A 111,810-nucleotide genomic window follows, 5' to 3' on the forward strand; every position below is an offset into this window, starting at 1 on the left:
TCGTCAAGATTAAATTCCAGAACCCCATCTGCTTACGCAGATGGGGTTTTGTTTTTGCGCGCGATTAAGCTTGATATGGTTTAGCGCACGTGCCGCTCTGGCCTGCGGGGTCTTGCTGGCAGGCCATGCCAACTCACGAGTCTCCAGAAGGCTGGCTTCGCGGCCTAAGGCTGCTCAGAGGCTGGCATGAAGCGCGCACTGCTGATGTCGCGGCCATGCAAAAAGGACGGCACAGCGCCCATAAAAAAGCCCCGCATCGCTGCAGGGCTTTCTTCGCTCAACATATCGAGCTTAGTCGCTAACGGTTTCTACTGACTCAGTCGGCCGAGCTACGGCAGCCTCATCACGACGTTGGATGTACTTCCAGTCAGCTTCGTCGATGTAGATGCCAGCAGGACCACTGCCTCCCTCAAGATCAATCGCCACATGGGCAGAGACCTGAGGTTTCACGCTGGCCAGGATTGGAACGAAACCCAGCTGCAAGCTGGTTTCCAAGAGAGCTGCCTGATTTTTCTCATCGATGTCGGCAGCTTCGTCGAGGTAGTAGGGCAGGCGAATGCGCCCCGCCTGCTCGCGGTCCATCAAATGCAGCAACAGGTACATGTTGGTCAGGGCTTTGATGGTCATGGTGGTGCCGTTCGAGGCGGCACCGTCGATATCGGTGTGAATGACCGGCTGGCTATTTACCTTGGTGATTTCGAACCCCAGTTCAAACAAGTCTTTAAGCCCGAGCTGGTTGTGATTCGCCGCTACCAGCCGCGCAAGGTATTCCTTGGCTTCCTCATTTTTGTTGTCTTGTTCGGCGCTCTGGCTCAGGTCAAAGACCGACAGGGTCTCGCCTTCCTCATACTGACCTGCGCTGTGGATAATTTGATCGATGTGCTTCAAGGCTTCCTTATTGGGCGCCAGCACGATGCGGAAGCTCTCAAGGTTAGAGACCTGCCGGCGGTTGATCTCTCGGTTGAACAAGGCCAACTGGTGCTCAAGGCTGTCGTAGTCACTGCGGATGTTACGCAATGTCCGGGCGATATCGGTGACCGCAGCGCGCCGCGCCTTGCCTAAGGTGAGTGCCTCATCGGTACGATGGGCATAAGCGTTGATCAGCAGCTGCAGACGTCGCTCCATATCGTCTTCGCTGTCGAATTTCGCCACCCCTTTCAAGCGGACCTGGGCGTAAAGTGCCTCGATCTGACCATCGCAGCGCAGCAAGCCCTGCCAGCTGTCCTGATAGTCGTTGAGCAGCGGCAGCAAGTTTTCCAAGGAGTCATCAACCGGCTCCATGAACGGCGTGCCGAAGGGGAGATCAGCGGGGAGCAACTGTCGACGACGCAAAGCGTCATCCAGGGTGCGCTGCTTGGATTCGAGATCACCAATCTGCCGTCCCACCAACTGCAACTTGGCGGACAGCTGCTGTACGCGCTCGGTAAAGGCATCGCTGGAGCGTTTGAGCTCATCCTGAGCCGCTTCCATCTGCGCCAGTTGCTCAAGCTTCTCGCCTTCTTCGGCGCTCAGCGTTTGAGCGCGACGGAAGTCTTCAAGCGCCTTCTGTGCATCCAGTACCTGCTGGTACAGCGCTTCAGTCTGGGTTTTGCTTGCGGCCCGATCCGCTGCCACGGCTTGCTGGGTTTTCAGCTGCTTGAGTTCTTTCTCCAGCCGCTCTTTCTGATCGCGCAACGCTGCGCGATCCGCCAGGGCCTGGAGGGCAGGAGGCTCGATGTTCGACAGGTTGACGCTCAGCCCTGGCACCTCAAAGCGCTCGCCCTTGAATCCATCGAGAATCGCTTCCAGGGATTTGACCCATGCGCCGCCATCATCCAGCGCGATACCTTGTTCACCCAATGGAAGACTGAACAGCGCGCTGTTAAACAGGCGCATCAAGCGCTCGACATCAGGTTGTGAGAACTCCTCGCGCAGGCGGGCGTAGCTGTTGTTGTCGGCGTGATCGAGCTGTTGCTTGACTGACTTCAAGCGCTTTTCCAGATCGCGGAGGCGCTCATCCAGATCTTCGGCGCTGAACTGACGAGACTGCGCAAGTGCACCCGCCAGCTCGTCATGGGCGTCCTTGGCAGCCAATAACTGCTGCTCCAGAACTTTGGCATCATTAACGAGCGCAAAGCGGTTTTTCAAAACCGCTAGCTCGCCAATCCAGCGCTGGATGTTGCTGATTTCGCGCTCCAGGCGCATCAATTCCTGGGTGCCGCCGCGCTGATCGTTCTGCAGAGAATCCTGCTCGTTACGGTAATGCTCGCTCTGGATAACCAGTTCTTCCTTGCGGGCATTGGAGTAGTCCTGCCAGGTACCAAGCAGTGAGTCGAGCAGCGGCGACAGGCGATGCAACTTCCCGCGCAAGATGTCGCGCTGTCTCACGCCGTTGGCAAGAGCTTCGACGAGCGGCCCGGCGAGCACCAGAGCGTTGTAGTCCTGCTCCATGCGTCGCACATCGCGGAAGGCTTCTTCACACGCAGCGATGTAGTCCACGCTACCAGAACGCAAGCTGTGCTCGAACGCGTCGAGGAACAGCTGTTTGAGCTTGGCAGCGGTGATTTCACGCATGTGCAGCAGGTTGATGAACAGCGCGCGGAAGGTCTTCAGACTTTGCTCGCTGGTTGATCGCAGAGGGATCAGCGTCAGGTCCAGCGGAATTGACGTGTGCCCCCCGACCAAGAGTCGGCGCAATTCGTCCGGCTTGAGCTCATAGGCTTTCAGGCCTTGGCTTTCAAGATTGGCAAACAACTCTTTCTGCCGTAGGCAGGTGTCGTTCTTCTGGTAGTGCTCAAGATCCAGCTTGCCTGCATAGGCGAAGAACTGGTGCCCGAAGCCGCCGCCGGGGCCGCGACCGACCACGCCAATGACGTGCGGGCCGTGCGGAAGCGAGACCTCTACCAGGATGTAGCTGGTATCGGACGCGAAATAAAAGCGGCGCGATTGATCCAGACTGTATTTGCCGAAGCTCATGTCCGACATGCGCGCCAGAATTGGAAACTGCAGGGCATTGATCGAGGCACTTTTGCCCAGGTTATTTGCGCCGTAGACCGACAATGGATGTTCAAGCGGGAACAGTCCAAGGCTGTAGCCGGCAGTGTTCAGCAGCGCAAAGCGGCGTATGCCATAGCGTTCCTGGCTCATGCTTCATGCTCCTTTTCTTCGGCGATTGCTCGGGCGAGCGCTTGCTCTTCGGTTTCGACAGGTTCATCGAATTCGGCGAGGTCCAGCGGATCGTCGGTCTCCAGCAGGCGTTCATCGCTGTCTTCATCGATGAGCACAGGCGCCGGTAACGGCAGAGCGCTGTGCAGGCTGGCCGCCAGATCACGGTCCTGTTGCACCGAGAGGCAGACATCAAGGAAGCGGTGCATCGGCGGCAGGAACCGGTAGATACCGACTTCCTCGGCGGCAAAGCCCAACTGCGTCATACGGCGCATGATCTTTTCTTCGAGCTCTTCCTGAGTCTGCACTTCTGCTTGCAGGAACAGGTCGCGGTACTTTTCCAGCAGCGAGGGCAGTTCGTCACGGCCCAGGCTGCCGCCATCGAGCACGGCAACGGGGTCGCGGCCCTGGTCGGCAAGGTGTTCAACCAGGATGAAGGTAAACAGCGCCAGACGTTGAGCCGTCTTGTTGACCTGCGCAGCGGCCAGATCAGGGACGAAGTAGTAGAAGCCACGGGTGTCGCAGACCAATTCGAAGCCAAGCGCTTTGAACAGGCCGCGATACTGGTCCTGAAGATTGGACAGTTGAGCGTACAGCTCGGGGTCGCGGCGGCTGACGTGATAGCCCTTGAAGAGCTCGCGGAAAATCGGCGCCAGCTGGGTCATTTCGGATAGATCAAGATGCATGGGCGGTGCCCTCGGAATTCTCTGGAATGGCGTCTTTGCTCGAGAGCAGGGCGAACGAGCGCAAGCTGACGCTGTGTTCCTGGGTCAGGTACTCGCGGCGCTCCAGGCGCTCACGCTTGAAGCGTTTATCGCGCGACAAGCGCGAAAACCAGTACAGCAGCTCATCAGTCGCGCCGGTGGGCTCCTGCTCCAGAAGCCAGATCATCAGATCGGGCATCGGCAGGGCGTCTTCACAGCGCTCGACCATTTCCCTGACCGTACGCGGCGCACGCGCAGGCTCACCCTTGCGACTGATATTGGCCTTGGGGAAGCGCGCCGGTTTGGGTTCAAATCGAGCCAAGGCGTACACGTAGGCTTCAACCTGATTGGCGCTGCCCAGGAAGGTGCTTTGCGGACGTGTGAACATGGGCATGGCCGCTTGCGGTACGGCATCAAGCCCCCGGCGGCGGATCGCGGAGAGTGCCAGCGCCGCTCCACGCGTCACGGCGTTATGACGACGTGCTTCCTCGCGCAGCGGCAGCAGCAGCTCGCGCGCATGGCGCAAGGTCAGCTGCGCGCTGGTCTGCATTTCCAGAATGCGCGCATGGGTGCGCAGGAGCATATCGTCGTCAACCAGATGGCCCAGACGTTGCTGGTCGGTGAGCATGCGCAGCAGAACGTTCTCGACCTTGCGCACGCCTTGTTCAAAGGCACCATCGGCGTTTACCAGCTGGATCATCGGTTCGACGTATTCATCCCACGTCGCCAGCACTTCAGCGTAGCGCTGACGCAGCGGAATCTGCCGATCGCTGGTCTTGGCACGCTCGGCCACAGCGACCAGTGCCTGTTCGTCGTTGGCGAGCTTTTTCAGGACATCACGCACGCGCATGTCGAGCAGACGAAGCTGGCGGGCAAGGTCACTGGCATCCCTGGCGTCGAAGGCTTCCTGTATATACCCGGCCAGCCGTTCGAGGTGACGCAGATAGGCTTCGATTTCAAGACACAGGCCCAGGCGATGCTCGCGGCGCAGATAAGACAGAAAGTCGTGGATCTGCGCGTTCAGCTCGAACCGGTTCGGACTCTTTGCGACGGGCACGAGGATGTCGAGGCGAATCCAGACGTCCAGCAGGCTGGTGATGTCCTGCGGGGTGCTTTCCAGTTGCTGTGCCGCCAGTTGCAGGCGCAGCTCGCTCAGGCTCAAAGTGCCCTGGTCGAAGTGCTCGCACAAGGGCTCGAGAAGCGCCCAGTGTTCGGCAAGGGCGCGCAGTACGCGCTTAGGTTCGATCATTGGATGGTCGCTGACTGGCAAATAAAAGCGGCGATTGTACTGCATCGCCGGTTCGGTTTTTCACCCTCAGTCGATCAACAGCGGCGGGAAACGTCGAAGGCCTGTAGAATCTTGCGCCTGACTTTATCCACAGGTAGCTGACCTTTGCTCAACGAGCCTCGTCGTCGCGCTTATCTGACCGCCATGCAGGTGGTCAGCTGGCTGCCGCGCACCGAACTGCCCTTCGCGGCACCGTCGCGTCCGGAGCTGCTTGCACCCATTGCTCCGATGATGGACGAGCCTGCTCCAGCGGTGCAGGCACAGGCGCCTCGTGCGCCGGAACGCGAGTCGCCCGCCGCTATGGCCACGCCCGTTGCACGTACGGTCGAGCGGCCAAAGATCGACATTCCCCGCCCGTCCAGCACTCCCAAGCCAGCGCCAAAGCCAGTGCAGGAAGAAGACGCTGCGCCTGTCGTCAAGGCGCCGGTAACGCCACCGCCGCGTTTTGCGCTGCAGTTGCTGCGCTCAGGAAATTGCCTTCTGTTGGTGGAATTGGTCACCGGCGAGCCCTTCCAAAGTCGTGACCCTTCCTATCTGTTGCTCAAAGACATGTTGCGCGCCGCCGGGTTGCCGGACAGCCCTCAAATCATCGGCGAGCCTGTGCGTTGGCCACTGTTGGTACGCGGGCAGATGGATCAGGGGCCTGACGCCGCGCGGGATTTCGTACAGGGCTTTCTGTACGCCCGTGTCGAGGAGCAGCCCTGCGCCTGTCTGTGGCTGATCGGACTTCCCGCTTTGCGCTTTGCGGCTGAAGCGGATGCCGAGGCTTACAATCGTGAACTCCAGGTGGACGGCCTGGGCCTGGCCTGGGCGTTACCGGGTCTGGAACTGTTGATGGACGAGCCGCAGCGCAAAGCCGAAGCGTGGCGCGCCATGCGTCAATTGATGGGCCGTTGGAAAACCGAAAATGAATGATGCCGTAACGTTTCGCCGCATGACCGAAGCTGATTTGGATGCCGTGTTGAAGATCGAGTACGCGGCTTTCAGCCACCCGTGGACCCGCGGCATCTATCTCGATGCGCTCAAGTCGTACGAAGTCTGGCTGATGTTCGAAGGCAGTCAGCAGGTCGGGCATGGGGTGATCAATGTGATCATCGATGAAGCGCACCTGCTCAACATCACGGTGAAACCAGAGAGTCAGGGCAGGGGGCTGGGGTTGCTGCTGCTGGAGAAGTTGATGAAACGCGCTTATGAACTTAATGGGCGAGAGTGTTTTCTCGAACTGCGGGACAGCAATCGCTCGGCCTACCGTCTGTATGAGCGGTATGGATTCAATGAAATTGGTCGGCGGCGGGATTACTACCCCGCCGTAGGTGGGCGCGAAGACGCGCTGGTCATGGCCTGCACGTTGTTCGAATAACGCGAGGCCACTGTGGAAGCTTGGCATAAGCTTCCACGGGCTTGTCTTACTTGCGCAGTGATCAAATACCAGGCTTGCCGTCGAGCGGGTCGATGATCGCCATTTCTTCCTCGTCCAGGCCATCGCCACCACCCACGTCATCTTCATCGACGATGCTCAGGTCCTGATCGGCTGGCCCGCCTTCTCCGCTTTCGCGTGGGGAGCGCGCGCCGTCTTCCCTGATCAGTGTTTCCGGGCTCATGTCGTCGTCGGTTGGGTTATGGTCATCGGTCGAAGCGCCCGTCAGGCCTGCCTCACGGACGCGTTCGTCAGGAAGGTACGCATCAAGCTCTTCTTCAGGAATGACATCGCCGATGCGGCCGCTGGGCTCATTGTTGTCGTTGAAGTTGAGCTCTTCCATCGAGCCCATGCGGTCTTCGTTGTCATCAATGGGCTCAGGCTGAGTGGCATCGAATGGACGGCGTGAATCGTTCATGGCAAATCCTCAATAGGGTCGGTCTTAATGGGTGGACCGACCGGCGTGGTGAAGATTCCATCCGCTTGCAGATCACCATGGTCAAACCGTCGTGCAATCCGGGCGTGACCTGAAGCGCCGAGCTCCAGTCATAGCTGAGCATCATCTCTGAGGCATCACCGCATGAACGAACTACAAGACTTGATCGACAACAACGAACGTTGGGCAGCTGCCATCAAGGAAGAAGACCCCGAGTTTTTCGCCAAGCTGGCACGCCAGCAGACACCGGAATTCTTATGGATCGGTTGTTCGGACGCCCGTGTTCCCGCCAATGAGATCGTCGGCATGCTGCCAGGCGACCTGTTTGTGCATCGCAACGTGGCGAACGTCGTGCTGCACACTGACCTGAACTGCCTGTCGGTGATTCAGTACGCAGTCGACGTGCTGAAGGTCAAACACATCCTGGTCACCGGCCACTACGGGTGCGGTGGCGTGCGAGCGTCAATGCAGGATCGCCAGTTCGGCCTGATCGACGGCTGGCTGCGCACGATCCGCGATCTGTACTACGAAAACCGTGAGCTGCTGGCCAAGCTGCCGACCGAGGAAGAGCAGGTCGACCGCTTGTGTGAGCTGAACGTGATTCAGCAGGTGGCCAACGTGGGTCATACCAGCATCGTTCAGAACGCCTGGCATCGGGGTCAGAAGCTGTCGGTTCACGGCTGCATTTACGGGATCAAGGATGGACGCTGGAAAAGTCTGAATACGACGATCAGCGGCCCGGAGCAACTGCCGCCGCAGTATCGGTTGCGTCCGCAGGGGGAGTGATCGAGTAGGGCAAGCGCCCATCAGATTGTAGAGGCGAGCGTGTCCGCGAATGCATTCTTCCAGATATCACCACGGTGCCTGGTAAATCGCGTTCGCGGGCAGGCGCGCTTCTACAGAGGTGAAGGCGTTAGAGCGCGGCCTGCTTCATCTCGGGCAGCGGCTTCTGCAGCTGCTTGATCTGGCGGGACACTTCACCCGTGCGGCATTTCGCTGCCGCCTGGTCAGGCGTCATATTGCGCACCGTCGTGAAGAATAACGTGCAGGTCTCAACCTTGTGGGTCACCTGCCAGTTCGTGGTGCATTGTTTCAGCAGCGCTGCGGGATCATTCGTCGGCTTCTGCCCCATACCGGCCTGCCAGCACGCTGCGCTCAGGTCCTGGCCCATGACTTTCAAGCCCGCCTCATCAGCCTTGGTTTGATCACCGCCGTAATTGTTTTTGTCTGCCGCATTCCAGATGTAGCTGGGATGATTCGAGCCCAGCACGGCGACGCTTTGCCCGCTGACCGGGCTTATATTGGCCAGGCCCAGCACTGGAACGCTGACGTTGTATTGCTGCTTGAGCCATGCTCGCACTGGAGCGCCGAACGCTACCATCGGCAGAGACGCGCCCGCTCCGGTTTGCGTCAGCTGCTTGACCATCGTGGTCTGGTAATCGGTGAAGTAGCTGTACACGCCTTCAAGGTCCTTGCCGGCGTTCGCGGGCGCAGCGATGGGTGCAATGTCGATGATCGTCTGGTAAGCGGGGGTTTGCTCCTTCGGGATACCGTTATCGGTGAGCAGCGCGGCCCAGCGATCCGTGGTTGCCGAAAACAGGTAGTCCTGAGCCTGTGTCAGTGAATAGTCTGGCGGGAAGTGCAGCAGCTCGACGCTCTTGCGGTTTTCCAGCGCCATGCCCAGCGGTAAAAACAGCGACCAATTGTAGGCAAATTTCCCATCAGCATTGAGCTTGCTCGCCCCAGCGTAGGCCAGGTCCCCCGCGGCCAGCAAAGCGTCGAGCGGCTTGTTGTAACCGTCCGGCACACCGCTGATCGCGGCATGCATAACGTCATTGTCGTTATGCACAGCAACCTTGGCGGCGGTGTAACCATCACGCTGCACACTTTGCGTCAGGTAATGCTCGACGGTTTGCTCCAGCGTCCAGTTGCGAAAGCAGATGACGTTGCAATTGTTGGGGTAGGCAAACAGGCGTGTGACGCGTTCCTTGCTCCCCAGGTTGACGTCGACGTCGGCTTGAGCGACGAAGCTCAACGTCAAGGCGGAGAGGGCGATGCTCAATGCAGCGGTGTGTTTCATGCTCATGTCCTTGTTGGCGTGGTCACCCAGCCGTGTGGGTGGTGTTTCGATGATGAAACACTTGCTCAGGACTGGGAATGGGCTGGATGGCTCGTTATGAAATATTTCCAGAGGAGGGTTTCTCGTACTCCGCGCGCCGGAGCCACCCACGGCAATCGACAGACTCGGCGGGCAATGGCGCTCGCGCTTGAATCCACATCACAGCACGAACCGTTGAACCATGGTGTTCAGGTCCGTCGCCAGCATCGATAGCGCGTTACTCGCCACGGTCGTTTGTTGAGCGCCCGATGCCGATTGCGTGGACAGGTCGCGAATGCTGCTCAGGTTGCGATCCACTTCATGGGCAACTTGGGCCTGTTGCTCGGCGGCGCTGGCGATCAATACGTTTCGGTCGCTGATGGTCGAGGTTGAACTGATGATCACGGTCAGCGCCTCACTGGTCGCTGCGGCCTGCTCGAGGGTGAGATTGGCGTGTGCTGCGGTGATACGCAGGGTCTGCGCGGTGTCTTGGGTGCTCTTTTGCACACCGTTGATCAAAGTCTCGATTTCGCTCGTCGAGGCGCTGGTGCGTTGTGCGAGGGAGCGCACTTCATCAGCCACCACCGCGAAACCACGACCTGCTTCGCCCGCGCGTGCCGCTTCAATGGCGGCGTTCAGTGCAAGCAGGTTGGTCTGGTTGGCGATGGCGCGGATGACTTCGAGGATCTTGCTGATGCTCAACGTTCGTTCGGCCAGGCCGTCGGCCTGTTGAGAGGAGCTCAACACGTTATCGGTCAGCTCCCGGATCGAATCGATTGTTCCGGTGAGGCGCAAACGCCCGTGAGCAGCGGCTTCGTTGGAAGCCTTTGATTCGCTCGATGTGCTGGTGGCGTTATCAGCGACCTCGCCAGCCGCTTGACTCATCTGGTTCACCGCAACCGCCGCCTGCTCGATTTCGTCATTCTGCAGTTGCAGGTTCCTGGCACTGGCATCGGCGATTGCGCCCATTTCCTGCACCGACTGGCTCAATTGGCCAGCGGCGGCATAGATCTGATTGATCGTGTCGTGCAGGTTGCTGCGCATTTGGCCCAGGGTTTTCAGCAGCTGCGCGGTTTCGTCCCGGCCTTCAGGGATCGGCTGCGGGCTCAAGTCGCCCTGTGCGATCGTGCTGGCGATATGAAGCGACTGACGCAGCGGGCGGATGATGCTCAGGCTCAGTCGCCATGCGAGCAACAACGTCAACATCAGCGCCACCGCGATGGCGCTGACGGCAATGATGCGGGTCTGCTGGAAGCGCGCGCCGGCGGCACTCACCGCAGCTGCGGCGCTTTGCTTGTTCAGCTCGCGCAGCAACTGGACCTGCATGTCCATCAAATCGCCCTGCAGGCTCAGCGTGGTGTTGAGCAGCATGCGAGCGTCGTCGACTTTGCGCTGTTCAATCATCGCGATTTCATCGTGCAGCCCCGGCATAAAGGCGCTGTAGGCGTCTTGAAGCGCTTTGATCGAATCCCGCTCGGTGCTGTCGGTGGCATGGGAGAGATAGTCAGCGAAGCCTTTGTCGACCTCATTCTTCAGCTGCCCGATGTTGATTTTGCTGGTGACCACCGTGCCGGGATCATCGGCATTGGCGACCAGCCTGGCGCTCTCACCGCGCAGCTTGACCAGATCAATAGCGATCGCGTCCGCCATGGCGATACTGGGCAACGAGCCACTCTCAACCGCTTCGCCCTGATCGCGGATGCTCTGCATCTGCAACAGGCAGAACACTCCCAGCGCCACCAGCAACAATGCCGTGATGCCGAAGCACAACACCAGGCGCTGGGTAATCTTGAACCGGCGCAGAAAAGCAGGCTTTGAAGACGGACGGACTAAACCACGCAATAACCTTTTCACTGCCATCCATCCCATCGACGAAATTACCGGAGAGATGGTTATAGAGGTGTTCCGTGATGTCTTTATGACATTGCGCCAATTTCCTCCATGAACTCCGCCAGGAATCGCTGGGCCCGCGCGTGCCTGATCTGCGCCAGGCGCCGGCCGGTGGGGGTTTGAAATCCGTCCGCCAGGGTGAAAATCTTTGTCTTGAAGTGATCAACGGCGAAGCGCTTGTCTTGCAGGTCACGTTGCTGTGCTTGCGGGTCGGCGGGGTCATAAAGGTTGCTGCCCATGCGCCCGGCCACGTAGAACAGCCGGGCCACGCCTACCATGCCGAGGGCGTCGAGACGGTCGGCGTCCTGGAGGATTTTCGCCTCCAGCGACGTTGGCGTGATATTCGCCGAATAACTGTGAGCCTCGATGGCATGGGCGACAGCTTGAGTGCGCTCTTCGTCCCAGCCCATTTCTGCAAGCAGCTCAGTGGCTTTTGCGGCCGCCAGACGCGAGGCGCTTGAGCGAAAGGGCGAGTTCTTTTCCACGGACACGCAATCATGAAGCAGGGTCGCCGCGAGCAAGATCTGGTGATCGCCGCCTTCAGTGTCGCGAATGGCGCAGACGTTGGTCCAGACCCGGTGCAAATGCGAAACGTCGTGGGACCCGTCCGGCCGCTCCGCAACGGTGTGGGGTAACAACCGTTCAGCGAGTGACTGAAAAGGCGCGAAGGAGAGGGCGGTCATGGGGCATCCTGTCGAGTTGGGCGGGATGTTCAGCTTACAGATTGACCGACGCCCCGGCATTCGGTTCGCTGACCCTGACCTGCACCGCGCGCGTTGCGTGGCAGAGGTCAGTTCAGCCCTCGCACGCGCTTGTTCACTGGCCTTTCATCGCCGCCGTCAGCTTGTCTACGTTGTAACGAAACATCGCCACGTAGCTTGCCGCCGGCCCGTCCGCAGGTGACAGCGATTCGACGTACAGCTCGCCGCCCGGGTGCGCGCCGCTGGCTTTGGCGATTTGCTGCACCAGGCGTGGGTCGCCGGAGTTCTCGAAGAAGTAGGCGCTGACATGTTCCTTTTTGATTTGGTTGATCAGCTTGCCAACGTCGGCGGCCGAAGCTTCGGTTTCGGTTGAAAACCCGAGCGGCGAAAGGAATGTCACCCCATAAGCGTCGCCGAAATAGCCGAAGGCATCGTGGGACGTCAGCACTTTACGTTGTGCGACGGGGATGGCGCTGATCTGCGCCCGTGCGTACGCGTCCATATCCTGCAGCTGGGCAATGTATTTCTCGCCGTTCGCTTTGTAGTCGGCAGCGTTGTCAGGGTCGGCCTTCTGCAGCGCCTTGATGATGTTTCTGACGTAGACGACGCCATTCACTGCGCTGTTCCAAGCATGGGGATCGGTAATTTTCTTGCCATCCTCTTCCATGCTGCGGGTCATGATGCCGTCGGAAAGTACGACCGGCGTACCCTTGTAACCGGATGCTGTGATCAACCTATCCAGCCAGCCTTCCAGGTGCAGGCCGCTGACGAACACGACATCCGCTTTCTTCAGCGCCTGGGCATCATTGGGGGTTGGCTCATAGACGTGAGGATCACCGTTAGGCCCGATCAACGAGGTCACGTGCACGTGATCGCCGCCAACGTTGTGCACCATGTCGGCGATCACGGTGAACGATGCGACGGTCTCCAGGGTTTTTGCCTGGGCGAAGTTGGCCAGGCCCGACAACGCCAGTGCGGCGGTCAGAAGCGTGAAACGTTTCATGGCGAATTCCTTGCGGTAAGAGAGCGATCAGCCGGACAGATGAACCCTCGGGAACAGGCGGCGTACAAAGCCGCTGCGCCCAAAGAACAGTGAGAACCCGTAAAAGGCACTCGCAGTGAGGACGATGGCCGGACCCGAAGCCACACTGGCGTGGTAAGAGACGATCAGGCCGATGAACCCGGACAGCGTGGCCACGGCGGTCGAGATGACGATCATGCCGGTCAGCGAGCGGGCCCAGAACCGCGCGACTGTCGCGGGCAGCATCATCATGCCGACCGCCATCAACGTGCCTAACGCTTGAAAACCGGCCACCAGGTTAAGCACCACCAGCAGCAGAAACAGCACGTGGTACAGCGAGCCTCGGCCGCCCACAGCGCGGAGGAAGCCTGGATCGAAGCATTCCAGAATCAGCGGGCGGTAGATCAGCGCAAGCAGAATCAGGGTGAATGACGCGATGCCTCCCACCATGAAAATGGCTTGATCGTCGATGGCCAGAATGGTGCCAAAGAGCACGTGCAGCAGATCAACGTTGGAGCCGTGCAGCGAGACGATCAGCACGCCGGCGGCCAGCGACGTCAGATAGAAACTGGCGAAGCTGGCGTCTTCGCGCAGTGTTGTGTAGCGGCTGACCAAGCCTGACAAGAGCGCCACGGCCAACCCGGCAATCAAGCCACCAAAGCCCATTGCCGGGAGCGACAAGCCGGCAAACAGAAAACCCACGGCGGCCCCGGGCAAGACCGCATGGCTCATCGCGTCGCCCACCAGACTCATGCGCCTGAGCATCAGCAGCACGCCAACGGGACCGGAGCCGATGCCAAGTGCAAGGCAAGCCACCAGCGCGCGGCGCATGAAGCCGAACTCGACAAAGGGCTGGATCAGCAAGGTATAGAGGGTCACAGTTTCTGCTCCGCATTGGCGTCGCATGGCTGTGCATCAGGGTTCCAGTGCTCGGCCATGTTCTTGGCGCGTCGCAGGTTATCGTCGTTGAGGATGTCGACGGTGTCGCCCCAGGCGATGATCTCTCTGGCCAGTAGCAGCGTGCTGGGGAAATGCTGGCGCACCTGTTCGATGTCGTGCAGCACCGCAATCACGGTACGGCCTTGGCCATGCCACCTGCTGATCAATTGCAGCAAGTCTCGCGTTGTGCGTGCATCAATGGCCGTGAACGGCTCGTCGAGCAGAATCACCGAAGCGTCCTGTAACAGCAGTCTTGCAAACAGCACGCGCTGGAACTGACCCGAAGACAGCGAACTGATGCTGCGCTGATCGAATCCCGACAGGCCTACCGCTTCCAGCGCGTCTCTGGCTTGTTGCGCATGCTGTCGCGAGGCGCCGCGAAAGGCCCCGATGCTGCGCCATGCTCCCATCATTACCGTGTCGGCAACACTGAGCGGGAAGCTTCGGTCTATCTCGGCCGCCTGTGGCAGATACCCGATGTGCCGAGTCGCCAGCTGATTGCGCTCAACGCGCCCGGCGGCCGGCTTGAGTGTGCCGGCGATGGCTTTGATCAGCGTGGATTTGCCGGCACCGTTCGGGCCAACGATCGCCGTCAGACTGCCTGCGGCGAATCGACCGTTGGCATGATGCACCGCTGGCCGTCGCTCGTAAGTGAGCGTCAGGTTGTGCAGGTCGATGGCGGCACTCATGGAATCGCCACCGCCCATGCAACGCCGATCCACAGCAGTACCAGCATGGCCAATGAAATAAGTACGCGCTTGCCGGCGGACTGGGCGAGCGCGGAAGTTGCCAGGGAAGGGGGGAGCGGAGTAGCGCGTTTCACAGAAGGACCGCCTGAAATACTTTGTTATAGTATTACATCACCTTTGTGAGCGCCTGCAAAGGGTGAAATGGACAGGGTTCAGGATGGCGACAGTTTTCCATGGCAGAGGCACGTGCGTTCCCTCGCCCCGATAAACCCTGTATTTTTCGCTGATTTCAGCCAGCCAGGATGATTTCATGACCGCTTCCCATCGGCGTCCGGTACCGCTCGCCAAATGCTATCGCCTCCTCAACCATGGCCCGACGGTATTGATCAGCGCCGCCCACGACGGGCAGCGCAACATCATGGCGGCGGCCTGGGCGATGCCGCTGGATTTCCAGCCGCCAAAAGTCACCGTCGTTCTGGACAAGTCGGTATGGACGCGGCAATTGCTTGAAGGCTCCGGTACGTTCGTGATCAACGTGCCTACCCTCAGTCAGATCGATATCGTTGAAACGGTCGGCTCGACGTCCGGGCTGGATATTTCGCAGGAGCAGGGCCTGGACAAGTTCAAGGCCTACGGTCTGGAAACCTTCGCGGGATCCCACGTCGATGCGCCGCTGCTGGAAGGCTGCGCGGGCTGGTTAGAGTGCCGACTGATACCGGAGCCGCACAATCAGAATCAGCACGACCTGTTCATCGGTGAAGTGGTGGCGGCGTGGGCCGATGAGCGCGTCTTTTCGGAAGGGCACTGGCATTTTGAAGGGCACGACGAGCTGCGCACCATTCACCATGTGGCGGGCGGGCATTTTCTGGTCATCGGCGATGGGGTTGATGGCAAGGTGTTGCCGCGATCGGCTGACTGACCCTTCGCTCGTCTATCAGGCCGTGCCCTCTATCAAGAGGGCACGGTGCTGCGTTTCATGTGGCGGATCGCCGGCGGAGGGTGCTGAGCGGGTCAGTCCCTGGACAGCTCACCGTTGACCAGTCGCCAGGTGCCCAGCGGATTGCTGGCTTTCAAAGCAGCTGGCAGCAGCGCATCCGGCACGTTCTGGTAGCAGACGGGGCGCAGGAAGCGATCGATGGCCGTCGCGCCCACCGAGGTACTACGGCTGTCCGACGTCGCTGGGAAAGGCCCGCCGTGCACCATCGAGTAGCTCACCTCGACACCGGTCGGGAAATCGTTGAACAGAATGCGTCCCGCCTTGCGCTCAAGAATCGGCATTAGCGCTTGAGCCGTGGCTTCGTCGCCGTCGTCATATTGCAGGGTGACGGTCAGCTGGCCGTCGAAGCTGGCGGCGACTTTCTGCAGATCGGCCACATCGGTGCAGACGATGAGCAACGCACTCGGTCCGAAGTTTTCGTCTTCCAGCGCAGGGTTGGCCAGGAACGTGGCCGAGTCGGTGCGGAAGAACGCCGGGCGCGCCTGGAACGAACCTTCGGCCTCTTGACCCTCCGCCACTAGCGTAACGCCCGGAGCGCTGTGCAGGTTATTCAGGCCGTTGCAGTACGCGCCGTGGATGTTGGGCGTCAGCATGGTCGTCGGCAGCTTTTCAGACAGTGCCTTGGCCGAAGCCGACACAAACGTTTCCAGCGCGTCGCTCTCCAGCGCCAGCAGAATGCCGGGGTTGGTGCAGAACTGCCCGGCGCCCAGTACCAGCGACTCGACGAAGCCCCTGGCAATGGTGTCGGCGCGGGCCAGCAGAGCGGCGGGCAGCAGGAACACAGGGTTGATGCTGCTCATTTCGGCATACACCGGAATCGGAACCGGACGCGCCTGAGCCGCTGCGACCAGCGCCAGCCCGCCGCGACGAGAACCGGTGAAGCCCACCGCCTGAATCAGCGGGTGGCTGACGAGCGCCTGACCGACGGCAATGTCCCTGTCGATCAGCAATGAGAACACGCCTTCCGGCATGTTGGTGTCGCGCGCCGCTTTTTGAATCACACGGCCCACCAACTCGCTGGTGCCGAGGTGAGCCGGGTGCGCCTTGACGATGACCGGGCAACCGGCCGCCAGTGCTGAAGCCGTATCGCCGCCAGCGACCGAAAAGGCGAGCGGGAAGTTGCTGGCGCCGAAGACGGCGACCGGGCCAAGGCCGATTCGCCGCAGACGCAGGTCGGCGCGCGGCAGCGGCTGGCGCTCCGGCAGCGCCGTATCAACCACGGCGCCGTGCCAGCGGCCGTCACGCAGCAGGCTGGCAAACAGTTTGAGCTGATTGACCGTGCGCATCCGCTCGCCTTCAAGGCGTGGTTTGGGCAGGCCGCTCTCGACATGGACGCGCTCGGTGAGCACGTCGCCCAGATCCAGCAGGCCTTGGGCGATGGCTTCAAGGAAGCTGGCGCGCTGGTCGTCACTGAGCTGCCGATAACTGTCGAAGGAAGCCTCGGCCAGTTCGCACGCAGCGTTGACGTCATCCAGTGTGCTGGCACCAAAGGCGGGGGTCAGGGGGTCGCCAGTGGCGGCTGCAAGCGCAAACACCTCTCCCGCCTCGCCGCGCACACAACGTTGTCCGATGATGGTTTCACCAAGAATCTGCATTGCTCAACACCTCTTGAAGGCGGTGACAGTCGGATGGCACCGCGGTGGCCAGCCCCTGAGGTTACATCATGGCGTTGCGATCGCCACCCGATCCTGTCGTTGAGCGTGTTGCTGACCTGATCCGGTTGCCAGGTGTGCTGTCAGATTCTTACTGCTGCACCGCGCTAAATCCTTCAAATGCCGTCTGCTGTTGAATGGCGCTGACGATGTTCTTGCGCGTGGCAGGCTGCTGGTTGCCGTTATTGTCGACAAACACTTCGCTCTGCAGCTCGGCCTCATCGCCCTCGCCGACAAAAGCAAAGCCGAGGAACTCGAACGCTTCACGATCGGCGCTGGCCTTTGAGCGCGGCGTGCGCAGGGGCAGGGTGACGCTGGCGCCGTCCTTGCTGATGACAAACACCTCGGCTTCCTTCTTGGGCCGCGCTGCTTTGCTTTTGCCACCGCTCGGGTTGCTGACCGCTTGATGCGTCTGGTTGAGCACCTTCAGCGCAAGGCTGTAGACCAGTTCCTGGAAGCTCGGGTCATCTTTGTAGCTGGAGAGAATCCGACTGATCGGGAATCGTGCGCTCAGGTCTTCCAGCGCAGCCATGTCGGCGGCTTCTGCATCCTTGAGCTGTTTAAGCTGACCCATCAGCTCGTAAGCCTGATCGTCATCGAATCGGTCGTGGGCCTGGCGAATGGCGAGGCGCAAATCGCGAATCTGATCACTTTCTTTCGCGCTCTGGAAGGCATCCAGCACCATCTCACTGATGGTCTTGGCCTGAGGCACATGCTGCGAAAGGTTGATGGCTTCTTCGTAAGCTTGCTTGGAGGACACGGCGAGGATTGCAGCCGGATCGGTATGGGAATCAGACATTGAACATCCACTACTTCGTTAACTGGGGTTGAGGCGCGAAAGGCCCGGGGCGTTTCGAGGGGCGTAATCTATTGGACAAGGGCACGGTTGTCACGGATTGACGTTGCCCTCCTGATCGCTGGGGCAACATTCAGCGGGCGCTCCGGCTGCGCGCTACGCTGTAGGTTCACCGACCAACAGGCACCGGGTCATGCAGAAAATCTGGACGCGCTATGTAGCACTGCTGGAACAGGATTTCAGCACGCAGATATTCGACAACATCAAGAATCTTCTGGTCTGTGCGCTGTTATTCGCGGCGGGCACCAGCGCATTGAGGGCGGATTATCAACAGTTCATTGGTGTACTGGTGGCCGGGGCAACCGGATGGGGGCTGATTGGGGTGTCTGCGGTCCTGATGTTCCTGAACGTCAGCGACGGCATTCGCAGGCTTGGCAAGCTGCGTTATCACGTAGCCATTCAGGTTCTCGTTTCGCTGGTGTACTTGCTGATTGCCGCCAGACTGGTGGAAGTGGTCTGGGCGTTTCGGGCTGCTTGAGAGCAGGCTCATGCAGAGCGACGCGAGGCAAGGTTGCACGTCGTCCCGGAGGGGAGGCGCCGCGCTCAAAGAGGCCCGGCGCCTGACCTGCCAGTGTTAAACGCAGGTGCCGCCTTTGTGGTGAGAGCCCGTTCCGCCGGAAGGGTGCGTTCCTTTAGGACACGCCGATGCGGTAAGTGAAACGATTGAGAGCAGAGCGACCAGTCCAGCGATAGCGATCTTCTTCATATAGCCTCCGTGCACTGCGAGATGCAGTACATGGCTATCGGCGATATGGGATTCGGCTTTAGTGACGAACAGCCAGAAACAACAAAGCCCGCACGAGGCGGGCTTTGTTGAGGTACTTGGTGGCTACACAGGGACTTGAACCCCGGACCCCAGCATTATGAATGCTATGCTCTAACCAACTGAGCTATGTAGCCAAGTGGCGCGCATTATTCGCTCAGATCGAAGATGTGTCAAGCGTCTCTCTAAAAAAATTTACCCGGGCTATCAACCGGTTAGCCTCGGCGTCCTCATTGACCTCGGCCTTCAGTCCCTCCAATTGCACTCCGGTGACATTTGTCGCCGGACTTGTGTGTGTTTTCGCCCCACATTCGAGCACATAGGCTGCACCGTCTTCGCCCGCGCGCCCGGTTTGGTGGCTTAGTGCTATCGGTCCGGTTCTTGCTTATGCCTGTCGGATTGCGGCCGCTATAGATACGGGGGGTTTGGGACTGCGCAGGGTCCAGCTCAGCCGCCATTCGCGTCAAACCGGCGGTTAACGTTTAGAAACAGAGACATGGCATTTCGCCTGTGAGCATGTAAGGCAGCGCTGCAGTGACGACGCGTCGAGCAGCAGTTTGTCGGTGAGGAGTAGTCGGCTATGCAAAGTCTTTTGTCCCCAGGAATCCGACTGCTCGGGCGCCTCGGTTTTGCGCGCAAGTTTCAGGTGCTTTTCTTCCTGTTTATTTTGCCGCTCGCAGGCAGCATGTGGATGATCAGTCAGGACTACCGCAGCAAGTTGTCGGTAATCGCTCAAGAGCAGATCGGGGTGAGGCAACTCACGGCACTCGATGACCTTGATGTGCAACTGACAGCGCAACGCAACCGCGCGGCGCGCTGGAAAGCGGCCGATATTCTTCATGATCCTACGCCTGCGGCGAAGGCGGCCATGAATGCGCTGGATGCAGCGACCCCTGAACTGACTCGATCACTGGCGTCTTTGGGGGAGGAGCTCAAAGCGCAAAACGCAACGGCAGATATCATGACGCGGTACCAGGCATTGCAGGCCTCGGTCAACGGAATGGATTCCCAAGCGCTGCGCGCTGTGGGCTGGTGGCCGGACGGTTACGACCGGTTCACCTCCGCCCTGACCGCGCTGCAGAGCCTGCGTGAGCAGATCGCCATGGACAGCGGCTTGATTCTGGACCCGTGGCTCGAAACCTACCTGTTGATGCAAATCGCCACCCAACAAGCGCCGGACCTTGTCGAACGGGTAGGGCGGATGGCGAGCATCGGGCAATCTTCGATCGCTTCAGGGCAATTCTCGCTGCAAAGCCGTCTGCAGATGCGGGATCTGCGCAGCCGGATTGGCGACGCCCGCGACCAGTTGGTTAAAGCGGTGGGTTCGCTGAAAGCCAAGGCCTACCCCGGAATGGAGGTCTGGACGCGGCAGTACGATGACAGTCTGCAGCGCCTTGATACCGAGTTGAAGGTACTCGACGACGGCGTGTTTGGCGGGAGCATCAAACTTGACCCCGCCGCCTTCGAGCGCAGCGTCGACAGCGTCAGCGAAGGGCTGGCAGCCCTGCGCAAGCAGTCGCTTTCTTCGCTTAACAGCCGGCTCGACTATTACCACGACCAGGCCATCCAGCAGTTCGTGCCGATTGCTGCGATTTTCAGCATCCTTGCTCTGGCGGCTCTGTACCTCTTCATGTGTTTGCAAACTTCGATTCAACGCAGCGCCAAGGGCATTACCACCCTGGCTGAGTCCCTGCGCGACGGTAATCTATGCGTTGAGGTCGCTGTTGAGGGGCGCGATGAGCTCGCGGCCATTAGCAACGCGCTCAATGTTGCGGTGGTGCAGCTGCGCGCCAGTTTGTTGGGTGTGAATCATGAAACCCAGCAGTTGGGCTCCGCTGTGCTGACGCTCAACGCTCAGTCCGGCAGTACGTTGAACGAGGTTGAAGACCAGCAGCAGCAGATCAGTCAGATCGCCGCAGCCGCCACCGAACTGGCCGCGACGTCCATGGGTGTCGCTCGCAGCTGTGAAGCCGCGTCGGGCAGCGCGCAGGCCACACGCAGGATCGCCGAAGACAGCAGCCGCGACAGCCAGCGCACAACCGCGAGCATCCAGCAGTTGAATCAAAAGCTGACCGATACCGCTAATGCGTTGGGCAAGGTCAGCGAACAGGGTCAGCAAATCCAGTCAGTGGTCGATACCATTCGCGGCATTGCCGAGCAGACCAACCTGCTGGCGCTTAATGCGGCCATCGAGGCCGCGCGAGCAGGCGAGCAGGGCCGCGGATTCGCTGTAGTGGCAGACGAAGTGCGCAGCCTGTCGCAACGAACCCAGGCATCGACGGCGCAAATTGCGGGGACCGTGGACAGTCTGCGAACCACCGTTAGCCAGGCGGTCACGCTGATGGAAGCGGCATGCGGACAGGCCATCAGTGACGCGCAGTCGGTAACCGGTCTGGGCGAGCGGCTTGAGGAGATCGCCAGCGCGGTGCAGATCGTTACCGACACGCTGGCTCAGATCGCCACCGCTGTGGAAGAACAGGCAGCAACGGCCGACGAGGTGAGCGGCAATATCCAGCAGGTGGATCAGGCAGCAGGCCGGTTGCTGGATGGCGCCCGAGCGGTCAATCAAGCCGCTGACACCTTGAGCAAGGGAAGCCGGGCGTTGAGCGACAATACGGCGAGGTTCCAGCTCGGCTAAGCCGGCCAGGCGCATTCCAGGAGCCGCTACGGCGTGCAATTCTTCATGCGCCGGCATGCAATGTGTGTTGAAAGACGAAAGGTTGGCGACGTATAAGAGTCGTCGCCTTTTCATCGTCTTTTGATAACCCGTCGCCGTAGGGGATTCTCCATGACTGACAGCAGTGCCGCAGGTGCGGCGGTTTATTCGCCCCTGACGTTAGCGTTGTACGACGCCTGGGTACTGGGTATCTCCAATCGGTATGCCTGGCGTTGCCCGACGGATGAAGTGCTGCTGCCGTTCTTTCGCGCCAATACGCGGGCGAATCATCTGGATATCGGTGTGGGGACCGGCTATTACCTGGCCAAGGCAAATCTGAGCCCAGGCACGCAGATCACCCTCATGGACCTTAACCCGAGCAGCCTTGCCGCGGCCAAACGCAGGATTGGGCGTCCAGACACACGAACCCTTCAGCATGACGTGATGGCGCCAATCCCGAATGGTGAGCGCTTTGACTCAATATCGCTGTTCTACCTGCTGCATTGCTTGCCTGGCCCGCTAGACGCCAAAGCTGCCATTTTCGCTCACCTCAAGCACAACCTTGCCGCGGGCGGTGTGGTGTTCGGCGCGACGATTTTAGGTGATGACGCGGGTCACAACGGCTTCGGACGCAAGCTGATGGCGGTTTACAACAAGAAGGGAATTTTCGGCAACAATCATGACACGCAGTCCGGGTTCGAGGCGCATCTGCGCACGCACTTTAGCGATGTAACACTTAAGCGCGAAGGTGTCGTTTTGCTGTTTCGCGCAGCCCAGGCGATTCTCTAAGCCACACACAGGCAGATCGGCGCCCAGGCAGAGGCAAACCGCTGAAAGCACAAAGCCCGCGAATCATCGACTGATGCGCGGGCTTTGTTGTTTAACGAGTTTCGTGGAGGTCCACGAGCGCGTTAGACGTTGAAGCGGAAGTGCAGAACGTCGCCGTCCTTGACGATGTAATCCTTGCCTTCAAGGCGCCATTTGCCCGCTTCCTTGGCACCGGCTTCGCCCTTGTACTGGATGAAGTCGTTGTAAGCGACGCACTCGGCACGGATAAAGCCTTTTTCAAAGTCGGTGTGGATCACGCCGGCAGCCTGTGGCGCGGTGGCGCCGACACGGACGGTCCATGCGCGAACTTCTTCGACACCGGCCGTGAAGTAGGTCTGCAGATGGAGCATTTCGTAGCCGGCACGAATGACGCGGTTCAGGCCAGGTTCTTCCAGACCCAAAGCTTCCAGGAACATGTCCTTTTCTTCGCCGTCTTCAAGCTCGGCGATCTCTGCTTCGATCTTGTTGCAGACCGGCACCAGCATTGCGCCTTCTTCTTCGGCGATGGCACGTACCACGTCCAGGTGCGGATTGTTCTCGAAACCGTCCTCGGCGACGTTGGCAATGTACATGACGGGCTTGGTGGTCAGCAGGTGGAAGCCCTTGATCACGGCCTTCTCGTCGGCACTCATGCTCTTCATCAGGCTGCGTGCAGGCTTGCCCAGCGTGAAGTGAGCGATGAGTTGCTCAAGCAGGCCTTTCTGGACCACTGCATCCTTGTCGCCGCCCTTGGCGTTGCGCGTGACCTTCTGCAATTGCTTTTCGCAGCTGTCGAGGTCCGCGAAAATCAATTCCAGGTCGATGATCTCGATGTCGCGTTTCGGGTCGACGCTGTTGGAAACGTGGATCACGTTCTCGTCTTCGAAGCAGCGCACAACGTGAGCGATGGCGTCGGTCTCGCGGATGTTGGCGAGGAACTTGTTGCCCAGCCCTTCACCTTTGGATGCGCCGGCAACCAGCCCGGCGATGTCGACGAACTCCATGGTGGTCGGCAGGATGCGCTTGGGATTGACGATGTCGGCCAGGGCCTGCAGGCGCGGGTCGGGCATCGGCACGATGCCGGTGTTCGGTTCGATGGTGCAGAAGGGAAAGTTCTCCGCCGCGATACCGGATTTGGTCAGGGCGTTGAACAGGGTGGACTTGCCGACGTTGGGCAGGCCGACGATGCCGCAGTTGAATCCCATGGTGTTTCCCCTCGAGTGATGTCAGGCCTTCTGGCTGTGCAGGACGCGCATCGCCTTGGCGAAGTCGCCAGCGAGTACATCCGGCAGCACGCCGAGGGCAAAGTCGATGCTGGCGTCCAGTTTCTCCTGCTCGGCGCGTGGCGCACGACCCAGTACGAAGTTGGACACCAGACTGGCGTCGCCCGGGTGGCCGATGCCAAGCCGCAGACGATGGAAGCCGTTCTGGTTGCCGAGCTGCGCGATGATGTCGCGTAGCCCGTTGTGCCCGCCGTGCCCGCCACCCAGTTTGAGTTTGGCGACGCCCGGAGGCAGGTCGAGTTCGTCGTGGGCCACCAGAATGGCCTGCGGAGGAATCCGGAAGAAACCCGCCAGAGCCGCGACGGACTGGCCGCTGCGGTTCATGTATGTGGTGGGAATCAGCAGACGAACGTCATGGCCCTGATGACTGAATTTAGCCGTCAGGCCGAAATATTTGCGGTCAGCGGTCAGGTTGACGCGCTGGGCGCTGGCAATACGCTCAACGAAAAGAGCCCCTGCGTTATGCCGGGTCTGTTCGTATTCGGGGCCTGGATTTCCCAGGCCGACGATCAGTTGGATGGCGGTCACGTCAGGGGCTCTTCCTTGGGTCGAGTGTGATGATGGCAGGCATCATCACGGGTTCAACCGGCTAGCGAGTAATAATTACTCTGCTTCGCCTTCTGCGGTGCCTTCTTCTTCGTCCTGGACGATGCGAGGCGCGTGGACGTTAGCGATGTCCAGGTCCTTGCCGTGCGCCAGTGCAACGAATTCAACACCGTTGGGTGCCTTGACGTCGGACAGGTGAACGTTGTCGCCGATTTCCAGAGCGCCCAGGTCAACTTCGATGAACTCAGGCAGGTCTTTTGGCAGGCAGGTCACTTCCAGTTCAGTGGTAGTGTGCGAGATCTCGCCGCCTTTCTTGACCGGTGCTTCTTCGTTGATGAAGTGCACTGGAACGGTTGCAGTCAGCTTCTGGCCAGCGATAACGCGGATGAAGTCGGCGTGCATGATGAACTGCTTGGCAGGGTGACGTTGCATCGCTTTAACGATGACGTTCTGCTTGGCGCCGGCAACGTTCAGCTCGATAACGTGGCTGTAAGCAGCTTCGTTTTCGAACAGCTTGGCGATTTCCTTGGCTTCGATGGTGATCGAAACGGCTTCTTCGTTACCACCGTAGATTACGGCAGGTACTTTTTGCGCGTGACGCAGGCGGCGGCTCGCACCTTTCCCCAGGTCAGTACGCGCTTGGGCGTTCAGAATAAAATCAGTCATTTTGTATCTCCAAAATAGCCATGACCGAGCGGCGTTTGCGACCAGCGCCAGACACGGTATGGGCAAAAAAGCCCCGCCCCGGCATTGTGTGTCGGGGCGGGGCGCTTTTCGTCAACGGATGGTTCGGCAGGGCAGGGCCCTTAACGGAACATCGCGCTGATCGATTCTTCATTGCTGATGCGACGCATCGCTTCAGCGACTACCGGTGCAATATCCAGTTGACGGATACGATCACAGGCCTGTGCTGCAGCGGACAACGGGATGGTATTTGTTACCACCAGTTCGTCCAGCACGGAATTTTCAATGTTCTCAATCGCGCGGCCCGAGAGGACAGGATGCGTGCAATAGGCAAATACCTTCGCAGCGCCGTGTTCTTTCAAGGCTTTGGCCGCATGGCACAAGGTGCCGGCGGTATCGACCATGTCGTCAACGAGAATACAGGTACGGCCTTCAACGTCACCGATGATGTGCATCACCTCGGAGTGGTTGGCCTTCTCGCGGCGTTTGTCGATGATGCCCAGATCAACGCCCAGGGATTTGGCAACAGCACGTGCACGCACGACGCCGCCGATATCCGGGGAAACGATCATCAGGTTTTCAAAGCGTTGGTCTTCGATGTCATCCACCAGAACGGGGGAGCCGTAGATGTTATCTACCGGGATATCGAAGAAACCCTGAATCTGGTCAGCGTGCAGGTCGACAGTCAGCACCCGGTCGATACCGACAACGGTGAGCATGTCCGCAACCACTTTAGCGCTGATAGCCACACGTGCGGAGCGCGGACGGCGATCCTGACGGGCATAACCAAAGTAGGGAATTACAGCTGTGATACGAGTGGCCGAGGAGCGGCGGAAGGCATCAGCCATCACTACCAGTTCCATCAGGTTATCGTTGGTCGGAGCGCACGTCGGCTGGATAATGAAGACGTCTTTACCGCGAACGTTTTCATTGATTTCAGCGGTAATCTCACCGTCGGAAAACTTTCCAACAGAGATGTCACCGAGAGGGATATGCAGCTGACGTACGACACGCCGAGCCAGATCGGGGTTGGCGTTCCCCGTAAAGACCATCATCTTGGACACGCGCAGTACCTGGAGGCTTAGGGTATGCCTGGATGACTATAGGAAAATGGCAGGGGCGGCTGGATTCGAACCAACGCATGGCAGGATCAAAACCTGCTGCCTTACCGCTTGGCGACGCCCCTGTATCTGGTGCACGAGTGCCTGGCACTCGGTTCTCTTAGAGCAGTGTCTGTAACTTTCGGTGCAACATCGAGATGTTTGCGCCTTTTGCTACAAACCCTGTAAGGGTCTCTGTAAGAAGGGCCGAGACTTTATCAGCTTCAGCTTTGCTTGGGAAGGCCCCAAACACACAACTTCCAGTTCCGGTTAATTTTGCTTCGGTAAATTTACCTAGCAAATTCAAAGCGTTACCAACATCTGGATATCGCCTCGTTACAACCGGTAAGCAGTCGTTTCGACTGTTTCCCTTGGGAACGGGGCGCACTTTAATGGGAGGAGTGTCACGTGTCAACAGTGGATCTGAAAAAATTTCTGCTGTACTTACAGATACTTGCGGCACAAGCACCAGATACCACGGTTCTTCGGGATCTACAGGGGTCAGAAGCTCGCCGATGCCCTCTGCAAAAGCGGCGTGCCCGCGTACGAAAACCGGCACGTCGGCCCCCAGCGTGAGCCCGAGCGCTGCCAGGCGATCTTCATCCCAGCCGAGTTCCCAGAGGTGGTTCAGCCCGAGAAGCGTGGTCGCAGCATCCGAGCTTCCGCCGCCAATGCCACCACCCATGGGCAGGATTTTTTTCAGCCAGATATCTACGCCGAGCGGGCAGCCGGACTGCGCTTTCAATGCCTGGGCAGCTTTCACGATCAGATTGCTGTCGTGCGGAACGTTGGCAACTTCTGTCTGGAGGCGGATTTCGCCGTCTTCACGTGGCGCGAAGCTGAGCTCGTCACCGTAATCCAGGAACTGGAAAAGCGTCTGCAGCTCGTGGTAGCCGTCCGCGCGCCGCCCGGTGATATGCAGCATCAGGTTCAGCTTGGCAGGCGCGGGCAGCGTCAATCGTGCTTGCGACATGCTTATTGCCCCAGTTTACGAGGCTGCCAGTCTTTAATCACCAGCGTCACTTCGAGATCCTGCCCGTGCAGCTTCATGCGTTCGGGCAGCCAGAAACCGTTTTGCTGGGTGTAACTCAGGTACTCGATTTGCCAGCCGTCCTGTTCCAGGGCCGACAAACGGCTGTCCCCATCCAGCGTCAGGCTGCTCTTGCTGTCCGGCGCGGGCAGGCCTCGGACCCACCAGACCAGGTGGGACACGGGCAGCTTCCAGCCCAGCTGATCCTTGAGCAGGGTTTCGGGGTCTGGTGCGTCGTAACGACCTTGATTCGCGACTTCCAGGGATACGGCGCCAGGTCGGCCTGTGAGCCGTGCCGCGCCACGACCCAGCGGGCCGGACAGGCGGATGTCGTAATAATCCTGGCGTTGCAGCCAGAACAGCGTACCGCTGCCGGAGTCCTTGGGGGCGCGGATCCCGACCTTGCCGTTTATCTGCCAGCCATCAAGGCTGCTCAGCTGTTCTTTGTTGGCTCGCCACTGGTTGGCGTCGCCCTGGCCTTTTACGGCTTCACGGGAGGACATGCCGGCACAACCGGCGAGCAGGGCGATCAGACTAAAAACGATGACGTGGCGCAATTGCATAAATTCAGAGGGTCTCGGCACCGGTCAGGCGTTTGATGGTGCTGCGCAGGACCGGGCTGTCAGGTTGTTGTTCAAGGGCCTTGCCCCATATTTTGCGCGCTTCCCGCTGTTCGCCCTTGGCCCAGAGAACTTCGCCCAGATGCGCGGCCACTTCGTGGTCGGGGAAGCGCTCGAGCGCCTGTCGAAGCAGCCGTTCGGCTTCATCGAGGTTGCCCAGTCGGTAATTGACCCAGCCGAGGCTGTCGAGTACCGCAGGGTCTTCCGGGTTGAGCTGATGGGCATGTTCAATCAATGCCTTGGCTTCAGCGTAGCGCGTGGTGCGGTCCGAAAGGGTATAACCCAGAGCGTTCAGCGCCATGGCGTTGTCCGGCTCGCGCTTGAGAATGGCGCGCAGGTCGCTTTCCATCTGCTTCAAATCGTTGCGCTTCTCGGCCAGCATCGCCCGGGTGTACAGCAGATTCAGGTCGTCGGGATACTGCTTCAGCGCCTGACTGAGCACTTGCCAGCCGCGCTCGCCCTGATTGTTGTTGGTGAGCGTTTCGGCTTCGATGAGGTACAGCTGAATTGCGTAGTCGGGCTGATCGACACGTGCCTGAGCCAGTCGCCTGGAGGCCTCGGCGGTGTTGCCATTGCCCATCAGGATATCGGCCTGACGCAATTGTGCAGGCAGGAAATCGTTGCCTGGGCCGACTTGAGCGTATTCGCTCAGCGCGGCCTGCGGATCATCGCGTTCCTCGTAGATGCGGCCAAGGTTTACGTGGGCCGCATCGACATGGCTGCCGCGCGTGATCAAGTCTTCGAGATAACCCGCTGCTTCGTCCCAGGCTTTGTTTTCCAGGCAGACAAGGGCCAGCGAATAGCGCAGCTCGTCATCGTCGGGATACTGCTGAACGAGGCTGGAAAACTGCACTTTGGCGTCTTCCATGCGGTTCTGTTCGACCAGCATGCGCGCATAGGTCAGGCGCAGACGCTTGTCGTCCGGGTACTTCTTGATGCTTTTTTCAAGCAGCGGGATCGCTTCCTTGCCACGGTTCATGCTTTGCAACAGGCGAGCGCGCAGCAGAATCGGCGCCACTTCGCCTTCACCTGGCGGGTTGTCCTCAAGCAATTTGAGTGACGCGGCGCTGTCGCCTTCCTGCTGCAGCAGGAGCGCCTTGCCGAATATCAACTGGCCATTCTTCGGGTACTTCATCAACAGCCGATCAAAGCTGGTGATCAGCCCTTTGCGAGTATTGGAGTCGGTTTCCGACGCCGAGAGTGCGAGGAAATCAAAGTGCGTGTCGCCTTGTCCCTGCAGCACCTTCTCCATATAGCGCATGGAGTCGTCGTAGCGCCCGGCTCGCGCCAACTGGATAGCGGCCGCGCGCTGCGCCTCAAGATTGCCAGCGTCGTTCTTCGCCCAGATCAGAGAGGTGTCGAGCGCTGCCTGATCGGCGCCCAGGTATTCGGCGATGCGAAACGCACGCTCCGAGATGCCCGGGTCCTGAGTCTGGATGGCCTGGGTCACGTAATTGTCCAGCGCGATGTCGAAACGGTTGCGCTGTCCGGCAAGCTCGGCGGTCAGCAGGCTGACGACCGTTTCCTGGGAAAACGAGCCGTACACCTGAGGTTTTGGCTCAGGTGCGGGCGGCGCTTCTTTAGCCGGTGCGGAGGGCTCCGTGGAAACAGAGGCCGTAGACTGGCAGCCACTCAGAGCGACAAGGGCAAGGAACAGCGCGGAGGATTTATTCATAGAGAAGAGGGGCGGCTTACCTGCGGTTTGGAAGCATCATGACACAAGGCCGGGAGCAAACCCACAGCCCGCGCGAAATCTGGACACGCTCAATCTACAGCCTGCGCATGGACATTTTGTCGCAGGCCAGACGCTGTAATACGCACTTGTATAGGGACAATCGCCTGTTGCGGACGTTCTGAATGTATTGCGGTGGTTGTCCTGAATCTATTGAAGTAGGACAATTGCCGGCTTCACGTCACCATCAGCGACCTTGAATGGCCTTTCTTGCTCTGGGTATCAACCATAAGACTGCATCAGTGGATGTCCGCGAGCGCGTGGCATTTACCCCTGAGCAGCTGGTCGACGCGCTGCAGCAGCTTTGCCGACTGACCCGCAGCCGCGAAGCCGCCATTCTCTCCACCTGCAACCGCAGCGAACTCTATATAGAGCAGGACCATCTCACTGCGGACGTCGTTCTGCGATGGCTGGCGGACTATCATCACCTGAATGTCGACGAGCTGCGTGCCAGCGCTTATGTGCATGAAGACGATGCCGCCGTGCGTCATATGATGCGCGTGGCATCCGGGCTGGACTCGCTGGTGCTTGGTGAACCCCAGATTCTCGGCCAGATGAAGTCCGCCTACGCCGTTGCACGCGAGGCAGGCACTGTCGGTCCGCTGCTGGGTCGGCTGTTTCAGGCTACCTTCAGCGCTGCCAAGCAGGTCAGGACCGACACTGCCATTGGCGAAAACCCGGTCTCCGTTGCTTTCGCGGCCGTCAGCCTGGCCAAGCAAATCTTCAGTGACCTGCAGCGCAGCCAGGCACTGCTGATCGGGGCGGGCGAAACCATCACGCTGGTCGCCCGGCATTTGCACGACTTGGGGGTCAAGCGCATCGTCGTCGCCAACCGCACCCTTGAGCGCGCCAATACGCTGGCCGAACAGTTTGGCGCCCATGCAGTGCTGCTCGCCGACATCCCGGCGGAGCTGGTGAACAGCGACATCGTTATCAGCTCGACGGCCAGTCAATTGCCGATTCTGGGCAAGGGCGCCGTTGAAAGTGCGCTGAAGCTGCGCAAGCACAAGCCTATATTCATGGTCGACATCGCCGTCCCGCGCGACATCGAGCCTGAAGTGGGTGAGCTTGAAGACGTTTACCTCTACACCGTGGACGACCTCCACGAAGTCGTAGCTGAAAATCTCAAGAGTCGTCAGGGCGCTGCCCAGGCGGCGGAAGAACTGGTCAGTGTGGGCGTAGACGATTTCATGTCCCGCCTGCGTGAACTGGCAGCAGTCGATGTGCTCAAGGCCTATCGTCAGCAAAGTGAGCGCCTGCGCGATGAAGAGTTGCAAAAAGCCCAGCGCATGCTCGCCAACGGTAGCAATGCCGAGGATGTATTGATGGCCCTTGCACGTGGCCTGACCAACAAGTTGATGCACGCTCCCAGCGTGCAACTCAAAAAGCTGTCCGCCGAAGGCCGCGTCGATGCGCTGGCCATGGCCCAGGAACTCTTTGCCCTCAATGAGGGCTCCACGGATAAATCCCCGCAATGAAAGCTTCACTGCTTAACAAGCTGGACGTGCTCAGCGACCGTTTCGAGGAATTGACCGCGCTGCTCGGTGATGGCGAAGTCATCGCGGATCAGACCAGATTTCGCGCGTACTCCCGTGAGTACGCCGAAGTCGAGCCGGTGTTCCAGGCCTACCGCAAACTGCAGAAAGTGCAAAGCGATCTGGAGGGCGCGCAGGCGCTCCTCAAGGACAGCGACCCCGACATGCGTGAAATGGCAGTCGAGGAAGTGCGCGAAGCCAAAGAGCAGTTAGTGGTGCTCGAAGCCGATCTGCAAAAAATGTTGCTGCCTAAAGACCCGAACGATGGCCGTAACGTCTTTCTGGAAATTCGCGCCGGCACCGGTGGCGATGAGGCGGCCATATTTTCCGGAGACCTCTTCCGCATGTACTCGCGCTATGCCGAGCGACGCGGCTGGCGGGTCGAGATCCTTTCGGAGAACGAAGGCGAGCATGGCGGCTACAAGGAAGTCATTGCGCGGGTCGAGGGCGAAAACGTCTACGGCAAGCTCAAGTTCGAGTCGGGTGCGCACCGTGTGCAGCGGGTGCCCGAGACCGAATCCCAAGGGCGCATCCACACGTCAGCGTGCACGGTGGCCGTCCTGCCCGAGCCTGATGAGCAGCAGACCATCGAGATCAACCCGGCCGACCTGCGTGTCGATACGTATCGGTCATCGGGCGCCGGTGGCCAGCACGTCAACAAGACCGACTCCGCCATCCGCATCACCCACTTGCCGTCCGGTATCGTGGTGGAGTGCCAGGAAGAACGTTCCCAGCACAAGAACCGTGCCCGGGCCATGTCCTGGCTGTCAGCCAAGCTCAACGACCAGCAGACCGCTGCAGCGGCCAATGCCATCGCCAGCGAGCGTAAATTGCTGGTAGGTTCCGGGGACCGCTCCGAGCGTATTCGCACCTACAATTTTCCACAGGGGCGGGTCACCGACCACCGCGTCAACCTGACCCTCTACTCCCTTGATGAAGTTATGGCCGGTGGGGTCGATGCAGTGATAGAACCGTTACTTGCCGAGTATCAGGCAGATCAACTTGCGGCACTGGGTGATTAAATGACCATCATCGCCAGCTTGTTACGAAGCGCCGAGTTGCCGGACTCTCCGACAGCGCGTCTGGATGCCGAACTGTTGCTCGCCGCTGCCCTGGGCAAGCCTCGCAGCTTTCTGCACACCTGGCCCGAGCGTATTGTCAGCACCGAAGCGGCTCAAGCCTTCGACGGCTATCTGAAACGCCGCCGTACGGGCGAGCCGGTCGCTTACATCCTGGGCCTGCAAGGGTTCTGGAATATCGACCTCGAAGTTGCACCCCATACGCTTATTCCGCGGCCGGAAACCGAGATGCTGGTTGAGACCGCGCTGGAGCTTTTGCCGGGTGCAATCCCTCATCGGTTGCTTGATCTGGGCACCGGAACCGGCGCGATCGCACTGTCACTGGCCAAGGATCGTCCGCAATGGGACGTTACCGCTGTTGACCGTGTCGAAGAGGCTGTAGAACTTGCCGAACGCAATCGTCAACGCTTGCATCTGGATAACGCGCGGGTTGTGCACAGCCACTGGTTCAGTGCGGTGGAGGGGCAACGTTTTGACCTGATCCTCAGCAACCCGCCTTACATTGCCGCCAGCGACCCGCATCTGGTCGAGGGTGATGTGCGTTTCGAGCCTTCCAGCGCGCTGGTTTCCGGGGACGATGGCCTGGATGACCTGCGCCTGATTGTGTCCCAGGCGCCCGCGCACCTTGAAGCGGGTGGCTGGCTGTTGCTGGAGCATGGCTATGATCAGGGCGCCGCAGTGCGCGAACTGTTGCTCGTACATGGCTTCGAGCAGATCCAGACCCGCCGCGATCTGGGTGACCATGAACGCGTTACTTTCGGGCGCGTGCCGTGCTGACTGACGAGGAACTGCTGCGCTATAGCCGGCAGATCCTGCTGCAGCAGGTGGATATCGAAGGCCAGCTGCGGATCAAACAAGCGAGCGTCTTGATCGTGGGCCTGGGCGGGCTGGGCTCGCCCGTTGCCTTGTACCTGGCGGCGGCGGGTGTGGGCGAGATGCATCTGGCGGATTTCGACAGCGTCGACCTGACAAACCTGCAGCGTCAGATCATTCATGACACTTCAAGCGTCGGCATGAGCAAGGTTGATTCGGCGTTGACCCGACTGACCGCCATCAATCCGCAGGTCACGCTGGTGCCCCATCGCACGGCGCTTGATGCCGACACCCTGGCAGCGGTCGTTGCCCGGGTCGATCTTGTGCTGGATTGTTCGGATAACTTTTCGACCCGTGAAGCGGTGAATGCGGCCTGCGTCAATGCCGGCAAACCGCTGGTGAGCGGCGCTGCCATTCGACTGGAAGCTCAGTTGTCGGTGTTCGATCCGCGTCGGGCCGACAGTCCTTGCTACCACTGTCTGTACGGACATGGCAGCGAAACCGAGCTGACGTGCAGCGAGGCCGGGGTTATCGGGCCGCTGGTCGGACTGGTTGGCAGCCTGCAGGCCCTTGAAGCGCTAAAACTGTTGGCCGGGTTTGGCGATCCGCTGGTCGGGCGCCTTTTGCTGATCGACGCGCTGGGCACTCGCTTCCGTGAATTGAAGGTCAAGCGTGACCCGGGCTGCGCCGTATGCGGTGCCCGGCATCTGACCCGCGACGCGTCTGATTTCTACGAAGCATGAGGCGAGACAGCGACGCGCCTGTGGCGGTGTTTGATTCCGGCGTCGGCGGGCTGTCGGTACTGGCAGAGATACAGCAACTGTTGCCGCGTGAATCACTGCTCTACGTGGCTGACTGCGGCCACATACCTTATGGCGAAAAAAGTCCCGAGTTCATCCGTGAGCGCTGCGCGACGATTGCCGAATTCTTCCATCGTCAACACGCCAAAGCGCTGGTCGTGGCCTGCAATACCGCGACAGTGGCGGGCATTGCCGACCTGCGCGCCCGTTATCCCGATTGGCCGCTGGTAGGCATGGAGCCTGCAGTCAAACCTGCCGCAGCAGCCACGCGAACCGGTATCGTCGGTGTATTGGCAACCACGGGCACTCTGCAAAGCGCGAAATTTGCCGCGTTGCTCGATCGCTTTGCCGCTGACGTGAAGGTCATTACGCAGCCCTGCCCGGGGCTGGTTGAGTTGATTGAAACCGGTGACCTGGTCAGCCCGGCCATTCGCCAACTGCTGCGGGGCTACGTTCAGCCGCTGCTTGACGCCGGATGCGACACCATCATTCTTGGCTGTACGCACTACCCCTTTCTGAAGCCATTGCTGCGCGACATGATTGCGCCTTCGATCACGCTCATCGACACCGGCGCTGCTGTAGCCCGGCAATTGCAGCGGCTTTTGGGAGAGCGGGACATGCTGGCGGGCGGTCATCCTCGGACCGCTCAGTTCTGGACGACCGGCGATCCAGAAGATTTCAGAAACGTCCTACGCTTGCTTTGTAACAACTCCGACAATGTGCGAAGCTTCGTTTCGTGAAAAAAACGTGAATTGCTTCGTTTTTGGCTGAACTAAATATCAGCCTCCGGCTTCTACAGCACTTCTGTCGATACAAAATTATTTTTAATCCTTTTGAAATAGGATGTTTCAGATGAAGCGACTGTTTTGTTTGGCTGCGATTGCGGCTGCGTTGTTGGGGCAAAGCGCAATTGCCCAAGCTGATGGGGTGGAGTTTTCCGTAGGGCAGACGGGCGAGTCGACAATGACGTACCGCCTGGGTGCGCAGTTCGACTGGGACAAGAGCTGGTGGCAGACCGGTGTCGGCCGTTTGACCGGTTACTGGAGCGGCGCCTACACCTATTGGGAAGGCGACAAGAACTCCAGCAACAACAGCCTGTCGTTTTCACCAGTATTTGTTTATGAGTTCTCGGGTGAGAGCGTCAAGCCTTACATCGAAGCCGGCATCGGCGCCGCTGTATTCCAGCGCACCGAAGTTGAAGGCAACAAGCTGGGCAGCGCGTTCCAGTTTGAAGACCGCATCGGTTTCGGTCTGCGCTTCGCGGGTGGTCATGAAGTGGGCCTGCGTGCCACTCACTACTCCAATGGCGGCATGACCACCAACAACGACGGTATCGAGAGTTACGCTATCCACTACACGATGCCGTTCTGATAACACCCTGTTTTATTGCAGTGACGGTTTAGCCGCAATTGCAACGCGTCACGCGGTTCCTCCCGGCTGAAGCCGGTCCTGCTGCAGCAATCGTTGAGCAGGACCGGCTTTAGCCTGGAATGTGTCTGAACTCCAGCCATCGCAGCGCTGATCTCCCTCCGCAACTGCTGCAAAGATCACAGATACGCCGTCGCAATTCCCTCCCGCTCGGCAATGCACTCCGGCGCACCCATTTCGAATTCCCTACAAATCAACGGCCTGCGGTCGTAGATCGTGCACATCATCGTGTCGCGATCCAGCGCCGCGCACCAGCCATCGTCCAGGCGCAACATGACCTCGCCGCCCCAGTCATCGGTGTCGATAAAGCGCTCGGGCACACCTGTGTCCGTGATCAACATGACCTCCAGCTGACAGCAACACGCTGCACAGGTAGAACACGTGATCTCAGGTTCGGTGGGGAGTTGGAGCGAAGGGATAACAGTCGTCATGGTCGGCAGTCTAGATCACCGCGCGGCGCACGGCGAACCCGATTGACCGACGCCACGACAGGCACCTCATGCTGGGCTTTTTCAACAGCCTGACGGAAAGCACGGTGCAGCACGAGGGCGCTCATTGGAACTCAGCCGGCCTCCTGTGTCTCAGGCTGACGCTGGGGCAGCGATTTGAACGCTTGCAACGCGCGCTCGCGGCTGGCTTTAAGGTCAACGATGGGCGCTGGATACTCCTTGACCCCGAAGAGCCCTTTCAGCGCAGCGGGATTGTGGATATCGCGCTTGTTCAGTTCAGCCAGTTCCGGAACCCACTTCTTGATGAACACACCTTCAGGATCAAATCGTTCCGATTGGCTCTGCGGGTTGAATATCCGGAAGTAGGGCGAGGCGTCGGTCCCGGTCGATGAGCTCCATTGCCAGCCCCCGTTGTTGGAAGCCAGATCACCGTCGATCAAATGCTGCATGAAAAACCGCTCACCCTCGCGCCAGTCGATCAGCAAATTCTTGGTCAGGAACATCGCTGTGATCATCCGCAGCCGGTTATGCATCCAGCCGGTTTCCAGCATCTGGCGAATGGCCGCATCGACAATCGGGAGCCCGGTTCGGCCTTCCTGCCAGGCTTGCAGATCCGTTGGGGAGTGGCGCCACTGGAGCGCTTCCGTTTCGGGGCGGAAGGCGCGGTGACGGGACACCCTCGGAAAGCCGACCAGCACGTGCTTGTAGAACTCCCGCCAGAGCAGCTCGTTTATCCAGGTCACCGACCCCGAGTTGCCGGTTTCGAACTCGCCATTGTTGCTGCGCAGCGCTGCATGCAGGCACTGGCGTGGCGAAATCACCCCGGCAGCCAGGTAGGCGGACAGCCGGCTGGTGCCGGGTTTGGCGGGGAAATCGCGTTCTTGATCGTAGTAATGAACCTGCTCATCGGTGAACGTATTCAACCGCTCGCGTGCCTCGTCTTCGCCTGCCGGCCAGAGTGAGCGCAGCGTGTCGCTAGGCTCTGGGAAACCCTTGACCGTGTCGGGGATGACGTCGCTTTTGATTGCAAGCTTCCCTTGAGCCTTGGGCAACGCAACCAACGCGGGCATCGAGTAGTGCAAGCGGGCGTAACAAACCCTGCGAAACTGGGTGAAGACCTTGAAATAGCCACCGCTTTTGGTCAGCACGCTGCCGGGCTGGAAGAACAACTGGTCGAGGTGGCGGCTAAACAGGATGCCGGCGGCATCAAGCGCGTCCTCTGCTTCACGGTCACGCTTGGCTTCATTGAAGCCGTATTCGTCGTTTACGTGGACGTTTTCAACGGCGTGCTGCTGACAGATATCAAGCAATGCCTTGGGCGCCTGAGCCCATGTTTCCGCGTGGACGATGAGCAGCGGCACATTGAGCGCCTCCAGTGCCTTGCTCAGGTGGCTAAGGTTGCGCAGCCAGAAATCAACTTTGCATGCGGCATCGTCATGGCTTAACCACTGGCCGGGGCTGATCATGTACACGGCGATGGTTGGGCCCTGCTCCATGGCAGAGCTCAGCGCAGTGTTGTCGTGCACGCGCAGGTCGCTGCGCAGCCATATCAATTGCATGGTCATTCCTTAGATGAGCCCCAGCCGCTGCAACGCCAACTGCGCGGTCAAAGAGTCTTCGGCGAGCGTCAGACCAGTGACCTCACGCTCTGCTGCGGACAGGTCCGTCGAATGGATGCGTACCGCCGGCCCGACGATCAGCTTCGGGCACTCAATGTTGTGCAGCAGGCGAGGCAGCTGCCCGACGTTGAGTGATTTGCTGGAATACAGCAGCACGGCGCGCGGCTTGAGGTATTCGCAGGCCAGAGCCAGTTCGCCTGTAGGCAGCGGCCAGTCGAAGACTTCGACCGGGCAATCGGCGCTGCTGATCAACCAGGCGGTCAGCCACAAATGGGGCTCAAGCGGCAGGTCAGACTGATTGATCAGCAGCAACGGTGCGCCGCTGACCTGACGGTTGTTGTGGTACAGCCGCGCCCCGAACTTGCTGCGCAGCCAGGAGTAGAAGAACACTCGTTCCAGCTGGGCGCCAAACTGGCCTTGCCAGCGTTGTTCAAGAGAGGCCAACAAAGGGATCAACAGCTGTTCGCAGAGCGTGCGCGGTGGGTACAACGACATCGCTCGGTTCAGCGTGTCGTCCAGGCGGCGCTCAGCCAGTGCGGCGATGGCTTCATGCAGCGTCTGGCGCAGAATGTCCCAATCGTTTTCAACACTCGGTGCAGGCGCCTGGTGATCGTCGATCAGTTGCCTGACCTGACTGACGGACACGCCACGGTTCAGCCAGGTCAGGATGGTCAGCACGCGCTCTACGTGCTCATTGCTGTAAAGACGATGCCCCTTGGGCGTGCGGTGCGGAACGATAAGGCCATAACGACGCTCCCAGGCGCGAAGCGTCACAGCGTTTACACCGGTCAGGCGGGCGATTTCGCGAATGGGTAGCCAGCCATTTTCAAACGGGCTCGCGGAGTCTTGCGGGTCGCCTTCCGGCGGTTCTTGCTCGGTAGTGGTCATGGTTAAATCGCGTTGCGCAAACTGAGGTTTTCCGGATGCGGCTGCAGGTACACCTGCAGCGCAATGTACGGATCGGGGTGTAGGCGAAAATGATGTTTGAGCAGCGTCAGTGGCACGACCAAGGGCACGATGCCTTGGTGGTACTGATTGATGAGGCCCTGAATTTCTTTCTTGTCGGAAGCACTGAGCGTCTGACGCAGGTAGCCGCACAGGTGCTGAAGCACATTGGTGTGCGTGCGACGTGTGGCCGGTTTTTTCAGCGCGCTCATCAGCTGGCTGAAATAGCGCGGTGCGACTTCGGCTGGGTCATTACGCCCCATGGTTCCCAACAGATTTCCGAGCGACTTGTACTGGATGGGGTCGTTGGCCATCAACTGGTATTTGTAGCGTGCGTGAAAATCAGTCAGTGCACGGCGAGTGATGCCGCTTTTCATGAGGGTCTGCCAGGCTGCGTAGGCAAACACCCGAGTGATAAAGTTTTCGCGCAAAACCGGGTCGTTGAGGCGGCCGTCTTCCTCGACCGGCAGATCTGGGTGACGTGCGCAGAATGCTTGAGCATAGATACCGCGTCCGCCGGTTTCGAAGGGTACGCCGTTGTCGCGATACACCTTGACGCGCTCCAGCCCGCACGATGGTGACTTCTGCATGAAGATATAGCCGCAGATGTCATCCATTTCGCCGGCCATGTGCTCGCCATAGTCGGCCAATTGCTGCGTCACGTTCATCGCGGGGTGAACGCTGCCAACCGCCTGCGGATGCTCCGGGTCACCCACTAAACGGATGGCTTCGCGAGGAATGCCCATGCCGATGGCAACCTCCGGGCAAGCCGGAACGAAATCGAAATACTCGTTGAGGGCACGGGTGAGCAGGTGCGATTCCTTGTGGCCGCCATTAAACCTGACTTCCACGCCCATCAGGCAGGCACTGACGCCCAGCTTGGGTTTGGCGACTTGCGCGACTGATTGCTCGAGTACAGCAGACATGACAACCCCTCGATGGATTTCTTGTACAGGATCATTGCTCTGTACAACATTGGCTCATCATAGGTTCGTAGCTCTACAAGTCAAACAGTTTGTACAAGATTTCCGGTTGACACGACAGGTTGCTCCGGTTGGGCGCGGGAACATCACAAGCCGACTGTTCCAGGCACTACCCGTTCTGCTTGGCCGTTCCCTCTCTCGGCCGTGTTATCTCCAGCCCATCTGCCAGCTCTGATCGTTTTGCAAAACCTGCCACGCGAGCTTTTGGCTGCGCTTGGTCATGACGGCTTGCAGTTCGATTTCCAGCACCGTGCCTTCTTCGTCACAGAACAGCTCGGTCACAAGGAAGTGCTTTTCACGGTTTTGAGGGGCTGCTGCTGTCCACTTGGACAGCAGCAATTTACGCGGGTTGAGACGGTTCATTCGAGGTGCTCCAGCAAGCGCCGCGCCGCCTCCTGCCCGCTCAGCCACGCACCTTCGACACGGCCCGACAAGCACCAGTCGCCGCACACGTAGAGCCCGAGGTCGGGGTCGGACAGCGCGCCCACTTCGCGGCCACCCGCCGGCCTCGCATAAAGCCAGCGGTGGGCCAGGGTAAATGCGGGAGCCGGGATGGCGCAGTTGATCAGTTCGGCGAACGCGCCGTGCAGCTGATCGATCACGTCTTCCTTGGGCATGTCCAGGTGCTGGCGGCTCCAGGCGCTGGTGGCATGCAGGACCCAGGTGTCCATTGTGCTGTCGCGTCCGGGTTTGCTGCGATTGCGCGCCAGCCAGTCGATGGGGCTGTCCTGCACGAAGCAGCCTTCAAGGGCCGTATCCAGCGGTGCGTCGAACGCGAGGGCAACCGCCCAGGTCGGTTCCATTTTTACGCCTGCGACGACGCTTGCCAGCTTCGGGGCGTCAGCCAGCAGTGTGGTGGCCTGGGGGGCGGGAATGGCGATGACGACCTGGCTGAAGGGGCCATGGCTGCAGCCGTCGGCGTCCAGCAAATTCCAGTGCTGTTCGCCACGGAAAACTTCGGTAATTCGGCAGGAAAAAGTCACCGGCAAATCGCCGAGCATCGCCCTGGTGATTGCGCTCATGCGCGGCGTGCCCACCCAGCGCACCTGCTCATCGGGCGAGAGGCTGAGTTTACCGCCGTGGAAGTTGTAGAGCTGGGGGTTCCATTCTGCAACGTGGCCGTCGGCCTGCCACTGCTGCACGGCAGAGGCGAAGCGGCGATCTCGTGCGGTGAAGTATTGTGCGCCCATGTCCAGCGCGCCGGCATCGCTGCGTTTGCTGGACATCCGGCCACCGCTTCCGCGGCTCTTGTCGAACAGGTGAACGCTGTGCCCGGCAGCCTGGAGCGCCTGGGCGGCGGAGAGTCCGGCGATGCCGGTTCCGATGATTGCGATAGGGACAGTCATAGGGGCCTCGTTACCTTGTCTGCACAGACTACGCCTCAGGCAAAAGCTGTACAATGCCGTTTTTCGGTATAAGTTGTTGCCCAGCGCACGCAGGGCTGAAGCGGCCATTGGCTCGCTGACAATCTAATACTTCGCTCTCATCGCTCAACCGCATGCTCATGCTGTCCTAGTGGACAGCGGCAAAGTGAATCACTGAAACGTGACCTAAAGTTGAGTGATGATTCCGACCACGAGCTCATGGCTTGTGAAGAAATAGACTCCGCAATTGCGATGAACGCCACGTAAGGAACTCAGTCATGCACATCTTGCTGACCGGCGGTACAGGCTTGATAGGACGTCGTTTGTGTAAGCACTGGCTCGCTCAAGGCCATCAGCTGACGGTCCTCAGTCGCACGCCCGGCGACGTGCCGCGTTTGTGTGGCACCGAGGTTCGTGGCATCGCCCACCCGGACGACGTCGGCAGCCAGCACGTCGATGCCGTGATAAACCTGGCCGGCGCGCCGATTGCCGACCGCCCGTGGACGCGCAAGCGCAAAGTATTGCTGTGGGACAGCCGCATAACGCTGACCGAGCAACTGGTGACGTGGCTTGAGCGTCGCGAACAGAAGCCCGACGTCTTCATCTCCGGGTCAGCAGTGGGCTGGTACGGCGACGGCGGTGAGCGGGAGCTCGACGAAAGCTCTCCACCGGTCAGCGAAGATTTCGCCAGCCGGCTGTGCATTGCCTGGGAAGAAACCGCTCAACGGGCCGAAGCGTTGGGCGTCCGCGTGGTGCTTGTGCGCACCGGGCTGGTGCTGGCCAACGAAGGCGGGATGCTGCAACGTCTGTTACCGCCATTCAAGCTGGGCATGGGCGGACCGATTGGAAACGGACGTCAATGGATGCCCTGGATTCATATTGAAGATCAAATCGCCCTGATTGATTTTCTGATGAAACGGGATGACGCCAGAGGTCCCTATAATGCTTGCGCGCCAGCACCGGCCCGGAATCGCGATCTCGCCAAAACCCTCGCGTCAGTGCTGCACCGCCCGGCGTTCATGCCGATGCCGGCCGTGGCGCTCCGCTTGTTGCTTGGCGAGTTATCGATCCTGCTGCTGGGTGGTCAGCGCGCCCGGCCAGACCGCTTGCAGGAAGCGGGTTTCACTTTCCGATTCACTGATCTGCGCGCGGCACTGGAAAACCTTCTGGGCCGCCACTGACATCAAGGTGTTGCATGACCGATCACGCATTACTGCTGGTTAACCTGGGTTCACCGGCATCTACATCGGTGGCCGACGTACGCCGTTACCTCAATCAGTTTCTGATGGATCCTTATGTTATTGACGTGCCGTGGCCAGTGCGTCGCCTGATCGTCTCGCTGATTCTAATCAAGCGCCCGGAGCAGTCGGCACATGCCTATGCATCGATCTGGTGGGACGAGGGTTCGCCGCTGGTGGTGCTGAGCAAGCGGCTTCAGCAGGCGATGGTCAAGGAGTGGAAACATGGCCCGGTCGAACTGGCGATGCGCTACGGCCAGCCTTCAATTGAAACGGTGCTTACCCGTCTGGCCGCTCAAGGCATCAAGAAGGTGACGTTGGCACCGCTTTATCCGCAGTTCGCTGACAGCACGGTGACCACTGTTATCGAGGAAGCCAAACGCGTAGTCCGTGAGAAGAAGCTGAGTTTCGACTTCTCGCTGCTGAAGCCGTTTTTCAATCAGCAGGAATACCTGGACGCCCTTGTGGAGAGCGTGCGTCCTCATTTGCAGCAGGATTACGACCACTTGCTGTTGAGCTTTCACGGCCTCCCCGAGCGTCATATCACCAAGCTCGATCCCACTGGCAACCACTGCTTTAAAAGCGGCAACTGCTGCCAGACTGCGTCGCCCGAAGTCTTGGCCGTCTGCTACCGTGCGCAGTGCATGCGCTCATCCGCTGAGTTCGCCAAGCTGATGGGGATTCCCGATGGCAAGTGGTCGGTGTCGTTTCAGTCGCGTCTTGGACGGGCCAAGTGGATCGAACCCTACACCGAGCCGCACCTGGCCGAGTTAGCCGCGCAAGGCGTGAAGAAGCTGCTGGTCATGTGCCCTGCCTTTGTCGCGGACTGCATCGAGACGCTTGAGGAAATTGGCGATCGCGGCGCAGAGCAGTTCAAGGAAGCAGGGGGCGAGGAACTCGTATTGATCCCGTGCCTGAACGATGACCCGAACTGGGCCAGGGCGCTCAATACCTTGTGCGAAAAGGCACCGGCGGTGGTGCTTTAGTCACACCGAGCAAGAGCGCGGTGAGCGTTGCTCAGCCGCCAGGAGCGAAACTGATCCGGCGCATTCGTGAGCAAGCTCACTCCCACAGGTGGCTGTGTACGCTGAAGAATCATGGGTGCAGTACCGGAATACTGTGGGAGTGAGCTCACTCCAGCGGTAGCGCGCTCTAAAGGAACATGGGTGATGTTCTGGAGGGCTGTGGGAGTGAGCTTGCTCGCGAAGGGGTTCGTCCAGTCTTCATCAATGTGAAGTCAAGACAGCATTCGCCAGCAAGCCGGCTCCTACGGATTTGGCAGCGGGGGCAAATCAAGGTGTTGCCCAAGCCCGGTGGACGATCCGTGGTATGAACCAGGCGTGATGGACGCCCCGTGGCGTCTTCCGGACGTGTCGAAAGACCCATGGCATTTCCCGGACGTGTTGGACACCCCGTAGCGTTTTCGCAGGTGTCGGCATACCCGTGGCGTTTCCCGGATTTTTTGGAAGATTCGTGACATTTCCCGGAGTTGTTGGACGACCCGTGTCGTTTCCCCGATCTGTAGGAGCCGGCTTGCTGGCGAACCGCGCTGAGCATTCGCCGTAGGTCCACGCGGAATACACGTCGCTCGCAACAGTGTTCATAATGCTCAGCCGCTAAACGACTAGGCGAAAAAAAGGGGCGTCACGTGAGTGAAGCCCCTTTTTTTATAACGCTATGACGCTAAGGCAACTGGTCATCCAGGTGCTTGTTCTTCCATGCATCGTTACCCGGCAGGATGAGATTCAGCACGATGGCGGTCACGGCGCACAGCGCAATGCCCTTCATGCCGAAATCATCAGGGCCGTTGCCGGTGCCGATGAGTACACCACCAATACCAAATACCAGCGTAACCGACACGATCACCAGGTTGCGCGCCTCTGCCAGATCAACCTTGTGGCGAATCAGCGTGTTCATGCCTACCGCCGCGATCGAACCGAACAACAGGCACAGAATCCCGCCCATGACCGGCACCGGAATGCTCTGCAGCAATGCCCCGAACTTGCCGATGAACGCCAGGGTAATGGCAAAAATCGCAGCCCAGGTCATGATTTTCGGGTTGTAGTTTTTGGTCAGCATGACCGCGCCAGTGACCTCGGCATAGGTCGTGTTGGGCGGGCCCCCAAAAGCGCCGGCCACGGTTGTCGCGATGCCGTCGCCCAGCAGCGTGCGATGCAGGCCGGGTTTCTTCAGATAATCACGGCCTGTCACGCTGCCCACCGCAATCACGCCTCCGATGTGTTCAATGGCCGGCGCCAGCGCCACTGGCACGATGAACAGGATGGCCTGCCAGTTGAACTCCGGTGCCGTGAAGTGCGGCAAGGCCAGCCACGGCGCCGCAGCAATCTTCGCCACGTCGACCACGCCGAAGTAGAAAGACAGCGCGAAACCCACCAGCACGCCCGAGATAATAGGCACCAGACGGAAGATGCCTTTGCCGAACACCGCAACGATCAACGTGGTCAGCAGCGCGGCCATGGAAATGATGATGGCGGTGTTGTACGGAATCAGCTCGGCGGCGCCATCGCCGGTGCGACCCATGGCCATGTTTGCAGCAATGGGAGCCATCGCCAAACCGATGGAAATGATCACCGGGCCGATCACCACGGGCGGCAGCAGGCGGTCGATGAAACCGGTGCCTTTGATCTTCACTGCCAGGCCGAGGAAGGTGTAGACGAACCCGGCTGCCATCACACCACCCATGGTCGCAGCCAGGCCAAACTGCCCTTTGGCGAGGATGATCGGGGTAATGAAGGCAAAGCTGGAGGCGAGGAATACCGGCACCTGACGCCCCGTCACCACCTGGAAGCACAGTGTGCCGAGCCCTGCGGTGAACAGCGCAACGTTGGGGTCAAGGCCGGTAATCAGCGGCATCAGTACCAGCGCGCCAAATGCCACGAAGAGCATCTGCGCCCCCGACAATATGGTCCGCCAGAGTGGATCGTTGAACTCATCCGGCTTCATCAGGCGTCCTTCTGCTTGGTGCCGAAGATCTTGTCACCGGCATCGCCCAGGCCCGGAATGATGTAGCCGTGTTCGTTCAGGCACTGGTCGATGGACGCCGTGTAGATGTTGACGTCGGGATGAGCCTTTTCAACCGCAGCGATGCCTTCCGGTGCGGCCACCAGGACCATGGCGCGGATGTCGCGGCAGCCTGCCTTTTTCAACAGGTCAATGGTCGCGACCATGGACGAGCCTGTGGCAAGCATCGGGTCGATGATCAGCGCCAGACGCTGGTCGATCTCAAGGGCAAGTTTTTCCAGGTAGGTATGCGCTTCGAGGGTCTCTTCGTTGCGCGCAACGCCCACGGCGCTGACCTTGGCGCCCGGGATCAGGCTGAGCACACCTTCGAGCATGCCGATGCCCGCGCGCAGGATTGGCACCACGGTGATTTTCTTGCCGGCGATCTTCTCGACCTGAACCGTACCGGCCCACCCTTCGATGTTGTAGGTTTCCAGCGGCAGGTCTTTGGTCGCTTCGTAAGTCAGTAGCGCGCCGACTTCCTGGGCCAGTTCACGAAAATTCTTGGTGCTGATGTCGGCACGGCGCATCAGGCCGAGCTTGTGGCGGATCAGCGGATGGCGGATCTCACGAATGGGCATAGGGGAAAGGCTCCAGCGGGCGGGCAAAAAAAACGGCTTAGATTAATCTATTCAGCTGTAACTTGTCCTGAAGGTTGGCGGCGGGCTTCCACATTTGTGGTACGGCAGTGCAACGTTAGTCCAGAAACACTTGCCCTGATGTCGGCGGATGCGTACCTTTGCCCGCTTTTCCTCAAACAGCACCCCCTGGAGAGCGTCATGTCCGCTGATCTCGAGCATATCCGTCAAGTCATGCGCGAGGCCGACTGCCTTTACAACGAGGCCGAAGTCGAGGCCTCCATCGCCCGCGTTGGCGAGCAAATCAATGGCGTGCTGGCCGACCGTAACCCGGTGGTATTTTGCGTAATGAATGGCGGGCTGATCTTCGCCGGCAAACTGCTCACCCATCTGAATTTTCCGCTGGAAGCGTCCTACCTGCACGCTACCCGCTATCGCAATGAAACCAGCGGCGGCGACCTGTTCTGGAAAGCCAAACCTGAAGTGTCTTTCATCGACCGTGATGTGCTGATCATTGACGACATCCTTGATGAGGGTCATACCCTCGGCGCGATCATCGACTTCTGCAAACACGCGGGTGCTCGCGCAGTCCACACTGCCGTACTGATCGACAAGGATCACGACCGCAAAGCGCGGCCGGACCTGAAGGCCGATTTCGTCGGCCTTCCTTGCATCGATCGCTACATCTTCGGTTATGGCATGGATTACAAAGGCTACTGGCGCAACGCCGCCGGCATTTATGCCGTGAAAGGCATGTAAAGAAATTCCAGGCTGTCTCATGTCGTGAGGTCACCTGAAATCTTGGGTACTTACCGGGATTGACTGTGGGATCGCGCTTGCCCGCTAAAGCATTCGTCCGGTTATCGTCGATGCTGCCTGACCCACCGCCTTCGCGGGCACGCGCGCTCCTACAGAATGGGGCGTCCATTCGAGTTTCAGAGGTTGCCGATATCGCTCGGCACAACCTGCAGATGAGCGGCGTACGGCACATGCTAGAGTGCCTCCCACTTTTTTCGGGAGGCGCCCATGCCCTTATCGTTTCGAAGCACCGCTGCGTTGATATTGCTGATGACGTTGCCACTTCCCGCGCTTGCCGAACCCATGCACGCGCAATACCTCCCGCCGGATGAGCTGTCGGTGCGCGAAGGCGAGCCAGAGCAGCAGCAATTGCTGCAGATCATCGAGTATTCGGTGGTAGTGGGCAGCCAGCGACAGTCGAACCAGCAACCCATTCCCGTCACTTCTCCGCTGGTCGTGCGCCTGAAAGGCAAGCCCATGAACAAGGGAGCGACCATTGCCGAGGTGTTGATCCATTTCGACGGTGAAAGCAAAAGCCTGAAGAAACCCACCTACGACGAGCCTTCTCGCACGCTGACGTTGTACTACCCCGCAACTCAGTACCGTGCGGTCATGGATTTGCTGCGCAACGAGAAGGTTTACTGCCAGTTTCTCAGCTACGCCAACGGCCATGTCTGGGCCGACCTGCACACCGGTAGCGTACGCGCGCGTTGAGCCCGCGCACGAGCGGGGGGTAAACTGCCCGCCACGAAATGTCCCGCAAGTCAGTTGGAGTCAGCAATGCGTAAAGATAAGAAGCAGGTGATTGGCGATGAAATCGGCGACGCCCAGATCAAGCAGTTTCTGGACTTCGAGCCGGTCGACGCTACCTCTCCATCGCTGCACAAGCTGATCAAAGCCTATCGCGGCCTGCGCGTTGACGACTTCGCCCGATTCCTTACGTTCTTCAAGGAAGCCGGCTACGACCTCGACGGCAAGGACGAACACGGCAATGACTTCCTGACCCTGATCAAGGATCAGCGTAACGCCGAGGATTACATCGAGCTGATCCAGAAGGCAAAAGGCTGAACATGTGATTGCCGGGCGCTGCTCTTCAGCGCCCGATGTGCCTTTTCAATCGGTGACCATTTTTCGGTTCTGCTCTGCCCCACGCAAATCAAAGACAATTCCCACCGCACGTCTCGGTCTTCACAACATCTGAACGCCGCGCGCTGAACCATAATCATCCCGTGGCAACGTTCACAGGGATACGAGCAGGACGCTCGTTTTTACACAGAGAGGGAATTCATCAAATGAAAAACACACTGCCCCAAGTCATGTCCGGCATCGTGGCGATCTTCATGACTGCTGTAGCCGCTTCTGCACAAGCGGCTTACCCCAAGAGCATTCAGCTCAACATCCAAATGTGGAACCAGACAGGCATGGACCTTGCGCTGAGTGCCGCTAGCTGGGCTCCGACCGATACCGATTACTCCGCCTATGGCTTTTCGGCTAAAGAACCCACTGCGTCGGTGTCGATTACGCTGAAGAAGCCGCGTAACGATTCTGCGAGTTTCCGGGTAAGCGGTGAGGGCAAGATCTGCGAGTTCAGGGCCGGCCACGAAACCACGTTCGACTGGTTCTCCCTCAATCCGGCGCCGCAGAAGTCTGCAACGGGCAAATCGGTTGGGACAGTACCGGCAGAGTGCACTGCGACAGTTATCAAAGGGACGAACGCAATAAAGGCCTATAGCGTCAGGTTCGTGATGAAATAGCAGGGAGCTGATCCCCAAGAAATAAAAACCCCACCTTTTCAGGTGGGGTTTTTTGTTGCGCGGGGCCTAAAGGCGGTGAGGTATCAAGCGAAACTTGGTGTTTCGCTGTTCTGTACCAGGTCAAGGCTTTGGTCGCTCTGGGCACTGACACGCTGGTAAAGCTGCGCGTCGGTTTCCAGCGCTTTTTCGCGGGCCGGGAAGATCTCGTTCAGCTTGGCGGCCCACTCGGTACGCGCTTTATCGGGGAAGCAGCGTTCAAGCAGATCCAGCATGATCGAAACCGTCACCGAAGCGCCTGGCGAGGCGCCGAGCAGCGCCGCGAGCGAGCCGTCTTTGGCCGACACCAGTTCGGTACCGAATTGCAGGACGCCACCTTTTTTAGGGTCCTTCTTGATGATCTGCACCCGTTGCCCTGCGATTTCCAGCCGCCAGTCTTCAGCTTTGGCCTCTGGGTAAAAACGCCGCAGTGCATCCAGTCGCTGCTCCATGGACTGCCGCACTTCGCTGATCAGGTATTTGGTCAGGTCCATGTTGTCACGGGCTACTGCGAGCATCGGAGCGATATTCGCCGCGCGGATCGACAGCGGCAAGTCCATGAGCGAGCCGTGCTTGAGGAACTTGGTCGTGAACCCGGCATAGGGCCCGAACAGCAGGGATGTCTTGCCGTCGACAACTCGGGTGTCCAGGTGCGGTACTGACATGGGCGGGGAACCCACGGCGGCCTGGCTGTAAACCTTGGCCTGGTGATGCTTGACCACTTCAGGGTTGTCGCAACGCAGCCACTGGCCGCTCACCGGGAAGCCGCCGAAACCCTTGCCTTCTTCGATGCCGGACATCTGCAGCAATGGCAGCGCTGCGCCTCCGGCGCCGAGGAACACGAATTTGGCGTCGATATCGCGGGTGCTACCGCTGTTCACGTCTTTGATGGTGACGGTCCAGCCATCGCCCTTGCGAGTGAGGTCAGTGACGCGTTTGCAGTATTTGACCTGTGCATCAGGCGCGCTGGCCAGGTGCTTGAGCAGCAGGTTGGTCAGATTGCCGAAGTTGACGTCCGTGCCATGCATGACCCGGGTCGCCGCGATGGGCTCGTCGGCCGGACGGCCGGGCATCATCAGCGGCATCCATTCGGCCAGCCTGGCTTTGTCTTCGGTGTACTCCATGGAGGAGAAGGCGTGATGGGTACGCAGCGCTTCGTAACGCTTTTTCAGATACGCCATGCCTTTTTCACCCTGAACGAAGCTCAGGTGCGGAACCGGGGTGATGAAGGAGCGCGAAGAACCGAACGTGCCTTTACGAGCGAGGTAGGCCCAGAACTGTTTGGACACCTCGAACTGGGTGTTGATGTGAATCGCTTTTTTGGTGTCGATCGAGCCATCGGCCGTTTCCGGCGTGTAGTTCAGCTCGCACAGCCCGGCGTGGCCGGTGCCTGCGTTGTTCCAGGGGTTGGAGCTTTCTGCAGCACCGGAATCCATGAGCTCCACCACCTCAAGCTTGAGGCTGGGGTCGAGCTCTTTGAGCAGTACGGCGAGGGTGGCACTCATGATGCCTGCCCCGACCAACACTACGTCGACTGCTTCGTTATGCGCCATTAACGCGTCTCCAAAATCTGCAGCACCAAATTGACGGCATGCATTCCCGTGGTCAGTCGCCAGTTGCGGGCGGCGCGGCTTGGCGCGGTGCCTCGTACAACCTGGCCGGGATCGCCATGTCCGATTCTTCGCAATTTTGCATCTTCAGCGGACGCCACCGAACGAGCCTGGTTGATGCTTCTACACGATCAGCATGAACGCATTTTTCGGCCCGAACAGCCATTCGACTATCGTCAAGGCATCCGGTTGTGCAACCCGTCCGGCTGGACAGGCTTCAGGCTCCTGTGACGGAGACTGCGTTGCGGTCGGTCCTTTGCAAGGGGGCTGGGTCAGACGCTAACGGTGCATTTACAAACGCGTAACTATTCATTTGCTTGCCACACTCTTGTGAAGTTGTGAAAACCCGTTTTTTTCACGCTCTTTTGGAGACGCGAACCTCAAAAAGGGCTGCGCGGTGGCAGCTCTGGCAGATCAGGTTCATACGCGATGTGAGGCAAGGACTGGCGCGGGACGTTCAAACCGATTGACTGTCCGGCATCAGTGCTGCGCCCGCATCGGGCTGCACATGTCTGTGTGGAAGGCTCTCTGTGGGCAATGCGGAGGAGTCGACAGGTGCTGTCAACGATGCTGCGAGGCCCGATCAGGAGACGTCCTTATAATCGGGGGAAGATTATAGCGATGAAACGGGCAGAAATGATCCAGCAAAAATGACTTTTATTTGCCTTCCGGTCAGATACTGAGCAATTGCCGGGCGGTAATCGCACGTGACCGGGAAGTCACTCGGGCGCTGGAGGGAAGGGGGCGGTTCAGCCAGCACAAGTTGGCATCGTGGACCTCGACCCAACCCTGGCCGCAGGGCTGCTGAGCGCAGTGCTTGAACGACACGCAAATTCCATGCTGGTCCACGAGGGCATAGTGACGATAGCGGCGGCGCACTGAAAACAACGACCAAAGAAAGTCCATGGCAGGACTCCTTGCTGGAGAGTTGAAAAAAGTATCGCGCGTGGGCATGACATCGCTGTGACGTTGCGATTGCGCAATTGTGTTGATTGCCGCTGCGGGGTCGTACCGGAACCGTTGCGATGGCACTTTGTCGTATCTTTACCCTAGTGAGCGGCCTCGGGAGGTCGCTATACTGCGGCACATTTTTGTGCCTTGGCCCATGGAGAAATGAGCATGTTGCGTCGCGTTCTGTTCGGTTTGCTTGCCGCTGGCAGTCTGACCCTGGCGGGCTGTGCCCACAGCCCGCAATCCCTCACGCCGGAGCCCAAGCTGAACGCTCAACTGGCGCCGGTCGGTCACGGTCAGCAAGTGGTGGTGCGGGTGGTTGACGGCCGTCAGTCGCAGACGCTCGGCACGCGCGGCGGCCTGTACCCGGAAACCAGTTCGATCACGGTGAACGGCCAGCAGTTACTGCCACAGTTGCAGGCCCAGGCTGAAGCGGGCGTGCGGTTGCTGGGGTTCACGCCGGTGCAGAACGGCAGCGGTCCGCAATTGACCGTCACGTTGGCAGACCTGAAGTACCAATCGCCCAAGGAAGGCCTGTACGTCACCGAGGCCAACATCAGCTCGACGTTCCGCGCTGATGTCCAGAACGCCGGGCGTAACTACAGCGGCCGCTACGCAGCCTCGCTGGATCAGCGCTTCGGCATGGCGCCGAACGAAGAGACCAACACCAAGCTGATCAGCGATGTGCTGAGCGACGCACTGACTCGCCTGTTCCAGGATCAGACGATCGGCCGTACCCTCGGCCAATAAGCGCTACGCCCAAGGTGATAAAAAGCCCCGGCTTCGTGAGAAGTCGGGGCTTTTTTTTTGCAAGCAGTTTGCAGGATCAGGCGGAGCCGTTGCTCGACGCTTTCAGGCAGCCTGGTAAAAATCCAGGAAACTGTACCCGGTCTGAAGGTCCACATCCGGCAAATCATTGTGCGCATGGCCGCCAAGGGCGCAGTACACCAGCCAGTGCCTGTCCTGGACGTTGAAGGCGAGCGCGTCGATCAATGCTTCCTGTTCGTCACTGGGGGCAATGAGGTAAAGGCGGTCCTGGTTGTGGGCGTGAAGCATGACGCTCTCCGTGGCAGTGGGTCGGTTTGAGGTCCCGTACAGTGCCCGGTTCAGGTGACGTTAAGGTGACAGCGCTTAGTGTGATCGGCAGATCCACACAGAGTCTGCGGCGCGCATTGAGCCGGCGCCATCGAGGCATCATGTCGCTCATCCATCACTCCCCCGGCATCGCCATCAACCTCTGCGCCTTGCTCGCGGCAGGCCCCGGCATCTGGCTATTGCACACCACCCGCTCGCGCGAGCAGCGGGAGTTGGCTCATCTGCACCACCTCACCGAGCAGGCCCCCATCGATGAGCCCATGCACCTGATGGACGTGCCGACGCTGCGCATGATCCGCATGAGTTACCGGTTCGGGACGGCATGCCTGGCCTTCGCGCTGCTGTTGTCGTGGATGAGCACAAAGCTGTAAGTGCCGGATGAACGCAGACGTGCCCATTCGCGCTCACCCGATTCACCGCGGCATGCAACGAAAAACGGCGCCCTTCGAGCGCCGTTGATGCTTGAGCCGATGCCTAAAGTGGCACCCCGGCCTTGACCCGATACTGATTGCGCACCGGCATCGCGTACTGCTGAATCAGAAACGGGCGATGCTCGGCAGGGCAGCCATTGAGGCGGCGCTGCCATTCATCTTCCGCACGCTCCAGCTCATCGGCCGGGAATACGTCGGCAGCCTTCGGCACCTTTAGTGCCGGTTCGGCATCGGCCCACTGCGCGTAGGCCAGGTAATGCACCGGGAACAACCGATAACCGCCCAGAATCTGCCGATCCATCTCAATCGCCAGCTGCTTGGTGTCTTCGAACAGCTCGGTGATCGGTGGCGCGAAGTTGACGTGCACGCGGCCCTTGTAACCGGTGATGCCCAGGGCAATGCTGACATCGTCCTCGCCGGGCACCTTGGTGTAGCCGCCCGTCGTCGCGCGGATGTACAGCTCCCGGGCCTTGGCGTGATCGCAAGGGTCGTATTCGTAGCTGATCGAAACAGGCGTCAGGTTCAGGGAGCGGATGACTTCGCCGAACGGCTCGTCTTTACGGCTCATGTGAAACATCTTGAGGATGGCCGATTCGGTGCGGTCGTCGCCGTCTTTGGCGCGGCCTTCAGCCTGGGCGATCCAGATCGACTGACAGTCTGTACGGATCGAGTGGTTGATGTAGGCCGACAGCAGTTGATACGCCGCCATCTTCTCGCGGCGCCCGGTAATGGAGCGATGCACGATGAAGCTTTTGTTCAGGCGCATCAGGTCGCTGACGAAGGGCTTTTGCAAAAGGTTGTCGCCAATGGCGATGCGCGGCGTCGGCAAGCCCGCGTGGTAGACCGCATAGTTGACGAAAGCCGGGTCCATCACGATGTCGCGGTGGTTGGCCAGGAACAGGTAGGCCACCCCGGACTTGAACTGCTCGACGCCGGTGTAGGTCACACCGTCAGTGGCGCGTTCAATGGTGTGATCGACGTAATGCTCAACCTTGTCCTGCAAGGCGGCGACGGTATCGATACCCGCGAACTGGCGGCGCAGCTTGCGCGCGATGGCGGGTTGCAGGATCCAGCCGAGGGTGCCGGCCAGTCGCGGAAATCGGAAATGCGTGAGGATCGCAAGGAACGCCTTGTCACCCAGCAGCCGGTCAAGCACGGCTTTTACTTCGGTGTCGTCGTACGGTCGGATGGCATCGAATTCGCCCATCATGCTCTCTTGTCGGAAACAGCTAAGGTAAAGGAGGGTCGAGTCCGCTCGCATTGGCCTGGACGAAGGCCCAGAGGCCTGATCCCTGGAAGGCGGCCGCGCAGCAAGACGGCTTCGCTCAAGGTGCAGACAATGCCGATGCCCGGATGTCAGGGATAAAGCTCGACCCGCAAACAAGTCGGCGATTATACGCAAAACTGGGCCCGGAGACTGTGATGCAGGAAATACAGGATTACGAATGCCCTTATTGCGGCGAACCGGTGGAAGCCGTGCTGGACCTGTCTGGTGGCGATCAGGCCTACATCGAAGATTGTCCTGTCTGTTGCAGGCCGATCAATTTTAGCCTGCATACCGATGGGGAAGACTGGACGCTCGACGTGCGCAGCGAGAACGAGTGATGCGAAAGGTTTATGAGCCCGAGCACCTGATGGAGGGCGAGCTGCTGCAGGCAATGCTTGCCAGCGAAGGTATCGAATCTCACATCACCGGGCGCCATTTGCTCGGCGCCGTCGGGGATCTGCCTGCGTTCGGTTTGCTGGGCCTTACGGTCGACGACGACCGAGCCGAGCAGGCGCGCCAGTTGATCACCGAGTACAATGCCGCTTTTCCGCTGCCCGGCGACGAGCCTGACAGTTACCCCGATGTACTGCTGTGCTGAATCTCGTTTGGTGGCGCTGCATCCGTTTTGATCAAGAGTTGTGCTGAACCCATGTGTGGACGCTATGCCCTGTTTCGTTGGTCACCTGCCTTTGCCGCTTTGCCCGGATTCCCGAGTGACCAGCATGCGCAGTGGAATATTTCTCCAGCCGCTTCGGTCTTGATGGTCAGGGCGGCGGCGGGTCAGAGCGAGGAGGGCGGATCAGGCGTTGGTGAGGAGCCCGGTCGTGAGGTGGCGCGAGCACGCTGGGGGCTGACGCCGCCATGGTTGACCGACATGTCCCGCACACCGGCCCACGCGCGGGCCGAAACCGTGGCCGAACAACCGATGTTCCGCCAGGCTTTTCGTGAACGACGCTGCCTGCTTCCGGCCAACGGCTTTTATGAGTGGCGCGGGACCGTGCGTAAACGACCGTTCTGGTTGACGCCAGCCGAGGGGTCCACCCTGTATTTCGCCGCGATCTGGGAAGCGTACCCCGTCGAGGGCCACACGTACTTGAGCACTGCTGTGATCACCCAGTCGGCCATGAGCCAGCGCCGCCCGCTCATCCTCGATGAAGAAGGGCAACGCGCCTGGCTCGACCCGGACTGCCCGTTAATCACGTTGCAGGCAATGCTCGCCGCGCCGCAGCTTCAACTGCGCGAACGACCGCTGGCCAATCTGGTAAACGATCCCAAGCTCAATGCGCCGGAATGCCTGACGCCTTTGTAGCTCTGTTTTTCTCGCGTTCACCCCGATATTCGCCGCAGGAAATCCCGGATGTTCAGGTGGGGGATTTCTTCGCGAGCAAGGTGGAGCGCTACCCCGGTCACTCCCACAGTGGCATGTTCGCTGCGCGAAAGGCGGCGTCTGGACGACGAGGGGCTCCTACCGTGATCTGCCAGCGAGGCCTGAGGGCGGCACGAACGATCGCGCGATTTGTTTGCCCCATTTCGCCTCGCAGACGGCTGGCATCTGGTGCTCAGCCTGCGTATTGCCTAGGATGGCGCGATTGTTTCAATGGAGATACGAAATGCGCAGGATTTTTGCTCTTTGCGGCGTGACGGCAGCCTTGCTGGTGGCAGGTTGTCAGGCGGTCAACACCACCACCGGTGACTCGGTGGGTGTCGAGCGCAAGCAATACATGTTCAGCATGCTCTCGACCGATCAGGTCAATCAGATGTATGCGCAGTCGTACCAGCAGACCGTCAGCGAAGCGTCCTCCAAAGGCGTGCTCGACAACAGCAGTGCTGAGGCCAAACGTGTCCAGGCCGTGGCCAAACGGCTCATCGCCCAGGCGCCGAAACTGCGACCCGACGCTGCGCAGTGGCAGTGGGACGTCAACCTCATCAAAAGCGATGAGTTGAACGCCAACTGCGGTCCGGGCGGCAAGATCATCGTGTACAGCGGGCTGATCGACACGCTTAAGCTCAGCGACGACGAGTTGGCTGCGGTCATGGGTCACGAGATCGCCCATGCCTTGCGCGAACACGGCCGTGAAGCCATGTCCAAGGCGTACGGCGTGCAAATGGCGAAGCAAGGCGCCGGTGCGTTACTGGGGTTGGGTCAGGACAGCTTGGCGCTGGCCGACACGGTGGTTGATTACAGCCTGACGCTGCCAAACAGCCGTGCCAACGAAAACGAAGCCGACCTGCTCGGTCTGGAACTCGCGGCGCGAGCCGGTTACAACCCGAACGCCGCGATCACCCTGTGGCAGAAGATGGAAGCTCAAGGCGGCGCATCGCAGCCAGAGTTCATGAGCACCCACCCGGCTTCATCCAACCGGATTGCCTCTTTGCAAGCAGCGATCCCGAAGGTAATGCCGCTGTATCAGCAGGCACCGAAGGGCTGATCATCGCCTGATCCCGATAGGTGTCAGCTTGCGCGGCGTTTTTCGGAGCGGGCTGGTGCATGAAACTCTGTAGGAGTGAGCTTGCTCGCGATCATCAACGGTCGCCGCGTATCTGCGGAGCGCTTGAAGAGCATCGCGAGCAAGCTCACTCCTACAATGGGTTGCCGTCTGCGGTCTATACCCAGCCGCTGACCTGCATCGCCTTGTAGACGGCAACGATCGCCAGAATGAAAAACGCGCCTGCGGCCAGACGGCGAATCAAGGTCAGGGGCAGCTTCTCGGCCGCGAAATTACCTGCCAGCACCACCGGTACGTTAGCCAGCAACATGCCCAATGTCGTCCCGATAATCACCAGCCACAGGTAGGAATATTGCGCAGCCAGCATGACCGTGGCGATTTGTGTCTTGTCGCCGATCTCTGCGATGAAGAACGCGATGAGCGTGGTCAGGAAGGGGCCGAACTTGCGTGCGGTATTGGCTTCGTCGTCGTCAAGCTTGTCTGGCACCAGCGTCCACAACGCTGTGGCGGTAAAGCTGGCGGCGAGAATCCAGTGCAGGATGGCGTCGGACAGATAGGTGCTGAACCACGCACCGACGGCGCCGGCCGCGGCATGGTTGGCCAGCGTGGCTGCGACGATACCGGCAATGATTGGCCAGGGCTTGCGAAAGCGAGCAGCCAGCACGAGCGCGAGGAGTTGGGTCTTGTCACCGATTTCAGCCAGTGCGACGACAGCGGTGGGGACCAACAGGGATTCCAGCATCAGGGTTTTCCTAAGGGGCGGGTCGACACGGCTATGACACGTACAACCTCCCCGCCCCGGGTCAGGATGTTCGTGTCATAGGTCTTGTCAAACCACCGATCCGTCTGAGCGGATCTGGGGTCGCACGCACCATGGTCTGAGGACCAAGTATGTTGATGCGTGCCGGACGAGCGTGGCGCTCGTGGGAGACTACTCCCCTAGGACGGAGCGGATTCTGCCTAGACGTTTGCCTTTCGGCAAGCGCTAATTATCACGCACGTTTAGCGCGGTAAATCCTAAAGCCCTGACCCTCGGCCATCACCGCGCAGGGCCCCAGGTGCGCCTCGATGATCGGCTGATAGCGCAGGAAACTATTCGCCACCAGTCGAAGTTCGCCACCTTTTCGCAAATGTTCTCGCGCTTTTTTCAGCAGATTTTCGGTCGCGCCGTAGTCGGTATGCACGCCGGTATGGAAGGGAGGATTGGTCAGGATCGAGTCCAGATCCTCGGGGGCCGCATCAATGCCGTTACCGGTCAGCACCTCGGCCTCCAGGCCATTGGCTGCAAGGGTGAGGCGGCTGCTGGCGGTGGCGAACGCATCGACATCAAGCATCGTCACGCGCGTTTCGGGGTATCGACGTTTCACTGCCGCACCGAGTACGCCTGCGCCGCAGCCGAAATCGAGCACGTGGCCGGCGGGGAGTCTGTCGATGTTCTCCAGCAGCAATGCCGAGCCTCTGTCCAGGCGACCATGGCTGAAAACGCCGGGCAGGCTCACTACTTTCAGTGCGCCGCCTTCGATTTCGACGTCGAAGCGTTTGGCCAGGCTGTCGAGCTCAACCTCCTGTGGAGGATTTTCGACGGTGACTTGCCAGAGCTGGCAGTGACGAGCGCTGTCCAGCTTGCGGGTGCGGCCCAAGGGGCTGAGTTGGCGGGCGGCGGCTTCGATGCCGCCGCGCTTTTCGCCCACCAGAAACAGTTCCCGGCCCGCCAGGCGCGAAGCCAGCGCGTTAATAAGGTAGTCGGCGAGGTCGCGGGCCTTTGGCAAAAAAAGCACGGCGGCCTCGAAGGGCTCGGCCGGTGCTTCGGTGCCAAAATGCACACGCTCGGCAAAGCGTGTATCGAGTGTGGCGAAGTCGCCGGCATGCCAGCTCCAGCCGCGTGCGTTGGGCAGTGTGCCTAGCAGATCATCGGCCGGGAGGCCGGTCAGCAGCAAAGAACCTTGAAACAAATCGGCCTGCCGGAGTAACACTTCACTGCGCGGGTCCATCATCGGCTCCTCGAAAAAAAGGGCGAAGTCTAACAGGCCTGCCGGGCCGTGCGCGCCTTGCAAAGCCGCACTCCAGCCGGCGATCGAATGGCTGTCAGCTCACGACCCGAATGGGTTTTCCTGCCTGAAATGCCAAGGCGTTTTCGTTGATCTGGCCGACAATGCGCTGTCGGGCTTCCTGGCTGCCCCATGCGCTGTGCGGCGTGATAATCAAGCGCGGAATATCCCCTGACAGCAGCGGGTTGCCGTTGACCGGTGGCTCGACGGTCAGTACATCGGTGGCCGCACCGGCGAGATGGCCGTTGCGCAGGGCGTCGGCCAGGGCTTGTTCGTTGATCAAGCCGCCACGCGCAGTGTTGATGACGAATGCTTTTGGTTTCAGCAGGCTCAATTCATGGGCGCCAATCATGTCGCGCGTGTGATCGTTGAGCGGGCAGTGCAGGGTCAGGGCATCGACCTGCGGCAGCAGCTCATTCAGGGGTACGCGATCGGGTCGTGCGGGGCGGCCGGGAATCTGGCCCGACAGCACGCGCATGCCGAAGGCTTCGGCCAGCTTCGCGACGGCGCCGCCCAACTCACCATGCCCGAGCAGGCCGAGCGTCTTGCCTTCCAGCTCAACGATAGGAAAATCCAGCAAGCAGAACTGCTTCGACTTCTGCCACTGGCCCTGATGAATGGCCTGCTGGTAGTCGGGCAGGCGAGTGGCCATGGCCAGCAGCAGCATCAGCGTGTGCTGGGCCACGGAAGGGGTGCCGTAGCCCTGGCAGTTGCTGACGACCACTCCGTGTTTGCGCGCAGCGTCGAGGTCAATGTTGTTGACCCCGGTTGCGGTGACCAGCACCAGCTTAAGGCCCGGACAGGCGGCAAACGTGGCGGCATCAATCACGATCTTGTTGGAGATTGCCACTTCGGCGTCCTTCAGACGCTCAGCGACTTGATCCGGTGTGGTGCTGGCGTGCAGCACCAGATCGCTGAACGTCTCACGCCACGGCGAGAGGTCGAGGTCCCCCAGATCCAGAGAGGTGTGATCCAGGAAAACTGCTCGGCATTGACTGGGCATCAGCTGTACCTTTTGCTCGGTGAGTGGGAGGCGTAATGTAACGAGCCTACCAGAGCCTGCCGCTCGCCCATACGCCTGGAGAACCTTCGATGTACTGGACGGAATTTCTAACCGTTGCGCTGATTCACCTGTTGGCGGTCGCCAGCCCCGGCCCGGATTTCGCGGTCGTTGTGCGCGAAAGCGTGACCCACGGGCGCAAGGCCGGCACTTACACGGCCATGGGCGTGGGCACGGCGATATTCCTGCACGTGGGCTATTCGCTATTGGGGATTGGCCTGATCGTTTCGCAGTCCATCGTGCTGTTCAATGCCTTGAAATGGGCCGCCGCCGCATACCTGCTTTACATCGGCTTCAAGGCGCTGCGCGCCAAACCGGCGAGCGCGTCGGATGCCCCGATCAACATCGCCAAAGGCGAGCGCACCGCCCGAGGTGCCTTTACAGCCGGGTTCGTCACCAATGGACTCAATCCAAAAGCGACCCTGTTCTTCCTTTCGCTGTTCACCGTCGTCATCAACCCGCACACACCCATGCTGGTCCAGGCCGGTTACGGCGTTTACCTGGCATTTGCGACCGGCGCATGGTTCTGCATGGTGGCGCGTCTGTTCAGCCAGCCGCGAGTGCGTGCCGGGTTCGCCCGAATGGGCCACTGGTTTGATCGGGCCATGGGCGGCGTTCTGGTTGCGTTGGGTTTGAAACTGGCGTTTACGGAAATGCATTGATGTTGGGTTGACGACTTTCTGCACGGCTCCGTTACGTTCGAATGCGATGCCGGAGATTATGAGAATAAATGCAACTCAGCTCAGTTCACTGGACTGAAGCTTGAAAACGGAAACCCGCCGGTATGGCGGGTTTTTTTTGCCCAATGCATTTCGTGCCGGTGATGTTTAGAGAGCGTTTGTAAGCAAAGTCAGTTTTCCATACCACGGAAAATAAAAAAAATCCATATATATGTACTACCTGTTTGCGAAGTGATGCGCGTTACGTAGTGGCCATACAGACAAAAAGGAGAGGTAAGGAGTACGCTCAATTTCAAAATTTCAAGCGTGCTGTCTGGCGGAAGATGTCAAAGCATGCAGAGATTACCCAAGGCATGAGCGAAGGAAATATAAATTTAATCAAACAGGGTAAAGCCCCGATTGCCCCCAATGCTGAGCAAAAAAAGGACGAAGGTGGTATGAAATTCATCACATTTCCTTGATTTCAAAAGGCGGAGATGTATACGGGATCGATAATTTAGGAATCAATACCCCGGCGCATCACGATAGGATTCATCAAGAGATGCGTAAGAATGAGGAACGTCCATGAAAAATCGCACGATCGAAGATGTGACTGAAAACGAATTTCTGGAATTGGTTAAAAAAGTATGCAGTGGTGATTACAGAACTCAATACCAACATGGTCAAGCGATCGGAGAGTTTCAACGTTTGAGTGAACATCCCGACGGCTCCGATTTGATTTACTACCCCAAACCCGATGCTGATGATTCTCCGGAAGGAATAGTAAAAGAAGTCAAGGCCTGGCGAGCAGCTAATGGTAAAGCTGGTTTCAAGTCGGCGTCTGATTGACTGGCGATCTACAGTCAAACTCGAAATACATCACGTTGTTCCAATCTCACAGGGAGGAGATGTGTACGGCGTTGATAATTCAAGGCTCAATACCCCAGCTAACCACGACGCAATCCACAGAGATTTACGTAATGAGGGACGTGACAATGAACACTGAGACGATTCAAGACATCACCGAAGCAGAGTTTTTAGAGCTCGTTAGAAAAATCTGTGTTGTGGACTACAACACCGAGTATCAGCACACCCAAGCGGTAATGACTTTTGAGCGCCTCGGCGAACACCCCGATGGCTCCGATTTGTTCTACTACCCCAAACCCGATGCTGATGATTCTCCGGAAGGGATAGTAAAAGAAGTCAAGGCCTGGAGAACGGCTAATGGTAAAGCTGGTTTCAAGTCGGCGTCTGATTGACTACCAATTGGGCATCTTCATATTTATTTAAAAGGAATTTATCAATGGCTCATTACACAGTGTTACTTCAGCAGCTCCCAGGCTCAAGCACTGATTAATCAGCGAGCCCAAGAATCAGCGTTGCGAGAAGCCCGACTGGCGACAGAGCTAGTAGCGGTTACCAAGGAGCCCGTTCCACAAACGCGCTCCGACGCAAGAGGTGAGCCAGAAGATGACCTTGCTGACAGCCAAGCGCTTCGCCATTTACTTTTTGTTCCAGGTCCATTGGCGATGGTGGAAGTCGAGCGCGCCACCGTCGTGCTGAAGCAACAGATTGATACTGCGGTGGCTGAATATGCCTCCGCAATCGGGCCTTACCTGACAGAGCCGAGAACGTCGGCCAGTCTTGCCCCTTGAGGATGTAATGGCCGACTGACTGCCCGAAAGACCAAACGCAGACGATCCCTCCGCGTTTGGTCTTGTTTTTATATCCTTTGGCAGATAACCCCATACCGCATGGACTCGGTGACGTGCGCTGACACGATTCATCCCTTCGGCTGATTTAATCGACGCCCCAAGGCTCTAGAGTGCATAGTTCCAGCCCCCCACTGCACCGTGACAAGGGATTCCTATGCTGCACACCCGCGTGATTCCGCCCGCCGAAGGCGCTTACCAATACCCTTTGTTGATCAAGCGACTGCTCCTGTCCGGCGCGCGTTACGAAAAGACCCGTGAGATCGTCTACCGGGATCATTCGCGCTTTACCTACCAAATGCTCAACGAGCGCATCTGCAGGCTCGCCGGTGCGCTCACTGCAGCAGGGGTCAAGGCCGGAGACACGGTAGCGGTGATGGACTGGGACAGCCATCGGTACCTGGAATGCATGTTTGCGATCCCGATGATTGGTGCCGTCGTTCACACCGTCAACGTGCGTTTGTCCCCCGAGCAGATCCTGTTCACCATGAACCACGCCGAGGACAAGGTCGTCCTGGTCAACAGCGAATTCGCTCCTCTGTACAACGCCATTGCCGGTCAGCTGACGACGGTGGAAAAAACCGTTCTGCTCACAGACGCTGACGACAAGTCCGCTGACCTGCCTGATCTTTTCGGCGAATACGAGGCTTTGCTGGCTGCGGCGAGTCCGCACTACGAGTTCGAGGACTTCGACGAAAACTCGGTGGCGACCACGTTCTACACCACGGGCACGACCGGAAATCCCAAGGGCGTGTATTTCACCCACCGCCAGTTGGTGCTGCACACCCTGGCGATCGCGACGATTTTGGGCAGTGTCGAGGGCATGCTCGGCGGGGACAAGGTCTACATGCCGATCACGCCCATGTTCCACGTTCACGCGTGGGGCGTGCCCTATGCCGCGACGATGCTCGGGGTCAAGCAGGTCTACCCCGGCCGTTACGACCCTGAACTGCTGGTAGCGCTGTGGCAGAAAGAGAACGTCACGTTTTCCCACTGCGTGCCGACCATCATGCAGATGGTGCTCAACGCCAGGTCTGCTGAAGGCATGGACTTCACCGGCTGGAACATCATCATCGGCGGCAGCTCGCTCAATCGTTCGCTGTACGAAGCGGCCAAGGCCAGGGGCATTCAGCTGTCGGCGGCTTATGGCATGTCCGAGACCGGGCCTCTGGTCTCGGTGGCGCATATCAACGATGACCTGATGGCCGCGGGTGAAGATGAACGCACCACGTATAGACTCAGGGCCGGGGCACCGGGTGTGCTGGTCGAGGCGGCGATTGTCGATGGCGAAGGTAATTTCCTCCCTTCCGATGGCGAAACCCAGGGTGAACTGGTGCTGCGCGCGCCGTGGTTGAGTGAAGGTTATTTCCGCGAGCCGGAGAAGGGCGCCGAGCTGTGGGCAGGAGGCTGGTTGCACACCGGTGACGTGGCAACGCTGGACAGCATGGGCGGGATCGACATCCGCGACCGCATCAAGGATGTCATCAAGACCGGCGGGGAGTGGGTGTCTTCTCTGCAACTGGAGGATCTCTGCAGCCGCCATCCCGGAGTGCGTGAAGTCGCGGTGGTGGGTGTGGCCGATCCTCAGTGGGGGGAGCGGCCGTTCGCACTGCTGGTCGTTCGCGAGGGTCATGTTCTTGATGCCCGGACACTGAAGGAACATCTCAAGCCGTATGTCGAGCAGGGGCACATCAACAAGTGGGCGATTCCAAGTCAGATCGCCCTTGTTACCGAAATTCCCAAGACCAGTGTCGGCAAGCTCGACAAAAAGCAGATACGCCTGAACATCCTCCAGTGGCAGGCCAGCAACAGCACCTTCCTCTCTACGCTCTGACGCTCCTGCTCGCGGCCATTTTTATCGGCGTCGTCCCATGAAAATGTGCCGCGAAGGCTCTATCCCGGCGTCTTCCTTGCCAATCCTTCTTTTTCGGCCATGCTCCCTACGGGTTGTGAACTGCCAGTGCGCGATCGGCGCGGCAGAAGCGTTGACGCTGTAAATCACACTTTAGAGGGATCAAGCAGTAGCACCTGCTGGCTATAGTCGGCGGTAGGTACCGGAAAAAAGCGCATGGCTCGTTTCGCAGTTGATTGGCTGCCCGACCGGCGTTGACACCAGGCACTGCGGCCCGTCCGCCTGAGTCGTTTCTGAGAGCACCCACTGCCATAAAAATAAAAGCACATGGAGTAGCGTCGATGACATCAGCAAACCTGTTCTGGCGCCGGGCGAAATTGCCCCTGGCCGTCAGCCTCGCTTCCACGCTCGCCGGTCCTGCGTTCGGCGTCAGCTTCAATATCGGGGAAATCGAAGGCAACTTCGACTCGTCGCTCTCTGTAGGCGCTAGCTGGTCCACCGAGAATGCCAACAAGAACCTCATCGGCTCCAACAACGGTGGGCATGGCCTTTCACAAACGTCCGACGACGGTCACCTGAATTTCAAGAAAGGCGAGACCTTTTCCAAGATCTTCAAGGGCATCCACGATCTCGAGTTGAAGTACGGCGACACTGGCGTGTTCCTGCGAGGCAAGTACTGGTACGACTTTGAACTCAAGGATGAAGGCCGCGAGTTCAAGGACATCAGTGACTCGGGCCGCAAGGAAGGCGCCAAATCTTCAGGTTTCGAACTGCTCGACGCATTCGTGTACCACAACTATTCCATCGCTGATGAGCCGGGTTCGGTGCGTCTCGGCAAGCAAGTCGTCAGTTGGGGTGAAAGTACGTTCATCCAGGGCGGCATCAACAGCATCAACCCGGTCGACGTGTCCGCGTTCCGTCGTCCAGGCTCGGAGATCAAGGAAGGCCTGATCCCGGTCAACATGTTTTACCTGTCGCAAAGCCTGACCGAAAACCTTTCGGCAGAGGGTTTCTACCAGCTGGAATGGGATCAGACTGTCGTCGACAACTGCGGGACTTTCTTCTCGCAGCCGGACGTGATCGCGGATGGCTGCAACAGCAACCTGGCGGTGCTGCGTACCCGCAATAGCCTCAATGGCGCTCTGCCTGCCGCGTTGCGTGGCCCTGTTCAAAGAACGCTGGCAGCGCGCGGCGTGACCTTTGGCAATCCTGACGAGGGTGCAGTGGTCGCTCGCGGCCCTGATCGCGATGCGCGGGACAGTGGCCAGTACGGCCTCGCCATGCACTACAACTTCGAGCCGCTGGACACCGAGTTTGGCGCTTACTACATGAATTACCACAGCCGTCTGCCGATCTTCAGCGGCAAGGGTGGGCCGGCCAGTGCTTACAGCGCAGCGGGCCTGGTCGGAGGTTTGGCAAGCAACGGAGTCCCTCGCGGTGTTGCGGCGAGTCTTGCTCCGACCCTGCTGCCTGTGGTGGTCGCCGGCAACTCTAGTTACTACGTCGAATACCCGGAAGACATCCACCTGTTCGGCCTGAGCTTCTCCACCACCTTGCCCACCGGCACGGCCTGGAGCGGCGAACTCAGCTACCGCCCGAACGCACCGGTGCAGCTGAACACCACCGACATTCTCTTCTCCGGGCTCACGCCGTTGAATCCGAACGTTGCGCTGCTGCAAGGCGCGCCAGGCCAGGATCAGAAAGGCTATCGCCGCAAGGAGATCAGCCAGGCGCAGACAACCTTCACGCACTTCTTCGATCAGGTGATGGGCGCCGAACGGCTGACCGTGGTGGGTGAGGTGGGCTGGACCCACGTCGGTGGTCTGGAAAGCACTTCCAAGCTGCGTTATGGCCGCGACCCGAGTTACGGGCCTGGTCCGCTGCCGGGTGGGCAGTGCACAACCCTCAACGCCAGCACCCTGGGCACTGCCGCGCAGAACAACCTCAGTCGTTACTGCGAGAACGAAGGCTTTACTACTACCGATTCGTGGGGTTATCGCGCCCGTGCCATCTGGGATTACAACAACGTCTTCGCCGGCGTAAACCTGCGCCCAAGCGTGGCTTGGTCCCACGACGTCGACGGCTACTCGCCAGGCCCCGGCGGTAATTTCGAGGAAGGTCGCAAAGCGGTCAGTCTGGGCCTCGACGCCGAGTACCAGAACACTTACACCGCGAACCTTTCCTACACCAACTTCTTCGACGGCAAGTACACCACTGTGGATGACCGCGACTTTGTGGCCCTCAGCTTCGGCATGAACTTCTAAGGACAATTATGAAAATGAAAATCACGAAGGGTCTGTTGCAGGTTGGCGTGCTGGGGCTGTCGTTGTTGGCGACCAGCGTAATGGCTGCGGTGTCTGACGCCGAAGCCGCCAAGCTGGGCACCACGCTGACCCCGATGGGAGCCGAGAGGGCCGGGAACGCCGCCAATACCATTCCGGCCTGGAGCCCGATGCCGACCAATGCGGGTGCCGTGGATGCTAAAGGCTTCCTCGCCAACCCTTATGCCAACGAAAAGCCACTGTTCACCATCACCGCGCAGAACGTGGACCAGTACAAGGACAAGCTTGCCCCGGGCCAGTACGCGATGTTCAAGCGTTACCCGGACTCCTTCAAAATGCCGGTTTACCCCTCTCATCGCGGCGCGACCGTGCCGGCCGAGGTGTTCGCCTCGATCAAGAAGAACGCCACCAACAGTAAGCTGGTCGGCGGCGGCAACGGGCTGGAGAACTTCGAGACTGCGGTGCCGTTTCCGATTCCAAAAGACGGCCTCGAAGTGATCTGGAACCACATCACGCGCTACCGTGGCGGCAGCGTCTCGCGGCTGGTGACCCAGGCGACGCCGCAGACCAACGGCTCGTTCAACCCGGTGTATTTCCACGACGAGTTTGTATTCCGCGACAAGATGAAGGATTTCGATCCGAAGAATCCGGGCAACATCCTGTTCTACTTCAAGCAGGAAGTGACTGCGCCGGCGCGTCTGGCGGGGTCCGTGCTGCTGGTTCACGAAACTCTTGATCAGGTCAAAGAGCCTCGTGCGGCCTGGGTGTACAACGCCGGTCAACGTCGGGTGCGCCGCGCCCCTCAGGTGTCGTACGACGGGCCGGGTACTGCCGCCGATGGGCTGCGCACCTCCGACAACCTCGACATGTTCAACGGCGCGCCTGACCGCTACGACTGGAAGCTGATCGGCAAGCAGGAGCTGTACATCGCGTCCGACAGCTACAAGCTCGACGATCCGAAGTTGAAATACGCCGACATCATCAAGGCTGGCCATATCAATCAGGATCTGGCGCGCTATGAACTGCGTCGGGTCTGGCACGTCACCGCCACGCTGAAAGAAGGCCAACGCCACATCTACGCCAAGCGTGATTTCTTCATCGACGAAGACACCTGGCAGGCGTCGGTCATTGATCACTACGACGGTCGTGGCCAACTGTGGCGCGTGGCGGAAGCTCATGCCGAGAACTACTACGACAAACAAGTGCCGTGGTATGCCCTGGAAACCCTGTACGACCTGCAGTCGGGTCGCTATCTGGCGCTGGGCATGAAGAACGAGGAGAAGAAAGCCTACGACTTCGGTTTCACGGCCACCGCCAGCGACTTCTCGCCCAACGCACTGCGCCAGGACGGCGTGCGCTAAGGGCTGACTGAATGAGCGGAGAGCGTGCAATGTTGATCACAGCTGCAGCGCACTGAAGTCCTCCGCTGTTTCACCCTATGGCTGAACCCCATGGAGCAGAAAGGAAACACCCCAAGCGGTCGGGGTGTTTTTTAATCCGCCCACCGCGCTGCCCCTCTACCCCCGCCATCGCAAACACCCGCCCTCAGACATATAAACCGACATTCGCCCTGTTGATTGGATATGTTTTCTTACAGTCTTTCGTCTAACACTGTTCTAAAGGCTGTCCATAGCCGCTAGTCTCCCGACATCTGAACGCCGAACAACAAGCACTCCAACAAGAGCCGGCCATGACTGATCTGTCGCGTTTGCAAGGATTCGCAAATCACGCAGTCACTGCGTTGGAAGGCCGTTTCTTCCGTCCGCCGCTGCCTGAAGGCTACGTATCGAGGCCTCGATTGTGCGAGCGGCTGAGTGCCGGTTTGTCAGGGCGGTTGTTGCTGATCAGTGCGCCGGCCGGGTTCGGCAAAAGCTCGCTGGCGGTGGAGTTTTGCGAGAGTCTGCCCGCTCAGTGGCAGAATCTCTGGCTCGGCCTGAGCCATCGAGACAGCGACCCGGGCCGGTTTCTTGAACGGCTTCTCAGTGGGCTGCAGCAGTTTTTTCCTCAGTTGGGTGGCCAGGCCCTGGGCCTTCTCAAAATGCGTCAGCGCCATCAGCCTTTTGCTTTTGAAGAATGGCTGGACGGTTTGCTGGATGAGCTGGCGATGCACCTGATGTTGAGCAAGCCGCTGTTGCTGGTGCTCGATGACTATCACCTGGTACAGGGCCCCGTCCTGGACCGATGCCTGCAGTTTCTCCTCAACCACCTGCCTGCGGGCATGAACATTTTGGTCACCAGCCGTCAGCGGCCCGAGTGGCACCTCGCGCGACTGCGCCTGTCACGTCAATTGCTTGAACTGTCCGAGCAGGATCTGCGGCTGACCGACGATGAATCGCTGGCCGTGCTGGATCAGCAGCGAAATTCCTTGAGCGATGGGGCATTGCGCGCACTGCTTCAACGCAGCGAGGGCTGGGTGGCCGGCTTGCGATTCTGGCTGCTGGCGGCGCACGAGGCTGGCAGCAACGCGCTGACTCAGGAGCTTAATGGCGGCGAGGGACTGATCCGTGACTACCTTCTCGAGGAAGTAATCGACTGTTTACCGGCAGACGTACAGGCATTCCTTTATGAAACCGCCTGCCTTGAGCGCTTTAGCAGTGCCTTGTGCGATGCAGCGCGGGACAGCCACGACAGCGTCCAGATGTTGGATTACCTGAAAGCGCATCAGGTTTTTTTAGTCCCGCTGGACGAGCACGGTCGCTGGTTCCGCTATCACCACCTGTTCTCCGATTTGCTGCGCGCGCGTGCCGGAAACAACGTGACACCACAGCAACGCAGGGTGCATCTGAACGCCTGCCGCTGGTTTAGCGAACAGGGTTTGCTTGATGAGGCCATCGAGCAGGCGCTGCGTGCAGGGCATCTGGATGTGGCGGCCAATCTGGTGCAGAACCTTTCCGAAGAGCAACTGCTGGCCGAACAGAACGTCGGCATGCTGTTGCGCTGGAAAATGGATTTGCCCGACAGCCTGCTGGTCAGTACGCCGCGTCTGATCGTGCTGTATGCCTGGGCGCTGGGTCTGGCGTGTCAGTTGGATGCGGCCGAGGAGCTGGGCAATCATCTCAGTCGCTTCCTGCCAGCGCCGTCTGCGACGGCTCAAAATTCCATGCTGGCGCAATGGCTGGCGCTGAGCGGCATCATCGCCCGGGGCCGCGGTGACAGCGAAAAAGCCCGTCGATACTGCGGCGAAGCGCTGGCCAGTCTGCCTCCCAGGCGTTATGGCCAACGGCTGCTGTGTCTTTCGACACTGGCCAATCTGGCCATCGCCGAAGGAGATTCATGGGGCGCCAGGGCGCTGAACCGTGACGCACTGGAGTTGGCGCAGCGGGTGGCGAATCCGCTGTTCGAGGCACTGGCGCACTATGATCGTGCCCGCACCTTGCAGGCTCGGGGCGAGACGCTTCGTTCGATGGAGGAAGTGCGCCAGGGCTTGCGCCGTCTCAACGGTTTGTCCACTCAGCGGCTGTACGCCGTACGCGCGAGGCTGACGTTGTACGAAGGTTATCTGCTGGTGCAATTTCTGCAGCCAGAAGCGGGGCGCGAGCGGCTTGATGCCGGGCTGGCCGAAGCGCGCGCCTGCCGAGACATCAGTGTGCTGATCGGGCATTGCGTGATTGCCGGCATGGAAGGGCGCGAGGGGCGATATGCGCAGGCTTTCGCCGAGCTGGCCGAGGCCGAACGGCTGATGCACATCTGGGATGTCCCGCCGGTTTACTACCTGGCAATGATTACCCTGGCCAAATGTGAGCTCTGGCTGGCTCAGGGCCGCATCGACCTTGCCGATGCCTGGCTGCTGCGATTGGGCCAGACCTATGGCGGTGACCAACCCGCCGCGGCGCCCGAATGCTCGCCGCAATTGCCGCAACAGATCGAGACGCTTCGGGCCGTTCTCGACCACATTCAAGGGCGCACGGATGAAGCCATCGCACGCCTTCAGACACTTCGGCAGTATGCCGAAGGGGTTGGCGCCGGGTTGCTCGGCCTTAATGCCCTCAGCCAACACCTCCTGCTGTTGCTTGACTCATCACGCGCGCCTGAGGCCGAGGCCCTTTTTGTGCAGAGTCTTCAACTCGCAACGGGCGGGGCAGTCTTGCCATTCCAGCGATTGATCAGCCGTCACCCCGAGTGGCTGCGCGAGCAATTGTGCAAACGGCCATCGTGCCGCCTGGTCGACTACCTGCTGCAGCAACTTCCGCTTTCCGCTCACAGCGATGGTCCACTGTGCCTTGGGGTGATCAGTGAGCCGGGAACCTGCCACGGCAGCGACAGCCTGAGCGCCCGGGAGCTTGGCGTGCTGCAGCTGATCGCGCAGGGGTGTTCGAATCAGGAAATCAGCGAGCGCCTGTTTATCTCCCTGCACACTGTCAAAACCCACGCCAGCCACATCAACAGCAAACTCGGGGTGGAACGACGGACTCAGGCAGTGGCACGGGCACAGGAGATGGGATTATTGAATTGAGAATTCGGCATTAAATTGCCGACTAACATCATTTCACAGCATTTTTAGGTATTAAATTGCCTTTTTCATTCTCAGGTCCTATTGTTTAGGCATTAAATTGCCGAGCAGCTTTTATGCAGCTGACCCTCCAACTCCACCTGGCAGGCCACTGGCATGACGCGATGCGTATCGATGTCGATAAGCCTGAGGCCGGGCTGGACAGCCCGTGCAGCTTTGCCTACGAGCAGGCGTTTCTGGTGGACCACCTGAATGCCCTTGCGCGTCCGACTTCGCCCTCTGTGAGCGCTCGAGTACCACTGGGCTGGGATCTATTCAGAACTGCTGGATTGCCGGCCTTCCTGCACGACATTATTCCTGCGGGCGCGGCCCGCCGTTTTTTGCTGGCGCGTCTTGCGTTGCCGGGCGGTGAAAATTACCCGGCCGATCTGGTGCTGTTACAGCGCTGTACGCCAGCCCCCGTCGGGCATATGCGCATCAAGGAGTCTTTCGAAGCCCTGTCTCAGGCCAGCAGCATCGGTTTTGACCGGGCCGAAGTGGTCGCTCGGGACAGCCGCTTTCTGGAATATGCGTACGAACAAGGCGCAGCCGTGGGGGGGGCAACGGGAGCAGGGGGTGAGGCGCCCAAACTGCTGCTGGTGGAGGACTCAGAAGAGCGGCTGCACCCGGATGCAGCGCTCCCGGACAGCGACGTCCGCCAGCACTGGTTCGTGAAGTTTTCGCGAAATAAGGGCAACGATACCGATCGCACCATTCTTAGAAGCGAGTTTTGCTACTACCAGGCGCTGCAGCGCTTGGGTGAGCGGACCGTACCGTGCGAAGGCATGACGCTTGAAGAAGCCCGCAAGCCCAGCCTGTGGATGCAGCGCTTTGACCGCAGCTTGGTCGGGGGCGGCGTGCAAAGGCTGGCGGTGGAGTCGGTTTACTCCCTGGCAGATATCACCCGTCCCGGTGCATACATGACACACGTTCAGGCGGTGAGTGTGCTGGCTGATGCGTGGTCAGCAAACGGTCAGCAAAAGGATATTCCGCAACTGGTGTCGGAATACCTGCGCCGCGACCTGGTCAATCAGATTCTCGGGAACAGCGACAACCATGGGCGCAATACGTCGATCCTGCGCGATCAGCAGCGCCTTTCCCTGGCGCCTATTTATGATCTGGCGCCCATGGTCATGGATGATGAAGGCGTAACTCGCACCACCAAGTGGCCCAGCCCCATCGAACGTGCCGGTGAAGTGGACTGGCGCGAAGCGTGCCGGGCATTGTCTGCCTGGGTAGAGCCGGAGGAACTGTTTGAAGGACTTCGGGCTGACTGCCAACGTTTACGGGCATTGCCTGATCTGCTGAGTGAAATCGGATTGCCGCAGAAGACATTCAATCACCCACGCATCATGCTGGCGCGGCTCGATGCAACCCTCAAGCAGTGGGGTTTGCTGTGAGCGACGAGATACGCCAACGCGGACTCATCCTTGATGAGCTTCGGGCCCAGCTTCTGGACGGGACCGTCTCGATGGGCCACGCAGTGAAACGGCTTCGAACCGAAATAACCGGGTTGCGTCAGGAGCAGTTCGCTCAAATGTGCAAGATATCCCTCCGCACTCTGCGCCAGCTGGAGCAGGACGAGGGCAATCCCACCTTACAGACACTCAATGCGGTGTTCACGCCCTTCGGCATGCAGGTCGGCATCATCCCGCTGCGACGCAGGCCTGCGCCTACCGTTCCCTGATGGGGAGGTACGCCGGCGGGATCGGCCCGCGGATCAGGCTGCGGGCTGACCCGCCCACATGCTGTTGACGTCCAGCAGGCCCCAGTCTTCAGCCAGCTCGAATTTGACGATGCCGTCCTGGACTGCCGGACTGGCCAGATTGATGATCTCAGGCTCAAAGGGCATCCTGGTCCGGGTGGATAAAAACACCTTCACTTTTGGGTGCAACAGGGAGGTTTCGTCCTGTTCGACCACCACGCCCAGGCGTTCGCTTTTCAGCCGAACCAGCGCGCCGACGGGGTAAATCCCCACGGTTTTGACGAAGTGCTGAAAAATCGTCACGTCAAAGTGGCCTTTCCAGGAGGCCATTTCGCGTACGGAGTGCGCTGCGTCCCAGCCCTTTTTATAGGGCCGGTCCGACGTTACGGCGTCATATACGTCACAGATCGCGCCCATCTTGGCGAGCAAACTGATCTCGTCACCTTTCAGGCCATGGGGATAACCGCTTCCGTCGACCTTTTCGTGATGATGAAGGCACACGTCCATTACCAGTCGTGTCACGCGCTCGCAGCCCTGAAGAATCTCCAGGCCGGCCTGAGGATGGTGTTTCATGACCTCGTACTCTTCGTAGGTCAGGCGATCCGGCTTATTGAGAATGGCCGAATCGATCATCATTTTGCCGACGTCATGCATTAGCCCGGCGACCCCTGCCTCACGTACCTGGTCTTCATCCAGGTCCATCTGCCGAGCCAGCGCCACCATCAGTGCGCACACCGCCACTGAGTGCATGTAGGTGTACTCATCGGTTGTCTTGAGGCGCGACAGGCTGATGAGCGCGTGGGGGTGACGCATGACGGATGTCGAAATCTCCTCGACCAACAAATCGACATCCTCGGTGTTCATCGCCCGGCCCATACGGGCGTCGCTGAACATGGTCATCACGGCTGCCTTTGCGCGGCCACAGATCAGGCGCGCGCGGGCCATCTCCACTTCCAGGCTGCACGGAGCAGTACTGACAGGGTCGGGACATTCATCCACGACCTGTTCAGCCTGCTGGCTGGCGACGGGGCTTTTGCCCAGTCGGGTGTCGATCCAGACCTCACGGGTCGATGCCTGTATCTGCCGCAGTACGGCATCGTCATCAAGTTCGCGCTCGACGTGCGCGGTCCAGAAAGGATCATTGACGCGAGGACGGCAGAACTCGTGGATGTACATGCCCAGCGTGAGGTCCGATACCGGGATTTTTCTTAGCATAAATTGAGCTCTTGCGCGTAAGGACTGCGCTGCCTTGCTTGAAAGTGAGAGCATATTTTGTGGGTTGCTTTATCACTGCGCTTTCCTGTGCTTGCGCAACGCCAGTATAGGAAAGGACGGGATAAATAAAACCACCCGGTAGCAGGTGGTAATGGCGGCTCACTTGGGTGGATAGTGATGAAAATCAGGGTGTTACTGAAGTAACTCAAGCGGATGAGACTGTTCGCCAATCGAAAAATGCGATGAACAGCACATTAAATCGGGCTATATATTTTTCAATTATTAACTAAAGAAAATATTGTTCCGGCCGTGCGCTCTGCGGTTCAGCCCGTGTTAAGGAATTTTTGACCTGGACCGTGCTCTAATCGGCGAAATCATCGGCCTTTGTTGTTGGCCGTAGAAAAGCAAAACAGGAGCTCTCCTTGATGTTGACCTTTCGCCGTTTGATCATCGCTGCCACCGCATTTACCGTGCTTTCTGGCTGCGCAACGCAGAACCCTTATGACAACCAGGGGCAGGCGCAGAACTCAGGTGGCGTGAGCAAGACCGCCAAGTACGGTGGGCTGGGTGCCTTGGCGGGCGCCGTCGCCGGTGCTGCCATTGACCATAACCACCGTGGCAAAGGTGCATTGATCGGCGCCGCCGTGGTGGGTGCTGCTTCGGCCGGTTACGGCTATTACGCTGATAAACAGGAAGCCGCGCTGCGCGCCAGCATGGCCAACACCGGCGTTGAAGTTCAGCGTGAAGGCGACAACATCAAACTGGTGATGCCGGGCAACATCACGTTTGCCACCGACTCTTCAGCCATCGCCAGCAGCTTCTACTCGCCGCTCAATAATCTCGCGGGCTCGCTGAAGCAGTACAACCAGAACATGATCGAAATCGTCGGCTACACCGACAGCACCGGCAGCCGCCAGCACAACATGGACCTGTCACAGCAGCGCGCTCAGAGCGTAGCGACGTATCTGACATCCCAAGGGGTTGATGCGGCTCACTTGTCGGTGCGCGGCGCCGGTCCCGACTCGCCCATCGCCAGCAACGCTGACGTCAATGGACGTGCCCAGAACCGTCGCGTCGAGGTCAACCTCAAGCCGATTCCAGGCCAGCAATACCAGCAACAGCAGTAAGTGTTAACGCAGCATCAAAAAACCCCGGCCATTGCGCCGGGGTTTTTGTTTTAAGTGTTAACGGGCCTGACCCGGATACTGCGCGTGCATCTGCGTGAGCAGGGCATCTTTCTCTTCCCACAGCGCGTTGATCCACTGCTGGAATTCCAGGCGATAGGCATCGTCCTGATCGTAGCTTTTGCCAATGAACTGCGGCGGAATCTGCACCTCCTCGAAATGGGCGACCACTTCTCGAACGTTGCCGCACAGCAAGTCCCAGTACCCTGGCCGACCGGCCGGGTAATGAATGGTCACGTTGACGATGGATTCCAGTTGTTCGCCCATGGCGTCCAGCACGAAAGCGATGCCGCCCGCCTTGGGCTTGAGCAGGTGGCGGAAAGGCGAGTTCTGCTGCGCATGTTTGCCTGCGGTAAAACGGGTGCCCTCAACGAAGTTGAAAATGCCCACCGGATTGTTGCGGAACTTCGCGCACGTGCGTCGCGTGGTCGCCAGGTCCTTGCCCTTCTTTTCGGGGTGTTTGGCCAGGTACGCCTTGCTGTATCGCTTCATGAACGGAAAGCCCAGCGCCCACCAGGCGAGTCCAATCACCGGTACCCAGATCAACTCTTGTTTGAGAAAGAATTTGAGCGGGCGAATGCGTCGGTTGAGCACGTACTGGAGCACCATGATGTCGACCCAGCTTTGGTGATTGCTCGTCACCAAGTACGAATGCTGATAATCCAGCTCCTCCAGTCCGCTCAAATGCCAGCGGGTATGACCGAGCAGGTTCATCCAGGCATTGTTGTTGCTGATCCACGCCTCGTGGATGTGGCTCATCATCCAGTCCGTGAATTTTTGCGCAGCCGGGAAGGGCAGGCAGAGTTTGAAGATGGCCACGATGAACAATGGCGTGCAGCAGATGATCGTGTTGAGCGCCAACAGCAGCGAGGCAATGACGCCGCGCAAAGGGGCGGGCAGGAAATCCATGTAAATCGAACTCCGGGTGGGGTCGGCCGCCGGTCGGATCCGGCGGGTTGATTATGGGCAAACGATATTGCAGCGCGGCGTCATTGCGGCAGGGTGGCCGCCTGGATCGCCGTGAGCGCGATGGTATAGACGATATCGTCAACCAGAGCGCCACGCGGCAGATCGTTGACTGGCTTGCGCAAGCCTTGCAGCATCGGACCGAGACTGACGCAATCCGCGCTGCGCTGCACCGCCTTGTAGGTCGTGTTGCCGGTGTTCAGGTCGGGAAACACGAACACGTTGGCGCGACCCGCCACCGGGCTGTCCGGGGCCAGTTGCCGGGCCACTTGTTCGTTGGCTGCGGCGTCGTACTGCAACGGCCCGTCGATCAACAGACCACGCTGGGTCTCCCGCGCCAACTGCGTGGCTTCGCGGACTTTTTCCACTTCTTCGCCACTGGCCGAATTACCGCTGGAATAGCTGATCATCGCCACGCGCGGCGACAGGCCGAACGCGACAGCGGAGTCGGCGCTCTGCACGGCAATCTCCGCCAGTTCGGTGGCTGTCGGGTGCGGGTTCATGATGCAGTCGCCATACACCAGCACTTGCTCGGGAAACAGCATGAAGAAGACCGACGACACCAGCGTGCAGCCCGGCGCTGTCTTGATCAGTTGCAGGGCCGGCCGAATGGTATTGGCGGTGGAATGAACAACCCCTGACACCAGCCCGTCCACTTCGTCGAGGGCCAGCATCATGGTGCCGATGACTACCGGGTCTTCCAGTTGCTGTTCAGCCATCGGCGCATTGAGGTTTTTGCTGCGGCGCAGCTCGACCATCGGCGCCACATAACGCTCGCGTATCTGGTCCGGATCGAGAATTTCAAGGCCTTGGGGCAGCTCGATACCGTGGGCCCGGGCGACTGCGTTCACCTCTTCAGGCTTGGCCAGCAGCACGCATCGCGCAATGCCACGGGCCTGACAGATCGCTGCAGCCTGTACGGTCAAAGGCTCGGCACCTTCGGGCAGCACGATCCGCTTGTTAGCCGCTTGGGCGCGCTGTATCAACTGATAGCGGAACACCGCCGGCGACAGGCGCATTTCCCGCGGCGTCCCGCAGCGCTGATGCAGCCAGTTGGCATCCAGATGGCTGGCCACGAAATCGGTGATGATCTCCGCGCGCTCGCGGTCATCGATGGGGATTTCCTTGTTCAGCTGGTTGAGCTGCGTGGCGGTGTCATAGGAGCCCGTGCTCACGGAGAGCACCGGCAGACCTGCCTGCAACGCGCCCCGGCACAGATCCATGATTCGTGGGTCAGGCAGGGTATCGCTGGTCAGCAACAGCCCGGCCAGAGGGACGCCATTGAGCGTCGCCAGACTCACGGCCAGAATGATGTCGTCGCGATCGCCCGGCGTCACCACGAGCACGCCGGGCTTGAGCAGCTGCAGCGTGTTAAGCACCGTACGTGCGCAAATGATGATCTTGGACATCCGGCGCTGTTCATAATCGCCGGCATTGATGACCTGAGCCCCAAGCAGATCCGCCACATCGCGGGTGCGCGGTGCGTTCAGGTCCGCCTGAAACGGAATGCAGCCGAGTAGGCGGAAGTCGCCGCTGCGCAACAGCGGGGAGTGCTCCTTGAGCCGCGCCGAAAAGGTTTCCATGCTTTCATCTGTGCGCACCTTGTTCAGGATCACACCGAGCACTTTAGGGTCCTTCGGTCCGCCAAACATCTGCGCCTGAAGCTCGACGCGTCCGGAGAGCTCGGTCAGCACCTCGTTTTCCGGGGCTGACACCAGGATGACTTCCGCATCCAGCGCCTTGGCCATGTGCAGGTTGACCCGTGCCGCGTAGCTCGCGCTGCGTGTCGGCACCATACCTTCGACGATCAATACATCCCGACCGATCGAGGCTTCCTGATACAGCTTGATGATCTCTTCGAGCAGCTCGTCGAGCTGGCCCTCGCCAAGTCGGCGCTCGACGTGAGCAAGCCCTAATGGCTTGGGCGGCTTGAGTCCGTGCGTGCGGGCAATCAGCTCGGTCGAGCGCTCCGGGCCCAGATCGCCTGGATGAGGCTGGGCAATCGGCTTGAAAAAACCGACCTTGAGTCCGGCGCGCTCCAGGGTGCGAACCAGCCCCAGGCTGATGGACGTCAAGCCCACACCAAAGTCTGTGGGCGCGATAAAGAAAGTCTGCATGCGGGCTTCTCGAAAATGAGCAGTGCAAAGGGCGTGGCGCTATGAGTTCAGCCATCGGACCGGATAAACCAGGACGCTGTTCAGTCGCAGCGTCTCATCGGGGCACAAGGTTATCGTTAACCGGGCCTGGCGCGCACCAGCCGCAGCGAAAGCATTGACCGATAGTTGCCAGACGCTGCTCGGCATCAAGCACCCAGGGGCGGGATTGCCATGGCGGGTCGTGGCGTAAATGCTGGGTGTGACCGCAGGACAGTTCGACGACCCAATGGCCGTCCAGGTCCTGATGAAACCCGGTAATGGTTGGTTGGGCGGAGGGGGCTTTGAGGGATTCCAATCGGGGCCGTCCGTCTGAGTTGCGTTCGCTTTCGCGCGATTGCTTGGTTAGACTTGTTCGCTCATCTCTATTTGCAAAAGGTCTCGCCCCATGCCGATCGCCGCCAACAAGGCTGTCTCCATTGACTATACCCTGACCAATGACGCTGGTGAGGTCATCGACAGTTCTGCCGGCGGCGCGCCGCTGGTTTACCTGCAAGGCGCAGGCAACATCATCCCGGGTCTGGAAAAGGCGCTGGATGGCAAGGATGTCGGCGACGAACTGAAAGTGTCCATCGAGCCGGAAGACGCCTACGGCGAGTACTCCGCCGAACTGGTCAGCACGCTTAACCGCAGCATGTTCGAAGGCGTCGACGAGCTGGAAGTCGGCATGCAGTTTCATGCTTCCGCGCCCGACGGCCAGATGCAGATCGTGACTATCCGCGATCTGGACGGCGACGATGTGACAGTCGATGGCAACCACCCATTGGCCGGCCAACGCCTGAACTTCGATGTCAAAATCGTTGCCATCCGTGATGCTAGCGAAGAAGAACTGGCGCACGGTCACGTGCATGGCGAAGGTGGTCACCACCACTGATTGTCCTGCTAAGCTGATTGAGCTGGCCAGGCGTCCTCGCGGTCTTGTGAAAACAGCGGTTTTCGCAGTCTGTCAGGGCGCTTTTTTCGGTAAACAGGTTCCAGGGGAGTTTTCATGAGTGTATTTCACGAGCTGAAGTTGAAGGCTCTGGATGGCCAGGAGCTACCCCTCGCGCCGCTAAAGGGCAAAGTGGTTCTGGTGGTGAATGTCGCCTCCAAATGTGGCCTTACGCCTCAATATGCAGCGCTCGAACTCCTGTACCAGAAATACAAGGACCGAGGCTTCAGCGTTCTCGGGCTCCCGTGCAACCAGTTCGCTGGTCAGGAGCCTGGGACTCAGGAGGAGATTCAGACGTTTTGCTCCCTGAACTATGGCGTAACGTTCCCTTTGGGTGACAAGGTTGATGTCAACGGTCCTCACCGCGATCGTCTGTATCAAATGCTGGCGGGAGAAGGTGCGGAGTTTCCGGGTGATATCACATGGAATTTCGAGAAATTTCTGGTAGGCCAGGACGGCCGAGTGCTTGCCCGTTTCTCTCCTCGCACGACGCCTGACGATCCCAAGGTCATCGCTGCCATCGAAAAAGCATTGCCCTGATCGGGCATTGCGTCCCTCTTTTGACCCTTAATCACCCCAGTCAATAGTGCTTCGTATCTGCGGCAGTTCGGCCCATCCTGTATGACCTTCATCATATTTTCGGACGCCGAGGAAGCCCGCATGCCCGTTCAAGCCCTCTTCAAACCCTTCCATCTGGGCAGCCTCGAGCTGCCGACGCGCGTCGTGATGGCGCCGATGACTCGCTCGTTTTCACCGGGCGGGGTGCCCAATTCAAAGGTGATCGATTACTACCGCCGCCGCGCGGCTGCGGGTGTGGGTTTGATCATCACGGAGGGCACGACGGTGGGGCACAAGGCGTCGAATGGCTACCCCAACGTGCCAAGGTTCTTTGGCGCGGATGCACTCGATGGCTGGCGCAAAGTGGTCGAGGTCGTCCATGAGGAGGGAGGCAAGATAGTGCCTCAGCTCTGGCACGTGGGCGCTGTACGTCGCCTTGGCACCGAGCCCGACGGAGCGGTGCCCGCCTATGGTCCGACCGAGAAGCTCAAGGATGGAAAAGTCGTTGTTCACGGCATGAGCAAAGAAGACATCACCGAGGTCATCTCGGCGTTCGCCCAGGCAGCAAAGGATGCCAAGGCCATCGGCATGGACGGGGTGGAAATTCACGGCGCCCATGGCTATCTGGTCGATCAGTTCTTTTGGGAGGGCTCCAACCAGCGCACCGACGAGTATGGGGGTGATCTTGCCCATCGCTCGCGCTTCGCCATTGAGCTGATCCAGGCCGTGCGCGAAGCCGTCGGGCCGGATTACCCGATCATCTTTCGCTATTCGCAATGGAAGCAGCAGGACTACAGCGCACGCCTGGTGCAAACCGTGGAGGAGCTCGACGCGTTCCTCAAGCCGCTGTCTGAGGCGGGCGTCGATATATTCCACTGTTCTACACGGCGTTTCTGGGAGCCCGAATTTGAAGGCTCAGAGCTTAATCTCGCTGGCTGGACGCGCAAGCTCACGGGCAAACCGACCATCACCGTGGGCAGCGTAGGCCTGGATGGAGAGTTTCTGCAGTTCATGGTCAACACCGACAAGGTCGCACAGCCAGCGAGCCTGGAAAATCTGCTCAAGCGTCTGGGCGACGAGGAATTTGATTTGGTAGCGGTGGGCCGGGCGCTGCTGGTCGACCCGGACTGGGCTTTAAAGGTAAGAGAAGGGCGCGAGCACGACATCCTGCCGTTCAGTCGTGAGGCGTTGACTCGACTGGACTGAGGGTCAGTGCCCAACCGGTCCGGTGTTGCTTAAGAGAGTCATCGGCATCGGACCTTGCCGTGGGAGTGAGCGAGATCACTCCCACCTGTATCACGCACAGCACACGGTGGACGATCAAACGCCCAAAATTACTCCATGCGGAGTCTCGCACGCCACTCGCAGGTAGTTTTCGAAAGCGTCGATAATCCCGGCCCAACCCTGGCGGCTGGCATGCTGGCGGGCGTTGAGCCTAACCCGACGCAAGGTTTCGTCATCCTCCAGCATCCATCGGGCCGCATCAATGAAGCCTTCCTCATCGCCTGGCATCGCCACCGCGCCGTTATGGCCGTGGTGGATGTGCTGCGCCGCTGCGGCCTCGTCGTAGGCCACCACGCCCAGGCCGGACGCCAGGGCCTCCAGCACCACGTTGCCGAACGTCTCGGTCAGGCTGGGAAACAGAAAAAGGTCGCACGATGCGTAGTGGGCCGCCAGCGCATCGCCGCGCTGTGTGCCGCAAAAGATGGCATCGGGGAGCTGGCCCTCCAGCATTGACCTGACCGGTCCGTCGCCGACGATCACCAGCTTGAGATTCTTCTCGGGGTAAGTGCTGACCAGAGCGTCGAAGGTGGGCTTCAGCAGGCCGAGATTCTTTTCCGCAGCCAGCCGACCCACGTGCAGCACCGCCGTATCCCCCGTTTCCAGTCCCCAGCTTTCGCGCAGGGCGCTCGAACGTTTCGAGGGGTGAAACAATTGGCAGTCCACACCGCGCGAGAGCAATTCAAGGCGTTCAAAGCCCCGTCGTTCAAGCTCGGTCTTCTGGGTGAAGCTGGGCACCAGCGTCGCGCTGGAGCGGTTGTGAAACCATCTCAAATAGGTGGTCATCAGCCGGGTCAGGAAACTCAGCCCGTACTGCCGCGTATATTGCTGGAAATTGGTATGGAAGCCGCTGACGATGGCAATCCCAAGCCGGCGTGCCGCCCGCAGCGCCGAAAGCCCCAGCGGCCCTTCCGTCGCGATATACAGCACGTCGGGGCGATTGCGCTGCCAGCGGCGCAGCAACTTGTGCATCGACGACTGTCCCCACTGCAGCCCCGGATACCCCGGTATGGGCCAGCCGCGGCATAGCATCAAATCGGCTTCCGCCGCGCGCAGCCCATCGTCGTTTTGCCGCGGCCGGATCACCTCGACCCGATGCCCGCGCACGCGCAAGCCATCGCAAAGGCGACTGAGCGTGTTGGCCACGCCGTTGATCTCGGGCGCATAGGTCTCGGTGATCAGAGTGATGTGCAGGGATTTACTCATGCCAGCAGTTTCCGAGCACAGCATTGCGCTTGTGTGGCCGTTGGGTGATGGATTTGTGACCGCAAATGACCAACCAGAAGCAATATGGCTTCGCTCGAGCCTGACCATTTGATAAGACGATCCAGAGCGGTCGGGTTCGAGCAAGGCTGCGGGCTACCGGACGTGTCACTCGCCGACGGTGAATGGCACCAGCCGTGACCCACCGATGCGCTCGAAGGCGGCCGGCGCTGGCTCGTAATGGGTCTGCACCGGGTTCAGGCTGATGAGTTGCAGGGGCGAGCGGGGCTCGCTGGGCCTGGCAAGGTTCGCGGCTTCAGCCTTGAGGGTCTGTGAAACGAACGGCTGGGTGGCCTGAGCCAGTGCTTGCATGAAGGCGGGGGCATTGGGTTCCGGCTTCGTACGCCTGTCCATCAGGGAGGAGCCAGGGCTGGTGATTGTTTTGATCGGAGTGCTCGGTGTGGATTCCATGGGCGTGTAACTCCTCGGGATGGTTATGCCGATTGGTACAAAAGGGTCGGCAAATGCTCGCCCGGAGTGGGCATGTCCATGGTTAAACAGGAAGGCTGTGGGACGTGGCGAATACCGTCGTAGGAATCGTCCTGATTTTTCCCGGGTTGATTAAAAGAGTGTTTCCACCTTTAGCATGCGTCGCCTCAACTTCTGGAGGAAACGCTGTGTCCGAGCAATTCAATGCGCCACCTGCTGCCGACCTGACGGCTTTGCCTACAAGCGGCCCACCGTTTTATACCGTGTCGCTGATCAAGCTGACGGTGATGATGCTGATCACCTGCGGGCTGTACGGGCTCTACTGGTATTACAAAAACTGGTCGCGTTACAAAGCGTATTCGGCGAAACCGATCTGGCCGGTCCCGCGTGCGATTTTCTCGTTGTTTTTTGTGCCGTCCATGTTTGGCAAAGTGGACGCGTTGCTTAAAGAAAAAGGGCAGCGAGGGGTGCCTTATTGGGGCGCGCTTGCGGTAGCCATGATTCTCCTCGCGCTGGCGCCGTCCCTTGTCGTGTTTGTCCATGGCATCGCAGCAGGCTTGAGAGGTGGCGCTTCGGCAGGCCTTGGACTTATCCCGTTAGGGATATCCGTCATTTCGACGTTCGCACAGTTCCTGATCATGCTCAGAGTGCAGTCGTTCATTAACCAGCTGAACCGCGACGCCGAAGGAAGCTGCAAGTGTGGTTCTACCTTCGGTGAAGGTATATGGGCGATGCTGGGCTTAATGTGCTGGGCAGTTGTGATAATTATCGTTGTCATGATTGAATCTATCAGAATGTATTTCTCCAGCCGTGGCCTTTAGCCAGATGAGCGAGTAGCTACACTGGTAGATCCTGCACTCACACAAGAAAGGCCTCAATCGAGGCCTTTTCTCTGCATCAGCGAAACCGCTCTGCCAGCGCCGCATCCTTGCGTGTGGCATCCCAAGCAGGTCGCGCTGGGTCACCCAGGTCGGAAGCAACCTGTGCTGCCGCCTATCTCCAAAGACAGGCAGCCGGGAGTGACCTCAAGTTGCAGATACTGAAACAGATCCGATAACTCTCCGTATGCCGGGTTGGGCTTGGCGTCCCACTCTACGATTAACCACCTCGCCTCCGGGGTAACCTCAAACCATTCGATGGCCTCGGTCGAGCCCTGCATGCCCACGCCAACTTTCTCCAGTTCTTTGTTGGCCTGGTAGGGCAGGGCTATCCGTTCTTGAGTCGAGTCCGTCCAGACATTCGATAGGGTCGATCCGTCCTTGAATTGCCAATACACCATCATCGGCTTAATGGGAGGCGGTTTCATCGGGTCGTAATGAAAGACTTCAACCAAGTAGTGAGTGTCGATTTGATTAGCATCCTGCTCATCGAGCCTTCGATGAGCCTCAGCTAAGGTAAACTCATCAGGTTCTGTGTATGTGATCGGCTGGTTTGTTGGTTTTTTCCACCAAAAATTAAACATGCGGCTACTGGGTGCTACGTCGAACCAGCGTGTTGGGGCGGCCATTTGAGAAGTGCTTAGCCCTATTTTTGTGATTGTCCTGTTGAGATCGTAGTGAAGCATTGCACGGGACGATGGGTCAGCGGTGAGCTTCATAGAGGCAGCGGGCCCATGGTCAAATTGGACGTGAACGAACTCCGGCTTGATGCGAGGAGGCTCACGATAACGAGCGTAACGCATTTCCAAAATGTAGTGACTCGGCCAGAAATCCAATGGAGCGTATTTATTCTGGATGGCGTATTCCAAAAGTGCACTCTTCGGCCGCTCCCGGAATGAGTCGAAGGCAAGCTCATGAGCGGGTCGAAGATTGGGTTCGCTTTCTAACGTCAGGACGTCGTCCTCGACAGACCAGAGCCCTTTCGCAAAGCCACTGGCACTTCCATATTCGACTCCCGCCGTGAATGTTCCGTCTTTTTCCAACTGCAATCCAGCAGCCATTTCCATCACGCCGTGCAGGTAATATCGTCCTTCCAACGCTTGGGTTTCAGCGCGTGTGCAGGTCGCGACTATCCACAGGAGAACGATAAGGCAGGGTTTGGAATTAAAACTGCGTCTTAACTTGAGTAGATTCATACATCCCTTTCATATGTCGCGCGCTCAAGCGCTGAGGAGAATAGTTCTTTGAGTTGCTGGCGATCGATTTTGGTAGCGGAGTATCAGCGCGACTATTCACCGCGAACCATATGGAATGCCGAATTTCTCGACATAGGCTTTAGACTCAGCCGATGGCTGAACGAATTTTCCGTCTGATAAGCCATCATTAGGCCCGGTTGGGTCTATCTTGGCCTGCACCCTCGTCACCTCAATGGGAGACAAGCAAGGTCCTGTTACCCAAACTTTTACAATGCCGCCCGGTGCCAGGCCTATGACGATGGCTTTGCGGTAATCGGTGATCCATTTCGCATCGGCACGGCAAAAGGTTCTCTCTCCTTTAAGCATAAGTTTCCTAATCGACTCCGGCATATCAATACGGGCGTGATAAATCTGCGGTTCAACCAGCGATTGCCAGCGGATATACATCTCTTTAGGAAGGTCAGCTTTGAGATATTTACCTTTGCCCCATCCCACGCGCTCAACAAACGGCTGGCTCAGCCGCTCCTCTCCCTCAAACGCTAAAACGTCAAGCGCAATTGGCAAGCGATGAACAACAAGTTTATGGCGACTGTGATCGAAGAAAGGCGGCAAATTGGTGAGCATGAGCGAGCGTCCCTGACAGGAAATGCGCCCCCGACCGGCCCATAAAGATCCGATCAACTCATCCATGGAAGGGGCTGAAGCGGGCGAAGATGAAGCTTTTCGAAGTGTCATTCCATAGGGAAAACACGAACCGGACGCGTCCTAATGGAGATAGGGAATTCCCCTACACAGATCGCAAGCGGCACGGCGTTTGAGCCGCCCGACATTCTCGGCTGAAGGCCGAAGCTGGGTCGTGTAGTTTGACGTGATGCAAGCCAGATTGCCGGGAACTGGCCCGCTCAGATAAGTCCAGTAGTCGGCGGTAACCCCGGATGTCCAGAGCGCTGGTCGACCATTTAAAAAAGCGTGCGTACCAAAAAGGCCTCAAACGAGGCCTTTTCTCTGCATCAGCGAAGCCGCTCCGCCAACGTCTCCGCCCCGCGTTCCCTCACCCAAAACAAAGTCGCGCCCGCGACTGCGGCCGGCATCATCAGGATGTTGACCACCGGGATCAGCAGCACCAGATAAACGATCCCGCCAAAACTCATGCTTTGCCAACGCTTGGCGCGAAGCCAGGCGAGCATGTCCTGCCAGCTCATCTTGTGGTTGTCGGCGGGGTAGTCGATGTATTGGATCGCCATCATCCAGACGCCGAACATCAGCCACAGCGGCGCAGCGATCAAGTTCACCACCGGAATCCACGAGAGGATGAACAGCCCGATGGCACGGGGCAGAAAGTAGCCAAGCTTGCGCATTTCACGGCTCAGGGTGCGCGGGATCATTTCGATTAGTTCGCCCCAGCTGAACGCCGGGAAGTCGTCCGTCCCGCGCAAGACCACTTCTACCTTTTCAGACAGGAACCCGTTGAACGGCGCGGCAATAATGTTGGCGATCATGGTAAAGGTGAAGAACACCATCAAGGCCACAAGCACGACGAATAACGGCCACAGGATGTAGTTCAGAAAGCTGAGCCAGCCGGGAAGGGTGGGCATGAAGGAGTCCACCCACAGCCTGAACTCATGGCCGGCGAAGTAGATCATGGCGCTGAACAGCACCAGATTGATCGCCAGTGGCAGCAGGACGAACAGTCGCAGGCCGGGGCTGAGCACCAGCTTCAGACCTTCGCGCAGGTATTGAGGGCCGGAAAGGGCGGGTGCAGGCATGGGTGCCTCCAGTCAATGATGTCGCGCCGACCTTACCGGCTTTGCCTCGCGGGCGGAAGCACAGCGGGGCCGGCGACACTCACTGAAACACTCCTGCGGCGGCAGGGTCTGAGCATAATCATCGCCGCTGTGAAGCCAGCGCGTATAGCGCTGGCCTATGGGCTGGATTGTGAAACGATATTTCCTTAATCTTCCTCGCCCCGATAAGCTTGCGGGCAAGTTTTGTCGCATCGTGTCTCACGTTGCGAGTGCATTTTCAGGATGAGCGGGTGCCTTACACGGGTGGCCCCGCCAAGCCAACCCTTCCAACCGGTACGCCGGTTCAGTTCAAGTGACTCCGACCACACGTAACGATGGCCGGTCAATAGGAGTGTGTCATGTCTGATGTACGTCATTCGCGAGTGATTATCCTTGGCTCCGGCCCAGCCGGTTACAGCGCTGCGGTCTACGCCGCTCGCGCCAACCTCAAGCCGCTGTTGATCACCGGGATGCAGGCAGGTGGTCAGCTGACGACCACCACCGAAGTCGACAACTGGCCGGGCGACCCCCATGGCCTCACAGGCCCGGCACTGATGGAGCGGATGCGCGAACACGCGGAGCGCTTCGAGACAGAGATCGTTTTCGACCACATCAACGCTGTGGACCTGGCCGGCAAGCCGTTCAGCCTGAAAGGCGACAATGCGACCTACACCTGCGACGCGCTGATCATCGCTACCGGGGCAAGCGCTCGTTACCTCGGCCTGCCTTCCGAAGAAGCGTTCATGGGTAAAGGCGTTTCGGCCTGCGCAACCTGCGACGGTTTCTTCTATCGCAACAAGCCGGTCGCCGTTGTCGGTGGCGGCAACACGGCCGTCGAGGAAGCGCTGTACCTCGCCAATATCGCCAGCAAGGTGACTCTGATTCACCGTCGCGAGACCTTCCGCGCCGAGAAAATCCTCATCGACAAGCTGCATGCGCGCGTGGCCGAAGGCAAGATCGAGCTCAAGCTCAATTCTACTCTCGACGAAGTTCTGGGCGACACCATGGGCGTGACCGGTGCGCGTCTGAAAAACAACGACGGCAGCTATGACGAAGTGAAGGTCGACGGCGTATTTATTGCCATTGGCCATACGCCGAACACGTCGCTATTCGAGGGCCAGCTGGCGCTCAAGGACGGCTACATGGTTGTTCAAGGCGGCCGAGAAGGTAACGCGACGGCTACCAGCGTTGACGGTGTATTTGCCGCCGGGGATGTTGCAGATCACGTCTACCGTCAAGCCATCACCTCGGCAGGTGCAGGCTGCATGGCTGCACTGGACGTTGAGCGCTACCTGGACGGCTTGGCCAACGTCTCGTTCTGATCAGGCATTCAGGCACAAAAAAAACCGGCTTATTGAGCCGGTTTTTTTATGTCCTGCAAGCGCGCTTTTGTAGGGCAGGGCAATCAGACCTTACGCTTGAGAGGCTCGGCCGAGAATTGCACGCCTGCCAGTCCGTTAGCGATCAACGCCCGAATGTTTCCATGGTCCGACCCCTCGGGGGTTGCGAGCACGGCACGATAATGTTCGCCAAACGCCAGCAGCGCTTCCTCATCGCTCAGGCCTTCCAGCAGTGCCATGCCAAGTGTCTTGCAAGAGCCTTCGTTCTGACCCGCTGCGTTTTCCACCGGCCCGTTGCTGAAGGCCTGAGGCTGGTAATCGTAATGCGCGGCCACAAACGCGAGCGTGTCGGCAAAAAGGTGATTGCCGCTGGCAAGGCTGGCACGCAGTGCGCTCAGGTCATTCATGCTTCGGTTCCTTGGCGAAAGCGGCCTGTTGCTCCGGGCTGGCTTCTTTCTGGTAGGTGGATTTCCACTCGCTGTAAGGCATGCCGTAAACCACTTCGCGGGCGTCATCAAGTGTGATCTCGATGTGCTTCTCGTCAGCGGCGGCCTTGTACCACTTGGACAGGCAGTTGCGACAAAAACCGGAGAGGTTCATCAGATCGATGTTCTGCACGTCCTTGCGGCTGTCCAGGTGCGCTACCAGACGGCGGAAAGCGGCGGCTTCAAGTTCAAGACGTTGTTGCTCGGTCATGGCGGGCTCTGTAGATGAATAACGTGGGACGAATGATAAAAGCGGCAGTAGGGGTGGGCAAGCGCGCCAGGGTGACGGCGCGAAGGCTCAGCGCGCCGCCGCGAGCGTGATCGACACCGATTCGGCGAAACGCAGCGCGTGAGGCTTATCCACCTCGACCTCGGCGTACTGAACCGCTTCATGGCTCATCACAAGGTCAAGCACCTCCTGCGTCAGGCGCTCGAGCAAGGCAAAGCGATTGTTTTCCACGTGCTGGATGATCGCCTTAGTGATGGTGCGGTAATTAAGCGCATGGTCGATATCGTTGTCGCGCACCGCTTCCTGGGCCGCGTACTGGATCGTCAGATTGATCAGTACATCTTGCTTGTTGAGGATTTCGTCCTCGTTGATGCCGATAAACGTACGCAGGCACAGGTCTTTGACCCTGATGCGTGCCGTGCCGGGTTCGAGTCTTGCCATGGACTACTTGCTCCGTCCGATCAATTGCAAAAATTCCATTCGGGTGGTGGTCGACTCGCGGAAGGCGCCGAGCATCACCGAAGTGTTCATGGTCGAGTTCTGCTTTTCAACACCGCGCATCATCATGCACATGTGCTGGGCCTCGATCACCACCGCCACGCCTGCTGCCTTGGTGACATCCTGGATGGCATCGGCGATCTGTCGCGTCAGGTTTTCCTGAATTTGCAGGCGCCGCGCGAACATGTCGACGATGCGGGCGATCTTCGACAGCCCCAGGACCTTTCCGGTGGGGATATAGGCAACGTGGGCCTTGCCGATGAAGGGCAGCAGGTGATGCTCGCACAGCGAGTACAACTCGATATCCTTGACGATGACCATCTCGTCGCTCTCGGATGCAAACAGTGCACCGTTGACGATCTCTTCCAGGGTTTGCTCGTAGCCATGACAAAGATACTGCATGGCCTTGGCTGCGCGCTTGGGTGTATCCAGCAACCCTTCGCGTTCAGGATCTTCACCCAGGCCGACGAGGATTTCACGGTAATGCTGTGGCAGTGACAGGGTCATCAATGATTCCTCGGGGCGACTTACTTTAGGTGCCGTCCGCCGTTTAAGGTCAGCGTGGTGCCGGTGACGTAGGGGTTATCCAGCAGGTAGCGCACGCTCTGGTAAATCACCTCGGCACCAGGCTCGATTCCGAGGGCCGATTTATCCAGCGTGCGCAGGCGATAGGCTGCATCGTCGTCGGGTTGGAACATCAGCATGGCCGGGGCGATGCCGTTGACCTTGATATGGGGGGCAAACTTTGCTGCGAAGGACAGCGTCAGGTTTTCCAGCCCCGCTTTGCTGGCGCTGTAGGCGACATGCTTGCTGCTGCCTTTGCGGGTGACGTCGTCGCTGATGTGAACAATGTCGGCTTTCTCGCATCGCCGCAGCAAATCGGCGCAATGGAGGTTGATCAGATAAGGCGCCAGCATATGGACGCTGAACATGCGCGTGAACACATCCGCCTCGTCATGCGTGCTCTCGGCCAGCCAGTCTGATGCGTTGTGAACGATCGCCCTGAGGCAGTCTGTACGATCTTTCAGGCGTGCAATGAAATCCAGCACGCTGGCCTCGCAGGAGAAGTCCGCCTGCAGGACGACTGCGCCGAGGTCTTCGAGCTGTCGCACACCTGGGCGGTCGCTGCGGTACGTGATGATGACGGGCTGGCCCTCCGCCAAAAGGCGCTCGGCGCAATACAGGCCGACGCGCTGGCTGGCGCCAGTTATCAGGACAGGAGCAGGGGAGCAGGCCATGATTGTCACGCATCAAAAAAACAGGGAGGGGAGGTCGGTCGGGGCGCGGAGATCGTTGCATTAACTGCCATGAAGTCGCCGTCAGGGTAGACCGTAAGCCAAGTTAACCCAACGGCCGCTTCTTGTACAACCGGGAGATGGCTGTACATGTTTTGTCAGGGGCGATGCCCGGAACGCTGAGCGCCGCACGCGGCAGGCCACTTCGCGCGAGGCCGCTACTGCGTTTCAGCGAGTGGACGCTGATTCCGTACCGTTGACCTGAGCGGGCGCATTGCTCTGCAGCCACCCTGCCAGCAGATGGGTCGACAGCGGGATGAACCAGAACACCATCAGCGGAGTGAGGATGAGTGTGCTGATCATGATGCGCGGCAAGAGCTCCAGTTGGCCAAGCAGCGGACCCAGTACGAAGTTGAAGATCAGCGACACCGGGAAAAAGGCCAGCCAGATGGCGACCGCCTGCTTCCACCGGGGCGGGCGCTGGCCTGCGGCACCAAACCAGCCGTCGATACCGCTGACGCGGTGCACCGAGTCTTTGGCAAACAGACCGCTGCCGCGCACCAGCCAGGAGCGTCGGGATGCAGAATGCTCCCAGGCGTGCATGGTGGCCTCGTCTGCAAAGCGGAAAATAATCTGGAATTCGTCATCCCCTGGCGGCGGTGCAAGCACGCCTGAGCCGAGATAGCCGGGGAAGTCAGTGGCAAGTTGTTCGCCTTCGTGCAGCCAGGCGATCAATTCCTGGTAGCGGCCATGGGCGACGCGACGGGCAACCATCAGCGTGACGGGAGAGGTAGACATTGTGTATCTCCGATAAACAAGTGAGCTTCCCGGGTAGGGAAACCACGTGACACTGCGCCGGGGTGGTGGCACTGCGTCAGCTTCGCTGGAAAAAGCAAGCAAGGATTATTCCTGAATCTTGCGATAAAGCCAGAGGTGTTTGTCGGCGGGCTGCGAAAGGCGTTGGAGCCCGGTGGGGCCAGTAGTCTCAGAGGTGCATAGAAGGATGAATCTTGCGGTGCTCTTGAAGGATGTACTGGCGCAGGCGCTCCGTATCTTCCTTGCTGTTCTGACTCAGGCGATACGCGGCAAGCCCATGTTGGGTCAAGCGCTCAAAGGTACCGCGCAGTGCGATGGGAGCGTCGCCCAACGGCGTGAAAAAGGCAGCAAAGGACTTTGGCGGTTTGGTTTGCTTGCGTATCTCCAGCAGAATGCCCTTGAAGGAAATCTCATGAACCCACAGCGCCGTCGGTGAGCCTTTGTCGGTTTCAAGCGGCACCGGCTCGGGCAGGGTCAGGCGCCAGGGGCGAATCCGCGGGCCTTCTTCGAAGATGCTCGGTGCGCCCAACTCCAGGTGCAGCGCATGAAATTCGTCTTCCACCAAGTGGAGGGGAAAGGTCATTTGCTGATTGTCGAACTGAGCCTGGATCGTGACTTGCTCATGCGCCGCGAGGCGAGTGAGCAGATCCTGGATCTGCACGCCGCCATTCACCACCAGACTGCTGGATTTGTCCCGCAAATTCAGCGTGGGGTTGTGCTGCATCTTCTGGATGAACTCCAGTTCATCAGGCGTGAGGAGATTGTCGCGCTGCATGGCCAGGCTCGATTAACCGGTTATTGAGAAAGCAGACAGATCGTTCGCAGTTTGGTTGCGACCGCTCGTCAGTTGCTGAATGTTACCCCTTCAGGATTAGCATCTCCAGCCGAGCTTGCGCCACTTTGCTGCATAACTCGACCCCTTTGCGCCGGCCTGCATAACGTCGTCGCCGAACGAGCGAAGCCGGCATGGAAGGAGCCTGACTGATGGAGATTGGACAGGTGCTCACTGCTATCGTTGAAAATCATTTCTGGTAGCAGTTCGCTGGCGGTCCCCGATTGCTGCCAGACGGGTGATTCACAAAATCGCAACGCGAAATTCGGGACCCTGCTGCGGCATAATGCTCTGAAATTCTTACGTCACAGGATGAACAATGAAGGTCGCGATTATTGCAGGCTCGGTCTACGGCGCGGCGGAAGAAGTGGCTCGACATGCGCAACAGATCATTAAAAATGCAGGGTATGAGGTGTTGTTCAACCCGCGCGCCACGCTTGCCGAGTTGCAGGCGTTTGCGCCAGGCGCTCTTCTGGCGGTGAGTTCAACGACCGGAATGGGCGAGCTGCCGGACAACATCCAGCCGCTCTACCATCAGATCCGTGATGCCCTGCCCGCTGACTGGCGTGGGCTGCCCGGTGGAGTGATCGCATTGGGCGATGCGAGTTACGGCGATACCTTTTGTGCGGGCGGAGAATTGATGCGTGAGCTGTTCGGCGAACTGGGTATACGCGAGGTGCAGGAGATGCTGCGTCTGGATGCCAGCGAAACCGTCACGCCTGAAAGCGATGCCGAGCCTTGGCTTGCCGAGTTCATCAAGCACCTGAACGGCTGATGCCTGGTTAATGCTGCCTCGTGACGTGGCCGCTTGATGCTCTTGCCGTGGCCAGTTGCGACGACCCATTACCGGCGTGAGTACGGGCTCATCCATCCTTGGGCGTTATCGGCCATTATTCAGCGCGCCCCCTATTGATTGTGACCTGACAGCGAGTCGTTGACACTCGCTGACAGTTCGCCCGCTTATGCTGGTACTGACGCCTGACGGGCTCAGGACCCAGGATAGAGCCGGCATCATCATCAGGGGGAGCGACATGAGTGAGTCCATGGATTTCGAAGGCAAGGTAGTGATCGTCACCGGTGCGGGCGGCGGTCTTGGCCGCGCGCATGCCTTGCTGTTTGCGCGACACGGCGCGCGCGTGATCGTAAACGACCTCGGCGGTTCGGCCCACGGCGAAGGTGCCAATGCCTCGGCGGCGGATCGAGTGGTCGCGGAAATCCGCGATGAGCGCGGCGAAGCAGTCGCCAATCACGACTCGGTCACCGATGGCGACAAGATCGTTCAGAATGCGCTCGACACCTATGGCCGGGTGGACGTAGTGGTCAACAACGCAGGCATCCTGCGTGACAAAAGCTTCGCCAAAATGGAAGACACCGACTGGGACCTGGTTTACCGCGTTCACGTCGAAGGCGCCTACAAGGTCACCCGCGCTGCCTGGCACCATCTGCGAGCACAGAACTACGGACGCATCATCTTCACGTCGTCCACGTCTGGCATCTACGGCAATTTCGGTCAGGCCAACTACGGCATGGCCAAGCTTGGCCTCTACGGGTTGACGCGCACGCTCGCCATTGAAGGGCGCAAGAACAACATTCTGGTCAACGCCATCGCTCCGACCGGCGGGACCCGTATGACCGAAGGCTTGATCCCGGCCAGCGTGTTCGATCTGCTGAAGCCTGAGTTGGTCAGCCCGCTGGTGGTTTTTTTGGGCAGCGAGCAGTGCCCTGACAGCGGCGGGTTGTATGAAGTGGGTGGCGGCTGGATGGGCAAGGTCCGCTGGGAGCGTAGCCTGGGTGCCGGCTTTGACCCCCATGCAGGCTTCTCACCGCAAGATGTCGCGGCGCAATGGGCATCCATCAGTGACTTCAGCAACGCCGCGCATCCGGCGGACAGCGCCGAAGCTCTTAAAGAGATGATGGCGAATCTGCAGAGGTTCGGCTGATCAGTCGTTCGAATATACAAAGGCCAACTCGAGAGATCGATTTGGCCTTTTTTGTAGGAGCATTATTTGCGGCGATGTAGGACGGGTCTCTAAATAAGGCAATGATCCCGTCTTTGGCTTTTCAGCCTAAACCCAGCCTTCGATTACCCGACACCTCCTGAGAACAAGCGAATTTCAGGAGGTTTCATGATTGGCAATTTGAGTAAGGTCCAGGAGCGGTTAAGCGTTTATGTAGCCATACCGGACCAGCAATTCAAAGTCAGGTCCGGCCTCAGCCCCGAGGAGGAAGCGGTCAAGCAGAAGGTGCGTCAGTACTGGGCGGACGAGAACATTCCAGGCATCAAAAAACTGGAGGGGCTGAACATCAGCCTGAGCGGATTTGACCCGCGCAGGACCAGCAACAAAGAGCTGATGGAACTGGGCGTTCTGCTTGCCGAGCGAGGGATAATAGATGGGGATCTTATTGGTGCCATGTCGAGCATTGATGTCGAGTTCGACTCGATGGGGAATGAAATCAACATGGGTAAGGAGGTTAATGTATATGAGTTTTTCAGCAAGCAGCTTAGTCAGTTGCAGGAATCCATCAGAGACGGCAATGAGCATGCTCGAGGCGCCCTGGTTGAGCTAAAAACTTCTTTGTCTGTGGTGATGGCGTTGGAGGAATATATGAAGCGTCCTCGCGAGCGGTCATTGGTCAATATCCGCGCCTAAACGAGGGATAACGTCTGGGGCCATATCCGGCTAGCCCCAGGCGCTTGGTTATTACATGGGAACGACAAAGGCCCCGGTATAGCTGACTGACGTGTTGCTCTGTCGGTTATCGATTACCAGCCGAAATATGCCGGCTCCGAAACGGCCTGAAGGGTCGTACGTCGCTGCAGTGATGGAAGCCCAGCCGCCGTTTTTCAACTGCTGGACGATAACGGGGACTTGTCCTGACGCACCTTTCACGTTGAAATGATGGGAAGTAGTCCCGCACGTCACCTTATACGGCCCGTAGATCACCTTTTCTTGCTGTGCCCCTACGTGACCCGACGAAATTGCCCCGGACTTTTTCGTGCAGAAGTTGAAGGTATTTGCTGCAGGTTGCGCAGTTGCCGCACCGGCGAGCGACGTAAGGCATGCCGCCAGGGTCAGCGTAATCATTTTTTTTGTAAGCATCGTGAAGCTCCATTAATCATTCATTGAGTTATCAGGGTGGGGTGTTCTCACCTCACTGTGATGACTAATGTTTAAGCAGAAGTTTGAGTAGGAATGTTGCTTAATATGCTGTGGGATTTCTCTGAGCTTCTACATCTACCGAAACAATCGGCGTAGAAATTCTAAAAAACAGCCGCTGCAATCGTGTCCGCTAAATACGGCGACATTTGTTCAAATCAAAGTGCACCCAACGTGGGACCCCCGGATGACGAAAGCAATTCGATTCCATCCCGGCTCTTACTGACATCGCAACAGTAGGACAAGACTCTCGGCGGCCTTCCACTAGGTTTATTTCCTGCAAACCGCGTCGGTTCAACATCGTCAGCCAAGCAATATGTACCGCTTTCGATGCTCAGCAAAGGTCTGAAATGGAGCTCTCGAATGGTTTACGTTGTACTCATCGGCTGGATGCTGGTGGGCGTGGCCGTTCCTAATCGGAGCTGTATCCATGAATGATCTATCTGCTGTAATTCACTCCAACAGTACAGGTGCTGCTCAACAGCACACCGCTACTCAGCACCTTCTCGCCTTTACGACCGCCTGCTCGCAATGCACCTCGGTACTGGAAAACCTCCCTTCGCTTCGGGACGTCGCGTTCGACCGCCTTTCAGGTTTCCTGCGCGGGCGTGTACCGGTGTGGAACCCGGACATTATTTTTCTGAACGGTCCATCCGCGCCCCAAACGGCGCAAGGTTCGTGCTCGCTTACTGATGCACTAATTCAGGCAATGACGTTGGGAGCTAAAGCGTTCGATCCGAAAATCCAGGCTTTGTATTACCACCACGAGAGCGCCGAGGCGCAGCATCGGGTGGCAGAAAAAGACTTCATCACGATCAAGAGTGTTTTTAGTCAGGTCCTGGCCAAGTTTCCCGGGGCCTATCACGGGGCGCTCGCCTTGGCATGGGATAGCCATGAGACGTCACCGGCTGAAGGGAAAAGTGCAGCCCGCCACCAAGTCATCAGCAGGCATCATCAATCGGCACTCAATCACGACATCGAGTTTCAATTCACTGAGCAACGACTCAACAAGGAGGAGAAAAACCGCCTCGTACACGTACTCAGCCATCAACCCACTGGCGGGCTTTTCAAGATATCCCTGCGCCTGCCGGGTGAAATGACAGCACCACTGCTTTCGGTCTTCGCGGTCACACAGGACGAGAATGCTGCAGATGCGCGTCATACGTCCGGCCCATGCTATCTGCTCATGGCCGCAGGCGGGGTTGAACGGTATGAGTCCTTTTCTGAACTCAACAGCCAATTGGCTCGGCGACTGTCCGGCACATCGGGCCAAGACCCGTTGCTGAAAACCCTGTGTTTATCGGACTTGGCGCGGTTGCCTGAAAACCACGTCGTCGGCAACGATGACCTCGATTACGAGCCTTGTGTAGAGCCAATGCTGCACTGCCATGTGGCGGGCCTTCGTAACAAACAGGCCAGGGATTTCGATTTTCTGGTGCAACAGGCCAAAGCGAGCAGCGACAGCTACCCGGCTTTTTTGAAAAAGGTCAGTGAAGTGCAGGTGTGTGCTCATGTCGATGAGGCGATGGGGCATCGATTCAAGAGCCTTTCTGTACGTGCCGAGGACCTTGCTCAGCCGCAATGGCTGAAATACGCAGAGCCTGCGGATCGCGAGCTCTATGCGAAGCTCGATCGCCAATACACCGAGCGCAAGCAGGCCGTTGATGCCCTGATGGACGGGCTGGAATCGCTGGAGGTATTTGCCCGTAATGAGATTGGCCGCTATGTGCGCAAGCATCTGGGTTACTCGGTTGACGTGCAGCAGGTGATGATCCGCTTGTCGGACGAATTCGATATCCAAAGCGGTGCGTTCTCGATCCAAAACCGCAAATCACTGATTGAGTTCGCTATGCTCGGCCTGCCCACAGTTTCAGGCGACGGCGAGGTGATTCTCCCTGCGGTACATGCGAACCCTGCGTTCACATTCGGTTTTGTGAAGACAATGCTCAATGAACTGGATGTCCAGCGCCGCTACCGACAGCAGCTTAGAGGGCGGCTAACCCATGAGCGGACCCTGCGCGCCCTGACCCATAGGCGGGACGCTGCTCTGGCCCTTAGCACCATGGCTGCTTTGCTGCAAGGACACCTGGTGGGCGAGCGAAGCCTGGATCTGATTCATAGTGTGCGCGCGGACATTGTCCAAGACGATGTGGTGATGACCCTGGGGAGCCTGAAACTGGCCGTCAATGGCGTACGCTTCAAAGATATTCTGGTATTCCGTAGCCGGGATGCGGCAGGCGACGATCATTACGCGCTCTATGCACCCGGTGCGCCCGGCGGCCGGGACCTGTTTGGATTCAACTCATGGCGCCAGTTGTCCATTGAAGTCGGCCGCTGGCTGGCGACCGATGCGGGCGCCCGCTATTTGCTGGACCAAACCGCCATAACCGCTGAGCCTGACCATTCCGACTTCCTGGAAAAAGTGCGTCGCAAGGGCACGTTATGGAGTGAGTCCAGTGTGGTGTTCCACGAGCTGGACGGCGACAACTTCGAAGAGCGCCTCTCAGATGCTGTTAGCCATAAGGTCGAGCGGGCCCTGACGCGTGATGAAGCCGCCCTTGTAGGGTTCACCATGGAAACCGCCTATGCGAATCGTGGCGCCCTTGCGTTGCTTGAGCATCGGGTCAGTGAATTGAATAAGGCCTTTGTACACACCACCCAGGCGATCGTGTCTTTTGAACAATTTGCCAGGCGCGAAGGCAGCAAGCTGCTTAATGATTACATCCGTGGCGAAGGCATCGGCGAGCAAGTCGATACCGATACGATCTTCGTGGATCTGGACAACGCCGATTACGTCGCGACCCCGGACTTCACCCAGTACTCCCGGCTCAGGTCCTTGACCAGCCTGTTCATGGAAGGGTTCTCGGATCAGTACGCGTTCGATCCTAAGGTACCTATGTACTCCTCGGTGGGGCAGGACTTGAAGGCACTGCCCTTGTACTTTGTCCAACGAGTGGACAAGGCGTTGCGTGAGGCGGCGTTGGGTGAGCGTTACATCCAGTGGATCGAGCAGGAATTCCTGAACTCGTCTCACGAGCAGTACGGCTATCGCCGAGCATTGTTCGGCAGGCGTCTACAGTTCGATATGCGCTTGGCAGCAATGCGGGAGTTTTTAAAAGGTCATCTATCCACCGCGCAGTACCAATGGCTGGTACAGCTGATTGTTTCGCTGGATAAACAGGTGCTGGAGCAAAACAAAGGATTGCAGGACCGTACCAAGCGCAGTAGTGCAGCCATGTTCCGCTTGGGCGGTTACATCGTTCAAGGGGTGTATATGCTTCGCAATTTCAGCACCCCGGATGGCGACTTCAATCTGTTATATACGCCCGACGCTCCGGACGGCGTCAGTTTCAGAAAACTGACTAACTATGTGGAACTCTTGCGTTCGCCTGACATGCGCCGCTATTACTACCTTCGTGTTCCGTACAAGGGACAACCCACTGTCGGGTCTCTCTTTGATGCAATGGACCGCAACCTCCCGGGGCGGTGGATTACTATTGAAAACCTGGAGCATCAGAACACCGATCGGGTCACGGACATCCACGATCTTTACGACGAACAGATCAGTCGGATCGTTGCCGATGTCGATGCCCAGACCAGGAGTAAGACGGAGCGCTGGATTGAAAAGACTTATTCTATTGTAAGGCTGCTCGGGGCCGCGCTGCTGATGCCGTTCCCCGGCGCAGCCCTCGCATGGACGGGGCTTCACCTGACCATCGATATGCAACGGGGTTTGCTCGCCTATCACGACGGCGACCGCGCGACCGCGTCCTGGTTTTTTGGGGCCGCAGTCTATGGAACACTAATGGGAGGCGCCGGCGTCAAGACAGTCGTTACCCATGATAAGACGCTGATTGTAAAGGTCGGCCAGTGGGCAGTGAAAAAACTGGCCGCCCAGACCGGTTAATGAATAGCGCGCCCGCTAGGCAGCGACTGTAAACGCTGCGTCAGGCGCAGTTTCTGCACCGGATCTTCACTCAACATTAATGCATGCTCCAGATCGAAGCGTTCGGCCTGCGGGCAATCCAGATGCTGGTACAGGCTGGCGCGAGCGAGATAATCGCTGGTGTTGGCCTGACCCAGTTCCATCACCCGCGTTGCATCCTTGAGTGCCGCGATCAAGTCGTCGTTTAACTGGTGCAAATAGCGCAGGTTTCGCGACAAGCGTTGAAGCATTGCCGCAGGGGTTGCGGTTGTCATGTGCTCGGCCATCAATGGCACGTTCGGGCCGAATTGACGCAGCAGCAACTCCCGGCAGTCCTTTGGGTACAGCCTGCGCCCGCCGCAGGGGTCAAGCGAATGATCGGCACGTGGCACACGCAGCAGAAAGTGCCCAGGGAAATTAACCCCTTCAAGTGGAATATCGAGACGCTTGGCAATGTGCAGTGCAACCAATGCCAGCCCCAGCGGCTGACCTCGACGCCGCTCAATGATCTTGTGAAGCATCGCCGCTTGAGGCTTGGGTTGAGCGGCATCGTCCTGTTGGAAACCCAGTGCCGCCAGTTGCCGCAGCAAAGGCTGAGCGAGTTCAGTCGCCGGCAGCATGGGAAGCGCAGCGCCGATGCTGCGCTCCAGCGTGGCCAGTTGGTCGTGGAAGGCCTGGAAATCAACCTGTTCATCGTGTTCTGCCGCAATCCACAAGGCCGCTTCAAACGTGGACGGCGGATTCTGCTGCAGATAGGCAAGGCATTGCTGGCGCGGACTCATCGACTTCTCCGGCGGTATCGGGCGACGCGAAAACTTAACCAATGGCTCTGTTTTATCCCCTGACTGGCGCCTTCGTCCAGCGATGATTCGTCGCCGGGGCCCAGTAACTGTCCCTCGTCAGGATGCCGCGGCAGGTGCCTTCCTTTTTTCATCCAGCGCCTATACTCGCCAGTACGAAAAAGGGAGCAGTGCCCATGTTCGCTCTCATGCAAAGCTCACGCGTGCAATCACTGCACATGATGGTCGAGCCCGGTACCGGCTTGAAGGCGGTGATCGCGATCCACAGCAGCCGAAAAGGCCCAGCGCTCGGCGGCTGTCGCTACCTATCCTATCCAACTGAAGAGAGCGCTGTAGAGGACGCCATTCAACTGGCCAGGAACATGAGCTACAAGGCTGTCCTTGCGGGGTTATCTCTGGGCGGAGGGACGGCAGTGATCATGCGTCCGGCTCATGTACCGGACAGGGCTGCCTTGTTTGAGGCCTTCGGGCGTTTTGTCGAAAGCCTGGACGGCCGGTACATCACGGCCATGGACAGCGGTACATCGAGGGAGGATATGGATTGCATTGCGCAATGCACTCGACACGTCACCAGCACCACCGCGGTGGGCGACCCCTCGGCACACACCGCGCTGGGTTTATATACGGGGATTCGCACCACTGCGATGGCCCGGCTGGGAAGCGATAACCTGGAAGGCTTGCGGGTAGCGATACAGGGCTTGGGGCATGTAGGATATGCGCTGGCTGAACAACTGCATGCGGCGGGCGCCGAGCTCTTGGTTGCAGATCTGGACAGCGGCAAAGTCCAGCTCGCCATGGAGCAATTCGGTGCTAAACCGATTGCCAGTGAAGCGTTGCTCAGCACACCCTGCGACATTCTCGCGCCCTGCGGGCTGGGCGGGGTCCTGAACAGTCACAGCGTTGCCAAGTTGCGTTGCGCTGCTGTCGCGGGTGGCGCGAATAACCAGCTCAGCTGTGCCGCCATTGCCGATCAACTGGAAGCGCGCGGCATTCTGTACGCCCCGGACTATGTCATCAACTCTGGAGGCCTCATCTATGTGGCGCTTCAGCACCAGGGGGCAACTGACGGAACGATCACCGCACATCTCTCGCAGATCGGCACTCGGCTGACTGAAGTATTTGCCCATGCCCAGGCTGAAAAGCGCTCCCCCGCGCGCGTCGCAGATGCGCTGGCAGAGCGGCTACTCGATCAGGAATGAACCGCAGCGTCTTGCCCCGCAATCTCAAGCCGTGCGATTACTCTGCCTCTTGCTCCGTGGGTGTCAGCTCATTGAGGGCCAAGGCGTTGTTCTTGAAAGCCGCAGCGAAAACCGCGCGGTTTTTGGCCATGAAGATACTGGCATCTTCGGCGTGTTTTTCGGTAAGACCGGCAACATTCTTCATCAACACGTCGGTAAGCAGTTCTGCCAGTTCCAGCATCTGATCATGGGCATCGGCGAGTTTGCGGTCCACGAACGTAGTCTCCAAATCACGGGTACTGCGGTAAAGGGTTTCAACAGCCATTGTCGGCCTCGTCGTCATTTCCAGAGTTGTTAGGGATCAGCTCGCGCGGTTGGCGCACATGGCCGAAAGGTGATGCCAGACAGCACGCGCTGTCTTTTTACTGTCTATTTATACAGTGCGCAGCATAGGTGAATCATTAGAGCTTGGGTAGGGGCCGCCTTCACTTTTTGCCGATCATCCGGTTGCGACATCCGGTCACGTTCCCAGCGCGGGCTAATGGCCCTATTAATGCTAGCTACTGTCGAGCCGCGCGCGAGCGGATGTCACGTGCGCGCCCTACGCTTCATCTGAACTGCTCAAGGAATTACGTCGTGAAAACTGGCTCGGCTCAACGTCAGCGCTTTTTGGCATGCGGGTGCGCCGCAAGGCGTCGCTTCACCAACAGTTCTGGCTTATGGACGGGAGGCGCGCGATGGGCAGCGTGAAGTGGGCAGACCGGATGCGGGCTAAGCTCCATGGCGGCGCCAACAGCCTGGGTAACCTTGCGGTTGAGGCGTTTCATTATCTGGCTCTGTTCGGCATCGGCGCGGTCACTGCGTATGCAGCGATAAAGGCATTTATCGGCATGCTTGGGCAGGAGTACATCGCCGTGGATGACATCCTGCTGCTGTTCATCTACCTGGAATTGGGTGCGATGGTCGGCATCTATTTCAAAACCAACCACATGCCCCTGCGGTTCCTGCTCTACATCGGGGTCACGGCACTTATCCGTTTGCTGATAAGCGACGTCTCGCATCACAAGGCGCCGGACATGGGCATCATTTACGTCTGTGGCGGCGTACTGTTGCTGGCGTTTTCAATCCTGGTGGTGAGGTACTCGTCGTCGAGGTATCCCTCGGTTCAGGAGAAAGTGGAGTAGGGCGCGCGACTGGGCGCATTCCAATGCGCCCGCCTCACGTGCGAGCCCTCTGGGCCCGCCTTCCTCAGACCCGAGCAGTCTGCCTCTCGGTGGTTTCGGCTGGCGAGGCGTCGGCGAAGTGGTTGACCTGACGCAACGCTTTGAAGCCGACCATCCATGCACCCACAACCCCCAAGGTACATAGCCCGCCGATGATCGCCGCAGGAACGGCGCCCCAGAGCGCGGCGCTGCTGCCGGCGCGAAACTCGCCCAGTTCGTTGGACGAGCCGATGAACAGCATGTTCACCGCATTCACCCGTCCGCGCATGTCGTCCGGCGTCGAAAACTGCACCAGCGTGGAGCGGATATAGACGCTGACCATGTCCGCCGCACCGGCGATCATCAACGCCAGCAGCGACAGCCAGAACAGCGTCGACAGCGCGAACACCAGATTGGCCACTCCAAAGACCGCAACGGCAATGAACATGACCATGCCGACATGCCGGTCAAAAGGTCGAAAACTCAGGTACAGACCGGTGGTGACCTCGCCGAGGCTCATGGCACTGCGCAGCGCACCCAGCCCCTGCGGACCGAGGTGCAACACTTCATGAGCGTAGATGGGCAATAGCGCTACCACGCCGCCGAGCAGCACGGCGAACAGGTCAAGCGAAATGGTCCCGAGGATGATCGGCCGCGAGCGAATAAAGGCGATGCCTGCGGTGAACCGCTTCCAGGCTGTTGATTCCAGGATCTGCTTCTTGCCGGCATAAAGCACCGGCACACGGATGAGCAACAACACGCCGGCGATAAAGCTGGCCATGCACACCGAGTAGGTGAGCCCGCCGCCACCAGCAGCATATAAACCGCCGCCGACCAGAGGCCCGGCGATGGTAGCGATGCGCATGATCATGCTATTGGTGGCAATCGCCGAGGCGAGTTTTTCACGGGGCACCACCTGTGGCAGCAGGCTCTGCAATGCGGGACCTGTGAAGGCTCGTGCGCAGCCGAACAGCGCCAAAGTGGCGTAAATCAGTCGAGTGTCCTGATGGTGCGTGACCGAAAACAGCATCAGCATCAGGCTGCACACCGCCTGAACCGACCAACTGATGGTCAGGATCAGCTTGCGATCATAACGGTCAATAAGGTCGCCAGCGGGCATCAACAGCAGCAGCATCGGAATGAACTGCGCCAGGCCGACATAGGCGAGCGAGATCGGGCTGCGGGTCATGTCGTAGACCTGCCAGGCGACGACGACCGCTTGAATCTGCATGGCAAATACAGCCGCGAGACGCGCGGTCAGAAACGCGAAAAAGCCGGGCAGACGCAGGGCGCTTTTGGCAGACGATTCGGAAGATGAAGCGGGCGGTTCGGAACTCAAGGCGGGGCATCCATCGCAGTAAAAGACGGCTGACTGTTATACACCGGTAAGCGTGTGTATGCCTGTAGCTGTCAGAACTTTAATGGAGTAGCGACGTGCAAACGGCAACCGAAGACCGTCGGCTGCCGAGCCTTTACCGTTAACCTTTCACTGGAACCAGATCGAAATTGTTGTCCTGGTACTGGAACAACAGACAATCTTCGCCCGCTGCGCAGCCGCTTTCATGGACTCGCCTGGCAGGCAGATTATAAAAAGAGCCTGCCGGATACTCGGTCCGCTTGCCGTCGATGACCGCATAGAAAGTACCTGCCATCACAACGGTGGGGAGTGCCTGGCTGTGGAGGTGCAGACCATTGTCGGTACCGGCCTTGAAGGTCACGAAGGCGGAGTAGAAGCCTTTGCCTTTGCTCAGAATGTCGCCTTCGGTATTGGCATAACCCACGGCGCCTTGAGTTCCTGGAACCTCTTGCCACTTCAACTGAGCGACGGGCAGTGAGACCACCGAGTCGGGCACATTATTTGCGGCAATAGCCGCTGTTGCGATCACCAACAAGGCGAGACTTGCGCTGGTCATTTTCTTCAGGTGTTTCATGGTGGAGCCCTCTATGGTTTGGAATAGTGGGCGATGTTAGGGCGTGAAACGGTGCACATATACGGCATCAATCAAGCATGACCTGTGCAATAACGGCACAGGCTTCTTCTTGAAGCGTGATCAGCTTACCCACTGGGGCACGGCGTAATATTGCTGGGCGTAATCCAGAAAGACTCGCACTTTGGGCGTTACATACCGACTCTGCGGATACAGTGCGTACAACGAGCGCGAACGTTGCGTCCATTGCGGCAGCACGTGCGTCAGGCGGCCGTCCGCCAGAGCATCGTGGACAATGAAGCGGTCGAAGCTGGCGATCCCCAACCCCGCAATCGCGGCGGCTCGAAGCGCCATGGGCGAGTTGGCGCTGAGCCGGGCCGGCATGTTTATCTCAAGCTGCTGAGCATCCGGACCTGTCAACTGCAGCAGGTTTGGCTGGGTCAGGCGGTTGTAGACCAGAAGCGGATGCTGGCTCAGCGTTTCAGGCTTCAGCGCCGACACCTGACGCTTTAGATAGGCGGGTGCTGCCACCAGGATGACTTCACTCAAACTGAGTCGCCGAGCCACCAGGCTGGAGTCGGGCAGATAATCCGTCACGCGCAGGCACAGATCGACGCCTTCCTCGAGTAAATCCACAAGTTGATCCGTGCAGGTCAGTTCAATATTCAGATGTGGGTAGAGTTCGACAAATCCTGCCAGCCAGCGCCCCAATTCAAGTTCTCCGAACGCCGTGCCCACATTCAAGCGCAAAGTGCCACTGGGCTGCTCGTGATGCTCGGCCAGCTGCAACGCCATGCTGTCCATCTGTTCGAGAATGTGCGCGCAATGGCGATAGAAGAGCCCGCCCGCCTCAGTCAGTTGCAGGCGGCGGGTGGTTCGGTGCAGCAGCTGAGTGCCAAACTGGCGTTCGAGGTTTTTGACCTGCCGAGACAATACCGTGTGCGACTGCCCGGTGAGCTGGGCCGCCGCACTGAACCCGCCGCTGTCCACCACCCGGCGGAACGCTTGCATCGCGCTGAGGGTGTCCATTCCTTTGGTTCTCCTGATGGGCAGTACGGTCAGCGACGAACCAGCAGCACACCTGATTCCATGTGATGGGTGTAGGGGAATTGATCAAACAGCGCACACCGTTCGACCCGGTGGGTGTCGTGCAACTGAGCGATATTGGCGGCCAATGTCTCCGGGTTGCAGGAGATATACACAATGCGCTCAAAGCGTCGCGTCAGTTCGCAGGTGTCGGTGTCCATGCCTGCGCGGGGTGGGTCAACGAACACACTGCCAAAATCGTAGCTCTTCAGATCGATACCCGCCAGACGACGAAACGGGCGCACGTCATTCAGGGCCTCGGTCAGCTCTTCGGCCGACAGACGCACCAATGAGACATTATCCACTGCGTTGTCTGCCAGGTTGCTCAGCGCCGCATTCACCGAAGTCTTGCTGATCTCGGTGGCCAGCACCTTGCGCACCCGCGTCGCGAGTGGCAGCGTGAAGTTGCCGTTGCCGCAATACAGCTCGAGCAAATCATCCTCCCGCTCACCGAGCGCGTCGTAGGCCCAAGTCAGCATTTTCTGGTTCACGGTGCCGTTGGGCTGGGTGAACGCGCCTTCCGGCTGACGATAACGGAAGGTCCGCCCGGCGACTTCAAGCTCTTCGGTGACGTAATCCCGACCGATGACCAGACGCTGTCCCTTTGAACGGCCGATCACGCTGACCTTCAAATCGGCCGCCAACTGCTCGGCTTCGCGTTGCCAGGCGTCATCCAGAGGGCGGTGATAGCACAGGGTAATCATCCCGTCACCGGCCAGCGTGGTCAGGAAGTCCACCTGGAACAGCTTGTGGTTGAGCGTCTTGCTGGCTTCCCAGCGATCCCGCAGCACGGGCATCAGCGCGTTGATCTGCTCGCTGGCGATAGGGAAATCATTGATCAGGATCGGCGTGTGCTTATCGCCCGGTGTGAACATGGCGTAATGGCGCTTGCCGTCATCGCGCCACAAACGAAACTCGGCGCGCAGGCGGTAATGCTCGCGTGGCGAATCGAAGACGTGAGGCTCTGGCGCCTCGAACGGCGCCAGCAGCTCGCGCAGGCGTGCGGTCTTCGCATCGAGTTGAGCGGTGTAGCTCGCGGGGTCGAACGTAGAACTCATGGATAAAAGCCCAGCTTGATCACGAACAGAACCGAGAGCACGACCAGTGCCGGATTCAGCTCGCGGCCGCGACCCGCCAACAGCTTGATCACGGTCCAGGAAATGAAGCCAAAAGCGATGCCATTGGCGATTGAATAAGTGAACGGCATGGCCAGCGCGGTGATCACGACGGGGGCTGCTTCCGTGATGTCGTCCCAGTTGATTTCGGCAAGGCCCGAGGTCATCAACACGGCGACGAACAGCAGGGCAGGTGCGGTGGCAAAGGCCGGGACACTGCCTGCCAGTGGCGCGAAAAACAGGGCTAGCAAAAACAGTACGGCAACCACGATGGCGGTCAAGCCCGTCCGCCCGCCGGCGCTTACGCCTGCAGCCGACTCAATGTAACTGGTGGTGGTCGATGTGCCCAACAAGGAACCGGCCATTGCCGCGGTGCTGTCAGCGATCAGCGCACGTCCCATTTTAGGCATGTGCCCGTCCTTGCCCATCAGGCCGGCGCGCTTGGCGACGCCGATCAAGGTGCCGGAGTTGTCGAACAGATCCACAAACAGGAACGAGAAAATTACGCTGACCAGACCGATGTTCAGCGCGCCCGGGATGTCCAGTTGAAGGAAGGTCGGTGCCAGGGACGGTGGCATCGACATCACGCCGCCAAACGGCGAGTAGCCCAGGGCAATCGACACGATGGTCACCGCCAAAATGCCGATGAGTACGGCGCCGCGCACTTTCAGGGCCTCCAGACCAACGATCAGGGCAAAGCCCAGTGCCGCAAGGATTGGCGCCGGTTTGGCGAGATCGCCAAGGCCGACCATGGTGGCCGGGTTGCTGACCACGATGCCTGCGTTGTGCAGCGCGATCAGCGCCAGAAATAGGCCGATGCCGGCTGCAATGGCCGAGCGCAGCGGCAATGGAATGCTGTTGATGATCCATTCGCGGATGCGGAAGATCGACAGCAGAAAAAACATCACCGCCGAGATGAACACCGCGCCCAGCGCTACCTGCCACGTGTGGCCCATGTGCAGGACCACGGTGTAAGTGAAGAAGGCGTTCAGGCCCATCCCCGGCGCAAGGGCGATCGGGTAGTTGGCGATCAGGCCCATTACGGTGGAACCGATGGCCGCCGCCAGGCAGGTCGCAACGAAAATCGCGCCCTTGTCCATGCCGGTTTCGCCAAGGATGCTCGGGTTCACGAACAGGATGTAGGCCATCGCGAGAAAGGTCGTGATCCCGGCCAGAATTTCGGTGCGCACATTGGTGTTATGTGCCCTGAGTTGAAACAACCGCTCCAGCATTTAAGGCTCCCCGGTGACGCCTCGCGTCATTTATGTAGTCGACTGAAACAGCAAAGCACAGCTCACCGAAACGGCTTGCACAAATTCTGCCAGTTGCAAAAAGCCGCGCATCATACCAGCAGCTCCGGGCGATGGGGCCCGGCGCTTGTCGTCGAATTGCAAAAGTCCGAATCGCCGTTGGCAGCAAGATGGCGACGCTGCGGCAAAACGCCCGTCATAAACCCTGAACGTTTACGAAACCGCACAAGTCGTACCCCTTAAGACGCAGATCACTGCGCTGATCGAGTACCTACCGTGAGGCTTTCCATGAGTGCAACCAATCAAGCGGCCACCGCAGGGCATTCCATCGCTCTGAGGATGAACGGCCAGACCCGACAAGTGGACGTGCAGCCCTGGACCACCCTGCTGGATATGCTGCGTGAGCAGCTGGATCTGGTCGGCACCAAAAAAGGCTGCGACCACGGCCAATGCGGTGCATGCACCGTGCTGCGCGACGGCAAGCGCATCAATGCCTGCCTGACCCTGGCGATCATGTGTGACGGCGCAGAGCTGACCACGATCGAAGGACTCGCCGATGGCGATACCTTGCACCCGATGCAGCAAGCGTTCATCAAGCACGACGCGTTTCAGTGCGGCTACTGCACGCCGGGGCAGATCTGCTCGGCGGTGGGCCTGGCCAATGAAGGCCGCGCCAGCACCGATGATGAAGTGAAAGAACTCATGAGCGGCAACCTGTGCCGTTGCGGCGCCTACAACAACATCCGTGCGGCAGTGGTCGAAGTGCTGCCCTCCATGGCGGCGGCACCCGATCAAGGAGGGCGCGGCCAATGAATCCTTTTAGTTACAGCAAACCTTCGGACATCGCTCAGGCGGTCAATCTCACTGGCCCCACCAGCCGGTTCATCGCCGGTGGCACCAACCTGCTGGATTTGATGAAGGAAAACGTCGCGCGCCCCGAGCACCTCATCGACATCACGGGCCTGCCGATGAAGGACGTGCGTCCCACGGACAGCGGCGGCGTGATGATCGGCGCGCTGGTGAGCAATGCCGATCTGGCGTGGCACCCACTGATCGAACGTGACTATCCGCTGCTGTCCCAGGCCATTCTGGCCGGTGCTTCGCCGCAGCTGCGCAACATGGCGAGCACCGGGGGCAACCTCCTGCAACGCACTCGCTGCTACTACTTTTACGATACCAACACGCCGTGCAACAAGCGCGAGCCGGGGACCGGGTGCCCCGCCAAAGACGGTTTGAACCGCATCCACGCGATCCTCGGTGCAAGCGACGCTTGTGTCGCCACGCACCCGTCTGACATGTGCGTTGCCTTGGCAGCGCTTGAAGCACGGGTTCACGTTCAAGGCCGTGCCGGTGCCCGGGTGATCGAGTTCGCCGACTTCCACCGCTTGCCCGGTGATGCGCCGGAACGTGACAACCAGCTCGCCGACGATGAGTTGATCACTGCCGTCGAATTGCCCGCACCGCGTTTCCAGCAGCACAGCCACTACCTCAAGATTCGCGACCGCGCTTCTTATGCCTTCGCATTGGTGTCGGTAGCGGCAGCGGTAGAGCTGGACGGCGACGTGATCCGGGATGTGCGCATCGCGCTGGGCGGCGTGGCTCACAAGCCTTGGCGCGATACGGCCGTGGAGCAGTCCCTCAAGGGCCAGCCGGTCTCTCGTGAAAACTTCGTCGCCGCCGCCGACGCGATGCTGCGCAATGCCCAGCCGCTGGCGCACAACGCCTTCAAGATCAAGCTGGCCCGTCGCGCAATCGTACGCGCTCTGAGCGACGCCACCTTGGGAGGAAATGCTTAATGAACGCCAAGATACCTACTTCGGCAACGGGCTCCGCACTCGGGCAACCCATGGACCGCGTCGATGGACGACTGAAAGTGACAGGCCAGGCCCGTTATGCCGGCGAGTACCCGGAAGCCGGCCTGCTGCATGGCAGCGTGGTTTCCAGCAGCATCGCCAGCGGTCGTATCGTGCGCATCGATGCCTCGCAAGCACTTGCAGTTCCGGGCGTGATCGCGGTCATCGACCACACCAACCGCCCTCATATCGCCAGCTACGACGAAGACTATCAGGACGCAGACGCGGCCGAAGGCTCGCCGTTCCGCCCGTTCTACAACGAACGTGTCCTGTACAGCGGTCAGCCGTTGGCGTTGGTGGTAGCAGAGAGTCTTGAGCTGGCACGCCACGCTGGCTCGCTGGTTCGCATCGAATATGAAACCCAGCCGCACCAGACCGATCTCAGCGTTGGCCAAAGCGACGCACACACAGCTCCGGCCGAAACGCCGGAGCCGCGCGGTGATTTTCAGGGCGCCTTCGCCCAGGCCGCAGTGTCCGTCGATGCGCACTACAGCACGCCGAACGAGCATCACAATCCGATGGAGCCGCATGCGTCCACGGTGTTTTATCAGGCTGACGGCAGCCTCGAGATTCACGATAAAACCCAGGGCACGCAGAACTGCCAGGACTACCTGCACAACGTCTTCGGTCTGGAGAAGGACAAGATCCGCGTGCTTGCTGCCTTCGTCGGTGGGGCATTCGGTTCCGGGTTGCGTCCTCAGTATCAGCTGCCGCTGGCCGTCATGGCGGCGCTCAAGCTCAAGCGTTCGGTTCGCCTGACGCTGACTCGCCAGCAGATGTTCACGTTCGGCTACCGGCCGCACACCCTGCAGCACATGCGCCTTGGCGCTCAGAAGGACGGCAAATTGGTGGCGGTCTCTCATGAGGTCGTTGGCCAGACATCGCGTTTCGAAGACTTCACCGAGCATGTCGTGGAATGGAGCGGCATGCTTTACCAGTGCGATAACGTGCAGTTGACTTACAAGCTCGCCCCACTGGACGTCTACACGCCGTTGGACATGCGAGCGCCCGGCGCTGCCTCCGGCATGGTCGGGCTTGAGTGCGCAATGGATGAACTGGCCGTTGCTGCGGGCATCGACCCGGTACAGCTGCGGGTGGCCAACTTTGCAGCCAGCAATGGCAACGAAGGCAAGCCTTACTCCAGCAAGGAGCTGTTGGCCTGCTATCAACAGGGCGCAGAGCGTTTTGGATGGAATAAGCGCAACCCTGAGCCGCGCAGCATGCGTCAGGGTCGTCAGCTTGTGGGTTGGGGCATGGCCGGTGGTGTGTGGGAAGCCATGCAGATGCCGGCCAGCGCCAAGGCCAGTATCGACAGCACTGGCAAGATCACCGTCAGCAGCGCCACCACCGACATCGGCACTGGCACTTACACGGTCATGACTCAGATCGCCGCCGAGACGGTCGGCGTCAACCCTGAAGACATCACGTTCGTGCTAGGCGATTCGTCGCTGCCGACAGCGCCGCTGCAGGGCGGGTCTTTCACGGTTTCGTCTGTCGGGACAGCGGTCCAGCAGGCGTGCCGTGCCTTGCGCGCCAAGCTGCTCGACGCCGTGCGCATGGCCCACCCGCAATACGCGGTGGTGGACATGGACGATGTGGGATATGGCGACGGTTACCTGCTCATCGATGACCAGCGCTTTGCTTACGCCGACATCGTGCGCGAATCGTCCCATGACACGCTTGAAGTGCAGATCGACGCCAAGCCTGACGAGAAGCGTGACGCGTATTCAACAGCCACTCACTCGGCGGTGTTCGTCGAAGTGCTGGTGGATGAGGACCTGGGCAGTGTTCGCGTCAACCGCGTGGTCAACGCGGTGGCCGCGGGTCGAGTGGTCAACTCCAAAACCGCGCGCAGCCAGATTCTCGGCGGCGTGGTTTGGGGCATCGGTCAGGCCTTGCAGGAAGAGACCCAGACGGACCACAACCTTGGGCGCTTCATGAACCACAGCCTGGCGGAGTATCACATCCCGGTGAACGCTGACATCGGCGAGATCGACGTGTTGTTTGTCGAAGAAAGCGACAGCATCGTCAACGACCTTGGCTCCAAAGGCGTCGGCGAGATCGGCATCGTCGGGGTGGCATCAGCCATCGCCAATGCGATCTACCACGCCACGGGCAAGCGGATTCGGGAATTCCCGATCACGCTGGATAAAGTGCTGTAACCAACGCCTCAGCTCGTACCCTGACCGTTCCCACGCTCTGCGTGGGAACGATCATCTGCCGCTGAACGCCTCCTCATTCGATGTCGCCCCAGTGCAAGCACAGGTCGCGCTGGTGCGCCTGTTGCCTTGACCCTCTGCGTACCTTGCGTCAACACGGCAGCCGTCGTACTGCCGCGTGTCTTCAAGCCCTGAAAAACTGCCGAAAAGAGCTGAATAAAAAATATCGAGCCGACCCGAGGAGCACGCATGAATCCATTAATCCGTCATATCAGTTGCGCTGTATTAATGTTGAGCAGCACGGCCCTCCTGGCTGCAGAGCCCGCCAAATGCCAAAACGTACGCATGGGCGTGGTCAACTGGACCGACGTTGTGGCAACCAGTGCGGTAGCCGAAGTGCTGCTGCAAAACATGGGCTACGAGGTCAAGCAGACCAGCGCCGCTCAGCAAATTGTCTTCGGCGGTTTGCGCGATGACCGCCTTGACGTGTTCCTGGGGTACTGGAAGCCGGCGATGGACAAGAACATCGCCCCCTTCGTGGCGGCCAATCAGGTCAAAGTGCTCGAGGTGCCCAGCATGAGCGACGCTCAAGCGACGCTGGCAGTGCCGGACTATGTGGCATCGGGCGGGCTGAAAACCTTCGCCGACATCGCCAGATTCAAGGACAAGCTCGGCGGCAAAATCTACGGCATCGAACCCGGGACCGGCGCCAACGCCAATATCAAAGGCATGATCGAAAAGAACCAGTTCGGGCTGGGTGGTTTCCAGTTGGTTGAATCTGGCGAGGCGGGCATGCTGGCGGCCGTCCAGCGCGCGATCAAGCGCAACGAATGGGTGGTTTTCGTCGGTTGGACCCCACACCCCATGAACATCAACATGAAAATCGCGTACCTGACCGGCAGCGAAGACGTGTTCGGTCCGGGCGAAGGTGCGGCAACGGTATCGGTGGTCACGGCGCCGGATTACGCCTCCCGTTGTCCGAACGTCAGCAAGCTGATGAGCAACCTGAAATTTACCGCCGCCCAGGAGAGTCAGATGATGGTGCCGATCATGGACCGCAAGGCACCCAATGATGTGGCCCGCCAGTGGCTCAAGGACCACCCTGAAGACATGAAGCGCTGGCTGGATGGCGTGACCACCTTCGACGGCAAGGACGCGATGACCGCCGTGCAAGTGGCGATGAACAAATAGCAGTCCGAACCAGCGGCGCTGCCAGCTACCAGATCAGAGGAGCTTATGCCCAAGCCTTACCCACTGTCCGCCGAGATGACGGCCTTTGTGGCGAAAACCCTGAGCTTCAGCAGTCCTTCCGATGACATTGCCGAGCAGCGTCGTGCCTATGCGCGAATGTGTGAGGCGTTCACGCCCGCGCGCGCGCCGGATCTGGACGTGAAAGACTTCACCCTCGCTGGCGTGCCGGTGCGCAGTTACCGGCCTCAGCGCCTGTCCCTCGAACACCCGGCGCCGTGCGTAATGTATGTGCACGGCGGCGGCTGGGTCGTGGGCGATCTTGATTCCCATGACTTTTTGACCGCCGGGCTGGCAGCCGACCTGAATGCCGTGGTCATTGCGGTGGAGTATCGGCTGGCACCCGAGCATCCGTTTCCGGCGGCCTTCGGTGATTGCCTGAGCGTCTGGCATGCTTTGCAAGTGAGCGCGCTGCGGCTGGACATCGAACCGCGGCGCATTGCCATTGCGGGAGACAGCGCCGGTGCCAGTCTCGCCGCTGCCGTATGCCTGGCACTGCGCGATGGCGGTGAGCGCCAGCCGGTCGGGCAGGCA

General features: G+C 59.2%; 110 protein-coding genes, 2 tRNA genes, 3 pseudogenes and 1 riboswitch (1 of these 116 only partly in view). Of the genes and pseudogenes, 54 read left to right on the forward strand and 61 right to left on the reverse strand.

What is annotated here, in order from left to right:
• Positions 1 to 291 precede the first annotated feature (291 nt).
• The 3 genes from mksF to mksB are packed head-to-tail and all read right to left on the reverse strand — an operon-like array spanning position 292 to position 5,097.
• On the reverse strand, positions 292 to 3,126 hold the full coding sequence (gene mksF, locus QRN48_RS03700) for an Mks condensin complex protein MksF (RefSeq protein ID WP_191945887.1): 2,835 nt from the start codon (positions 3,124 to 3,126) through the stop codon (positions 292 to 294).
• On the reverse strand, positions 3,123 to 3,830 hold the full coding sequence (mksE, locus tag QRN48_RS03705; protein WP_191945886.1) for an Mks condensin complex protein MksE: 708 nt from the start codon (positions 3,828 to 3,830) through the stop codon (positions 3,123 to 3,125). The genes mksF and mksE overlap by 4 nt, the downstream gene beginning before the upstream one ends.
• Positions 3,820 to 5,097 (reverse strand): Mks condensin complex protein MksB, encoded by a 1,278-nt coding sequence (mksB, locus tag QRN48_RS03710; RefSeq protein ID WP_191945885.1) that lies wholly within the window; start codon positions 5,095 to 5,097, stop codon positions 3,820 to 3,822. Before mksB ends, mksE begins: the two co-directional genes overlap by 11 nt.
• Positions 5,098 to 5,241: 144 nt before the next feature.
• Between mksB and QRN48_RS03715 the strand changes: the two genes are divergently transcribed.
• On the forward strand, positions 5,242 to 6,051 hold the full coding sequence (locus QRN48_RS03715; protein ID WP_285348980.1) for an energy transducer TonB: 810 nt from the start codon (positions 5,242 to 5,244) through the stop codon (positions 6,049 to 6,051).
• Complete coding sequence (gene rimI, locus QRN48_RS03720) at positions 6,044 to 6,496, forward strand: ribosomal protein S18-alanine N-acetyltransferase (protein ID WP_037018200.1); 453 nt, start codon at positions 6,044 to 6,046, stop codon at positions 6,494 to 6,496. Before QRN48_RS03715 ends, rimI begins: the two co-directional genes overlap by 8 nt.
• Positions 6,497 to 6,557: 61 nt before the next feature.
• Here the strand turns inward: rimI and QRN48_RS03725 are convergent, their stop codons facing one another.
• On the reverse strand, positions 6,558 to 6,971 hold the full coding sequence (locus QRN48_RS03725; RefSeq protein WP_191945883.1) for a serine kinase/phosphatase: 414 nt from the start codon (positions 6,969 to 6,971) through the stop codon (positions 6,558 to 6,560).
• Positions 6,972 to 7,133: 162 nt separating this feature from the next.
• Between QRN48_RS03725 and can the strand changes: the two genes are divergently transcribed.
• Entirely contained in the window at positions 7,134 to 7,775 is a 642-nt protein-coding gene (can, locus tag QRN48_RS03730; RefSeq protein WP_037018205.1) for a carbonate dehydratase, read from the forward strand.
• Positions 7,776 to 7,902: 127 nt separating this feature from the next.
• Here the strand turns inward: can and QRN48_RS03735 are convergent, their stop codons facing one another.
• The 7 genes and pseudogenes from QRN48_RS03735 to aztA form a co-directional block, all read right to left on the reverse strand.
• A complete protein-coding gene (locus tag QRN48_RS03735) occupies positions 7,903 to 9,069 on the reverse strand; it encodes a hypothetical protein (protein ID WP_285348981.1) in 1,167 nt (388 codons plus the stop codon).
• 198 nt (positions 9,070 to 9,267) lie between these two features.
• Complete coding sequence (locus QRN48_RS25260) at positions 9,268 to 10,131, reverse strand: methyl-accepting chemotaxis protein (RefSeq protein ID WP_502944564.1); 864 nt, start codon at positions 10,129 to 10,131, stop codon at positions 9,268 to 9,270.
• A pseudogene (locus QRN48_RS25265) lies at positions 10,123 to 10,956 on the reverse strand (MCP four helix bundle domain-containing protein); the annotation flags it as partial. The gene QRN48_RS25260 and the pseudogene QRN48_RS25265, both read right to left, overlap by 9 nt.
• A gap of 47 nt (positions 10,957 to 11,003) precedes the next feature.
• A complete protein-coding gene (locus QRN48_RS03745) occupies positions 11,004 to 11,660 on the reverse strand; it encodes an HD domain-containing protein (RefSeq protein ID WP_191945880.1) in 657 nt (218 codons plus the stop codon).
• A 133-nt stretch (positions 11,661 to 11,793) separates the two neighbouring features.
• On the reverse strand, positions 11,794 to 12,681 hold the full coding sequence (locus tag QRN48_RS03750; protein WP_285348985.1) for a metal ABC transporter substrate-binding protein: 888 nt from the start codon (positions 12,679 to 12,681) through the stop codon (positions 11,794 to 11,796).
• Positions 12,682 to 12,708: 27 nt separating this feature from the next.
• A complete protein-coding gene (locus tag QRN48_RS03755) occupies positions 12,709 to 13,578 on the reverse strand; it encodes a metal ABC transporter permease (protein ID WP_191945878.1) in 870 nt (289 codons plus the stop codon).
• A complete protein-coding gene (aztA, locus tag QRN48_RS03760) occupies positions 13,575 to 14,327 on the reverse strand; it encodes a zinc ABC transporter ATP-binding protein AztA (protein ID WP_285348987.1) in 753 nt (250 codons plus the stop codon). Before aztA ends, QRN48_RS03755 begins: the two co-directional genes overlap by 4 nt.
• 310 nt (positions 14,328 to 14,637) lie before the next feature.
• Here aztA and QRN48_RS03765 point away from each other — a divergent pair, with 310 nt between their 5' ends.
• The gene (locus QRN48_RS03765) at positions 14,638 to 15,246 is read left to right on the forward strand and encodes a flavin reductase family protein (protein ID WP_191945876.1); all 609 of its coding nucleotides are present in this window, start codon (positions 14,638 to 14,640) and stop codon (positions 15,244 to 15,246) included.
• Between the two features lie 92 nt (positions 15,247 to 15,338).
• On the opposite strand, the gene QRN48_RS03770 is transcribed toward QRN48_RS03765, so the two are convergent.
• Positions 15,339 to 16,919, reverse strand: a complete 1,581-nt coding sequence (locus QRN48_RS03770) for an aldehyde dehydrogenase (NADP(+)) (protein WP_191945875.1) — start codon at positions 16,917 to 16,919, stop codon at positions 15,339 to 15,341.
• Positions 16,920 to 17,067: 148 nt separating this feature from the next.
• The gene (locus QRN48_RS03775) at positions 17,068 to 17,775 is read right to left on the reverse strand and encodes a hypothetical protein (RefSeq protein ID WP_037018223.1); all 708 of its coding nucleotides are present in this window, start codon (positions 17,773 to 17,775) and stop codon (positions 17,068 to 17,070) included.
• A gap of 190 nt (positions 17,776 to 17,965) precedes the next feature.
• On the opposite strand from QRN48_RS03775, the gene QRN48_RS03780 reads away from it, so the two are divergent.
• Entirely contained in the window at positions 17,966 to 18,310 is a 345-nt protein-coding gene (locus tag QRN48_RS03780) for a hypothetical protein (protein WP_191945874.1), read from the forward strand.
• A gap of 345 nt (positions 18,311 to 18,655) precedes the next feature.
• Here the strand turns inward: QRN48_RS03780 and QRN48_RS03785 are convergent.
• A tRNA-Met gene (locus QRN48_RS03785) sits at positions 18,656 to 18,732 on the reverse strand.
• Between the two features lie 443 nt (positions 18,733 to 19,175).
• Between QRN48_RS03785 and QRN48_RS03790 the strand changes: the two genes are divergently transcribed.
• Positions 19,176 to 21,233 carry a methyl-accepting chemotaxis protein gene (locus tag QRN48_RS03790; RefSeq protein ID WP_191945873.1) on the forward strand — a complete coding sequence of 686 codons (2,058 nt, stop codon included), beginning with the start codon at positions 19,176 to 19,178 and terminating at the stop codon, positions 21,231 to 21,233.
• A gap of 150 nt (positions 21,234 to 21,383) precedes the next feature.
• Complete coding sequence (locus QRN48_RS03795) at positions 21,384 to 22,040, forward strand: class I SAM-dependent methyltransferase (protein ID WP_191945872.1); 657 nt, start codon at positions 21,384 to 21,386, stop codon at positions 22,038 to 22,040.
• Positions 22,041 to 22,162: 122 nt separating this feature from the next.
• On the opposite strand, the gene ychF is transcribed toward QRN48_RS03795, so the two are convergent.
• From ychF to QRN48_RS03835, 8 genes are all read right to left on the reverse strand, one after another.
• Entirely contained in the window at positions 22,163 to 23,263 is a 1,101-nt protein-coding gene (gene ychF / locus QRN48_RS03800; protein WP_191945871.1) for a redox-regulated ATPase YchF, read from the reverse strand.
• A gap of 21 nt (positions 23,264 to 23,284) precedes the next feature.
• Entirely contained in the window at positions 23,285 to 23,869 is a 585-nt protein-coding gene (pth, locus tag QRN48_RS03805) for an aminoacyl-tRNA hydrolase (RefSeq protein WP_037018235.1), read from the reverse strand.
• Positions 23,870 to 23,944: 75 nt separating this feature from the next.
• Positions 23,945 to 24,553 carry a 50S ribosomal protein L25/general stress protein Ctc gene (locus QRN48_RS03810; protein WP_037018238.1) on the reverse strand — a complete coding sequence of 203 codons (609 nt, stop codon included), beginning with the start codon at positions 24,551 to 24,553 and terminating at the stop codon, positions 23,945 to 23,947.
• Positions 24,554 to 24,693: 140 nt separating this feature from the next.
• Positions 24,694 to 25,635, reverse strand: coding sequence for a ribose-phosphate pyrophosphokinase (locus tag QRN48_RS03815; RefSeq protein ID WP_037018241.1), 942 nt, complete (start codon positions 25,633 to 25,635; stop codon positions 24,694 to 24,696).
• A 47-nt stretch (positions 25,636 to 25,682) separates the two neighbouring features.
• Positions 25,683 to 25,757, reverse strand: a tRNA-Gln gene (locus tag QRN48_RS03820).
• A 35-nt stretch (positions 25,758 to 25,792) separates the two neighbouring features.
• Positions 25,793 to 26,644, reverse strand: coding sequence for a 4-(cytidine 5'-diphospho)-2-C-methyl-D-erythritol kinase (gene ispE / locus QRN48_RS03825; RefSeq protein WP_285348994.1), 852 nt, complete (start codon positions 26,642 to 26,644; stop codon positions 25,793 to 25,795).
• Between the two features lie 2 nt (positions 26,645 to 26,646).
• The gene (gene lolB, locus QRN48_RS03830) at positions 26,647 to 27,264 is read right to left on the reverse strand and encodes a lipoprotein insertase outer membrane protein LolB (protein ID WP_191945869.1); all 618 of its coding nucleotides are present in this window, start codon (positions 27,262 to 27,264) and stop codon (positions 26,647 to 26,649) included.
• Positions 27,265 to 27,268: 4 nt separating this feature from the next.
• Positions 27,269 to 28,996 (reverse strand): tetratricopeptide repeat protein, encoded by a 1,728-nt coding sequence (locus QRN48_RS03835; RefSeq protein WP_285348996.1) that lies wholly within the window; start codon positions 28,994 to 28,996, stop codon positions 27,269 to 27,271.
• 257 nt (positions 28,997 to 29,253) lie between these two features.
• Between QRN48_RS03835 and hemA the strand changes: the two genes are divergently transcribed.
• The 6 genes from hemA to QRN48_RS03865 all read left to right on the forward strand — a co-directional run bounded on the left by hemA (position 29,254) and on the right by QRN48_RS03865 (position 34,651).
• Positions 29,254 to 30,531 (forward strand): glutamyl-tRNA reductase, encoded by a 1,278-nt coding sequence (gene hemA, locus QRN48_RS03840; RefSeq protein WP_285348998.1) that lies wholly within the window; start codon positions 29,254 to 29,256, stop codon positions 30,529 to 30,531.
• Complete coding sequence (gene prfA / locus QRN48_RS03845) at positions 30,528 to 31,610, forward strand: peptide chain release factor 1 (RefSeq protein WP_037018250.1); 1,083 nt, start codon at positions 30,528 to 30,530, stop codon at positions 31,608 to 31,610. The genes hemA and prfA overlap by 4 nt, the downstream gene beginning before the upstream one ends.
• Entirely contained in the window at positions 31,611 to 32,444 is an 834-nt protein-coding gene (gene prmC, locus QRN48_RS03850) for a peptide chain release factor N(5)-glutamine methyltransferase (protein ID WP_285349000.1), read from the forward strand.
• Positions 32,438 to 33,223 carry a molybdopterin-synthase adenylyltransferase MoeB gene (locus tag QRN48_RS03855; protein WP_285349001.1) on the forward strand — a complete coding sequence of 262 codons (786 nt, stop codon included), beginning with the start codon at positions 32,438 to 32,440 and terminating at the stop codon, positions 33,221 to 33,223. Before prmC ends, QRN48_RS03855 begins: the two co-directional genes overlap by 7 nt.
• The gene (gene murI, locus QRN48_RS03860; protein ID WP_191945866.1) at positions 33,220 to 34,020 is read left to right on the forward strand and encodes a glutamate racemase; all 801 of its coding nucleotides are present in this window, start codon (positions 33,220 to 33,222) and stop codon (positions 34,018 to 34,020) included. The genes QRN48_RS03855 and murI overlap by 4 nt, the downstream gene beginning before the upstream one ends.
• Positions 34,021 to 34,132: 112 nt before the next feature.
• Positions 34,133 to 34,651 (forward strand): acyloxyacyl hydrolase, encoded by a 519-nt coding sequence (locus tag QRN48_RS03865; RefSeq protein ID WP_037018259.1) that lies wholly within the window; start codon positions 34,133 to 34,135, stop codon positions 34,649 to 34,651.
• Positions 34,652 to 34,827: 176 nt separating this feature from the next.
• On the opposite strand, the gene QRN48_RS03870 is transcribed toward QRN48_RS03865, so the two are convergent.
• The 6 genes from QRN48_RS03870 to QRN48_RS03895 form a co-directional block, all read right to left on the reverse strand.
• Positions 34,828 to 35,139, reverse strand: coding sequence for a YkgJ family cysteine cluster protein (locus QRN48_RS03870; protein WP_037018261.1), 312 nt, complete (start codon positions 35,137 to 35,139; stop codon positions 34,828 to 34,830).
• Positions 35,140 to 35,270: 131 nt separating this feature from the next.
• On the reverse strand, positions 35,271 to 36,716 hold the full coding sequence (gene phrB, locus QRN48_RS03875; protein WP_285349003.1) for a deoxyribodipyrimidine photo-lyase: 1,446 nt from the start codon (positions 36,714 to 36,716) through the stop codon (positions 35,271 to 35,273).
• Between the two features lie 9 nt (positions 36,717 to 36,725).
• The gene (locus QRN48_RS03880) at positions 36,726 to 37,664 is read right to left on the reverse strand and encodes a MerR family transcriptional regulator (RefSeq protein WP_285349005.1); all 939 of its coding nucleotides are present in this window, start codon (positions 37,662 to 37,664) and stop codon (positions 36,726 to 36,728) included.
• A 2-nt stretch (positions 37,665 to 37,666) separates the two neighbouring features.
• Positions 37,667 to 38,647 (reverse strand): 2-thiouracil desulfurase family protein, encoded by a 981-nt coding sequence (locus tag QRN48_RS03885; protein WP_191945863.1) that lies wholly within the window; start codon positions 38,645 to 38,647, stop codon positions 37,667 to 37,669.
• 204 nt (positions 38,648 to 38,851) lie between these two features.
• Positions 38,852 to 39,067, reverse strand: a complete 216-nt coding sequence (locus QRN48_RS03890) for a TIGR02450 family Trp-rich protein (protein ID WP_037018271.1) — start codon at positions 39,065 to 39,067, stop codon at positions 38,852 to 38,854.
• Positions 39,064 to 40,050 carry an NAD(P)/FAD-dependent oxidoreductase gene (locus QRN48_RS03895; protein WP_285349007.1) on the reverse strand — a complete coding sequence of 329 codons (987 nt, stop codon included), beginning with the start codon at positions 40,048 to 40,050 and terminating at the stop codon, positions 39,064 to 39,066. Before QRN48_RS03895 ends, QRN48_RS03890 begins: the two co-directional genes overlap by 4 nt.
• Positions 40,051 to 40,346: 296 nt before the next feature.
• Here QRN48_RS03895 and QRN48_RS03900 point away from each other — a divergent pair, with 296 nt between their 5' ends.
• Together QRN48_RS03900 and hemH are read left to right on the forward strand one after the other, a co-directional pair.
• Positions 40,347 to 41,249, forward strand: a complete 903-nt coding sequence (locus tag QRN48_RS03900; RefSeq protein WP_285349009.1) for a TIGR01777 family oxidoreductase — start codon at positions 40,347 to 40,349, stop codon at positions 41,247 to 41,249.
• Positions 41,250 to 41,263: 14 nt separating this feature from the next.
• On the forward strand, positions 41,264 to 42,292 hold the full coding sequence (hemH, locus tag QRN48_RS03905) for a ferrochelatase (RefSeq protein WP_191945860.1): 1,029 nt from the start codon (positions 41,264 to 41,266) through the stop codon (positions 42,290 to 42,292).
• 697 nt (positions 42,293 to 42,989) lie between these two features.
• Here hemH and QRN48_RS03910 read toward each other — a convergent pair.
• Together QRN48_RS03910 and upp are read right to left on the reverse strand one after the other, a co-directional pair.
• Entirely contained in the window at positions 42,990 to 44,270 is a 1,281-nt protein-coding gene (locus tag QRN48_RS03910; RefSeq protein ID WP_037018282.1) for a uracil-xanthine permease family protein, read from the reverse strand.
• Positions 44,270 to 44,908 carry a uracil phosphoribosyltransferase gene (gene upp / locus QRN48_RS03915; protein WP_037018285.1) on the reverse strand — a complete coding sequence of 213 codons (639 nt, stop codon included), beginning with the start codon at positions 44,906 to 44,908 and terminating at the stop codon, positions 44,270 to 44,272. Before upp ends, QRN48_RS03910 begins: the two co-directional genes overlap by 1 nt.
• A 198-nt stretch (positions 44,909 to 45,106) precedes the next feature.
• On the opposite strand from upp, the gene QRN48_RS03920 reads away from it, so the two are divergent.
• From QRN48_RS03920 to QRN48_RS03935, 4 genes are all read left to right on the forward strand, one after another.
• Positions 45,107 to 45,664: a hypoxanthine-guanine phosphoribosyltransferase gene (locus tag QRN48_RS03920; protein WP_037018287.1), complete on the forward strand. Its 558-nt coding sequence runs from the start codon at positions 45,107 to 45,109 to the stop codon at positions 45,662 to 45,664.
• A 267-nt stretch (positions 45,665 to 45,931) separates the two neighbouring features.
• Positions 45,932 to 46,417 (forward strand): hypothetical protein, encoded by a 486-nt coding sequence (locus QRN48_RS03925; RefSeq protein ID WP_191945859.1) that lies wholly within the window; start codon positions 45,932 to 45,934, stop codon positions 46,415 to 46,417.
• A 66-nt stretch (positions 46,418 to 46,483) separates the two neighbouring features.
• Entirely contained in the window at positions 46,484 to 46,771 is a 288-nt protein-coding gene (locus tag QRN48_RS03930; RefSeq protein ID WP_285349015.1) for a PA4642 family protein, read from the forward strand.
• 224 nt (positions 46,772 to 46,995) lie between these two features.
• Positions 46,996 to 47,457 carry a hypothetical protein gene (locus tag QRN48_RS03935; RefSeq protein WP_285349017.1) on the forward strand — a complete coding sequence of 154 codons (462 nt, stop codon included), beginning with the start codon at positions 46,996 to 46,998 and terminating at the stop codon, positions 47,455 to 47,457.
• 83 nt (positions 47,458 to 47,540) lie between these two features.
• Here the strand turns inward: QRN48_RS03935 and mqo are convergent, their stop codons facing one another.
• Positions 47,541 to 49,046 (reverse strand): malate dehydrogenase (quinone), encoded by a 1,506-nt coding sequence (gene mqo, locus QRN48_RS03940; RefSeq protein ID WP_191945857.1) that lies wholly within the window; start codon positions 49,044 to 49,046, stop codon positions 47,541 to 47,543.
• Positions 49,047 to 49,775: 729 nt separating this feature from the next.
• On the reverse strand, positions 49,776 to 50,009 hold the full coding sequence (locus QRN48_RS03945) for a hypothetical protein (RefSeq protein WP_037018298.1): 234 nt from the start codon (positions 50,007 to 50,009) through the stop codon (positions 49,776 to 49,778).
• Between the two features lie 213 nt (positions 50,010 to 50,222).
• Here QRN48_RS03945 and QRN48_RS03950 point away from each other — a divergent pair, with 213 nt between their 5' ends.
• Positions 50,223 to 50,804 carry a YajG family lipoprotein gene (locus QRN48_RS03950; protein ID WP_037018301.1) on the forward strand — a complete coding sequence of 194 codons (582 nt, stop codon included), beginning with the start codon at positions 50,223 to 50,225 and terminating at the stop codon, positions 50,802 to 50,804.
• A 102-nt stretch (positions 50,805 to 50,906) separates the two neighbouring features.
• Here QRN48_RS03950 and QRN48_RS03955 read toward each other — a convergent pair whose 3' ends face one another.
• On the reverse strand, positions 50,907 to 51,110 hold the full coding sequence (locus QRN48_RS03955) for a hypothetical protein (protein WP_037018303.1): 204 nt from the start codon (positions 51,108 to 51,110) through the stop codon (positions 50,907 to 50,909).
• 140 nt (positions 51,111 to 51,250) lie between these two features.
• Here QRN48_RS03955 and QRN48_RS03960 point away from each other — a divergent pair, with 140 nt between their 5' ends.
• Positions 51,251 to 51,520, forward strand: a complete 270-nt coding sequence (locus QRN48_RS03960; RefSeq protein ID WP_037018305.1) for a hypothetical protein — start codon at positions 51,251 to 51,253, stop codon at positions 51,518 to 51,520.
• 103 nt (positions 51,521 to 51,623) lie between these two features.
• Here QRN48_RS03960 and QRN48_RS03965 read toward each other — a convergent pair whose 3' ends face one another.
• Positions 51,624 to 52,787, reverse strand: a complete 1,164-nt coding sequence (locus QRN48_RS03965; RefSeq protein WP_191945856.1) for a 1-acyl-sn-glycerol-3-phosphate acyltransferase — start codon at positions 52,785 to 52,787, stop codon at positions 51,624 to 51,626.
• A gap of 215 nt (positions 52,788 to 53,002) precedes the next feature.
• Here QRN48_RS03965 and QRN48_RS03970 point away from each other — a divergent pair, with 215 nt between their 5' ends.
• From QRN48_RS03970 to QRN48_RS03985, 4 genes are all read left to right on the forward strand, one after another.
• The gene (locus QRN48_RS03970; RefSeq protein WP_191945855.1) at positions 53,003 to 53,185 is read left to right on the forward strand and encodes a CPXCG motif-containing cysteine-rich protein; all 183 of its coding nucleotides are present in this window, start codon (positions 53,003 to 53,005) and stop codon (positions 53,183 to 53,185) included.
• Entirely contained in the window at positions 53,185 to 53,445 is a 261-nt protein-coding gene (locus tag QRN48_RS03975; RefSeq protein ID WP_037018311.1) for a putative signal transducing protein, read from the forward strand. Before QRN48_RS03970 ends, QRN48_RS03975 begins: the two co-directional genes overlap by 1 nt.
• A gap of 51 nt (positions 53,446 to 53,496) precedes the next feature.
• Positions 53,497 to 54,156, forward strand: coding sequence for an SOS response-associated peptidase (locus QRN48_RS03980; protein ID WP_037018314.1), 660 nt, complete (start codon positions 53,497 to 53,499; stop codon positions 54,154 to 54,156).
• 301 nt (positions 54,157 to 54,457) lie between these two features.
• Complete coding sequence (locus tag QRN48_RS03985; RefSeq protein WP_285349022.1) at positions 54,458 to 55,276, forward strand: M48 family metallopeptidase; 819 nt, start codon at positions 54,458 to 54,460, stop codon at positions 55,274 to 55,276.
• Between the two features lie 175 nt (positions 55,277 to 55,451).
• Here QRN48_RS03985 and QRN48_RS03990 read toward each other — a convergent pair whose 3' ends face one another.
• The 3 genes from QRN48_RS03990 to QRN48_RS04000 all read right to left on the reverse strand — a co-directional run bounded on the left by QRN48_RS03990 (position 55,452) and on the right by QRN48_RS04000 (position 58,345).
• The gene (locus QRN48_RS03990) at positions 55,452 to 56,036 is read right to left on the reverse strand and encodes a TMEM165/GDT1 family protein (protein WP_037018318.1); all 585 of its coding nucleotides are present in this window, start codon (positions 56,034 to 56,036) and stop codon (positions 55,452 to 55,454) included.
• A gap of 89 nt (positions 56,037 to 56,125) precedes the next feature.
• Positions 56,126 to 56,247: riboswitch (yybP-ykoY riboswitch) on the reverse strand.
• A 39-nt stretch (positions 56,248 to 56,286) separates the two neighbouring features.
• On the reverse strand, positions 56,287 to 57,285 hold the full coding sequence (locus tag QRN48_RS03995) for a methyltransferase (RefSeq protein WP_191945853.1): 999 nt from the start codon (positions 57,283 to 57,285) through the stop codon (positions 56,287 to 56,289).
• Positions 57,286 to 57,379: 94 nt separating this feature from the next.
• On the reverse strand, positions 57,380 to 58,345 hold the full coding sequence (locus QRN48_RS04000; protein ID WP_285349023.1) for a 2-hydroxyacid dehydrogenase: 966 nt from the start codon (positions 58,343 to 58,345) through the stop codon (positions 57,380 to 57,382).
• 89 nt (positions 58,346 to 58,434) lie between these two features.
• On the opposite strand from QRN48_RS04000, the gene QRN48_RS04005 reads away from it, so the two are divergent.
• From QRN48_RS04005 to QRN48_RS04045, 12 genes and pseudogenes are all read left to right on the forward strand, one after another.
• On the forward strand, positions 58,435 to 59,064 hold the full coding sequence (locus QRN48_RS04005) for a LysE family translocator (RefSeq protein WP_285349025.1): 630 nt from the start codon (positions 58,435 to 58,437) through the stop codon (positions 59,062 to 59,064).
• A gap of 266 nt (positions 59,065 to 59,330) precedes the next feature.
• Complete coding sequence (locus tag QRN48_RS25150; RefSeq protein WP_502944563.1) at positions 59,331 to 59,543, forward strand: pyocin-S2/colicin E7-DNase domain-containing protein; 213 nt, start codon at positions 59,331 to 59,333, stop codon at positions 59,541 to 59,543.
• A pseudogene (locus QRN48_RS25270) lies at positions 59,519 to 59,650 on the forward strand (pyocin-S2/colicin E7-DNase domain-containing protein); the annotation flags it as partial. The gene QRN48_RS25150 and the pseudogene QRN48_RS25270, both read left to right, overlap by 25 nt.
• A complete protein-coding gene (locus QRN48_RS04010) occupies positions 59,647 to 59,910 on the forward strand; it encodes a bacteriocin immunity protein (RefSeq protein WP_285349027.1) in 264 nt (87 codons plus the stop codon). The pseudogene QRN48_RS25270 and the gene QRN48_RS04010, both read left to right, overlap by 4 nt.
• Positions 59,876 to 60,067, forward strand: a complete 192-nt coding sequence (locus QRN48_RS25155; RefSeq protein WP_350310418.1) for a pyocin-S2/colicin E7-DNase domain-containing protein — start codon at positions 59,876 to 59,878, stop codon at positions 60,065 to 60,067. The genes QRN48_RS04010 and QRN48_RS25155 overlap by 35 nt, the downstream gene beginning before the upstream one ends.
• A complete protein-coding gene (locus QRN48_RS04015) occupies positions 60,057 to 60,320 on the forward strand; it encodes a bacteriocin immunity protein (RefSeq protein ID WP_285349028.1) in 264 nt (87 codons plus the stop codon). Before QRN48_RS25155 ends, QRN48_RS04015 begins: the two co-directional genes overlap by 11 nt.
• A 610-nt stretch (positions 60,321 to 60,930) precedes the next feature.
• Positions 60,931 to 62,607 carry a fatty acid--CoA ligase gene (locus tag QRN48_RS04020; protein WP_285349029.1) on the forward strand — a complete coding sequence of 559 codons (1,677 nt, stop codon included), beginning with the start codon at positions 60,931 to 60,933 and terminating at the stop codon, positions 62,605 to 62,607.
• Positions 62,608 to 62,966: 359 nt separating this feature from the next.
• The gene (locus QRN48_RS04025) at positions 62,967 to 64,889 is read left to right on the forward strand and encodes a DUF1302 domain-containing protein (RefSeq protein WP_037018333.1); all 1,923 of its coding nucleotides are present in this window, start codon (positions 62,967 to 62,969) and stop codon (positions 64,887 to 64,889) included.
• Positions 64,890 to 64,903: 14 nt separating this feature from the next.
• A complete protein-coding gene (locus QRN48_RS04030; RefSeq protein WP_285349030.1) occupies positions 64,904 to 66,268 on the forward strand; it encodes a DUF1329 domain-containing protein in 1,365 nt (454 codons plus the stop codon).
• Between the two features lie 329 nt (positions 66,269 to 66,597).
• The gene (locus QRN48_RS04035; protein WP_285349032.1) at positions 66,598 to 69,360 is read left to right on the forward strand and encodes a winged helix-turn-helix domain-containing protein; all 2,763 of its coding nucleotides are present in this window, start codon (positions 66,598 to 66,600) and stop codon (positions 69,358 to 69,360) included.
• Between the two features lie 113 nt (positions 69,361 to 69,473).
• A complete protein-coding gene (locus QRN48_RS04040; RefSeq protein ID WP_285349034.1) occupies positions 69,474 to 70,796 on the forward strand; it encodes a type II toxin-antitoxin system HipA family toxin in 1,323 nt (440 codons plus the stop codon).
• The gene (locus QRN48_RS04045) at positions 70,793 to 71,083 is read left to right on the forward strand and encodes a helix-turn-helix domain-containing protein (protein ID WP_285349035.1); all 291 of its coding nucleotides are present in this window, start codon (positions 70,793 to 70,795) and stop codon (positions 71,081 to 71,083) included. The genes QRN48_RS04040 and QRN48_RS04045 overlap by 4 nt, the downstream gene beginning before the upstream one ends.
• 33 nt (positions 71,084 to 71,116) lie before the next feature.
• Here QRN48_RS04045 and QRN48_RS04050 read toward each other — a convergent pair whose 3' ends face one another.
• Positions 71,117 to 72,316, reverse strand: coding sequence for a cyclic di-GMP phosphodiesterase (locus tag QRN48_RS04050; RefSeq protein ID WP_037018343.1), 1,200 nt, complete (start codon positions 72,314 to 72,316; stop codon positions 71,117 to 71,119).
• 425 nt (positions 72,317 to 72,741) lie between these two features.
• Here QRN48_RS04050 and QRN48_RS04055 point away from each other — a divergent pair, with 425 nt between their 5' ends.
• Positions 72,742 to 73,443: a YiaD family glycine zipper/OmpA-like lipoprotein gene (locus QRN48_RS04055; protein ID WP_191945843.1), complete on the forward strand. Its 702-nt coding sequence runs from the start codon at positions 72,742 to 72,744 to the stop codon at positions 73,441 to 73,443.
• Between the two features lie 57 nt (positions 73,444 to 73,500).
• Here QRN48_RS04055 and yihG read toward each other — a convergent pair whose 3' ends face one another.
• The 3 genes and pseudogenes from yihG to QRN48_RS04070 all read right to left on the reverse strand — a co-directional run bounded on the left by yihG (position 73,501) and on the right by QRN48_RS04070 (position 77,039).
• Entirely contained in the window at positions 73,501 to 74,409 is a 909-nt protein-coding gene (gene yihG, locus QRN48_RS04060) for a 1-acylglycerol-3-phosphate O-acyltransferase, YihG family (protein ID WP_285349038.1), read from the reverse strand.
• A gap of 80 nt (positions 74,410 to 74,489) precedes the next feature.
• The gene (pta, locus tag QRN48_RS04065) at positions 74,490 to 76,583 is read right to left on the reverse strand and encodes a phosphate acetyltransferase (protein WP_191945841.1); all 2,094 of its coding nucleotides are present in this window, start codon (positions 76,581 to 76,583) and stop codon (positions 74,490 to 74,492) included.
• Positions 76,584 to 76,677: 94 nt separating this feature from the next.
• Positions 76,678 to 77,039: pseudogene (locus tag QRN48_RS04070) on the reverse strand (DUF3565 domain-containing protein).
• On the opposite strand from QRN48_RS04070, the gene QRN48_RS04075 reads away from it, so the two are divergent.
• The 3 genes from QRN48_RS04075 to QRN48_RS04085 all read left to right on the forward strand — a co-directional run bounded on the left by QRN48_RS04075 (position 77,008) and on the right by QRN48_RS04085 (position 79,314).
• The gene (locus QRN48_RS04075) at positions 77,008 to 77,493 is read left to right on the forward strand and encodes an FKBP-type peptidyl-prolyl cis-trans isomerase (RefSeq protein WP_037018350.1); all 486 of its coding nucleotides are present in this window, start codon (positions 77,008 to 77,010) and stop codon (positions 77,491 to 77,493) included. The pseudogene QRN48_RS04070 and the gene QRN48_RS04075 overlap by 32 nt on opposite strands.
• Before the next feature lie 114 nt (positions 77,494 to 77,607).
• Positions 77,608 to 78,090 carry a glutathione peroxidase gene (locus QRN48_RS04080; protein ID WP_285349042.1) on the forward strand — a complete coding sequence of 161 codons (483 nt, stop codon included), beginning with the start codon at positions 77,608 to 77,610 and terminating at the stop codon, positions 78,088 to 78,090.
• 120 nt (positions 78,091 to 78,210) lie between these two features.
• Positions 78,211 to 79,314 carry an NADH:flavin oxidoreductase gene (locus QRN48_RS04085; protein WP_285349043.1) on the forward strand — a complete coding sequence of 368 codons (1,104 nt, stop codon included), beginning with the start codon at positions 78,211 to 78,213 and terminating at the stop codon, positions 79,312 to 79,314.
• A 114-nt stretch (positions 79,315 to 79,428) separates the two neighbouring features.
• On the opposite strand, the gene QRN48_RS04090 is transcribed toward QRN48_RS04085, so the two are convergent.
• Both QRN48_RS04090 and QRN48_RS04095 read right to left on the reverse strand, forming a co-directional pair.
• Positions 79,429 to 80,595: a glycosyltransferase family 4 protein gene (locus tag QRN48_RS04090; RefSeq protein ID WP_037018358.1), complete on the reverse strand. Its 1,167-nt coding sequence runs from the start codon at positions 80,593 to 80,595 to the stop codon at positions 79,429 to 79,431.
• A gap of 165 nt (positions 80,596 to 80,760) precedes the next feature.
• Entirely contained in the window at positions 80,761 to 81,063 is a 303-nt protein-coding gene (locus QRN48_RS04095) for a hypothetical protein (protein ID WP_037018361.1), read from the reverse strand.
• 206 nt (positions 81,064 to 81,269) lie between these two features.
• On the opposite strand from QRN48_RS04095, the gene QRN48_RS04100 reads away from it, so the two are divergent.
• Positions 81,270 to 81,902: a DUF4234 domain-containing protein gene (locus QRN48_RS04100; protein ID WP_191945839.1), complete on the forward strand. Its 633-nt coding sequence runs from the start codon at positions 81,270 to 81,272 to the stop codon at positions 81,900 to 81,902.
• A gap of 140 nt (positions 81,903 to 82,042) precedes the next feature.
• Here QRN48_RS04100 and QRN48_RS04105 read toward each other — a convergent pair whose 3' ends face one another.
• The 3 genes from QRN48_RS04105 to cysZ form a co-directional block, all read right to left on the reverse strand.
• On the reverse strand, positions 82,043 to 83,155 hold the full coding sequence (locus tag QRN48_RS04105; RefSeq protein ID WP_285349047.1) for a hypothetical protein: 1,113 nt from the start codon (positions 83,153 to 83,155) through the stop codon (positions 82,043 to 82,045).
• A gap of 96 nt (positions 83,156 to 83,251) precedes the next feature.
• Positions 83,252 to 83,779, reverse strand: a complete 528-nt coding sequence (locus QRN48_RS04110) for a DUF2931 family protein (RefSeq protein WP_285349049.1) — start codon at positions 83,777 to 83,779, stop codon at positions 83,252 to 83,254.
• 386 nt (positions 83,780 to 84,165) lie between these two features.
• Positions 84,166 to 84,921: a sulfate transporter CysZ gene (gene cysZ, locus QRN48_RS04115; protein ID WP_285349050.1), complete on the reverse strand. Its 756-nt coding sequence runs from the start codon at positions 84,919 to 84,921 to the stop codon at positions 84,166 to 84,168.
• 377 nt (positions 84,922 to 85,298) lie between these two features.
• Here cysZ and trxB point away from each other — a divergent pair, with 377 nt between their 5' ends.
• Positions 85,299 to 86,261, forward strand: a complete 963-nt coding sequence (gene trxB, locus QRN48_RS04120) for a thioredoxin-disulfide reductase (protein WP_037018368.1) — start codon at positions 85,299 to 85,301, stop codon at positions 86,259 to 86,261.
• Positions 86,262 to 86,344: 83 nt separating this feature from the next.
• On the opposite strand, the gene QRN48_RS04125 is transcribed toward trxB, so the two are convergent.
• The 7 genes from QRN48_RS04125 to QRN48_RS04155 form a co-directional block, all read right to left on the reverse strand.
• Positions 86,345 to 86,686: a HopJ type III effector protein gene (locus tag QRN48_RS04125; protein WP_191945835.1), complete on the reverse strand. Its 342-nt coding sequence runs from the start codon at positions 86,684 to 86,686 to the stop codon at positions 86,345 to 86,347.
• Positions 86,679 to 86,975 carry a DUF1244 domain-containing protein gene (locus QRN48_RS04130; RefSeq protein WP_191945834.1) on the reverse strand — a complete coding sequence of 99 codons (297 nt, stop codon included), beginning with the start codon at positions 86,973 to 86,975 and terminating at the stop codon, positions 86,679 to 86,681. Before QRN48_RS04130 ends, QRN48_RS04125 begins: the two co-directional genes overlap by 8 nt.
• A gap of 87 nt (positions 86,976 to 87,062) precedes the next feature.
• Positions 87,063 to 87,434, reverse strand: coding sequence for a dihydroneopterin triphosphate 2'-epimerase (folX, locus tag QRN48_RS04135; protein ID WP_191945833.1), 372 nt, complete (start codon positions 87,432 to 87,434; stop codon positions 87,063 to 87,065).
• A 3-nt stretch (positions 87,435 to 87,437) separates the two neighbouring features.
• Complete coding sequence (gene folE, locus QRN48_RS04140; protein ID WP_037018378.1) at positions 87,438 to 87,998, reverse strand: GTP cyclohydrolase I FolE; 561 nt, start codon at positions 87,996 to 87,998, stop codon at positions 87,438 to 87,440.
• A 20-nt stretch (positions 87,999 to 88,018) separates the two neighbouring features.
• Positions 88,019 to 88,729, reverse strand: coding sequence for a dihydromonapterin reductase (gene folM / locus QRN48_RS04145; protein ID WP_037018380.1), 711 nt, complete (start codon positions 88,727 to 88,729; stop codon positions 88,019 to 88,021).
• Positions 88,730 to 88,954: 225 nt separating this feature from the next.
• The gene (locus QRN48_RS04150) at positions 88,955 to 89,524 is read right to left on the reverse strand and encodes an antibiotic biosynthesis monooxygenase (RefSeq protein WP_285349052.1); all 570 of its coding nucleotides are present in this window, start codon (positions 89,522 to 89,524) and stop codon (positions 88,955 to 88,957) included.
• A gap of 187 nt (positions 89,525 to 89,711) precedes the next feature.
• Entirely contained in the window at positions 89,712 to 90,317 is a 606-nt protein-coding gene (locus tag QRN48_RS04155) for a hypothetical protein (protein WP_191945832.1), read from the reverse strand.
• 376 nt (positions 90,318 to 90,693) lie between these two features.
• On the opposite strand from QRN48_RS04155, the gene QRN48_RS04160 reads away from it, so the two are divergent.
• The 3 genes from QRN48_RS04160 to QRN48_RS04170 all read left to right on the forward strand — a co-directional run bounded on the left by QRN48_RS04160 (position 90,694) and on the right by QRN48_RS04170 (position 93,025).
• Positions 90,694 to 91,149 (forward strand): flavodoxin, encoded by a 456-nt coding sequence (locus QRN48_RS04160; RefSeq protein WP_191945831.1) that lies wholly within the window; start codon positions 90,694 to 90,696, stop codon positions 91,147 to 91,149.
• Positions 91,150 to 91,405: 256 nt separating this feature from the next.
• Positions 91,406 to 92,314 carry an SDR family oxidoreductase gene (locus QRN48_RS04165; RefSeq protein ID WP_285349054.1) on the forward strand — a complete coding sequence of 303 codons (909 nt, stop codon included), beginning with the start codon at positions 91,406 to 91,408 and terminating at the stop codon, positions 92,312 to 92,314.
• 186 nt (positions 92,315 to 92,500) lie between these two features.
• Positions 92,501 to 93,025 (forward strand): hypothetical protein, encoded by a 525-nt coding sequence (locus QRN48_RS04170; RefSeq protein ID WP_191945829.1) that lies wholly within the window; start codon positions 92,501 to 92,503, stop codon positions 93,023 to 93,025.
• A 51-nt stretch (positions 93,026 to 93,076) separates the two neighbouring features.
• On the opposite strand, the gene QRN48_RS04175 is transcribed toward QRN48_RS04170, so the two are convergent.
• Positions 93,077 to 93,475: a hypothetical protein gene (locus tag QRN48_RS04175; protein WP_191945828.1), complete on the reverse strand. Its 399-nt coding sequence runs from the start codon at positions 93,473 to 93,475 to the stop codon at positions 93,077 to 93,079.
• A 487-nt stretch (positions 93,476 to 93,962) separates the two neighbouring features.
• On the opposite strand from QRN48_RS04175, the gene QRN48_RS04180 reads away from it, so the two are divergent.
• A complete protein-coding gene (locus tag QRN48_RS04180; protein ID WP_285349055.1) occupies positions 93,963 to 97,439 on the forward strand; it encodes a dermonecrotic toxin domain-containing protein in 3,477 nt (1,158 codons plus the stop codon).
• Here QRN48_RS04180 and QRN48_RS04185 read toward each other — a convergent pair.
• On the reverse strand, positions 97,436 to 98,239 hold the full coding sequence (locus QRN48_RS04185) for a SirB1 family protein (RefSeq protein WP_285349057.1): 804 nt from the start codon (positions 98,237 to 98,239) through the stop codon (positions 97,436 to 97,438). The two genes, QRN48_RS04180 and QRN48_RS04185, sit on opposite strands and share 4 nt — an antisense overlap.
• A 194-nt stretch (positions 98,240 to 98,433) precedes the next feature.
• On the opposite strand from QRN48_RS04185, the gene QRN48_RS04190 reads away from it, so the two are divergent.
• The gene (locus QRN48_RS04190; protein WP_037018403.1) at positions 98,434 to 99,456 is read left to right on the forward strand and encodes a Glu/Leu/Phe/Val dehydrogenase family protein; all 1,023 of its coding nucleotides are present in this window, start codon (positions 98,434 to 98,436) and stop codon (positions 99,454 to 99,456) included.
• 37 nt (positions 99,457 to 99,493) lie between these two features.
• Here QRN48_RS04190 and QRN48_RS04195 read toward each other — a convergent pair whose 3' ends face one another.
• Entirely contained in the window at positions 99,494 to 99,760 is a 267-nt protein-coding gene (locus QRN48_RS04195; protein WP_037018406.1) for a YebG family protein, read from the reverse strand.
• 412 nt (positions 99,761 to 100,172) lie between these two features.
• Here QRN48_RS04195 and QRN48_RS04200 point away from each other — a divergent pair, with 412 nt between their 5' ends.
• On the forward strand, positions 100,173 to 100,619 hold the full coding sequence (locus tag QRN48_RS04200; protein WP_037018408.1) for a phosphate-starvation-inducible protein PsiE: 447 nt from the start codon (positions 100,173 to 100,175) through the stop codon (positions 100,617 to 100,619).
• 64 nt (positions 100,620 to 100,683) lie between these two features.
• On the opposite strand, the gene QRN48_RS04205 is transcribed toward QRN48_RS04200, so the two are convergent.
• From QRN48_RS04205 to QRN48_RS04225, 5 genes are all read right to left on the reverse strand, one after another.
• Positions 100,684 to 101,976 (reverse strand): MFS transporter, encoded by a 1,293-nt coding sequence (locus tag QRN48_RS04205; protein ID WP_285349060.1) that lies wholly within the window; start codon positions 101,974 to 101,976, stop codon positions 100,684 to 100,686.
• A 139-nt stretch (positions 101,977 to 102,115) separates the two neighbouring features.
• Positions 102,116 to 102,568 carry a cupin domain-containing protein gene (locus QRN48_RS04210; protein WP_285349061.1) on the reverse strand — a complete coding sequence of 151 codons (453 nt, stop codon included), beginning with the start codon at positions 102,566 to 102,568 and terminating at the stop codon, positions 102,116 to 102,118.
• 120 nt (positions 102,569 to 102,688) lie between these two features.
• Entirely contained in the window at positions 102,689 to 103,594 is a 906-nt protein-coding gene (locus tag QRN48_RS04215; RefSeq protein WP_285349062.1) for a LysR family transcriptional regulator, read from the reverse strand.
• A gap of 29 nt (positions 103,595 to 103,623) precedes the next feature.
• The gene (gene trmA, locus QRN48_RS04220) at positions 103,624 to 104,709 is read right to left on the reverse strand and encodes a tRNA (uridine(54)-C5)-methyltransferase TrmA (RefSeq protein WP_285349063.1); all 1,086 of its coding nucleotides are present in this window, start codon (positions 104,707 to 104,709) and stop codon (positions 103,624 to 103,626) included.
• On the reverse strand, positions 104,706 to 105,998 hold the full coding sequence (locus tag QRN48_RS04225; protein ID WP_191945820.1) for an NCS2 family permease: 1,293 nt from the start codon (positions 105,996 to 105,998) through the stop codon (positions 104,706 to 104,708). The genes trmA and QRN48_RS04225 overlap by 4 nt, the downstream gene beginning before the upstream one ends.
• Before the next feature lie 306 nt (positions 105,999 to 106,304).
• Here QRN48_RS04225 and QRN48_RS04230 point away from each other — a divergent pair, with 306 nt between their 5' ends.
• The 5 genes from QRN48_RS04230 to QRN48_RS04250 all read left to right on the forward strand — a co-directional run.
• Positions 106,305 to 106,829 carry a (2Fe-2S)-binding protein gene (locus QRN48_RS04230; protein ID WP_285349065.1) on the forward strand — a complete coding sequence of 175 codons (525 nt, stop codon included), beginning with the start codon at positions 106,305 to 106,307 and terminating at the stop codon, positions 106,827 to 106,829.
• Positions 106,826 to 107,812: an FAD binding domain-containing protein gene (locus QRN48_RS04235; protein WP_285349067.1), complete on the forward strand. Its 987-nt coding sequence runs from the start codon at positions 106,826 to 106,828 to the stop codon at positions 107,810 to 107,812. The genes QRN48_RS04230 and QRN48_RS04235 overlap by 4 nt, the downstream gene beginning before the upstream one ends.
• Positions 107,812 to 110,031 carry a xanthine dehydrogenase family protein molybdopterin-binding subunit gene (locus tag QRN48_RS04240; protein WP_285349068.1) on the forward strand — a complete coding sequence of 740 codons (2,220 nt, stop codon included), beginning with the start codon at positions 107,812 to 107,814 and terminating at the stop codon, positions 110,029 to 110,031. The genes QRN48_RS04235 and QRN48_RS04240 overlap by 1 nt, the downstream gene beginning before the upstream one ends.
• A gap of 246 nt (positions 110,032 to 110,277) precedes the next feature.
• Positions 110,278 to 111,219 carry a choline ABC transporter substrate-binding protein gene (gene choX / locus QRN48_RS04245; RefSeq protein WP_285349069.1) on the forward strand — a complete coding sequence of 314 codons (942 nt, stop codon included), beginning with the start codon at positions 110,278 to 110,280 and terminating at the stop codon, positions 111,217 to 111,219.
• Between the two features lie 45 nt (positions 111,220 to 111,264).
• A protein-coding gene (locus tag QRN48_RS04250) for an alpha/beta hydrolase (protein WP_285349071.1) crosses the window boundary here: on the forward strand, positions 111,265 to 111,810 show its 5' portion. Its footprint extends 390 nt past the window's final position; 546 of the gene's 936 nt are visible here — the first part of the coding sequence; its start codon is at positions 111,265 to 111,267; its stop codon lies beyond the right edge, outside the window.

It is taken from the genome of Pseudomonas sp. ME-P-057 (assembly GCF_030208975.1).
Taxonomy (GTDB): domain Bacteria; phylum Pseudomonadota; class Gammaproteobacteria; order Pseudomonadales; family Pseudomonadaceae; genus Aquipseudomonas; species Aquipseudomonas lutea.

Coding starts and splice junctions, on each gene's coding strand:
- pta (WP_191945841.1), bottom strand. CDS start 76,583: ATGCAGACTTTCTTTATCGCGCCCACAGACTTTGGTGTGGGCTTGACG.
- QRN48_RS04175 (WP_191945828.1), bottom strand. CDS start 93,475: ATGCTTACAAAAAAAATGATTACGCTGACCCTGGCGGCATGCCTTACG.
- QRN48_RS03890 (WP_037018271.1), bottom strand. CDS start 39,067: ATGAACCGTCTCAACCCGCGTAAATTGCTGCTGTCCAAGTGGACAGCA.
- QRN48_RS04085 (WP_285349043.1), top strand. CDS start 78,211: ATGCCCGTTCAAGCCCTCTTCAAACCCTTCCATCTGGGCAGCCTCGAG.
- prmC (WP_285349000.1), top strand. CDS start 31,611: ATGACCATCATCGCCAGCTTGTTACGAAGCGCCGAGTTGCCGGACTCT.
- QRN48_RS03735 (WP_285348981.1), bottom strand. CDS start 9,069: ATGAAACACACCGCTGCATTGAGCATCGCCCTCTCCGCCTTGACGTTG.
- QRN48_RS03935 (WP_285349017.1), top strand. CDS start 46,996: ATGAAAAACACACTGCCCCAAGTCATGTCCGGCATCGTGGCGATCTTC.
- QRN48_RS03750 (WP_285348985.1), bottom strand. CDS start 12,681: ATGAAACGTTTCACGCTTCTGACCGCCGCACTGGCGTTGTCGGGCCTG.
- QRN48_RS04155 (WP_191945832.1), bottom strand. CDS start 90,317: ATGCAGCGCGACAATCTCCTCACGCCTGATGAACTGGAGTTCATCCAG.
- QRN48_RS04125 (WP_191945835.1), bottom strand. CDS start 86,686: ATGAATGACCTGAGCGCACTGCGTGCCAGCCTTGCCAGCGGCAATCAC.
- QRN48_RS03835 (WP_285348996.1), bottom strand. CDS start 28,996: ATGAATAAATCCTCCGCGCTGTTCCTTGCCCTTGTCGCTCTGAGTGGC.
- QRN48_RS04230 (WP_285349065.1), top strand. CDS start 106,305: ATGAGTGCAACCAATCAAGCGGCCACCGCAGGGCATTCCATCGCTCTG.
- QRN48_RS03770 (WP_191945875.1), bottom strand. CDS start 16,919: ATGCAGATTCTTGGTGAAACCATCATCGGACAACGTTGTGTGCGCGGC.
- prfA (WP_037018250.1), top strand. CDS start 30,528: ATGAAAGCTTCACTGCTTAACAAGCTGGACGTGCTCAGCGACCGTTTC.
- QRN48_RS04200 (WP_037018408.1), top strand. CDS start 100,173: ATGGGCAGCGTGAAGTGGGCAGACCGGATGCGGGCTAAGCTCCATGGC.
- QRN48_RS04110 (WP_285349049.1), bottom strand. CDS start 83,779: ATGCTCACCAATTTGCCGCCTTTCTTCGATCACAGTCGCCATAAACTT.
- ychF (WP_191945871.1), bottom strand. CDS start 23,263: ATGGGATTCAACTGCGGCATCGTCGGCCTGCCCAACGTCGGCAAGTCC.
- QRN48_RS04225 (WP_191945820.1), bottom strand. CDS start 105,998: ATGCTGGAGCGGTTGTTTCAACTCAGGGCACATAACACCAATGTGCGC.
- can (WP_037018205.1), top strand. CDS start 7,134: ATGAACGAACTACAAGACTTGATCGACAACAACGAACGTTGGGCAGCT.
- QRN48_RS03865 (WP_037018259.1), top strand. CDS start 34,133: ATGAAGCGACTGTTTTGTTTGGCTGCGATTGCGGCTGCGTTGTTGGGG.
- QRN48_RS04020 (WP_285349029.1), top strand. CDS start 60,931: ATGCTGCACACCCGCGTGATTCCGCCCGCCGAAGGCGCTTACCAATAC.
- QRN48_RS03745 (WP_191945880.1), bottom strand. CDS start 11,660: ATGACCGCCCTCTCCTTCGCGCCTTTTCAGTCACTCGCTGAACGGTTG.
- QRN48_RS03970 (WP_191945855.1), top strand. CDS start 53,003: ATGCAGGAAATACAGGATTACGAATGCCCTTATTGCGGCGAACCGGTG.
- QRN48_RS04055 (WP_191945843.1), top strand. CDS start 72,742: ATGTTGACCTTTCGCCGTTTGATCATCGCTGCCACCGCATTTACCGTG.
- QRN48_RS25155 (WP_350310418.1), top strand. CDS start 59,876: ATGGTAAAGCTGGTTTCAAGTCGGCGTCTGATTGACTGGCGATCTACA.
- QRN48_RS04025 (WP_037018333.1), top strand. CDS start 62,967: ATGACATCAGCAAACCTGTTCTGGCGCCGGGCGAAATTGCCCCTGGCC.
- QRN48_RS04040 (WP_285349034.1), top strand. CDS start 69,474: ATGCAGCTGACCCTCCAACTCCACCTGGCAGGCCACTGGCATGACGCG.
- QRN48_RS03930 (WP_285349015.1), top strand. CDS start 46,484: ATGCGTAAAGATAAGAAGCAGGTGATTGGCGATGAAATCGGCGACGCC.
- ispE (WP_285348994.1), bottom strand. CDS start 26,644: ATGTCGCAAGCACGATTGACGCTGCCCGCGCCTGCCAAGCTGAACCTG.
- QRN48_RS03880 (WP_285349005.1), bottom strand. CDS start 37,664: ATGACCACTACCGAGCAAGAACCGCCGGAAGGCGACCCGCAAGACTCC.
- QRN48_RS03925 (WP_191945859.1), top strand. CDS start 45,932: ATGCCCTTATCGTTTCGAAGCACCGCTGCGTTGATATTGCTGATGACG.
- QRN48_RS04180 (WP_285349055.1), top strand. CDS start 93,963: ATGAATGATCTATCTGCTGTAATTCACTCCAACAGTACAGGTGCTGCT.
- QRN48_RS03885 (WP_191945863.1), bottom strand. CDS start 38,647: ATGTCTGCTGTACTCGAGCAATCAGTCGCGCAAGTCGCCAAACCCAAG.
- QRN48_RS04240 (WP_285349068.1), top strand. CDS start 107,812: ATGAACGCCAAGATACCTACTTCGGCAACGGGCTCCGCACTCGGGCAA.
- QRN48_RS03895 (WP_285349007.1), bottom strand. CDS start 40,050: ATGACTGTCCCTATCGCAATCATCGGAACCGGCATCGCCGGACTCTCC.
- murI (WP_191945866.1), top strand. CDS start 33,220: ATGAGGCGAGACAGCGACGCGCCTGTGGCGGTGTTTGATTCCGGCGTC.
- QRN48_RS03965 (WP_191945856.1), bottom strand. CDS start 52,787: ATGGGCGAATTCGATGCCATCCGACCGTACGACGACACCGAAGTAAAA.
- QRN48_RS04035 (WP_285349032.1), top strand. CDS start 66,598: ATGACTGATCTGTCGCGTTTGCAAGGATTCGCAAATCACGCAGTCACT.
- QRN48_RS04075 (WP_037018350.1), top strand. CDS start 77,008: ATGCCGATCGCCGCCAACAAGGCTGTCTCCATTGACTATACCCTGACC.
- QRN48_RS04005 (WP_285349025.1), top strand. CDS start 58,435: ATGTACTGGACGGAATTTCTAACCGTTGCGCTGATTCACCTGTTGGCG.
- QRN48_RS04150 (WP_285349052.1), bottom strand. CDS start 89,524: ATGTCTACCTCTCCCGTCACGCTGATGGTTGCCCGTCGCGTCGCCCAT.
- QRN48_RS03980 (WP_037018314.1), top strand. CDS start 53,497: ATGTGTGGACGCTATGCCCTGTTTCGTTGGTCACCTGCCTTTGCCGCT.
- QRN48_RS03985 (WP_285349022.1), top strand. CDS start 54,458: ATGCGCAGGATTTTTGCTCTTTGCGGCGTGACGGCAGCCTTGCTGGTG.
- folX (WP_191945833.1), bottom strand. CDS start 87,434: ATGGCAAGACTCGAACCCGGCACGGCACGCATCAGGGTCAAAGACCTG.
- lolB (WP_191945869.1), bottom strand. CDS start 27,264: ATGCAATTGCGCCACGTCATCGTTTTTAGTCTGATCGCCCTGCTCGCC.
- QRN48_RS04050 (WP_037018343.1), bottom strand. CDS start 72,316: ATGCTAAGAAAAATCCCGGTATCGGACCTCACGCTGGGCATGTACATC.
- QRN48_RS03975 (WP_037018311.1), top strand. CDS start 53,185: ATGCGAAAGGTTTATGAGCCCGAGCACCTGATGGAGGGCGAGCTGCTG.
- hemH (WP_191945860.1), top strand. CDS start 41,264: ATGACCGATCACGCATTACTGCTGGTTAACCTGGGTTCACCGGCATCT.
- trmA (WP_285349063.1), bottom strand. CDS start 104,709: ATGAGTTCTACGTTCGACCCCGCGAGCTACACCGCTCAACTCGATGCG.
- QRN48_RS04185 (WP_285349057.1), bottom strand. CDS start 98,239: ATGAGTCCGCGCCAGCAATGCCTTGCCTATCTGCAGCAGAATCCGCCG.
- QRN48_RS04160 (WP_191945831.1), top strand. CDS start 90,694: ATGAAGGTCGCGATTATTGCAGGCTCGGTCTACGGCGCGGCGGAAGAA.
- QRN48_RS03810 (WP_037018238.1), bottom strand. CDS start 24,553: ATGACTGATTTTATTCTGAACGCCCAAGCGCGTACTGACCTGGGGAAA.
- QRN48_RS03960 (WP_037018305.1), top strand. CDS start 51,251: ATGTCGCTCATCCATCACTCCCCCGGCATCGCCATCAACCTCTGCGCC.
- mksF (WP_191945887.1), bottom strand. CDS start 3,126: ATGAGCCAGGAACGCTATGGCATACGCCGCTTTGCGCTGCTGAACACT.
- QRN48_RS04170 (WP_191945829.1), top strand. CDS start 92,501: ATGATTGGCAATTTGAGTAAGGTCCAGGAGCGGTTAAGCGTTTATGTA.
- QRN48_RS04190 (WP_037018403.1), top strand. CDS start 98,434: ATGTTCGCTCTCATGCAAAGCTCACGCGTGCAATCACTGCACATGATG.
- QRN48_RS04030 (WP_285349030.1), top strand. CDS start 64,904: ATGAAAATCACGAAGGGTCTGTTGCAGGTTGGCGTGCTGGGGCTGTCG.
- folE (WP_037018378.1), bottom strand. CDS start 87,998: ATGACCCTGTCACTGCCACAGCATTACCGTGAAATCCTCGTCGGCCTG.
- QRN48_RS03775 (WP_037018223.1), bottom strand. CDS start 17,775: ATGTCTGATTCCCATACCGATCCGGCTGCAATCCTCGCCGTGTCCTCC.
- cysZ (WP_285349050.1), bottom strand. CDS start 84,921: ATGCCTGCACCCGCCCTTTCCGGCCCTCAATACCTGCGCGAAGGTCTG.
- QRN48_RS04095 (WP_037018361.1), bottom strand. CDS start 81,063: ATGGAATCCACACCGAGCACTCCGATCAAAACAATCACCAGCCCTGGC.
- QRN48_RS04195 (WP_037018406.1), bottom strand. CDS start 99,760: ATGGCTGTTGAAACCCTTTACCGCAGTACCCGTGATTTGGAGACTACG.
- QRN48_RS04010 (WP_285349027.1), top strand. CDS start 59,647: ATGAAAAATCGCACGATCGAAGATGTGACTGAAAACGAATTTCTGGAA.
- QRN48_RS04090 (WP_037018358.1), bottom strand. CDS start 80,595: ATGAGTAAATCCCTGCACATCACTCTGATCACCGAGACCTATGCGCCC.
- QRN48_RS03920 (WP_037018287.1), top strand. CDS start 45,107: ATGTCCGCTGATCTCGAGCATATCCGTCAAGTCATGCGCGAGGCCGAC.
- upp (WP_037018285.1), bottom strand. CDS start 44,908: ATGCCCATTCGTGAGATCCGCCATCCGCTGATCCGCCACAAGCTCGGC.
- mksB (WP_191945885.1), bottom strand. CDS start 5,097: ATGATCGAACCTAAGCGCGTACTGCGCGCCCTTGCCGAACACTGGGCG.
- QRN48_RS03790 (WP_191945873.1), top strand. CDS start 19,176: ATGCAAAGTCTTTTGTCCCCAGGAATCCGACTGCTCGGGCGCCTCGGT.
- yihG (WP_285349038.1), bottom strand. CDS start 74,409: ATGGATTTCCTGCCCGCCCCTTTGCGCGGCGTCATTGCCTCGCTGCTG.
- QRN48_RS03870 (WP_037018261.1), bottom strand. CDS start 35,139: ATGACGACTGTTATCCCTTCGCTCCAACTCCCCACCGAACCTGAGATC.
- QRN48_RS04165 (WP_285349054.1), top strand. CDS start 91,406: ATGAGTGAGTCCATGGATTTCGAAGGCAAGGTAGTGATCGTCACCGGT.
- QRN48_RS03910 (WP_037018282.1), bottom strand. CDS start 44,270: ATGAAGCCGGATGAGTTCAACGATCCACTCTGGCGGACCATATTGTCG.
- mksE (WP_191945886.1), bottom strand. CDS start 3,830: ATGCATCTTGATCTATCCGAAATGACCCAGCTGGCGCCGATTTTCCGC.
- phrB (WP_285349003.1), bottom strand. CDS start 36,716: ATGCAATTGATATGGCTGCGCAGCGACCTGCGCGTGCACGACAACACT.
- choX (WP_285349069.1), top strand. CDS start 110,278: ATGAATCCATTAATCCGTCATATCAGTTGCGCTGTATTAATGTTGAGC.
- trxB (WP_037018368.1), top strand. CDS start 85,299: ATGTCTGATGTACGTCATTCGCGAGTGATTATCCTTGGCTCCGGCCCA.
- QRN48_RS03955 (WP_037018303.1), bottom strand. CDS start 51,110: ATGCTTCACGCCCACAACCAGGACCGCCTTTACCTCATTGCCCCCAGT.
- QRN48_RS04015 (WP_285349028.1), top strand. CDS start 60,057: ATGAACACTGAGACGATTCAAGACATCACCGAAGCAGAGTTTTTAGAG.
- QRN48_RS03950 (WP_037018301.1), top strand. CDS start 50,223: ATGTTGCGTCGCGTTCTGTTCGGTTTGCTTGCCGCTGGCAGTCTGACC.
- aztA (WP_285348987.1), bottom strand. CDS start 14,327: ATGAGTGCCGCCATCGACCTGCACAACCTGACGCTCACTTACGAGCGA.
- QRN48_RS03900 (WP_285349009.1), top strand. CDS start 40,347: ATGCACATCTTGCTGACCGGCGGTACAGGCTTGATAGGACGTCGTTTG.
- QRN48_RS03725 (WP_191945883.1), bottom strand. CDS start 6,971: ATGAACGATTCACGCCGTCCATTCGATGCCACTCAGCCTGAGCCCATT.
- hemA (WP_285348998.1), top strand. CDS start 29,254: ATGGCCTTTCTTGCTCTGGGTATCAACCATAAGACTGCATCAGTGGAT.
- rimI (WP_037018200.1), top strand. CDS start 6,044: ATGAATGATGCCGTAACGTTTCGCCGCATGACCGAAGCTGATTTGGAT.
- QRN48_RS04210 (WP_285349061.1), bottom strand. CDS start 102,568: ATGAAACACCTGAAGAAAATGACCAGCGCAAGTCTCGCCTTGTTGGTG.
- QRN48_RS04130 (WP_191945834.1), bottom strand. CDS start 86,975: ATGACCGAGCAACAACGTCTTGAACTTGAAGCCGCCGCTTTCCGCCGT.
- QRN48_RS03795 (WP_191945872.1), top strand. CDS start 21,384: ATGACTGACAGCAGTGCCGCAGGTGCGGCGGTTTATTCGCCCCTGACG.
- QRN48_RS04000 (WP_285349023.1), bottom strand. CDS start 58,345: ATGCCCAGTCAATGCCGAGCAGTTTTCCTGGATCACACCTCTCTGGAT.
- QRN48_RS03945 (WP_037018298.1), bottom strand. CDS start 50,009: ATGGACTTTCTTTGGTCGTTGTTTTCAGTGCGCCGCCGCTATCGTCAC.
- QRN48_RS03780 (WP_191945874.1), top strand. CDS start 17,966: ATGCAGAAAATCTGGACGCGCTATGTAGCACTGCTGGAACAGGATTTC.
- QRN48_RS04215 (WP_285349062.1), bottom strand. CDS start 103,594: ATGGACACCCTCAGCGCGATGCAAGCGTTCCGCCGGGTGGTGGACAGC.
- QRN48_RS03995 (WP_191945853.1), bottom strand. CDS start 57,285: ATGGACCCGCGCAGTGAAGTGTTACTCCGGCAGGCCGATTTGTTTCAA.
- QRN48_RS03990 (WP_037018318.1), bottom strand. CDS start 56,036: ATGCTGGAATCCCTGTTGGTCCCCACCGCTGTCGTCGCACTGGCTGAA.
- folM (WP_037018380.1), bottom strand. CDS start 88,729: ATGGCCTGCTCCCCTGCTCCTGTCCTGATAACTGGCGCCAGCCAGCGC.
- QRN48_RS03765 (WP_191945876.1), top strand. CDS start 14,638: ATGACCGCTTCCCATCGGCGTCCGGTACCGCTCGCCAAATGCTATCGC.
- QRN48_RS04105 (WP_285349047.1), bottom strand. CDS start 83,155: ATGAATCTACTCAAGTTAAGACGCAGTTTTAATTCCAAACCCTGCCTT.
- mqo (WP_191945857.1), bottom strand. CDS start 49,046: ATGGCGCATAACGAAGCAGTCGACGTAGTGTTGGTCGGGGCAGGCATC.
- QRN48_RS25260 (WP_502944564.1), bottom strand. CDS start 10,131: ATGCGCAGCAACCTGCACGACACGATCAATCAGATCTATGCCGCCGCT.
- QRN48_RS04080 (WP_285349042.1), top strand. CDS start 77,608: ATGAGTGTATTTCACGAGCTGAAGTTGAAGGCTCTGGATGGCCAGGAG.
- QRN48_RS04235 (WP_285349067.1), top strand. CDS start 106,826: ATGAATCCTTTTAGTTACAGCAAACCTTCGGACATCGCTCAGGCGGTC.